This window comes from Bradyrhizobium sp. HKCCYLRH2015 (genome assembly GCF_051168215.1).
Lineage (GTDB): Bacteria > Pseudomonadota > Alphaproteobacteria > Rhizobiales > Xanthobacteraceae > Bradyrhizobium.
The window spans coordinates 112427-227769 of the sequence record NZ_JBNPUO010000010.1; the positions used below are offsets into that span (position 1 = coordinate 112427).

89 protein-coding genes, 1 tRNA gene and 1 pseudogene (2 of these 91 running past the window's edge) are annotated in these 115343 nt (G+C 66.1%); 44 read left to right on the plus strand and 47 right to left on the minus strand.

Features of this window, described 5'->3' with window-relative positions; all coding sequences use genetic code 11:
* The 3 genes in view from ACQR1H_RS25545 to ACQR1H_RS25555 are tightly spaced (at most 26 nt apart) and all read left to right on the plus strand, a layout consistent with a single transcriptional unit that may run on beyond the window.
* Nucleotides 1-1326 carry the 3' portion of an FtsX-like permease family protein gene (locus tag ACQR1H_RS25545; RefSeq protein WP_434908378.1) on the plus strand. 1137 nt of this gene lie to the left of the window's left edge, so the window shows 1326 of its 2463 coding nt (coding positions 1138-2463); the start codon falls outside the window, past its left edge; it ends in the stop codon at nucleotides 1324-1326.
* Nucleotides 1316-2398, plus strand: coding sequence for a lipocalin-like domain-containing protein (locus tag ACQR1H_RS25550; protein WP_434908379.1), 1083 nt, complete (start codon nucleotides 1316-1318; stop codon nucleotides 2396-2398). The genes ACQR1H_RS25545 and ACQR1H_RS25550 overlap by 11 nt, the downstream gene beginning before the upstream one ends.
* A gap of 26 nt (nucleotides 2399-2424) precedes the next feature.
* The gene (locus ACQR1H_RS25555) at nucleotides 2425-2817 is read left to right on the plus strand and encodes an MAPEG family protein (RefSeq protein WP_315801661.1); all 393 of its coding nucleotides are present in this window, start codon (nucleotides 2425-2427) and stop codon (nucleotides 2815-2817) included.
* Between the two features lie 62 nt (nucleotides 2818-2879).
* On the opposite strand, the gene ACQR1H_RS25560 is transcribed toward ACQR1H_RS25555, so the two are convergent.
* Nucleotides 2880-4067 carry an ABC transporter substrate-binding protein gene (locus ACQR1H_RS25560; protein WP_434908380.1) on the minus strand — a complete coding sequence of 396 codons (1188 nt, stop codon included), beginning with the start codon at nucleotides 4065-4067 and terminating at the stop codon, nucleotides 2880-2882.
* A gap of 314 nt (nucleotides 4068-4381) precedes the next feature.
* Between ACQR1H_RS25560 and ACQR1H_RS25565 the strand changes: the two genes are divergently transcribed.
* From ACQR1H_RS25565 to ACQR1H_RS25585, 5 genes are all read left to right on the plus strand, one after another.
* A complete protein-coding gene (locus tag ACQR1H_RS25565) occupies nucleotides 4382-5932 on the plus strand; it encodes an AMP-binding protein (protein WP_434874051.1) in 1551 nt (516 codons plus the stop codon).
* Between the two features lie 97 nt (nucleotides 5933-6029).
* Nucleotides 6030-6779 (plus strand): CBS domain-containing protein, encoded by a 750-nt coding sequence (locus ACQR1H_RS25570; RefSeq protein WP_434908381.1) that lies wholly within the window; start codon nucleotides 6030-6032, stop codon nucleotides 6777-6779.
* Nucleotides 6780-6791: 12 nt separating this feature from the next.
* Complete coding sequence (locus tag ACQR1H_RS25575; protein ID WP_316218713.1) at nucleotides 6792-7097, plus strand: c-type cytochrome; 306 nt, start codon at nucleotides 6792-6794, stop codon at nucleotides 7095-7097.
* A 328-nt stretch (nucleotides 7098-7425) separates the two neighbouring features.
* On the plus strand, nucleotides 7426-8808 hold the full coding sequence (locus ACQR1H_RS25580) for a sensor histidine kinase (RefSeq protein ID WP_316179376.1): 1383 nt from the start codon (nucleotides 7426-7428) through the stop codon (nucleotides 8806-8808).
* Nucleotides 8795-9157, plus strand: a complete 363-nt coding sequence (locus ACQR1H_RS25585) for a response regulator (RefSeq protein ID WP_316218711.1) — start codon at nucleotides 8795-8797, stop codon at nucleotides 9155-9157. Before ACQR1H_RS25580 ends, ACQR1H_RS25585 begins: the two co-directional genes overlap by 14 nt.
* Nucleotides 9158-9536: 379 nt before the next feature.
* On the opposite strand, the gene ACQR1H_RS25590 is transcribed toward ACQR1H_RS25585, so the two are convergent.
* From ACQR1H_RS25590 to ACQR1H_RS25605, 4 genes are all read right to left on the minus strand, one after another.
* Nucleotides 9537-11492 (minus strand): acetyl/propionyl/methylcrotonyl-CoA carboxylase subunit alpha, encoded by a 1956-nt coding sequence (locus ACQR1H_RS25590; RefSeq protein WP_434908442.1) that lies wholly within the window; start codon nucleotides 11490-11492, stop codon nucleotides 9537-9539.
* A 17-nt stretch (nucleotides 11493-11509) separates the two neighbouring features.
* The gene (locus tag ACQR1H_RS25595; RefSeq protein ID WP_434908382.1) at nucleotides 11510-13126 is read right to left on the minus strand and encodes an acyl-CoA carboxylase subunit beta; all 1617 of its coding nucleotides are present in this window, start codon (nucleotides 13124-13126) and stop codon (nucleotides 11510-11512) included.
* Between the two features lie 138 nt (nucleotides 13127-13264).
* Nucleotides 13265-14863 (minus strand): AMP-binding protein, encoded by a 1599-nt coding sequence (locus tag ACQR1H_RS25600; protein WP_315801669.1) that lies wholly within the window; start codon nucleotides 14861-14863, stop codon nucleotides 13265-13267.
* Nucleotides 14864-14978: 115 nt separating this feature from the next.
* Complete coding sequence (locus ACQR1H_RS25605; protein ID WP_434874052.1) at nucleotides 14979-15845, minus strand: 3-keto-5-aminohexanoate cleavage protein; 867 nt, start codon at nucleotides 15843-15845, stop codon at nucleotides 14979-14981.
* A 188-nt stretch (nucleotides 15846-16033) separates the two neighbouring features.
* On the opposite strand from ACQR1H_RS25605, the gene ACQR1H_RS25610 reads away from it, so the two are divergent.
* A complete protein-coding gene (locus ACQR1H_RS25610; protein WP_316179370.1) occupies nucleotides 16034-18619 on the plus strand; it encodes a cation-translocating P-type ATPase in 2586 nt (861 codons plus the stop codon).
* On the opposite strand, the gene ACQR1H_RS25615 is transcribed toward ACQR1H_RS25610, so the two are convergent.
* The 4 genes from ACQR1H_RS25615 to ACQR1H_RS25630 all read right to left on the minus strand — a co-directional run bounded on the left by ACQR1H_RS25615 (nucleotide 18586) and on the right by ACQR1H_RS25630 (nucleotide 22667).
* On the minus strand, nucleotides 18586-19380 hold the full coding sequence (locus ACQR1H_RS25615) for a helix-turn-helix domain-containing protein (RefSeq protein ID WP_315801776.1): 795 nt from the start codon (nucleotides 19378-19380) through the stop codon (nucleotides 18586-18588). The two genes, ACQR1H_RS25610 and ACQR1H_RS25615, sit on opposite strands and share 34 nt — an antisense overlap.
* 177 nt (nucleotides 19381-19557) lie before the next feature.
* Nucleotides 19558-20214, minus strand: a complete 657-nt coding sequence (locus ACQR1H_RS25620) for a glutathione S-transferase family protein (protein ID WP_315801672.1) — start codon at nucleotides 20212-20214, stop codon at nucleotides 19558-19560.
* Nucleotides 20214-21383 (minus strand): acyl-CoA dehydrogenase family protein, encoded by a 1170-nt coding sequence (locus ACQR1H_RS25625; protein WP_315801673.1) that lies wholly within the window; start codon nucleotides 21381-21383, stop codon nucleotides 20214-20216. Before ACQR1H_RS25625 ends, ACQR1H_RS25620 begins: the two co-directional genes overlap by 1 nt.
* A 144-nt stretch (nucleotides 21384-21527) precedes the next feature.
* Nucleotides 21528-22667, minus strand: a complete 1140-nt coding sequence (locus tag ACQR1H_RS25630; protein WP_434893630.1) for an acyl-CoA dehydrogenase family protein — start codon at nucleotides 22665-22667, stop codon at nucleotides 21528-21530.
* A gap of 269 nt (nucleotides 22668-22936) precedes the next feature.
* Between ACQR1H_RS25630 and ACQR1H_RS25635 the strand changes: the two genes are divergently transcribed.
* Nucleotides 22937-24169, plus strand: coding sequence for an ABC transporter substrate-binding protein (locus tag ACQR1H_RS25635; protein WP_434889717.1), 1233 nt, complete (start codon nucleotides 22937-22939; stop codon nucleotides 24167-24169).
* A 991-nt stretch (nucleotides 24170-25160) separates the two neighbouring features.
* On the opposite strand, the gene ACQR1H_RS25640 is transcribed toward ACQR1H_RS25635, so the two are convergent.
* A complete protein-coding gene (locus ACQR1H_RS25640; protein WP_434887806.1) occupies nucleotides 25161-25934 on the minus strand; it encodes a helix-turn-helix domain-containing protein in 774 nt (257 codons plus the stop codon).
* Between the two features lie 200 nt (nucleotides 25935-26134).
* Between ACQR1H_RS25640 and ACQR1H_RS25645 the strand changes: the two genes are divergently transcribed.
* The 4 genes from ACQR1H_RS25645 to ACQR1H_RS25660 all read left to right on the plus strand — a co-directional run bounded on the left by ACQR1H_RS25645 (nucleotide 26135) and on the right by ACQR1H_RS25660 (nucleotide 30782).
* The gene (locus ACQR1H_RS25645; RefSeq protein WP_434908383.1) at nucleotides 26135-28402 is read left to right on the plus strand and encodes a marine proteobacterial sortase target protein; all 2268 of its coding nucleotides are present in this window, start codon (nucleotides 26135-26137) and stop codon (nucleotides 28400-28402) included.
* A 100-nt stretch (nucleotides 28403-28502) separates the two neighbouring features.
* The gene (locus tag ACQR1H_RS25650) at nucleotides 28503-29072 is read left to right on the plus strand and encodes a class GN sortase (RefSeq protein WP_434908384.1); all 570 of its coding nucleotides are present in this window, start codon (nucleotides 28503-28505) and stop codon (nucleotides 29070-29072) included.
* A 114-nt stretch (nucleotides 29073-29186) separates the two neighbouring features.
* Complete coding sequence (locus tag ACQR1H_RS25655) at nucleotides 29187-29903, plus strand: DUF1614 domain-containing protein (protein WP_434838162.1); 717 nt, start codon at nucleotides 29187-29189, stop codon at nucleotides 29901-29903.
* 57 nt (nucleotides 29904-29960) lie between these two features.
* A complete protein-coding gene (locus ACQR1H_RS25660) occupies nucleotides 29961-30782 on the plus strand; it encodes an MlaD family protein (RefSeq protein ID WP_316238057.1) in 822 nt (273 codons plus the stop codon).
* 29 nt (nucleotides 30783-30811) lie between these two features.
* Here the strand turns inward: ACQR1H_RS25660 and ACQR1H_RS25665 are convergent, their stop codons facing one another.
* The 7 genes from ACQR1H_RS25665 to urtA all read right to left on the minus strand — a co-directional run bounded on the left by ACQR1H_RS25665 (nucleotide 30812) and on the right by urtA (nucleotide 37787).
* Complete coding sequence (locus ACQR1H_RS25665; RefSeq protein ID WP_315801681.1) at nucleotides 30812-31153, minus strand: FmdB family zinc ribbon protein; 342 nt, start codon at nucleotides 31151-31153, stop codon at nucleotides 30812-30814.
* Nucleotides 31154-31249: 96 nt separating this feature from the next.
* On the minus strand, nucleotides 31250-32479 hold the full coding sequence (fmdA, locus tag ACQR1H_RS25670; RefSeq protein WP_035648524.1) for a formamidase: 1230 nt from the start codon (nucleotides 32477-32479) through the stop codon (nucleotides 31250-31252).
* A 36-nt stretch (nucleotides 32480-32515) separates the two neighbouring features.
* Nucleotides 32516-33205 (minus strand): urea ABC transporter ATP-binding subunit UrtE, encoded by a 690-nt coding sequence (gene urtE, locus ACQR1H_RS25675; protein ID WP_315801682.1) that lies wholly within the window; start codon nucleotides 33203-33205, stop codon nucleotides 32516-32518.
* Between the two features lie 200 nt (nucleotides 33206-33405).
* The gene (gene urtD / locus ACQR1H_RS25680; protein ID WP_315801683.1) at nucleotides 33406-34161 is read right to left on the minus strand and encodes an urea ABC transporter ATP-binding protein UrtD; all 756 of its coding nucleotides are present in this window, start codon (nucleotides 34159-34161) and stop codon (nucleotides 33406-33408) included.
* 10 nt (nucleotides 34162-34171) lie between these two features.
* Entirely contained in the window at nucleotides 34172-35311 is a 1140-nt protein-coding gene (gene urtC, locus ACQR1H_RS25685) for an urea ABC transporter permease subunit UrtC (protein ID WP_315801684.1), read from the minus strand.
* A 38-nt stretch (nucleotides 35312-35349) separates the two neighbouring features.
* Nucleotides 35350-36276 carry an urea ABC transporter permease subunit UrtB gene (gene urtB, locus ACQR1H_RS25690; protein ID WP_434908385.1) on the minus strand — a complete coding sequence of 309 codons (927 nt, stop codon included), beginning with the start codon at nucleotides 36274-36276 and terminating at the stop codon, nucleotides 35350-35352.
* 248 nt (nucleotides 36277-36524) lie between these two features.
* Entirely contained in the window at nucleotides 36525-37787 is a 1263-nt protein-coding gene (gene urtA / locus ACQR1H_RS25695) for an urea ABC transporter substrate-binding protein (protein WP_315801686.1), read from the minus strand.
* Nucleotides 37788-37970: 183 nt separating this feature from the next.
* Between urtA and ACQR1H_RS25700 the strand changes: the two genes are divergently transcribed.
* Both ACQR1H_RS25700 and ACQR1H_RS25705 read left to right on the plus strand, forming a co-directional pair.
* Nucleotides 37971-41345, plus strand: coding sequence for a hybrid sensor histidine kinase/response regulator (locus ACQR1H_RS25700; protein WP_316238055.1), 3375 nt, complete (start codon nucleotides 37971-37973; stop codon nucleotides 41343-41345).
* Nucleotides 41335-42246 carry a response regulator transcription factor gene (locus ACQR1H_RS25705; RefSeq protein WP_316179431.1) on the plus strand — a complete coding sequence of 304 codons (912 nt, stop codon included), beginning with the start codon at nucleotides 41335-41337 and terminating at the stop codon, nucleotides 42244-42246. Before ACQR1H_RS25700 ends, ACQR1H_RS25705 begins: the two co-directional genes overlap by 11 nt.
* A gap of 230 nt (nucleotides 42247-42476) precedes the next feature.
* On the opposite strand, the gene ACQR1H_RS25710 is transcribed toward ACQR1H_RS25705, so the two are convergent.
* Both ACQR1H_RS25710 and ACQR1H_RS25715 read right to left on the minus strand, forming a co-directional pair.
* Nucleotides 42477-43979 carry a flavin-containing monooxygenase gene (locus tag ACQR1H_RS25710; protein WP_316238054.1) on the minus strand — a complete coding sequence of 501 codons (1503 nt, stop codon included), beginning with the start codon at nucleotides 43977-43979 and terminating at the stop codon, nucleotides 42477-42479.
* 108 nt (nucleotides 43980-44087) lie between these two features.
* Entirely contained in the window at nucleotides 44088-44858 is a 771-nt protein-coding gene (locus ACQR1H_RS25715) for a S1 family peptidase (protein ID WP_316238053.1), read from the minus strand.
* A gap of 109 nt (nucleotides 44859-44967) precedes the next feature.
* Here ACQR1H_RS25715 and ACQR1H_RS25720 point away from each other — a divergent pair, with 109 nt between their 5' ends.
* Complete coding sequence (locus ACQR1H_RS25720; RefSeq protein WP_315801689.1) at nucleotides 44968-45603, plus strand: HAD-IA family hydrolase; 636 nt, start codon at nucleotides 44968-44970, stop codon at nucleotides 45601-45603.
* Between the two features lie 89 nt (nucleotides 45604-45692).
* On the opposite strand, the gene mtnA is transcribed toward ACQR1H_RS25720, so the two are convergent.
* The 3 genes from mtnA to ACQR1H_RS25735 all read right to left on the minus strand — a co-directional run bounded on the left by mtnA (nucleotide 45693) and on the right by ACQR1H_RS25735 (nucleotide 48050).
* The gene (gene mtnA / locus ACQR1H_RS25725) at nucleotides 45693-46799 is read right to left on the minus strand and encodes an S-methyl-5-thioribose-1-phosphate isomerase (protein WP_315801690.1); all 1107 of its coding nucleotides are present in this window, start codon (nucleotides 46797-46799) and stop codon (nucleotides 45693-45695) included.
* A 13-nt stretch (nucleotides 46800-46812) separates the two neighbouring features.
* Nucleotides 46813-47688 (minus strand): S-methyl-5'-thioadenosine phosphorylase, encoded by an 876-nt coding sequence (locus ACQR1H_RS25730; RefSeq protein WP_434848380.1) that lies wholly within the window; start codon nucleotides 47686-47688, stop codon nucleotides 46813-46815.
* Between the two features lie 89 nt (nucleotides 47689-47777).
* Nucleotides 47778-48050 (minus strand): phosphopantetheine-binding protein, encoded by a 273-nt coding sequence (locus ACQR1H_RS25735; protein WP_315801779.1) that lies wholly within the window; start codon nucleotides 48048-48050, stop codon nucleotides 47778-47780.
* A 346-nt stretch (nucleotides 48051-48396) separates the two neighbouring features.
* On the opposite strand from ACQR1H_RS25735, the gene ACQR1H_RS25740 reads away from it, so the two are divergent.
* Genes ACQR1H_RS25740 through ACQR1H_RS25750 form a run of 3 tightly spaced genes read left to right on the plus strand, consistent with a single transcriptional unit; the run spans nucleotide 48397 to nucleotide 51549 of the window.
* Nucleotides 48397-49623, plus strand: coding sequence for an acyl-CoA dehydrogenase family protein (locus ACQR1H_RS25740; protein WP_434908386.1), 1227 nt, complete (start codon nucleotides 48397-48399; stop codon nucleotides 49621-49623).
* A 42-nt stretch (nucleotides 49624-49665) separates the two neighbouring features.
* Nucleotides 49666-50628 carry an amino acid--[acyl-carrier-protein] ligase gene (locus ACQR1H_RS25745; protein WP_316179339.1) on the plus strand — a complete coding sequence of 321 codons (963 nt, stop codon included), beginning with the start codon at nucleotides 49666-49668 and terminating at the stop codon, nucleotides 50626-50628.
* A 39-nt stretch (nucleotides 50629-50667) separates the two neighbouring features.
* Complete coding sequence (locus tag ACQR1H_RS25750; protein WP_316179337.1) at nucleotides 50668-51549, plus strand: acyl-CoA acyltransferase; 882 nt, start codon at nucleotides 50668-50670, stop codon at nucleotides 51547-51549.
* A 1-nt stretch (nucleotide 51550) separates the two neighbouring features.
* Here the strand turns inward: ACQR1H_RS25750 and ACQR1H_RS25755 are convergent, their stop codons facing one another.
* Nucleotides 51551-52438, minus strand: a complete 888-nt coding sequence (locus ACQR1H_RS25755; RefSeq protein ID WP_434908387.1) for a branched-chain amino acid aminotransferase — start codon at nucleotides 52436-52438, stop codon at nucleotides 51551-51553.
* A gap of 141 nt (nucleotides 52439-52579) precedes the next feature.
* On the opposite strand from ACQR1H_RS25755, the gene ACQR1H_RS25760 reads away from it, so the two are divergent.
* The 5 genes from ACQR1H_RS25760 (at nucleotide 52580) to ACQR1H_RS25780 (ending at nucleotide 57776) form a co-directional block, all read left to right on the plus strand.
* On the plus strand, nucleotides 52580-53536 hold the full coding sequence (locus ACQR1H_RS25760; protein WP_434908388.1) for an alpha/beta hydrolase: 957 nt from the start codon (nucleotides 52580-52582) through the stop codon (nucleotides 53534-53536).
* Nucleotides 53537-53686: 150 nt separating this feature from the next.
* Nucleotides 53687-54991 carry an O-acetylhomoserine aminocarboxypropyltransferase/cysteine synthase family protein gene (locus ACQR1H_RS25765; RefSeq protein WP_434838176.1) on the plus strand — a complete coding sequence of 435 codons (1305 nt, stop codon included), beginning with the start codon at nucleotides 53687-53689 and terminating at the stop codon, nucleotides 54989-54991.
* Nucleotides 54992-55003: 12 nt separating this feature from the next.
* Nucleotides 55004-55984: a homoserine O-succinyltransferase MetA gene (gene metA / locus ACQR1H_RS25770; protein WP_434908389.1), complete on the plus strand. Its 981-nt coding sequence runs from the start codon at nucleotides 55004-55006 to the stop codon at nucleotides 55982-55984.
* Nucleotides 55985-56068: 84 nt separating this feature from the next.
* The gene (locus tag ACQR1H_RS25775; RefSeq protein WP_434908390.1) at nucleotides 56069-57310 is read left to right on the plus strand and encodes a DUF763 domain-containing protein; all 1242 of its coding nucleotides are present in this window, start codon (nucleotides 56069-56071) and stop codon (nucleotides 57308-57310) included.
* 4 nt (nucleotides 57311-57314) lie between these two features.
* On the plus strand, nucleotides 57315-57776 hold the full coding sequence (locus ACQR1H_RS25780; RefSeq protein ID WP_315801700.1) for an NUDIX domain-containing protein: 462 nt from the start codon (nucleotides 57315-57317) through the stop codon (nucleotides 57774-57776).
* 23 nt (nucleotides 57777-57799) lie between these two features.
* On the opposite strand, the gene ACQR1H_RS25785 is transcribed toward ACQR1H_RS25780, so the two are convergent.
* The 3 genes and pseudogenes from ACQR1H_RS25785 to ACQR1H_RS25795 all read right to left on the minus strand — a co-directional run.
* On the minus strand, nucleotides 57800-59497 hold the full coding sequence (locus ACQR1H_RS25785; protein WP_315801701.1) for a methyl-accepting chemotaxis protein: 1698 nt from the start codon (nucleotides 59495-59497) through the stop codon (nucleotides 57800-57802).
* 844 nt (nucleotides 59498-60341) lie between these two features.
* A complete protein-coding gene (locus tag ACQR1H_RS25790) occupies nucleotides 60342-61547 on the minus strand; it encodes an MFS transporter (RefSeq protein ID WP_434908391.1) in 1206 nt (401 codons plus the stop codon).
* 104 nt (nucleotides 61548-61651) lie between these two features.
* A pseudogene (locus tag ACQR1H_RS25795) lies at nucleotides 61652-61929 on the minus strand (MFS transporter); the annotation flags it as partial.
* A 209-nt stretch (nucleotides 61930-62138) separates the two neighbouring features.
* Between ACQR1H_RS25795 and ACQR1H_RS25800 the strand changes: the two are divergent.
* From ACQR1H_RS25800 to ACQR1H_RS25810, 3 genes are all read left to right on the plus strand, one after another.
* Nucleotides 62139-63335 (plus strand): FAD-binding domain, encoded by a 1197-nt coding sequence (locus ACQR1H_RS25800; RefSeq protein WP_316179322.1) that lies wholly within the window; start codon nucleotides 62139-62141, stop codon nucleotides 63333-63335.
* Between the two features lie 80 nt (nucleotides 63336-63415).
* A complete protein-coding gene (locus tag ACQR1H_RS25805) occupies nucleotides 63416-65290 on the plus strand; it encodes a chloride channel protein (RefSeq protein WP_316179320.1) in 1875 nt (624 codons plus the stop codon).
* Nucleotides 65291-65737: 447 nt separating this feature from the next.
* Nucleotides 65738-65971, plus strand: a complete 234-nt coding sequence (locus tag ACQR1H_RS25810; protein ID WP_316238044.1) for a hypothetical protein — start codon at nucleotides 65738-65740, stop codon at nucleotides 65969-65971.
* Between the two features lie 450 nt (nucleotides 65972-66421).
* Here the strand turns inward: ACQR1H_RS25810 and ACQR1H_RS25815 are convergent.
* Nucleotides 66422-66511, minus strand: a tRNA-Ser gene (locus tag ACQR1H_RS25815).
* A 220-nt stretch (nucleotides 66512-66731) separates the two neighbouring features.
* On the opposite strand from ACQR1H_RS25815, the gene ACQR1H_RS25820 reads away from it, so the two are divergent.
* Nucleotides 66732-67076 (plus strand): hypothetical protein, encoded by a 345-nt coding sequence (locus ACQR1H_RS25820; protein WP_434908392.1) that lies wholly within the window; start codon nucleotides 66732-66734, stop codon nucleotides 67074-67076.
* A gap of 42 nt (nucleotides 67077-67118) precedes the next feature.
* Here the strand turns inward: ACQR1H_RS25820 and ACQR1H_RS25825 are convergent, their stop codons facing one another.
* From ACQR1H_RS25825 to ACQR1H_RS25840, 4 genes are all read right to left on the minus strand, one after another.
* Nucleotides 67119-68579, minus strand: coding sequence for a trehalose-6-phosphate synthase (locus ACQR1H_RS25825; RefSeq protein ID WP_434838191.1), 1461 nt, complete (start codon nucleotides 68577-68579; stop codon nucleotides 67119-67121).
* A gap of 216 nt (nucleotides 68580-68795) precedes the next feature.
* Nucleotides 68796-69617 (minus strand): trehalose-phosphatase, encoded by an 822-nt coding sequence (otsB, locus tag ACQR1H_RS25830; RefSeq protein WP_434908393.1) that lies wholly within the window; start codon nucleotides 69615-69617, stop codon nucleotides 68796-68798.
* A complete protein-coding gene (locus ACQR1H_RS25835; protein ID WP_434908394.1) occupies nucleotides 69618-71132 on the minus strand; it encodes an MFS transporter in 1515 nt (504 codons plus the stop codon).
* A 417-nt stretch (nucleotides 71133-71549) separates the two neighbouring features.
* Nucleotides 71550-73586, minus strand: a complete 2037-nt coding sequence (locus ACQR1H_RS25840) for a methyl-accepting chemotaxis protein (protein ID WP_434908395.1) — start codon at nucleotides 73584-73586, stop codon at nucleotides 71550-71552.
* A 300-nt stretch (nucleotides 73587-73886) separates the two neighbouring features.
* Between ACQR1H_RS25840 and ACQR1H_RS25845 the strand changes: the two genes are divergently transcribed.
* The 4 genes from ACQR1H_RS25845 (at nucleotide 73887) to ACQR1H_RS25860 (ending at nucleotide 78922) form a co-directional block, all read left to right on the plus strand.
* Complete coding sequence (locus tag ACQR1H_RS25845; RefSeq protein ID WP_315717018.1) at nucleotides 73887-74372, plus strand: (2Fe-2S)-binding protein; 486 nt, start codon at nucleotides 73887-73889, stop codon at nucleotides 74370-74372.
* 99 nt (nucleotides 74373-74471) lie between these two features.
* Nucleotides 74472-76817 (plus strand): xanthine dehydrogenase family protein molybdopterin-binding subunit, encoded by a 2346-nt coding sequence (locus tag ACQR1H_RS25850; protein WP_434908396.1) that lies wholly within the window; start codon nucleotides 74472-74474, stop codon nucleotides 76815-76817.
* Nucleotides 76818-76835: 18 nt separating this feature from the next.
* The gene (locus ACQR1H_RS25855) at nucleotides 76836-77636 is read left to right on the plus strand and encodes an FAD binding domain-containing protein (RefSeq protein ID WP_316179262.1); all 801 of its coding nucleotides are present in this window, start codon (nucleotides 76836-76838) and stop codon (nucleotides 77634-77636) included.
* Between the two features lie 173 nt (nucleotides 77637-77809).
* Nucleotides 77810-78922: a CaiB/BaiF CoA transferase family protein gene (locus ACQR1H_RS25860; protein ID WP_434838216.1), complete on the plus strand. Its 1113-nt coding sequence runs from the start codon at nucleotides 77810-77812 to the stop codon at nucleotides 78920-78922.
* Between the two features lie 360 nt (nucleotides 78923-79282).
* Here ACQR1H_RS25860 and hppD read toward each other — a convergent pair whose 3' ends face one another.
* Nucleotides 79283-80401 carry a 4-hydroxyphenylpyruvate dioxygenase gene (gene hppD / locus ACQR1H_RS25865; RefSeq protein ID WP_434881376.1) on the minus strand — a complete coding sequence of 373 codons (1119 nt, stop codon included), beginning with the start codon at nucleotides 80399-80401 and terminating at the stop codon, nucleotides 79283-79285.
* A 118-nt stretch (nucleotides 80402-80519) separates the two neighbouring features.
* Between hppD and ACQR1H_RS25870 the strand changes: the two genes are divergently transcribed.
* Nucleotides 80520-80999, plus strand: a complete 480-nt coding sequence (locus tag ACQR1H_RS25870; RefSeq protein ID WP_315801713.1) for an Lrp/AsnC family transcriptional regulator — start codon at nucleotides 80520-80522, stop codon at nucleotides 80997-80999.
* Between the two features lie 91 nt (nucleotides 81000-81090).
* On the plus strand, nucleotides 81091-81402 hold the full coding sequence (locus tag ACQR1H_RS25875; protein ID WP_315801714.1) for a DUF1272 domain-containing protein: 312 nt from the start codon (nucleotides 81091-81093) through the stop codon (nucleotides 81400-81402).
* Nucleotides 81403-81477: 75 nt separating this feature from the next.
* On the opposite strand, the gene fahA is transcribed toward ACQR1H_RS25875, so the two are convergent.
* The 5 genes from fahA to ACQR1H_RS25900 all read right to left on the minus strand — a co-directional run bounded on the left by fahA (nucleotide 81478) and on the right by ACQR1H_RS25900 (nucleotide 87119).
* Nucleotides 81478-82752 (minus strand): fumarylacetoacetase, encoded by a 1275-nt coding sequence (gene fahA / locus ACQR1H_RS25880; RefSeq protein WP_315801715.1) that lies wholly within the window; start codon nucleotides 82750-82752, stop codon nucleotides 81478-81480.
* 161 nt (nucleotides 82753-82913) lie between these two features.
* Nucleotides 82914-84260 (minus strand): homogentisate 1,2-dioxygenase, encoded by a 1347-nt coding sequence (gene hmgA, locus ACQR1H_RS25885; RefSeq protein WP_434908397.1) that lies wholly within the window; start codon nucleotides 84258-84260, stop codon nucleotides 82914-82916.
* Nucleotides 84260-85216, minus strand: a complete 957-nt coding sequence (locus tag ACQR1H_RS25890; RefSeq protein WP_315801717.1) for an MBL fold metallo-hydrolase — start codon at nucleotides 85214-85216, stop codon at nucleotides 84260-84262. Before ACQR1H_RS25890 ends, hmgA begins: the two co-directional genes overlap by 1 nt.
* A gap of 27 nt (nucleotides 85217-85243) precedes the next feature.
* Nucleotides 85244-85471, minus strand: a complete 228-nt coding sequence (locus ACQR1H_RS25895; protein ID WP_315801718.1) for a DUF2783 domain-containing protein — start codon at nucleotides 85469-85471, stop codon at nucleotides 85244-85246.
* Between the two features lie 13 nt (nucleotides 85472-85484).
* On the minus strand, nucleotides 85485-87119 hold the full coding sequence (locus ACQR1H_RS25900; RefSeq protein ID WP_316238035.1) for an FAD-dependent oxidoreductase: 1635 nt from the start codon (nucleotides 87117-87119) through the stop codon (nucleotides 85485-85487).
* 167 nt (nucleotides 87120-87286) lie between these two features.
* Here ACQR1H_RS25900 and ACQR1H_RS25905 point away from each other — a divergent pair, with 167 nt between their 5' ends.
* Nucleotides 87287-87844, plus strand: coding sequence for a MarR family winged helix-turn-helix transcriptional regulator (locus ACQR1H_RS25905; protein WP_316179251.1), 558 nt, complete (start codon nucleotides 87287-87289; stop codon nucleotides 87842-87844).
* A 135-nt stretch (nucleotides 87845-87979) separates the two neighbouring features.
* Here ACQR1H_RS25905 and ACQR1H_RS25910 read toward each other — a convergent pair whose 3' ends face one another.
* Together ACQR1H_RS25910 and ACQR1H_RS25915 are read right to left on the minus strand one after the other, a co-directional pair.
* A complete protein-coding gene (locus ACQR1H_RS25910) occupies nucleotides 87980-90436 on the minus strand; it encodes an adenylate/guanylate cyclase domain-containing protein (protein ID WP_316179249.1) in 2457 nt (818 codons plus the stop codon).
* A gap of 261 nt (nucleotides 90437-90697) precedes the next feature.
* Complete coding sequence (locus ACQR1H_RS25915; protein WP_316179247.1) at nucleotides 90698-92779, minus strand: AsmA family protein; 2082 nt, start codon at nucleotides 92777-92779, stop codon at nucleotides 90698-90700.
* Nucleotides 92780-92991: 212 nt separating this feature from the next.
* On the opposite strand from ACQR1H_RS25915, the gene ACQR1H_RS25920 reads away from it, so the two are divergent.
* Both ACQR1H_RS25920 and ACQR1H_RS25925 read left to right on the plus strand, forming a co-directional pair.
* Nucleotides 92992-93666 (plus strand): Crp/Fnr family transcriptional regulator, encoded by a 675-nt coding sequence (locus ACQR1H_RS25920; protein WP_316179246.1) that lies wholly within the window; start codon nucleotides 92992-92994, stop codon nucleotides 93664-93666.
* A 276-nt stretch (nucleotides 93667-93942) separates the two neighbouring features.
* Nucleotides 93943-95577, plus strand: coding sequence for a glycosyltransferase family 39 protein (locus ACQR1H_RS25925; protein WP_316179244.1), 1635 nt, complete (start codon nucleotides 93943-93945; stop codon nucleotides 95575-95577).
* Between the two features lie 24 nt (nucleotides 95578-95601).
* Here ACQR1H_RS25925 and ACQR1H_RS25930 read toward each other — a convergent pair whose 3' ends face one another.
* From ACQR1H_RS25930 to ACQR1H_RS25945, 4 genes are all read right to left on the minus strand, one after another.
* Nucleotides 95602-98754 (minus strand): efflux RND transporter permease subunit, encoded by a 3153-nt coding sequence (locus ACQR1H_RS25930; protein WP_316179242.1) that lies wholly within the window; start codon nucleotides 98752-98754, stop codon nucleotides 95602-95604.
* On the minus strand, nucleotides 98754-99680 hold the full coding sequence (locus tag ACQR1H_RS25935) for an efflux RND transporter periplasmic adaptor subunit (RefSeq protein WP_316179240.1): 927 nt from the start codon (nucleotides 99678-99680) through the stop codon (nucleotides 98754-98756). The genes ACQR1H_RS25930 and ACQR1H_RS25935 overlap by 1 nt, the downstream gene beginning before the upstream one ends.
* A gap of 160 nt (nucleotides 99681-99840) precedes the next feature.
* Complete coding sequence (locus ACQR1H_RS25940) at nucleotides 99841-100518, minus strand: OmpA family protein (RefSeq protein ID WP_316179238.1); 678 nt, start codon at nucleotides 100516-100518, stop codon at nucleotides 99841-99843.
* A gap of 131 nt (nucleotides 100519-100649) precedes the next feature.
* Nucleotides 100650-102200 (minus strand): caspase family protein, encoded by a 1551-nt coding sequence (locus ACQR1H_RS25945; protein ID WP_410051941.1) that lies wholly within the window; start codon nucleotides 102198-102200, stop codon nucleotides 100650-100652.
* Nucleotides 102201-102551: 351 nt separating this feature from the next.
* Here ACQR1H_RS25945 and ACQR1H_RS25950 point away from each other — a divergent pair, with 351 nt between their 5' ends.
* On the plus strand, nucleotides 102552-103358 hold the full coding sequence (locus ACQR1H_RS25950) for an N-acyl homoserine lactonase family protein (protein WP_316238031.1): 807 nt from the start codon (nucleotides 102552-102554) through the stop codon (nucleotides 103356-103358).
* A 944-nt stretch (nucleotides 103359-104302) separates the two neighbouring features.
* Here ACQR1H_RS25950 and ACQR1H_RS25955 read toward each other — a convergent pair.
* Complete coding sequence (locus ACQR1H_RS25955) at nucleotides 104303-105280, minus strand: L,D-transpeptidase family protein (RefSeq protein ID WP_315801782.1); 978 nt, start codon at nucleotides 105278-105280, stop codon at nucleotides 104303-104305.
* Nucleotides 105281-105482: 202 nt separating this feature from the next.
* Here ACQR1H_RS25955 and ACQR1H_RS25960 point away from each other — a divergent pair, with 202 nt between their 5' ends.
* Nucleotides 105483-106361 (plus strand): efflux RND transporter periplasmic adaptor subunit, encoded by an 879-nt coding sequence (locus tag ACQR1H_RS25960; RefSeq protein ID WP_409997898.1) that lies wholly within the window; start codon nucleotides 105483-105485, stop codon nucleotides 106359-106361.
* Nucleotides 106362-106729: 368 nt separating this feature from the next.
* Here the strand turns inward: ACQR1H_RS25960 and ACQR1H_RS25965 are convergent, their stop codons facing one another.
* Nucleotides 106730-107590 (minus strand): caspase family protein, encoded by an 861-nt coding sequence (locus tag ACQR1H_RS25965; RefSeq protein ID WP_434908398.1) that lies wholly within the window; start codon nucleotides 107588-107590, stop codon nucleotides 106730-106732.
* A 430-nt stretch (nucleotides 107591-108020) separates the two neighbouring features.
* Between ACQR1H_RS25965 and ACQR1H_RS25970 the strand changes: the two genes are divergently transcribed.
* The 4 genes from ACQR1H_RS25970 (at nucleotide 108021) to ACQR1H_RS25985 (ending at nucleotide 114132) form a co-directional block, all read left to right on the plus strand.
* Nucleotides 108021-109745, plus strand: coding sequence for a hypothetical protein (locus ACQR1H_RS25970; protein ID WP_434908399.1), 1725 nt, complete (start codon nucleotides 108021-108023; stop codon nucleotides 109743-109745).
* A 211-nt stretch (nucleotides 109746-109956) separates the two neighbouring features.
* Nucleotides 109957-110682, plus strand: a complete 726-nt coding sequence (locus tag ACQR1H_RS25975; protein WP_434874080.1) for a thermonuclease family protein — start codon at nucleotides 109957-109959, stop codon at nucleotides 110680-110682.
* A 154-nt stretch (nucleotides 110683-110836) separates the two neighbouring features.
* On the plus strand, nucleotides 110837-112024 hold the full coding sequence (locus ACQR1H_RS25980) for a pyridoxal-phosphate-dependent aminotransferase family protein (protein ID WP_315801732.1): 1188 nt from the start codon (nucleotides 110837-110839) through the stop codon (nucleotides 112022-112024).
* Nucleotides 112025-112032: 8 nt separating this feature from the next.
* Complete coding sequence (locus ACQR1H_RS25985; RefSeq protein ID WP_434908400.1) at nucleotides 112033-114132, plus strand: S9 family peptidase; 2100 nt, start codon at nucleotides 112033-112035, stop codon at nucleotides 114130-114132.
* A gap of 91 nt (nucleotides 114133-114223) precedes the next feature.
* On the opposite strand, the gene ubiG is transcribed toward ACQR1H_RS25985, so the two are convergent.
* On the minus strand, nucleotides 114224-114988 hold the full coding sequence (gene ubiG, locus ACQR1H_RS25990; protein WP_434874091.1) for a bifunctional 2-polyprenyl-6-hydroxyphenol methylase/3-demethylubiquinol 3-O-methyltransferase UbiG: 765 nt from the start codon (nucleotides 114986-114988) through the stop codon (nucleotides 114224-114226).
* Nucleotides 114989-115035: 47 nt separating this feature from the next.
* Nucleotides 115036-115343, minus strand: partial view of a PH domain-containing protein gene (locus tag ACQR1H_RS25995; RefSeq protein WP_434874082.1) — the 3' portion only. 160 nt of this gene lie beyond the right edge of the window; only the last 308 of its 468 coding nucleotides appear in the window; its start codon lies beyond the right edge, outside the window; it ends in the stop codon at nucleotides 115036-115038.

The following is a 115343-nucleotide window of genomic DNA, read 5'->3' on the forward strand; positions in this document are numbered from 1 at the left end:
CAGCGGCGCTGGCTGCGGCTGCAGAGCGCCATCGCGCTCGCCTTCTTCGTCACAGCAGGTCTGCTGCTGTGGCTCGGACAATCGCTGCTGGCCGGCTTCGGCGTGCTCGCGGCGATGATGCTCGGTGCCGCGCTGCTGCTGCCGGCGGTCCTGGAGCTCGTGCTGCGGCTCGGCGAGCGCGGCGCGCGGACGGCGCTGGCGCAGTGGTTCTGGGCCGACAGCCGCCAGCAGATCTCGGGCCTGTCGCTGGCGCTGATGGCGCTGCTGCTGGCGCTCGCCGTCAATGTCGGCGTCGCGACGATGGTCGAGACCTTCAGCCGCACCTTCTTGGTCTGGCTCGACGGCCGGCTCGCCGCCGACGTCTACATCAGCGCAGCGGACGAGGCGCAGGCGCGCGAGATTCAAAGCTGGCTGCGTACACGGCCTGAGGTGCAGGCCGTGCTGCCCGGCGGCCGCGCCGAGACGCAGTTGGCGGGCGCGCCGATCGATGTGCTCGGCCTGCCCGATCACGACACCTATCGCGCGCACTGGCCGCTGCTGCAGGCCGGCGCCAACGCGTGGAAGCAGCTGGTGCGCGGCGACGCCGGCTTCGTCAGCGAGCAGTTGGCGCGGCGGCTCAATCTGTCTGTCGGCGACACTATCGACATCGCCGCGCCGACCGGCGATTGGCGCATCACTGTCGCGGGTATCTATGCCGACTATGGCAATCCGAAGGGCCAGGTCACGGTCAACGTCGCCGCGCTGACGCGCCGTTTCCCGGCGACGCCGATCACGCGCATGGCCGTGCGCGCGGCGCCGGCCGACGTGCCGGGGCTGATCGCTGCTCTCACCGACAAGTTCGGCCTGGACGGCCGCAATGTCATCGACCAGGCGACCGTGAAGCAGGAGTCGAAGCAGATCTTCAACCGCACCTTCGCGGTCACCGGCGCGCTCAACACCTTCACGCTGGGCGTCGCCGCGATCGCGCTGCTGACCAGCCTGCTGACCCTCGCGAACTCGCGGCTGCCGCAGCTCGCACCGCTCTGGGCGATCGGGCTGACGCGGCGGCGGCTCGCCGAGGTCGAGCTGCTGAAGACGCTGTCGCTCGCCGGGTTGACCGCGCTGCTGGCGCTGCCGCTCGGGCTGGTCGTGGCGTGGTGCCTGATCGCGATCGTCAACGTCAAGGCGTTCGGCTGGCGGCTGCCGTTCGACGTGTTTCCGCTGCAGCTCATCCGGCTGCTGATCGTCACGCTGGTGGCGGCGGTGATCGCCTCGCTGCTGCCGGTGCTGCGGCTGGCGCGGATGCAGCCGGCCGATCTGGTCAGGACCTTCACCATTGAGCGCTAGAGCGATCATCACGCGGCGCGGGCTGATCGGCGGGCTCGGCCTGCTGGCGCTGCCGCGGCTCGCGCGCGCGCAGGGCTTTGCGGGCCTGAGCGACAGCGCCGAGGGCTTTGCGCCGGTGACGCCGGGACGAGAGTTCAGCTTCCCCGCTGACCACGGCCCGCACGACCATTTCCGCATCGAATGGTGGTATGTCACCGCGAATCTCAGCGACGCCAACGGCAAGGCCTACGGCCTGCAATGGACGCTGTTCCGCTCGGCGGCGCGGCCGGGCCCGCAAGCCGAAGGTTTCGACAATCAGCAGCTCTGGATGGCGCATGCCGCCGTGACGCGCGCCGACAGCCACCGCTCGACGGAAAAGTTCGCACGCGGCGGTGTCGGCCAGGCCGGCGTCGAGGCCAAGCCGTTCCAGGCCTGGATCGATGATTGGCAACTGCGCGGTACCGCCGCGACCGACGATCGATCGCTGGCGCCGCTCGACATGGGCGCCGCCGGGCCGGACTTCTCCTACGCGCTGCATCTGGAGGCCGATCGTCCCGTGGTGCTGCAGGGCATCGGCGGCTACAGCCGCAAGTCCGAGCGCGGCCAGGCCTCGTACTACTACAGCCAGCCGTTCTACCGCGCCCGCGGCCGCATCAGCTTCGACGGCACGCCGGTCGAGGTCTCGGGCCAAGCCTGGCTCGACCGCGAATGGAGCAGCCAGCCGCTGGCCGCCGACCAGAGCGGCTGGGACTGGTTCGCGCTGCATTTTTCCGGCGGCGAGAAGCTGATGCTGTACCGGATGCGGCAGGGCAATGGCGACTATACGTCCGGCACCTGGATCCCAACGGACGGCGCCTCGCAGGCGCTCGGTCCCGACGGCATCGTGATGACACCAAAGGAGACGGTCACGATCGGCGAGCGCAAGCTGCCGGTCGGCTGGCGCGTCGAGATCGCCGCGCTCGGCATCGCCATCGACACCGCGCCGCTCAACCCCAAGGCCTGGATGGGCACCCGCGTGCCGTATTGGGAGGGACCGATCAGCTTCAAGGGCAGCCACACCGGGGTGGGCTATCTCGAGCTGACGGGATATTAACAGGCCGCCATCAGGGGGAACCGCGCATGTATCATTTCACCGCACTCGTCACCGTGCTCGCGCTCATGCTGTATTTCTACATGGCGGTCCGCGTCGCGCAGGCGCGCGCCCGGTTCGGCGTGAAGGCGCCGGCCGTCACCGGCAATCTCGATTTCGAGCGCACCTATCGCGTGCAGGTGAATACGCTGGAATGGCTGCCGATCTTCCTGCCGGCGCTGTGGCTGTTCGCGATCTATGTCAGCGACACGATCGCGGCCCTGATCGGCCTCGTCTGGATCGCGGGCCGCGCGATGTACATGTTGTCCTACGCCAAGGCCGCGGAGAAGCGCGGCCCCGGCTTCGGCGTGCAGGCGCTCGCCGCCTCGGCGCTGCTGGTCGGCGCGCTCATCGCCATTCTCTGGCGCATGCTGCACGGCTGATTTCCGCATGCACTGCTGTGGTCCCGGCCCCGAGCCGGGACCACACCGGTGGTGGGACGGGCCTACTTCGTCAGCGGGCAGCCGCTCTCCTTGGCGGTGAAGAACGCCTTGTCGCCGGGCACCGTGGCGAGCTGCTTGTAGTAGTCCCACGGCTTCTTCGATTCCGACGGCTTCTTGACCTCGAACAGATACATGTCGTGGACCATGCGACCGTTGGCGAGCACCTTGCCTTGAGCAAAGGCGTCGTCGACCGGCAGCTCCTTCAGCTTCGCAGCCACCGCGTCGGAGTCCTTGGTTCCGGCGGCCTTCACCGCCTTCAGATAGGACAAGGTCGCGGAATAGGTGCCGGCGTGGATCATGCTCGGCATCCGGCCGGTGCGCTTCATGAAGCGCTCGCTGAAGGCGCGGGACTTGTCGTCACGATCCCAGTAGAAGCCTTCGGTGAGGATCAGGCCCTGCGCCGCCTCCAGCCCGAGGCCATGCACCTCGGACAGGGTCATCAGCAGGCCGGCGAGCTTCTGCCCGCCCTTGACGATGCCGAACTCGGCCGCCTGCTTGATCGAGTTGGTGGTGTCGAGGCCGGCATTGGCAAGCCCGATGATCTTGGCCTTCGAGCTCTGCGCCTGCAGCAGGAAGGAGGAGAAGTCCGACGAGTTGAGCGGGATGCGCACCGAGCCCAGCACCTTGCCGCCCTTCGACGTCACGATGTCGCTGGTGTCCTTCTCGAGCGCATAGCCGAAGGCGTAGTCGGCGGTCATGAAGAACCAGGTGTCGCCGCCGGATTCGACCAGCGCGCCGCCGGTGCCGACCGCGAGCGCGCGGGTGTCATAGGCCCAGTGGAAGCCGTAGGGCGTGCAGGCATCGCCTGTGATGCGCGAGGTCGCGGCGCCGACGACGATGTCGATCTTCTTCTTCTCCTTCGACAGCTCCTGGATCGCCAGCGCGACCGAGGACGTCGTCAGCTCGGTGATCATGTCGACACCCTCGGTGTCGTACCAGCGCCGCGCGATCGTGGAGGCGAGATCGGGCTTGTTCTGGTGGTCGGCGGTGACCAGCTCGACCTTCTGCCCCAGCACCTCGCCGCCGAAATCCTCGATCGCCATCTTGGCCGCTTCGACGGAATATTTGCCGCCGTAGTCGGCATAGACGCCGGACTGGTCATTGAGGATGCCGATCTTGACCTGTGCCGACGCCGGCGCCGACGCCAGCAGCGCACCGACGGCTGCAAAAGCCAGCAAACCCGATTTCATATGGTCTCTCCCCGCATGTCTTGGTCTTGAGATGTCATTCGTTGGAATGCGCGCTCATGTTATGCCAGAACCCCGGCCGCGCCCATCCCCTTCCCGCCTCGGTCAATCGGCTGACAGCCATGTTGAGAGAGGCGGGCTCCTCCGCTACATTCGCGCCAAACAACGAGCCGTCCCGCCGGGATGGTGCGCAGGGACGGAAACCGCCTGGACGCGTGAGGCAGCATCGTCTGCATCGCGTCGCCATGCCGAGGTGCCGCGGCAGGCGCCTCCCGCCCGCGCGCCGCGGCGAGCTGCGCGCATCGGCAGGAGGACACATGTACACCGGCAAGCACGCCCGGCTGCGCCCACTGCAGCCTGCCTTCATCATGGCCTCGACCGGCGAGGCGGTGACCTATCGCGAGCTGGAGGCGCGCAGCAACCGGCTGGCGCATCTGTTCCGCCAACGCGGCCTGAAGCGGCTCGACCACTATTCGATCTTCATGGAGAACAACAGCCGCTATCTGGAGGCGTGCGGCGCCGGCGAGCGCTCCGGGCTGTATTTCACCTGCGTGAACTCCTACCTCACGCCCGGCGAGCTGACCTACATCCTCAATAACAGCCGGTCGCGGCTCCTGATCACTTCCCTCGCCAAGCTCGACGTCGCGCGCGAGGCGCTGAAGGAGGCGCCCGGCATCGAGCTGTGCATCGTCGCCGATGGCGCAGGCGAGAGCGAGGGGATCGTCGGCCTCGCCGAGGCCACAGCCGGCCTGCCGGCGACGCCGATCGCCGACGAATGCGTCGGCACCGCAATGCTGTACTCCTCCGGCACCACGGGCCGGCCGAAGGGCATCCTGCGGCCGCTGCCCGAGCAGCCGCCGGTGCAGCAGCTTCCGATCTTCGACTTCCTGGAAAGGCTGTGGCGCTACCGCGAGGGCATGATCTACCTGTCGCCGGCGCCGCTCTATCACTCCGCGCCGCAGGCCGCGGTCAACCTCACCATCCGCGTCGGCGGCACCGCCATCATCATGGAGACGTTCGATCCCGAGCGTTATCTCCAGCTCGTCGAGCAATGGGGCATCACGCACACCCAATTGGTGCCGACGATGTTCTCGCGCATGCTCAAGCTGCCGGAGGACGTTCGGACCCGCTACGACCTCTCCTCGCTCGAGGTCGCAATCCACGCCGCAGCGCCCTGCCCGGCGCAGGTCAAGGAGGACATGATCAGATGGTGGGGGCCGATCATCCACGAATATTATGGCGCCACCGAAGGCCTCGGCTTCACCGCCTGCGACAGCGCGGAATGGCTCGCGCATCGCGGCACGGTCGGCAAGGTGCTGTTCGGCGACCTGCACATCCTCGACGAAAACATGCAGCCTTGCCCGGTCGGGACCGCCGGCACGGTGTGGTTCAAGACGGGCTCGCCGTTCGAATACTTCAACGACCCCGAGCGCACCAAGGAGGCCCGTTCGGCCGACGGCAGCATGAGCACCGTGGGCGACGTCGGCTATGTCGATGCCGACGGCTATCTCTATCTCACCGACCGCGCCACCTTCATGATCATCTCCGGCGGCGTGAACATCTACCCGCAGGAATGCGAGAACCTGCTGATCACGCATCCGAAGGTCGCCGATGCCGCCGTGTTCGGCGTGCCCAATCCCGATCTCGGCGAGGAGGTGAAGGCGGTGGTCCAGCCGATGTCGGGCATCATGCCCGGGCCTGAGCTGGAAGAGGAGCTGATCGCGTTCTGCCGGCAGTCGCTGTCGCGGCAGAAGGTGCCGCGCTCGATCGATTTCGAGAAGGAGCTGCCGCGGCTGCCGACCGGCAAGCTCTACAAGCGCCTGCTGCGCGACCGCTATTGGGGCAACAAGACGTCAAGGATCGTGTAGGGCGGCACGACCTCGGATTGATCCTGGTCAAGCGCGCGCGATGCCGCGGAGCTATTCTCCATCGATTGCGACCGTAGCGATTGCACGAGACGACGACATGCGCGCTCATCAAATCATGACCAGATCCGTGATCGCGGTGACGCCCGGAACCCCGGTGGCCGAGGCAGCGCGGATCATGCTGCACAACCACATCGGCGGGCTGCCGGTGGTCGACGCGTCCGGCACGCTCGTCGGCATGGTGACGGACGGTGATTTCCTGCGCCGCGCCGAGCTCGGCACCGAGCGCAGGCAAGGCCGCTGGCTCGACCTCCTGGTCGGCCGCGGTCGCATCGGCGCCGACTTCGTCCATTCCCACGGCCGGACGGTCGGCGACATCATGAGCCAGCCTCCGGTCACCGTCAGCGCCGATGCCAGCCTGGCGGAGATCGCCGAGATCATGGAAAAGCGCAACATCAAGCGTCTCCCGGTGGTGAGTGGCGACCGGCTGGCCGGCGTGGTGACACATACGGATTTCCTGCAAACCGTGGCCGACCTCGCCACTGCCGTTCCGGGCCCCACCCCCGACGATGACGGCATCCGCAGCGCCATCCTCGATTCACTCGACCAGGCCGCCTGCAAGCATTGCCGCTTCAACGTCGTCGTCCGCAACGGCATCGCGCATCTCACGGGGGCGGTGCGCAACGAGAAGGAGCGGGCCACGGCGATCGTGGCGGCCAAGAGCGTCCAGGGCGTCAGGAGCGTGCGCGACCACATGTGGGTCTATCCGCCCCCAGAAGACGAGTTCGGCGGCGGTGACATCGTCTCGCTGCAGGACCAGCCGTCGACCGACGACGACCAGCCGCTGTGAGGAGAACCGGGCGTGCGACGTGCCTCCGTACCATCGCTGCTGCTGCTGGTCCTGCTCTCCGCTCCGGCGGCCGCCGAGGATCTCGACCACGGCCGCCAGCTCGCCGAGCGCTGGTGCGCCGCCTGCCACGCGGTGGCCACCAAGCCGACCAAGTTCCGGCGCGCCCGGCCGTTCGTCGCCATCGCGGCCAGGGACGACGTGACGAAGGAGATGCTGACCAAGTTCCTCCTGCTTCCCCACGCAACGATGGCCAACAATCCGCTCAGTGCGAATGATGCGGCCGACCTGGCAGGCTACATTCTCAGCCTGAGGAAGTAGTTAAGGCCACATTCGCCAATGGGTTGAGCCGCAGCCCCCGGCCGGCGGCGTCCGGCTGCAAGCGCACCCTGGCGCCGGTTCGGCGGCAATTTAACAGGATCCCTTGGAACAAACCGCCCAAGCCTGCGTTCTTGGTGTTCGCCGTCGTGAGCTGGAGCACGTCGCACGGCCCCTGGGGGGTCTGCTGGCGGCAAGCCGTCCTGTCCTCGTTGCCGGAAAAACCAACAACAAGCAGCGATCGAGATAGCCCTTGCATTTGTACACAAACAAGTTGGTAATCCCGCGCGCGGCGTCTTCTCTGTCGACCTGTTAGCAAGGAGCCTGCGACGTGCACGGAATGCCCGGCGCCTCCCCCGCCCCACGCGTAACCGACGACGATACGGCCTATCTGGCGGCGATCGTGGAGTGCTCGGCCGACGCCATTGTCGGCACCACCGCAGACGGTATCATCCGCAGCTGGAATGCGGCTAGCGAACGGATGCTGGGGTTCACCGCGGCTGAAATGATCGGCAGACCCGTCTCCGAGATCATACCCCCCGAGCTGGCAGAAGAAGCGAGCGCCTTGCGCGCCAGGGTCAACGCGGGCGAAGCGATCGAGAGCTTCGAGACCGTCCGGCTGACCAAGCCGGGACGCCCGATCGAGGTCTCCATCACGTTTTCACCGATCCGCAGCAGCACCGGCGTGATCGTCGGCATCTCCAAAATCATCCGCGACGTCACGCTGTCGAAGAAGGCCGAGCGTGCGTCGGCGATGCTCGCGGCCATCGTCGCCTCGTCCTCGGACGGCGTCGTCAGCAAGACGCTGGACGGCACGATCACCAGCTGGAACAAGAGCGCCGAACGCATCTTCGGCTTCTCGGAAGGCGAGATGATCAACCACTCGATCCGCACGATCATCCCGCAGGAGCGCCAGGCCGAGGAGGACCGGATCCTTGCCACCGTGCTGTCCGGCGAGATCATCGACAATTTCGAGACCATCCGCCTGCGCAAGGATGGCGCGCTCATCGACGTATCGGTAACGGTTTCGCCGGTCCGGGATTCCAGCGGCCGCATCATCGGCGCCTCCAAGATCGTGCGTGACATCACCGACAAGCGCCAGACAAGGGAGCAGTTGCGCACCTTGCTGGCCGAGGTGAACCACCGCAGCAAGAACCTGCTGTCGCTGGTGCAGGCGATCGCCCGGCAGATGACCCGTCACGGCCGCCAGCTCGACCTCAACCGCTTTCTGGAGCGCCTGCAGGCGATCGCGAGCAATCAGGATCTCCTGATTCAGAACGATTGGCGTTTCATTCCGCTCGACGGGCTCGTCCGCTCGCAACTCGGCGCGTTCAACGACCTGATCGGCAACCGCATCGCGATCGACGGACCATCGATCGAGCTGACGCCGGAGGCCGCGCAGTCGATCGGCATGGCGGTTCACGAGCTCGCCACCAACGCCGCCAAATATGGTGCGCTGTCGAACGACGACGGACGGATCGCGATCCGCTGGCTGCGCATCGATGACAGCTTCGACATGACCTGGGTCGAGAGCGGCGGGCCTGAGGTCGCGCCGCCGGAGCACACCGGTTTCGGCAGCCGGGTGATTTCCGACCTGGTGCGCGCCGGCCTGGATGGAACGGTCGAGGTCGAGTTCCTGCCGGCCGGACTGCGCTGGCACCTGAGGTGCCCCCTGCAACGCCTCTGCCGCGACCGTCATCATGCGCGCCAGTGAGAAGACTCATCTCCTGATCGTCGAGGACGATCCCATGATCGGCTTCGACCTCGCGGTCGAGCTCGAAGCCGCCGGATTCACGGTGGTCGGCGTGGCTCCGACCGTGCACAAGGCCCTCCATCTGCTGGAGCTGAATCATTGCGATCTTGCCGTGCTCGACGTCAATCTCGGGCAGGAAACATCGGCGCCGATCGCGCGCGCCTTGGCGGCGGCCGGCGTGCCCTTCGTCGCCGTCACCGGCTATTCCGTCGATCAATGCCCGGAGGAATTCGCCACGGCACCGCTGCTGTCGAAGCCGTTCCAGACGTCGCGGCTGGTCGCGGCGCTACGCCGTCAGTTGCACGAGTGAGAGTCGCAAGCGACCGAGCTTAAATCCCCGCTGGTTCGCGTACTTTCTTCTTCGCGACGAATTCGTTTGCAAACAGCTGGAGACGAGACACGCGCAGAGACGAGAAACGAGCCATTTCGGCACGGACGGTAGGCTCCCTCGCCCCGTTCTTACGGGGAGAGGGGTGGGGTGAGGGCAGCCGCACGAGAAGTATACGTGGATAGACCTGTACCCCCCTCACCCGGATTGCATCTGACGATGCAATCCGGCCTCTCCCCGCTTGCCGCGGGCGGGGAGAGGTGCACCGAGCCAGCCGTAAGATGTCGGCACACACGCGCTGCGACAAGCAATGATTGCCTTCGTCGCAGATCTTCCCGTAGCTCACTCCCCTGCCCGACGATCAGGCCGCAATCTCCGCCACGATCCGGCCCGTCGTCACCTGGTCGCCCTCGGCAACCTCGATCGCGGTCACCGTTCCAGCGATGCCGGCGGTGTGGACGTGCTCCATCTTCATCGCCTCGAGCGTCACCACCGGCTGTCCCACAGCCACGCTGTCGCCCGGCTTCACCAGCACCGCGACCACACGACCATTCAACGCCGCGCGAACCCTGCCATCACCGCCGCCAGCCGCTGAGGATTGCGGCCTGGCCAACGTCACGTCGCGCAGCGCCAGCGTCTGGCCGCGATGCTGGACGAACAGCCGATCGTTGTCGCGGACGAAGCGCACGCTCTCGACGATCTCGGCGTGACGAACGCGGATCGTATCATCCGTGAGCGATACGATGTCGAAACGATGCTCTGCATCGCCACGTGTCACGCGATAGATTCCGTCACGCTCGCGCAGCAGCTCGCACTCGGCCACCTCGCCGGCGATCTCGAACCGGAGCGGCGTCGCGAAGGCAGCCGCGAGCGAGCGGCCGCGGCGGACGGGATGCGCGAGCGGATGGCTGACGGAGAGCAGCAGCGCGCCCAGCGCGAGGTCTGCCGCTTCGGCGGCCGGCGCACGCAGCTCGTCGCGATGCGCCGCGATGAATGCGGTGGTCGCCTTGCCCGCGGCGAAGGCCGGATGCCGCAGGCAGGACATCAGGAAGGCCCGGTTGGTCGGGACGCCCAAGGCAACGGCCTGCTCCAATCCGGCGATCAGCCTTGCGCGCGCCTCCTCACGAGTCGCAGCATGGCTGATCAGCTTGGCGATCATCGAATCGTAATGGGGCGGGATCTCCGCGCCGGACTCCAGCGCATGCTCGACCCGGATCGTCTCGGGCATCTGCCACAGCGCCATCCGCCCGGACTGCGGCATGAAGTCGTGCGCCGCATCCTCGGAGCATAGTCGCACCTCGATCGCATGACCCGAGAAGCTGATCTGCTCCTGGCGTAACGGCAGCGGCTCGCCGGCGGCGACGCGCAATTGCCATTCGACGAGATCGAGTCCCGTCAAGGCCTCTGTCACGGGATGCTCGACCTGCAGCCGCGTGTTCATCTCCATGAAGTAGAACTGCCCGTCGCCGTCGAGCAGGAATTCCAGCGTACCCGCTCCCTCATAGCCCAGCGCCTTCACCGCCTGCACCGCCACCGCGCCCATGCGCGCGCGCAGCTCCGGCCCGACCGCCGGCGACGGCGCCTCCTCGATCAGCTTCTGATGCCGCCGCTGTACCGAGCAGTCGCGCTCGCCGAGATGGACGGCATTGCCGAACGAATCGCCGAACACCTGGATCTCGATGTGGCGCGGATTGGCGATCGCCTTCTCGAGGATGACGGTGCCGTCGCCGAACGCCGTCGCGGCTTCCGAGCGTGCGCTGCGCAGCAGGTCGGGAAAGGCGTCCGCATCCGTCACCAGCCGCATGCCGCGGCCACCTCCACCGGCCACGGCCTTGATCATCACGGGAAAGCCGATGCGGCGCGCTTCGCGCAGCATCGCCTCGTCGCCCTGGTCCTCGCCCTGATAGCCGGGCACGCAGGGGACCCCGGCGCGGTGCATGATGTCCTTGGCGCCGGCCTTGTTGCCCATCGCCGCGATCGCCACCGGCGATGGTCCGATGAAGACCAGCCCCGCCTCCTCGCAGGCCTGCGCGAATCCTTCGTTCTCGGCGAGAAAGCCGTAGCCGGGATGCACGGCATCGGCCCCGCTCGCCTTGGCCGCAGCAATGATCGCGGCAATGTTCAGATAGGATTGCGCCGGCGGTGGCGCGCCGATGCGGACCGCCTGATCGGCGAGCCGGACATGCGGCGCACCATGATCAGCATCGGAATAGACTGCGACCACGCCGTAGCCGAGCCGGCGCGCGGTGCGCATGATCCGCAAGCCGATCTCGCCGCGGTTGGCGATCAGCACCTTGTGGAACGGCCTGCGTTGCATTCCCGTCATCTCTCCGCTCATGGCCTGGACACCGAGAATTGCATGCGCTGCGGCCGTCGCGCCTCCGCCTCGCAGCAGATCGCCAGCACCTCCGACAGCACCGCGCGGGTGTCGCGCGGATCGATCACGCCGTCGTCGAGCACGCGCGCCGAGGTCGCAAATACGTCCATCTGGCTGTCGAACACGCCGATGATCTGCGCCTTCATGGCGTCGAGCTTCTCGCGCTCCACCGGCTTGCCGCGGCGGGCCGCGGCCGCTTCGGTCACGATCGCCATCGTCTCCGCCGCCTGCTCACCACCCATCACGGCGGTCTTGGCGTTGGGCCAGGAGAAGCAGAAGCGCGGGTGGAACCCACGGCCACACATGCCGTAATTGCCGGCGCCGAACGAGGCGCCGCAATAGAGCGTGATCTGCGGCACGGTCGCCGAGGTCACCGCCTGGATCATCTTGGAGCCGTGCTTGATCATGCCGGCCTCCTCATAGGCGCGGCCGACCATGTAGCCTGTGGTGTTGTTGAGATAGAGGATCGGCGTTCGGCTCTGGCAACAGGACTGGATGAAGTGCGTCGCCTTGTTGGCGCCCGCCGGATCGAGCGGGCCGTTGTTGGTGACGATGCCGATCGCCTGCCCCTCGACGCGGGCATGGCCGCACACCGTGGCCGGTCCGTAGTTCGGAGCCATCTCGACGAAGTCACTGTCGTCGACGATGCGCGCAATGACCTGGCGCATGTCAACGGGACGCTTGTGGTCGAGCGGCATGATGCCGAGCAGCTCCTCCTGATCGTAGCGCGGCGGCTTGACCGGCGATGGCTCCTGCGATGGCCGGTCCCAGTTGAGCTTGCCCATGATCTCGCGCGCGATGCGCAGCGCGTCGCGATCGTCCTCGGCGAGATAGTCGCCGAGCCCGGAGATCGAGGTGTGCATCTCGGCGCCGCCGAGCTCCTCCTCGGTGGCGATCTCCCCGGTCGCGGCCTTCAGCAGCGGCGGTCCGGCGAGGAAGGCGCGGGTGCGGCCGCGCACCATGACGATGTAGTCGGACAATCCGGTCTGATAGGCACCGCCCGCGGTCGACGAACCATGCGTCACGGTGACCACCGGCAGGCCGGCCGCCGAGAGTCGCGCCAGGTTGCGAAAGATGTTGCCGCCGCGGACGAAATCCTCGACGCGGTAGCGCAGCAGGTTGGCGCCGGCGCTCTCGACGAGCTGCACGTAGGGCAGCTTGTTCTCCAGCGCCAGCTCCTGCACGCGCAAGGTCTTGTCGAGGCCGTAAGGCTGCAGCGCGCCGGCATCGATGCCGGCGTCGTTGGCCGAGACCATGCAGCGCACGCCGGCGACGAAGCCGATACCCGCAATGACGCCGCCACCCGGCACGCTCTTGGCCGGGTCCGGCGTATCGAACATGTAGCCGGCAAGCGTCGACAGCTCGAGGAACGGCGCGCCAGGGTCGAGCACCAGGGCGACGCGCTCGCGCGGCAGCAACTGGCCGCGCTGATGGAAGCGCTCCTTGGCCGCCGCGGAGGCATTGCGCGCGCGCGCCTCGAGATCGCGCATCCGCGCGATCAGGCCGAGCATGCCGTCACGGTTGGCCTGGAAGGCGGCGCCGGACGGAGAGATGGTGTTGTCGATCACGGCCACGGACGGGTTCTCTCATTTGGCGTCATTCCGGGGCGCGCGGAGCGCGAGCCCGGAATCCATCGCCACGATGGGGAGTATGGATTCCGGGCCTGGCCCTTCGGGTCATCCCGCAATGACGGAGGAAGTCGAGTAGACGGCTCACGCGCTCTTCGCCGCGAAATGCTCGCCATAGGCCTGGCGCAGCTCGACCTTGCGCAGCTTGCCGGTGGCCGTCATCGGCATCTCCTCGAGCACCCGCACCAGCTTCGGCACCTGGAAGCCGCCGAGCGACTTGCGGCAGTGCTCGAGCAGCTCGGTCTCACTGGCCTGCGCGCCGGGCTTGAGCTTGACGAAGGCCGACACCGCCTCGCCCCATTGCGGATGCGGCAGGCCGACGACGGCGGCATTCTGCACCGCCGGATGCGCCAGCAGGGTCTCCTCGATCTTGACCGAGGCGACGTTCTCGCCGCCGGACTTGATCATGTCCTTCTTGCGGTCGAGGAACAGCACCTCGCCGTTGTCGATGACCGCGAGATCGCCGGTGTGGTGCCAGCCGAACTTGCGGGCGTCCTCGGTCGACTTCGGATCCTTGTAATAGCCCAACATCACGTTCGGCCCGCGATGCACCAGCTCGCCGATCTCGCCCGGCGGCAGCAGATTGCCGGCATCGTCCATGATCGCGGTCTCGTTGACGAACAGCGACTCGCCCCAGTAGTTGCCGAAGCGGTTGAGCTGGACCTCGGGCCGCGACATCGTCGTCGCGGGATACATCTCGGTCTGACCGCTGGTCAGCGCGAAGTTCGGACACAGCTCCTTGATCGCGCGCTCGAGCAGCGGCCGACCCATCGGCGCCATGGTGTAGAGGCAGGTGCGCAGATGCGAGAGGTCGAACTCCTTGCGCCGCGGATGATCGAGGATGGCCTGGTACATCAACGGCAGACCGACGAACACGGTCAGCCGATCGCGCACGATCGCCTCCATGCAGGCGACCGGGTCGAAGCCGCGCATCAGCGCCATGCGGCCGCCGACCGAGAGATAGCTGAGCAGCAGCACGTGACCGGCACAGTGGAACAGCGGGAACTGCCCGGTGATGCCGTCGTCGCGCGAGAGCTGCATCTCGATGCAGTTGCTCATCACGGCCATCACCACGGCGAGGTGGCAATGCATCGCGCCCTTCGGCCGCGACGTCGTGCCCGACGTGTAGATGATCATCGCGAGATCGCGGTCGTTGATCTCGATCTCGGGCTCGACGTCCGAATGCCCCTGGATGAGGTCGTTGAAGCTGGCAAGCCCCGCGGTCCTCGCCGTCCCGGTGAGATCGACGGCGATCAGCTCGACGCCGCGCTGTTCCAGCGCCGCCCGCCGCTCCGGCTGCGCAAACAGATTGTCGTCGATGAGCGCGAACCGCACCTCGGCATGGCCGAGGATGTAGTCCATGTCGGCGGGCCCGAGCATCGTATTGATCGGCACCCAGACGAGACCGGCGCGATGGATGCCGAACAGCGCTTTGACGAACTCGATCGAGTTGTTGCAGACGGTCGAGATTGTCTCGCCCGGCTTCAGCCCCTTGGCGAGGAGATGGTTCGCGAACCGGTTGGCATCGCGCTCGAGCTCGGTGAACGTCACTTGGCGGCCGCCATCGGTGATCGCAACCCGATCCGGGAAGCGCCGCGCCGCGCGCTTCAGGAGATCGCCGATCGCAACCCGGCCGATCCGGCCCGGACCGGGCACGCCGCCGGTGGTCTCAAGATTGGTCATTGATTTACTCCTCCCCATCGGCGTCATTGCGAGGAGCGCAGCGACGAAGCAATCCAGGGCCCCGCCCACGACTCTGGATTGCTTCGCTGCGCTCGCAATGACGGAGCACTTCGCATCAGTTGACGGTGCCGAACATCTGCCGCGCCTCGGCGGGGCTTGCGATCTCGCGGCCCGCCCGCCTTGCGCAGGCGGCGATCGCCTCGATCAATTGGCCGTTCGAGGTCACCTTGGTGCCGTCGGCGAGATAGAACGTGTCCTCCAGTCCGGTGCGGAGATGGCCGCCGAGCTCGGCGCAACGTTGGTGCAGCGGCCAGATCTCGGCGCGGCCGATCGCGGTGACCTGCCAATGCGCCTCGGCGAGCTTCAGCTTGAGCAGGATCGGCAGCAACTCGGGATCAGCCGGCATGCCCGACGCGACGCCCATCACGAAGTTGTATTCGAGCGGGCCGTCATACATGCCGGTCTGGCGATACATCCCGACACAGCGCACGATGCCGACATCGAAGCATTCGAATTCCGGGATCGTGTGCGCGTCCTTCATCGCGGCGAGATAGTCCTGGATCTTCTCGACCGAATTGTCGAACATCATCGGCGGCCAGGCCCAGGTGTTGTCGGCCTTGACCTTGAGGTAGTTCAGCGAGCCGGCATTGCAGGCCGCGATCTCCGGCCGGGTCTGCCGGATGCAGTCGAGCGCGCCTTGATAGTCCGGTCCCGACACGCCCGAGGTGTGATTGATGATCACGCCGGGGCAGGCCTCGCGGATCGCCTGCTGGATCTCGCGGGAGACGTCGACGTCCCAGGACGGCAGATGCCCCTTGCCAGCGGCCTGCTGGCGCAGATGGATGTGCATAATCGCCGCACCCGCGTCATAGGCGCGCCGCGCCTCGCGCGCCATCTCCTTGGGCGTGACCGGCACGTGATGCTGCCTGGGATCGGTGAGCACGCCGTTCAGCGCGCAGGTGATGACGGCTTTGTCGCTCATGGCACTCGTTCGATGGGCTGCGCGCAGGCGGCGCTGTGCTGATAGGGTCCGTATATGACGGTCGCACGCCGGGATCTGCTTGCGTTGACTCGCTGGTGACATGCAGCGCAACCGGATATTGCTTTGCGTCAAGTCCGCGGCCGGAAACGGCGCTAAGCGGTTCCTGCTCTCCTCCTCACGGGCGTGCAATGTCGACCGACCCACAACCTGCGCCGATGTTTCCCGATGGCTTGAGCGCGGCGGAAGCCGCGCGCCGGCTGCAGACGGAGGGCTTCAACGAGCTGCCGCAAGCAGGCTCGCGCTCGATGCTGCGCCTCGTCGCCGACGTTCTGAAGGAACCGATGCTGCTGTTGCTGCTGGGCGGCGCCGGCATCTATCTCGCGCTGGGCGACATGGCGGAGGCGATCCTGCTCGGCGTATTCGCCTCGGCTTCCGTCTTCATCACCATCGTGCAGGAGGCGCGGACCGAGCGCGTGCTGGAATCGCTGCGCGACCTGTCCAGCCCGCGCGCCCTGGTGATCCGCGACGGCGAGCGCATCCGCATCGCCGGCCGCGAGGTGGTGCGCGGCGATCTCATCGTGCTCTCGGAGGGCGATCGCGTCGCAGCCGATGCGGTGCTGCGCGACTGCGACGATCTGCTCACGGACGAATCGCTGTTGACGGGCGAATCGGTGCCGGTGCGCAAGCGGCCGGCCGCCGGCGAAGCGATGGACGCGGCAACCGTGGCCGGCGGCGACGACCAGCCCTTCGTCTTCTCCGGCAGCCTGGTGGTGCGCGGCGGCGGCATCGCCGAGGTGATGGCGACGGGGCCGCACACGGCGATCGGCAGGATCGGCCAGTCGGTGACCGCCCTGGAGACCGAGACGCCGCGGCTGCGGCAGCAAACCCGGCGCCTGGTGGTGGCGTTCGCGATCGGCGGCGCCATCGTGGTTGCGATCACGGTCGTGCTCTATGCGATGTATCGCGGCGGCTGGCTGGAGGGAATCCTCGCCGGCATCGCGCTGGGCATGTCGATGCTCCCTGAAGAATTCCCGGTGGTGTTGACGGTGTTCCTGGCGATGGGCGCCTGGCGCATCTCGCAGGCGCGGGTGCTGACGCGGCGCGCCTCGGCAATCGAATCGCTCGGCGCCGCCACCGTGCTGTGCTCCGACAAGACCGGCACCCTGACGCAAAACCGCATGATGGTGGCCCGGCTGGTGCTGCCGGACGGCGGCGTGCTGCAGCCTGCGACGGCGACGCCGGAAGCCATCGCACCGCCGTTCCGCGATCTCGTCGCCACCGCCGTGCTCGCCTGCGACCCGCAGTCGCATGATCCGATGGAGAAGGCGCTGCACGCGCTCGGCGCCGACGCCACCGCGGGCGCCACGTTGCAGCGGCGCTACGGTTTGCGCCCCGACCTGCTGGCGATGACCAACGTCTGGTCGCGCGACGGCGCCGGTGTCGCGGCGGCCAAGGGTGCTCCGGAAGCGATCGCGAAGCTGTGCGGCGTCGACGGCGGCGCGCTGGCGGCGCTGCAGGCGCGCGTCGAGACGCTCGCCGCCGAGGGCCTGCGCGTGCTCGGCGTCGCCGAGGCGAGCTGGAGCGGCGAGGCGCTCCCCGACGCGCAGCAGGACTTCGCGTTCTCATTCCGCGGTCTCGTCGGCTTCGCCGACCCGCTGCGCCCGGAGGTGAAGGATGCCGTCGCCGAGTGCCGCGCCGCCGGCGTCCGCGTCATCATGATCACCGGCGACTATCCCGCGACGGCCACCGCCATTGCGCGGCAGGCCGGGATCGATCCCGAGCGCGTCATCGCGGGCCCCGAGCTTGCCGATCTCGACGACGACGCCCTGGCGCTTGCGGCGCGCGCGCCGACGGCGTTCGCGCGCATCATGCCGGAGCAGAAGCTGCGCATCGTCACCGCGCTCAAGGCCGACGGCGAGATCGTCGCGATGACCGGCGACGGCGTCAACGACGCGCCGTCGCTCAAGGCCGCGCATATCGGCATCGCCATGGGCGGCCGCGGCACCGACGTCGCGCGCGAGGCCTCGGCGATCGTGCTGCTCGACGATGATTTCGGCTCGATCGTCAAGGCGATCCGGCTCGGCCGGCGCATCTACGATAATCTGCGCAAGGCGATGAGCTTCATCCTCGCCGTGCACTTTCCCATCGCCGGGCTGGCGCTGCTGCCGCTCGTCACCGGCCTGCCGCTCCTGCTCGGACCCGTGCACATCGCGTTTCTCGAGATGATCATCGATCCCGTCTGCTCGCTGGTGTTCGAGGCCGAGACCGAGGAGAGCGACATCATGCGGCGGCCGCCGCGCGATCCGCAGGAGCCTTTGCTGCCGCGGCCGCTGGTGCTGTGGGGGGCGTTGCAGGGCATCCTGGCGATGCTCGCCACGGGTGGCGTACTGCTGCTTGCACACCGCAATGGCATGCCGGACGACGAGCTCCGCGCGCTGGTGTTCTTCAGCCTGGTGTCGGTGATCGTCAGCCTGATCTTCGTCAACCGCTCGTTCTCGAGCTCGCTGCGCGAGGCGCTGCTGCGGCCGAACCGCATGCTGCTGCTGGTGATCGGCTTCGTCGTCGCCGTGCTCGCGACAAGTCTGACGCTGCCTGCCGCTGCGGCGCTGTTCCGGTTCGGACCGCTGCACGCCGACGATCTCGCGCTGACTGCAGCCGCCGCGATCACGACGCTGATCATGCTCGAACTGTCGAAGTTTCCGCTGCGCGCCGCCCTGTCGCGGCGCGCGGACAAGCCGGATCAGGTGGTCAAGGCCGCCTCGCCGGCGCGGTAGATCGCGAGATCGCGCGAGCCGGAGAAGATCGCGCGCGGCTTCAGCCCGTAGAAGCGGCGGATCGAGTGGCTGAAATGCGTGGAATCGGGATAGCCGATGTCCTGCGCGAGATGCGCCAGGTTGAGGTCCTGGTTGGCGTAGTTGAGCAGATGCCGCGCGCGCTTCCAGGCGCGGAACGAGCGGAAGGAGATGTCGGTCTCCTCCTTGAACAGATGCAGGAAGCGCGACGTCGAGAGCCCGACGGCGGCGGCGCAGCTCTCGGCGGTCGCCGGCTCGCCGGAGAAGCGGCTGATCAGGCCGATCGCCTTGACCACGCGGGGATCGAGCGTCCGCTGCGGCAGCACCTCGCCGAAGCACAGCCGGTCGAACACGGCGCTAGTGACGTCGCCGCTCAGCGGCCGCTGCACCAGCTCCTCATAGGCGGCGCGGATGCGGCAGGCATAGGCCTCCGCCTCGCGGGTGACCTTGCTCGCGAAGCGGTCCAAGGCGCCGATCGGCACGCTCTCCGGCTCGATCGTCACGACGATGACGGTGCGATAATCACTCTCGATCGTGTGCTGCCTGTTGGGCGGCACGACCAGCAGCTCGCCGCAACGCTCCTCGCCGCCATCGGGAATCAGCCGCAGGCTGCCGGTGAGCGCGACGTAGATATGGCACGCGCCCGAGCAGCGCTGGCGCGGACGGCCGAGCAGCCCGGCGTAGAAGACGCGCTCGGGCGTGATCAGCATGAGATGGCCGGAGTCCCGGCGCGTCACGTCCATGGTCTTCACATCCATGGTCTTCCTCCTGAGGCGCGGCTCTGTCGGCCGCTTCTTTGGAAGAGAACCATAGCGCAATTCGCGTCGCTGTCATCGGCGATGACTGCCGATTTTTGTCGCGGTTAACCCAGTGCTCAAGGATGCATCCGTCATCCGGGACGCCCGAATGACGTGCGCAACTCACGGCCTGACACGCGGCTTGATGCCCTGCTCCACGCCTGCACGCTGCTCGGCGGCGCGCGCCCTCTGGTAGCCATCGCGCTGCTGCAGGCGCGCCCAATAGGCCGCCACATTCGGCCCGAACTCCTTGGAAAGGCCGAGCGTGTCGGCGAGCCGCAACGCATAGCCGATCACGATGTCGGCCGCGGTGAAACGACCGGCGCACAAGAACTCGGCATTCGCGGTCGCTGCCTCCACCGCGCGCAGCCGGCCCAGGAACCATTTGGCGTAGTCGGCGGCGACTTGCGGCGAACGCCGCTCTTCCGGCTCGAGCTGAGTGTATCGCAATACCAGCGTCTGCGGGAACGTCAGCGTCGCGTCGGAGAAATACATCCAGTTGAGGAACGCACCGTAGGCCGCCTCCTCAGGTCCGACCATCAGCGGCGTCGGGCCGTGCTTGATGCCGAGATAGTGACAGATGCCGGAGGACTCCGTCATCTTCGTCTCGCCGTCGATCAGAAGCGGGATCGTGCCCAGCGGATTGATCGCCAGATATTCCTTCGCCAGCACCCGTGGCGGGAACGGCAGCATCTTCAACTCGTAGTTAAGTCGAAGCTCTTCTAGCATCCACAACGGGCGAAACGACCGGGCGCCGTCGCAATGATACAGCGTGATCATCAGGCGTTCCCCGCTTTGCCGGTGCCGGGCAAAGTCCCCATCATCTTGCACAGGATGGTCAACATGACCTCGTCGGCGCCGCCGCCGATCGAGCTCAGGCGCGAATCGCGATAGGCGCGGCTGACCGGGGTCTCGTTCATGAAGCCCATGCCGCCCCAATATTGCAGGCAGGCGTCGGTGAGCTCGCGGCCGAGCCGGCCGGTCTTGAGCTTCACCATGGTTGCGAGCCGCGTCACGTCCTCGCCGGCGATCATCGCCTCCGCGGCCTGATAGGTCAGCGCGCGCAGCAGTTCGACCTCGGTCTGCATCTCCGCGAGCTTGAAGTGGACGACTTGGTTGTCGAGGATCGAGCGGCCGAAGGCCTTGCGGTTGCGCGTGTACTCGATGGTCGCGTTGATGATGGACTCATGCGCCTTCAGGCAGGCGGCGCCGGCCCACAGTCGCTCCTCCTGGAACTGCATCATCTGATAGGTAAAACCCTGCCCCTCCTCGCCGACGCGGTTGCGCTTGGGCACCCGGACATTGTCGAAGAAGATCTGCGCGGTGTCGGACGAGCGCATGCCCATCTTGTCGAGCTTGCGCGCGACCTGCACGCCCTTGCTCTTCATCGGCACGCAGATCAGCGACTTGTTGCGATGGACAGGTCCGTCGCTGGTGTTGGCGAGCAGGCAGATGAAATCGGCCTGGGTACCATTGGTGATCCACATCTTGCCGCCATTGATGACGTAGTCGTCGCCATCGGAGCGCGCCTGGGTCTTGATCGAGGCGACGTCGGAGCCGGCACCGGGCTCGGACACGCCGATGCAGGCGACGTAGTCGCCTGAGATGGCGGGCGCCAGGAACTCCTTGCGCACCTCGTCGGAGCCGAACCGCGCCAGCGCCGGGGTCGCCATGTCGGTCTGCACGCCGATCGCCATCGGGATCGCGCCGCAATTGATGGCGCCGAGCTCTTCCGCCATCATCAGCGCGTAGGAATAGTCCAGCCCCTGGCCGCCGAACTCGATCGGCTTGTTGAGGCCGAGAAAGCCGAGGTCGCCGAGCTTCTTGAACAGCTCATGCGCGGGGAAGATGCCGGCCTCCTCCCATGCGTCGACGTGAGGATTGATCTCGGCGGCGATGAACTTCTGCAGGATGCGGCGCGGTTCGTCGTGGTCGGCGGTGAAGAGCATGTTTCATTCCCTGTCATTCCGAGCGGTCGCGCAGCGGCCGACCCCGGAATCTCGCTATGTCTTATCTAACTGCTTCACGATCGTCAGTCCGGGGCAAGGCCGCAGGCCTTGAACCTGGAATGACGGGCTTGGAGAGGCCGCGACTCACAATCCCATCTGCCGGCTGGCCAGATCTTTCATGATCTCCTCCGTGCCGCCGCCGATGGCGTTGACCTTGACCTCGCGATAGATCCGTTCCACGCGGACACCCCGCATGAAACCGGCGCCGCCAAAGATCTGCACGGCGTCCGAGGCGCAGTAGGCCATCGTCTGCGTCGCCTGGTTCTTCATCATGCAGATCTCGGCGACCGGATTGTCGCCCTGTTCGAGCCGCCACGCCAGCATTTCCAGCATCGCCTGCGACGCCGCCACGCGCTGCGCCATGTCGACCAGCTTGTGGCGGATGACCTGGTGCTGGGCGAGCGGCTTGCCGAAGGTGTGGCGCTCCCGGGCGTAGGCGATCGCATCGTCGAGGCAGACACGGGCGTAGGCCGTGCAGCTCGCCGCCATGCCCATCCGTTCGCTGTTGAAATTGTGCATGATCAGCTTGAAGCCCTGCCCTTCCTCTCCGATCAGGTTCTCGACCGGCACGCGGCAGCCGTCGAAATGCAGGGTCGCCGTGTCCGACGCCCACCAGCCCATCTTGTCGAGCCTGGTGCGCGTCAGCCCCGGCGTGTCGCCGGGCACGAGCAGCAGACTGACGCCCGCCGGCCCCGGTCCGCCGGTGCGCACCGCGACGGTGATGTAGTCGGCCCGCATCCCGGAGGTGATGAATGTCTTCTCGCCGCTGACGACATAATGATCGCCGTCGCGGACGGCCCTGGTCCTGAGATTGGCAACGTCAGAGCCACCGCTCGGCTCGGTGATCGCCAGCGCCGAGATCTTGCGCCCCGCAAGAATCTCCGGCAGCACGCGCGCCCTCACCTGCGGCTGCGCGGCGCGCGCGATCGGCGGCGCGCCGATCGTATGGCTCATCAGGCTGGCACTGATGCCGCCGGCCCCCGCACGCGCCAATTCCTGCGACGATACGATCTTCATGAACTGGTCGGCCGGCACGCCGCCGAATTCCTCCGGGAAGCCGAGCCCAAGCAGGCCGATCTCCGCCGCCTTCAGATACAGCGCGCGCGGAAATTCGCCGGCCTCGTCCCACGCGCTCGCGAACGGCGCGATCTCCTTGTCGACGAAGCGCTTGATGACGTCGCGGAAGGCCTCGTGCTCGGCCGTATAGAACGGGCTTTTCGTCATGGCGGTGCCGGGAGGATCCTGCTTCGTGCGCCTCAGAAGATGCGCCGGAAACGCCCGTATCAACTTGCGTGGAGTGGCTGGCTGGCAAAATCACCTGCGGCGCGCCCGGTCGGCCCGGCCGGCTTCCCAGGGCCAGCGCCTGGACGCAAGACAGTGCATTGCACACATCTGCCCACTCGTTGTGGTGAGCGGCCTTGCACGGTCGCCATCGCCGCAGGCCAAGAGCAAGAACGACAATCACGAAAATTCAACCAGAGGAAGCCCAGGGAATGTTGCCGATGACGACCAGGACTCTGCTCTCATTCGCGGCCGCGGCCGCCTTTTCCGTACTGGCGAGCCAGAGCGCGCTTGCGCAAAAGAAATACGACACCGGCGCCACCGACACCGAGATCAGGATCGGCAACGTCGAGGCCTATAGCGGCCCGGCCTCGGCCTACGGCATCATCGGCAAGACCGAGGAAGCCTATTTCAAGATGATCAACGACCAGGGCGGCATCAACGGTCGCCGGATCAACTTCATCTCCTATGACGACGGCTACAGTCCGCCGAAGACGGTCGAGCAGGTGCGCAAGCTGATCGAGAGCGACGAGGTGTTCCTGGTGTTCAACGCGCTGGGCACGCCGACGCAGACCGCCGTGCAGAAATATCACAACGCCAAGAAGGTGCCGCAGCTGTTCCTCGCCACCGGCGCCAGCAAGTGGAACGACCCGAAGGAATTCCCCTGGACGATGGGCTTCCAGCCCAGCTATCGCGTCGAGGCGCGGATCTTCGCCAAGTATATCTTGAAGGAAAAGCCGAACGCGAAGATCGCGATCTTCTACGCCAATGACGATTTCGGCAAGGACTACGTCCTCGGCATCAAGGAGGTGCTCGGCGACAAGGCCAAGACCATGATCGTCGCCGAGGAGAGCTACGAGACCTCGGAGCCGTCGATCGACGCTCACATCGTCAAGCTGAAGGGCACCGGCGCCGACGTGTTCGTCAACATCGCGACGCCGAAATTCGCGGCCCAGGCGATCAAGAAGATCGCCGAGCTCGAGTGGAAGCCGATGCACCTGATGACCGACGTCTCGATCTCGATCGGCGCCGTGATGAAGCCGGCCGGCCTCGAAGCCTCCGAGGGCGTGCTCTCCGCCGGCTATCTCAAGGACCCGTCGGATCCGCAGTGGAAGGACGACGAGGGCATGAAGAAGTTCATGGCCTTCATCAACAAGTACATGCCCGGCGCCAACATCTCCGACGCCAACCTCGCCTATGGCTATGCCGCGGCGCAGACCATGGTGCAGACCCTGAAGCAGTGCGGCGACACACTCACCCGCGAGAACGTCATGAAGCAGGCCGCCAGCCTGAAGGATTTTGCACCGGATACGCTGATCCCGGGCATCAAGGTCAACACCGGCCCCACCGACTTCGCCCCGATCGAGCAGCTCAAGATGATGCAGTTCAAGAACGGCAAATGGGACCTGTTCGGCGACATCATCAGCGCTGACGTCGGGGGGTAGGTTCACGCACGCGCCGGGTGGTAGACCCGCGCGCAATTGATGCCCACGTTCTAGCCACGATACCGGTCGACTCCCCTCCCCCTTGCGGGGAGGGGAGTCGACCGCCATCGGGTCAAATTCTGCCAAGCAAAATCTTCTTGCTATTTTTCCGAATCCATGTTTCTCTCTCGCCATCCCGCCTCACTGCGGAGGGGCGTTACGCGCGATCGTCACGACACGCGAGGCGGGGATGCGGTGGCCGCGAGAGATCGCAGCGTCTTCTTACGAAGGCGCGGACGAACGATCGCTTGCGGACGTGAAGTCGCAGCGTCCTGACACCCCGAAGCTGGTGTCTCCCGCGCAACGCGCAAGCATTGTCGCGGCATGGTGGCCAACAAGCCGGTGCACCAGGGAGACTGCGTATAAGCGTTCAACCCATCGCGCAGGGAATGCCGGCGTGCTCGGCTTTGCCTGTGGTACCTGCCGCCTGCATTTTTTTCGCAGGCGGGCCATGGGTGAGGCCTTCACCCGGCATTCCCTGCGCCCTCTGCACGTGAAGAGGGACGGACTGATTGAAACCTCGGGCGAGTGTCGCCGCGAGACTGCGATGACACGTCCTTAGTCGATTGTCTGCTGATCGATCCGATCTGTCGTTGAGACGTTCGGCTGCTTGAACGTCGCGCTGTTTGATCCCGTGAATCCGCCTCACCCCACCGCCGTCGTCCCGGACAAGCCGTGACGCGCGAAGCGCGGCACGGTGCCGATCCGGGACCCATACTCCGCGGCGGTGATGTGACGCGAAAAAGCCGATGACCAGCCGGACTCAAACCGCTCCCTGGGGGTATGGGTCCCGGCGTTCGCCGGGACGACACTGCATGGCTAGAAGCACGGCGGCAACTACAAACTCCGTCATTGCGAGCGAAGCGAAGCAATCCAGGGCCGAGTTCACGACTCTGGATTGCTTCGTCGCTTCGCTCCTCGCAATGACGGTGGTTAGTCGTGTGCCCAAATCTCACGGCACGCCCTGCACGAACAGCGCAAACGGCTCCTCGACGGTCTTGCGCAGATGCTCGCGATAAAACCCGTAATGTAGATCGTCAGTCCCTAGTCTGCCGAAGCTCGGCTCCACCACATTGCGCAGCGGCAGCAGCGCGATCGGCGCGGCGATCGGCGTCAGCAGCGAGCCGCGGCCCGCCAGGAGCGTCGTGATGATGCCGTACATCTCGCCGGTGATGGTCGGCCTGGAGACCGTGATCAGGCGGTGCTGGCCGTGGCGGTTGGTGACGAGGTAGACGAAGCCGGACTGGTTTGGCACGGCAACCTCGCCGAACTGCGTGAACGCCGCATCGAGCCGCGCGCCTTCGCGAAACGTCAGCGACGACGCGGCATCGTCCCAGACGATGTCGGTGCGGTAGGCGTAGATCGCGTCCTTGTCGCCGAATGACGGGCGCAAGGTGACGTAGGTGCCCTCGATCCACTCCACGGCCCGCCGCGAATAGGAGCCGAGGCTGTCGGGTGCAATGCCGCCGCTCGCGGCGGGAGCGGCGAGAGGTGCGCTCGGCGCCTTGCGCAGGGACATGCCGAGCGCCTGCTCGAGCCTGACAATGGTGGCGAGCGTGAACGGGCGGCGGCCGCCGAGCGCCTTCTCGAGGGTCGAGAGGCTCAGCCTGGCCTGCTCCGCCAGCGCCTGCCGCGACATCCGGCGCCGCGCGATCTCCTCGCGGACGGTCTCGGCGACCTGCCGGCTCTGCTCGTCGGAAAGCTCGCTGTTGTCCGGTATCGACATCCTGTCCCCTGCCGCGTGATGCGCACCCCTTCTAGCAGACGGACAAATCAGCACAAACCCGGACAGATCAGCCGCGCTCTCGACCACGACAGGACATGCGCGGGCGGGCGGCGGCCGAACAAGACCGACCATTCCGCTCGCGGTGCCGGCGCGCTGCGCCCAGTCTCGGCCTGCCGAATTTGTTCGTTGCGGAGGCAATGATGAGCGAGACAATGGACCACGATATCAGAAGCAGCACCCATCCGGTCAGGTCATGGATCGTGACCATGCTGCTATTCCTGCTGCTCCAGGCCGCCGCCGTGCTGCTGGTCGGCTTCACGGCGCTGTTTCTCAGCGTCACCCCTGGCTGGTCCGCCGAAGGGCCATTGGCGCCGCTGACCAGGCCGGGCGACGCCCGCTCCGGCGCACTGCTGTTCAAGTCCGACGGCCGCTATGCCGAGGCGCCGCGGCTCGGCATCGATGTCGACATCGTCGTCTCCGGCCCGACCGCGCGGGCGCGCGCGACGCAGCTGTTCAAGAACACCAGCTCGCAATGGATGGAGGCGGTCTATGTCTATCCGCTGCCACCCGACAGCGCGGTCGACACACTGAAGATGATCGTCGGCGACCGCGTCGTGGTCGGCGACATCAAGCCGCGCGAACAGGCCAAGGTGATCTATGAGCAGGCCAAGCGCGACGGCAAGACCGCGGCGCTCACCGAGCAGGAGCGACCGAACATCTTCACCAACTCGCTCGCCAATATCGGCCCCGGCGAGACCGTGCTGGTGCAGATCGAATATCAGCAGCCGGTGGCCGCGAGCGGCGGCGAGTTCTCGCTGCGGGTGCCGCTGGTCGTGGCGCCGCGCTACAATCCGGCGCCGATCGTGCAGAGCGTCGATCTGCGCCCGGGCGGCAACGGCTGGGGCGCAGCGAGCAACGATCCCGTGCCTGATCGCGACCGCATCTCGCCGGAGGTGCTCGACCCAGCCAAGACCGATCCGGTCAATCCGACGAGGATCACGGTGCGGCTGCAGGCGGGCTTCGCCATCGGCGAGGTCAAGAGTCACCATCACCAGGTGACGATCGACAGCCCCGATGCGAAGACGCGTGTCGTGACGCTCGCCGAGGGCGTGGTGCCGGCCGATCGCGATTTCGAGCTGACCTGGAAGCCGGCGGCCGCCGCGACGCCGTCGGTCGGCCTGTTCCACGAGCAGGTCGGCGATGCCGACTATCTGCTCGCCTTCGTCACGCCTCCCGCAGTGACGGCGTCGGCACAGCGTCCGCAGCCGCGCGACGTGATCTTCGTGATCGACAATTCCGGCTCGATGGGCGGCACCTCGATCCGCCAGGCCAAGGCCAGCCTGCTCTATGCGCTGAACCGCCTGCAGCCGGGCGACCGCTTCAACGTGATCCGCTTCGACGACACCATGACCGTGCTGTTTCCCGCCTCGGTGCCGGCCGATGCCGAGCATGTCGGCAGCGCGACCAGCTTCGTCAGTGCGCTCGACGCGCGCGGCGGCACCGAGATGGTGCCGGCGATGCGCGCGGCGCTGACCGACGACGGCAGCGACTCCGACCGCGTGCGTCAGGTGGTGTTTCTGACCGATGGTGCCATCGGCAACGAGCAGCAGCTGTTCGAGACCATCACCGCGATGCGCAGCCGCTCGCGCATCTTCATGGTCGGCATCGGCTCGGCGCCGAACACCTATCTGATGACGCGCGCCGCCGAGCTCGGACGCGGCGCCTTCACCCATATCGGTTCGGTCGAGCAGGTCGAGGACCGCATGCGCGATTTGTTCGCCAAGCTGGAGAACCCGGTGGTGACTGGGCTGAGCGCGACGTTCTCCGAAGCCTCTGCCGACCTCACGCCCGCGGTGCTGCCGGACGTCTATCGCAACGAGCCGCTGGTGCTGGCCGCCAAAATCGATCGCCTCGCCGGCTCGCTGCAGCTCAAGGGCCGCATCGGCGACCAGCCCTGGACCATCACGCTGCCGCTGTCGGGCGCCGCCGAGGGCAAGGGCCTTTCAAAGCTGTGGGCGCGGCGCAAGATCGGCGATGCCGAGGTGGCGAAGACGATGCGGCAGATGACGCCGGAGGAAGCCGACGGCGCCATTCTGAAGCTCGCGCTGGAGCACCGGCTGGTGAGCCGCCTGACCAGCCTCGTCGCCGTCGACAAGACGCCGCGCCGTCCCGACGGCGAGCCGCTGAGGCTCGCCGAACTGCCGATCAACCTGCCGGCCGGCTGGGACTACGAGAAGGTGTTCGGCGAACGCGGCCGGATGCCGGCGATGCCGAAGGAGCGCCGCGCTGAAGCAGACCGCAACGTCCAGCTCGCCGCGCTGAAGCGGCCGGTGGTGCCGGCAGCGCCGGCGACGGTCACGCTGCCGAAGACGGCGACCGATGCGGAGCTCAGCATGCTGCTCGGGTTGGGCCTGCTGATGCTCGAACTGATCTGGCTCGTCGCGATCAGGCGGCGGGCGGCCAACTAAGCAATGTCGTCATTGCGAGGAGCGAAGCGACGAAGCAATCCAGGGGCTGCACAACGACTCTGGATTGCTTCGCTTTGCTCGCAATGACGGAGGAGAGAGAATGCCACGATTTGTCATCCCGCTCGCAGTCGCGCTTGTCGGCCTCATCCTGTTCGGCCACGGCGCCCTCATCCATGCCAAGGCGATCGTGGCGCAGGTGCTGCTCGATCGCGCCTTCACCCAGACCATTGCGACCGGCCATGCGGTCAAGCCGTGGTCCTGGGCCGACACCGTCCCGGTCGCGCGCATCGAGGTGAAGAGCCTCGGCGTCTCCACCATCGCGCTGGCCGGCTCGAGCGGCCAGGCACTCGCCTTCGGCGCCGGCCATGTCGAGGGCACGGCCGAGCCGGGCGAGACCGGAATCGCCGTCTATTCCGCCCATCGCGACACGCACTTCCGCTTCCTGAAGGACGTCAGCATCGGCGACGAGATCGACATCGTCAGGCGCGACGGCAAGACCTTCCGCTATCGCGCCGACGGGGCCAGCGTCGTGCGTTTCGATGCGTCCGGCATCGATCCGGACACCGAACGCCCTGAGCTCGTGCTCTCCACCTGCTGGCCGTTCGACGCGCTGACGCAGGGCCCGGAGCGCTACGTGCTGCACGCCACGCTGATCGCGTCTGAAGAATGAACGAGACCATGGCTGCCCTTGGGAACCAGGCGCCGAATGACCATTTGTCACCCTGTCGCCCGCGTGAGATGATCCTGCGCGGGCGGCACGGTCCATCATCGAAGCGCTTTCGACATGCATTCCCAGATCCAATATCTGCCGATCACGCCCGTATTCTTTGCGATCCTGGTGCTCGCCTTCGGCGTCCTGATCGTCCTGATCCAGCTCGGCATCCTGCGCTACGCCTACATGAAGCTCGGCGTCAGCTCGGGCACCGCGATGCTGCTGCTGTTCGGCTCGCTGGTCGGCAGCTATTTCAACATCCCGATCACCATGCTGCCTGGGCAGGTCGCGCGCTCTGGCGAGATCATCGACTTTTTCGGCATGCAATATGTCGTGCCGTTGGTGCATCAATGGCCGGGTACTCTGCTCGCCGTGAATGTCGGCGGCGCGGTGATCCCGACGATCATGTCGACCTATCTCATGCTGCGCTACCAGCTCTGGCTGCGCGCCGCGATCGCGGTGCTGGTGATCGCCGTGATCATCCACGCGATGGCGACGCCGGTGCAGGGCGTCGGCATCGCCGTGCCGGTGTTCGCGCCGGTGGTCGTGACCGCGATCCTGGCGTTCCTGCTGTCGCGCGAATATGCCGCGCCGCTGGCCTATATCGGCGGCTCGATGGGCACGCTGGTCGGCGCCGACCTGATGAACCTCGACAAGATCGGCAGCCTCGGCGCGCCCGTGGCCTCGATCGGCGGCGCCGGGACGTTCGATGGCATTTTTCTCACCGGTATCCTGGCGGTGCTGCTGGCCGGCCTCGCCGCGCCCTCCCGGCCGGGCCTCGCGCGCTGAGCTTTCAACCGGGAGACATAGCGGCTAAAATCGAGCCAAGGCAGCAGTGGACACGGAATGCGCGCGATCAATCTCATCGTGGGAACCCTGACGATCGCGGCCGTCGCGGCGGGGATCAGCGGCGTCCTGATCAAGCAGAAGCGCCGCATCGCCGAGCAGCGCAGCACCATGCGCGTGGTGTTCGACGGCGGTTCGGCGGCCGGCCTCCGCAAGGGCGGGCCGGTGAATTTCGATGGCGTGCAGGCCGGGCAGATCCTCTCGATCAATCTCGAGAGCCCGCGCAAGATCGTTGCCATGATCACGCTCGACAAGTCAGCGCCGATCCGCAAGGACACCACAGCGGGCATCGAGTTCCAGGGCCTGACCGGTATCGCTGCGATCTCGCTGGTCGGCGGCGCGCCGACCGCTCCGCCGGTGCCGCTGGATCGCGACGGCGTGCCGGTGCTGACGGCCGACCTCAAGGACCAGGAGACGATGGTCGAGACGGTGCACAACATCGACAAATACGTCGTCAGCAACGCACCGGCGATCAAGCAAGCGCTGCAGACGTTCGAAACGGAGACCGCCTCGCTGCAGGCCAAGACCGCCGCCTTCGACTCTGCGATCGACAAGGCCGAGGATGTCTTCAAGGGCTTCGATACGCTGGTCACCAAGATCGACGGCGCCATTCCCGGGTTCGCGGACGGCAATCCGGGCCAGTTGTTCGACCAGATCAAGTCCATGCGCGAGCTCGTCGACAGCTTCAAGCGCAAGTCCGCCAAGGTGATCGACGAGGGCCGCAAGACGCTGGTCGACATCAGCGACGGCGCCAATGCGATGAGCGTCAAGTTCGGCGGCCAGCCCGCGCCGGGACCACGCCGGGTGCCGGCCTCACGCTGAGGGGCGGACACGCCGCCCTTCGCGTTCGTTCAGTGGCTGATCATCCACGGCCGCGCCGTCGGGAAGCCCTTGGCGCCGCTCCTGGTCTTGGTCATCAGCCGCGGCGATTTCTTCGGCGAGCAGCAGCCGCAGGCCGGCCCATGCTTGGCCTTGTACTCGGCAACCGTCTGCGGCGCGTGGCGGCTGCGCTCGTTGGTCGCATGCGCCGTGCGCCGCTCCGCCGGCATGCAGGCGAAGGCGGGCGCGGTGAGGATCACCCGCGGCGCCATGTCCTGGCATTGCGGACAGACCTGCGGCTCGTCACATTCCGACATCGGGCGCATGTCGGTGAAGGGGCCGCATTCGTCACAGAGATATTCATAGACCGGCATTGTCTCGTCTCCTGCGCAACAATCATCTCCATCTCACGCGGCGGATGCGGGGCGGCGGATACGCTGCCGTCCCGCACCCATCGCGCAGGGAGACCGTTATTTGTCCGGCGAGATCGGCATCTGGATATCGCCGGTGATGTGCTTGATCGGGCCTGCCGCCGACGGCATCACGTCGAAGTCGAAGATCTCGGTCGGCAGCCACAAGGTCGCGCAGGCATTGGGCACGTCGACCACGCCGGAGATGTGACCCTGCACCGGCGCGGTGCCGAGGATCGAATAGGCCTGGGCGCCGGAGTAGCCGAACTTCTTCAGGTACTCGATCGCGTTGAGACAGGCCTGCCGATAGGCGATGTGGACGTCGAGATAGTGCTGCTTGCCGGCCTCGTCGACCGAGATGCCCTCGAAGATCAGGTAGTCACGATAGTTCGGCGTGATCGGCGACGGCTTGAAGATCGGGTTCTTAATGCCGTATTTCGCGACGCCGTCCTTGATGACGTCGACCTTGATGTGCAGCCAGCCCGCCATCTCGATGGCGCCGCAGAAGGTGATCTCGCCGTCGCCCTGGCTGAAGTGCAGATCGCCCATCGAGAGGCCGCCACCGGGCACGTAGACCGGGAAGTAGATCTTCGAGCCGCGCGACAAATCCTTGATGTCGCAATTGCCGCCATGCTCGCGCGGCGGCACGGTGCGGGCGCCCTCGGCGCCGATCTTGGCCTTGACGTCGCCCTTGGCCTGGCCGGCATGCGCGGTCGGTGCGAACGGCGGATTGGCGAGGCCCGGCACGCGGGTCGGGTTGGTCGCGATCAACGCCGTCTCACGCTCGTTCCAGGTCGCCAGCAGCTTCGGATCGGGCAGACAGCCAATCAGGCCGGGATGGATCAGGCCGGCGAAGTTCACGCCGGGCACGTGACGCGACGAGGTGTAGAGGCCCTTGATGTCCCAGATCGACTTCTGCGCCAGCGGGAAGTGATCGGTCAGGAAGCCGCCGCCATTCTGCTTGGAGAAGAAGCCGTTGAAGCCCCACAGGCTCTCCTTCAGCGGACCGACGTCGAGCAGGTCGACGACCAGGAGGTCGCCTGGCTCGGCGCCCTTGACGCCGATCGGGCCCGAGAGGAAGTGCACGATCGACAGGTCGATGTCGCGCACGTCGTCGGCCGAGTCGTTGTTCTTGATGAAGCCGCCGGTCCAGTCATAGGTCTCGATGATGAAGTCGTCGCCGGGATTGACCCACTCCACCATCGGAATGTCCGGGTGCCAGCGGTTGTGCACCTTGTCGTTCTCGTAGGCCGACTTGGTCAGATCGACCTTGATCAGTGTGTCAGGCATCAAGAGCTCCCCTTTACCTTTGCTTGGACGGAGTGGTTAGACGGACAGATATTTCGAGACCTGCGCGGCATCGACGGACTCGCGCGGATCGTCGCGGACGATCTCGCCGTTCTCGATCACCAGCACGCGGTCGGCGATGTCGAGCGCGAAGCTCAGCACCTGCTCGGAGACAACGATGGACAGCCCTTTCTCGTCGCGGATGCGCTTCAGGGTGCGCGCCATCTCCTTGATGATCGACGGCTGGATGCCCTCGGTCGGCTCATCGAGCAGCAGCACCTTCGGCTTGGTGGCGAGCGCGCGGGCGATCGCGAGCTGCTGCTGCTGGCCGCCGGAGAGATTGCCGCCGCGTCGGCCCTTCATCTCGAGCAGCACTGGAAACAGCTCGTAGATGTCGCCGGGCACCTCGGACTCGCCGGAGACGACGAGGCCGGTCTCGATATTCTCCTTGACCGTCATCGTCGAGAAGATCATGCGGCCCTGCGGCACGTAGGCGAGACCCTTGGCGACGCGCTCGTAGCTCTTCAGGCCCGACAGCTCGGTGCCGTTCATGTCGATGGAGCCGCTCTTGGACGGCAGGATGCCCATCAGCGACTTCATCAGCGTGGTCTTGCCCATGCCGTTGCGCCCCATGATCGCAACGATCTCATTGGGCGCGACCTTGACGTTCAGGCCATGCAGCACCTCGCTCTGGCCATAGGCGACATGGAGATCGGAGATTGCGAGCATCAATGGCTCCTGCAAAGTGATGAATTGGGACGAGGCTGCAGCAACATCGGCAGCGCGCTCCCTCCCCCCTTGTGGGGGAGAGTTGGAGAGGGGGGTAGTCCCAAGCGATACTGCCGCCGTGGGCCCCCTCCCCTAGCCCCTCCCCACAAGGGGGAGGGGAACGCAGCGTCACTCGGAGCAAACAAGATCGCGATCATCGCTCAGTGCCCCAGATAGACTTCGACGACCTTGGGGTCGTTCTTGACCTTGTCCATCGTGCCTTCGGACAGGATCTGCCCCTGATGCAGCACGGTGACCTTGTGGGCGATGTCCTCGACGAACTTCATGTCGTGCTCGATCACGAGCACCGAGCGGTCCTTGATGATGCGGTTGAGCAGCTCGGCGGTCTTGGCGCGTTCGCTGACGCTCATGCCGGCCACAGGCTCGTCGAGCATCAGAAGGTCCGGGTTCTGGATCAGCAGCATGCCGATCTCGAGCCACTGCTTCTGGCCGTGGCTGAGCTCGGCCGCCGAGGTCTTGAGACGATCCTTCAGGAAGATCATCTCCGCGACCTCCTCGACGCGATCCTTGACGACCGCGTCGCGCTGGAAGGTCAGCGAGCCGAACACGGTGCGGCCGCGCGGAAAGGATATCTCGAGATTCTCGAACACGCTGAGATCCTCGAACACCGACGGCGTCTGGAACTTGCGGCCAACACCGGTCTTGACGATCTCGTTCTCGCGCAGCTTGGTCAGCTCCTTGCCGCGGAACTGGATCGAGCCCGAGGTCGCTTTGGTTTTGCCGCAGATCAGGTCGAGCACCGTGGTCTTGCCGGCGCCGTTCGGGCCGATGATGACGCGGATCTCGTTCTCTTCGACGTAGAAGGAGAGATCGTTGACCGCCTTGAAGCCGTCGAACGAGACGGTGAGGGCTTCGACCGCGAGCAGGAATTCCTTGGGCTGATGACCGATGAGCATCGCTGTCTCCTCACTCTGCGGGGGCGCCGTTGGCGACCAGGCCGCCATTGCCGGGCTTCTTGCTGCGGGACGCCAGCAGCCGGTCGATGCGCGGCTGCACGTAGTCACCCCAGATTCCGGCCAATCCGTTCGGGAAGGCGAGAACCACGGCGATGAACAAGGCACCCAAGCCGAACAGCCAGAGCTGCGGGAAGGTCTCCGACAGGCTGGTCTTGGCGAAGTTGACGAGGAGCGAGCCATAGACCGCGCCGAAGATCGAGAGCCGGCCGCCGACCGCCGTGTAGATCACCATCTCGATCGACGGCACGATGCCGACGAAGGACGGCGACATGAAGCCGACCTCGAGCGTGAACAGCGCGCCGCCGACCGCGGCGAATACCGCCGCGGCGCAGAAGGCGAAGATCTTGAAATTGGCGACGCTGTAGCCGGAGAAGCGGACCCGGTCCTCCTGCTCCCGCATCGCCACCAGGATGCGGCCGAGCTTGGTGAGACGGATGAACTGCGCGACCAGGATGGCGGCGAACAGGAAGAACACCTCGACGAAGTAGAGGATGTATTTGGCGTGATCGGTGCGGATGTCCCAGCCGTGCAGGGTACGCAGGTCGGTGATGCCGTTGATGCCGCCGGTGTAGCCCTGCTGTCCCACGATCAGGATGGTCATGATGGCCGCGATCGCCTGGGTGATGATGGCGAAGTAGACGCCGCCGACACGCCGCTTGAACATCGCAGCGCCGATGATGAAGGCGAAGATCGCCGGCACCAGGATGATCGCGGCGAGCGCGAACGGGAAGCTCTGGAACGGCTTCCAGAAGAACGGCAGCTGCGTCAGCTGATTCCAGTCCATGAAGTCGGGAATGCCAGGGGTCGACTGGATCTTGGTGTTGGCGACGCTGGAGGCCTCAAGCTTGAGGAACATTGCCATGCAGTAGCCGCCGAGGCCGAAGAACACACCCTGCCCCAGGCTCAGAATGCCGCCATAGCCCCAGCACAGCACCAGGCCGATGGCGACGAAGGAGTACGTCAGGTACTTCGCGACCAGGTTGAGGCGGAAGATGTCGACCGCCAGCGGCAGGATGACCACGAGCAGAAGCAGCAGAGAGACGAAGCCGATGAGCTCGGAGCGATTGAAGAAGCGCGTATTGATGATCATGACGGTGCTTTCTGATTCCCGATTCCTGCGCGTTCCGGCTATTTGCGGACCTTGAGGGCGAACAGGCCCTGCGGCCGCAGCATCAGGATGGCGACGATCGCCAGCAGAGTGAGCACCTTGGCCATCGAGCCGGACATGAAGAACTCCATCGTCGACTGCGTCTGGGAGATGGTGAAGGCAGAGGCGATGGTGCCGATCAGGCTGGCGGCGCCGCCGAACACGACGACCAGGAAGGTGTCGACGATGTAGAGCTGGCCGGCGGTCGGGCCGGTCGAGCCGATCATCGTGAAGGCGGAGCCGGCGACACCGGCGATGCCGCAGCCGAGACCGAAGGTGTAGCGGTCGACCTTCTCGGTGTTGATGCCGACGGCGCCGGCCATCACGCGGTTCTGCACGACGGCGCGGACCTGCTTGCCCCAGCGCGACAGGAAGAGGACATAGGCGACCACGATCGTGATCAGAATGGTCAGGCACATCACGAACATGCCGTTGATCGGAATCTGGATCGCGTCAGTCGCCTGCCAGGAGCCCATCATCCACTCAGGCAGTTCGACGCCGACCTCGCGCGCGCCAAACACCGAGCGATAGGCCTGCTGCAGGATCAGGCTGAGGCCCCAGGTCGCGAGCAGCGTATCGAGCGGCCGCTTGTAGAGCCGGCGAATCATCGCCCACTCGACCAGCATGCCGAGCGCTCCGGAGGCGATGAAGGCCAGCATCATCGCGACGAAGAAGTAGCCCGGAAACAACGACGGCAGGAAATGCTGGAAGGCGTTCGAGGTCATCCAGGTGACGTAGGCGCCGAGGATCATGAACTCGCCATGCGCCATGTTGATGACGCCCATCTGGCCGAAGATGATGGCAAGCCCCAGCGCCATCAGCACGTAGACCGAAAACAGGATGAGGCCTGCGAACCCCTGCATCGCGAAGATGGCCCCGAGGTCGCCGATGGAATAGTCACCGAACATGATCCGTCCTCTTGTGATGCGTGATGTCGGTGCGCACTGACTTGCGATGCGCGTTGGCGCCCGCAGCATTGCCGCCGGTAAGGTCGTTCCCTCCCCCCTTGTGGGGGAGGGCCAGGGAGGGGGGTCCACACGACGAACTGTGGGTGGGGTACCCCCCTCCCCAACCCTCCCCCACAAGGGGGGAGGGAGCGCACTGGTTGTGCGGCAACGGCGTCGCTTCATCGGCCGTCGCAATGCGTGACCCCGACTTACTGATAGCCCTTCGGGAACGGATCGGGCTCGACCAGGTCGGCGGTCTCGTAGATCAGCTCGTACTGACCGTCCGCCTTGGCGCGGCCGACGCGGGTCTTGGACCAGAGATGGTGGTTCTCGTGGATCCGGACATAGCCTTCCGGCGCGCCCTTGAACTCGATGCCTGGCGAGGCGGCGGCGACCTTGTCGATGTCGAAGCTGCCGGCCTTCTCGACGGTCAGCTTCCACAGCCACGGACCGAGATAGGCGGCTTGCGTCACGTCGCCGATCACGGTCTTCTCACCCCACATCTTCTTGAAATCGGCGACGAAGGCCTTGTTGTTGGGGTTGTCGAGCGACTGGAAGTACTTCATGCAGGCATAGGCGCCCGCGATGTTCTCGCCGCCGATGCCGTCGATCTCGTCCTCGGTCACGGAGATGGTGAGCAAGGTCTGCTTCGACATGTCGATGCCGGCGGCTTTCAGCTGCTTGTAGAACGCGACATTGGAGCCGCCGACGATGATCGCGTAGATCACGTCCGGCTTGGTCAGCTTGATCTTGTTGATGACCGAGTTGAACTGGGTGTGGCCGAGCGGGAAGTACTCTTCGCCGACGACCTTGCAGCCCTGCAGATGGCCCTCGATGTGCTTGCGCGCGATCTTGTTCGAGGTGCGCGGCCAGATGTAGTCGGAGCCGAGCAGGTAGAAGGTCTTCGCACCCTTGGTCTTGTTGACCCAGTCGAGGCCGGCGATGATCTGCTGGGTGGCTTCCTGGCCGGTGTAGATGACGTTCTTGGACTGCTCGAGGCCTTCGTAGAAGGTCGGGTAGTACAGCATGCCGTTGTACTGCTCGAACACCGGCAGCACCGCCTTGCGCGAGGCCGAGGTCCAGCAGCCCATCACGGCGGCGCACTTGTCGTTGACCAGGAGCTTCTTGGCCTTCTCCGCGAAGGTCGGCCAATCCGAGGCGCCGTCCTCCTGGATGTACTTGATCTTGCGGCCGAGCACGCCGCCGGCGGCATTGATCTGCTCGATCGCGAGCTTCTCGGCCTGCACCGACCCGGTCTCGGAGATCGCCATCGTGCCGGTGACCGAATGCAGGATGCCGACCGTCACTTCGCTATCGGTGACTGCAAGTCCGGTGGTGTTGACAGCGGAGGTTGCGGGACCGGCGCCAAAGGATGGCCGCGGCATCATGGCCAGCGCCGGGATTGCGGCCATTCCCATCAGCAATTGGCGCCGAAGTGGCGACTTCAGGCCCTTTTTGGTTTCATCTGACATGAGCACCCCATTCATTGGTTCGAGGACACGCGTTGGGTCAGACGAAGGATGGCGCGGTTTGTGCAACGCACGGATACGCAAGATTGCGTATACTGCACCGCAAAAGCGCGACGTAGGCTCTGCGTAGGTCTTGCGAGGGGCAGGCGAGTTGCGGACAAGCGCCCGCGGGTGAGGAGTTCGAAAGTGGCAGGGCGGCAGCGGATCGACCGCGTCAGGCGCCAGTACAACCAGTGGGTCGCCAACCAGACGTTGGAGGACTATGCGCTCCGCTTCACGGCCAAGAGCGCGCGGCGCTGGTCGGCCGCCCGCGTCGCCAACACCGCGCTGGGCGCAATCTCGTTCCTGGCGCTGGAGGCCATCGGCGGCACAATCACCTTGAACTACGGCGTGACCAATGCGACCGCCGCCATCCTAGTCGCCAGCGTGATCATCTTCTGCTGCGGCCTGCCGATCGCCTATCATGCAGCTAAATGCGGCATCGACATCGACCTGCTGACGCGTGGCGCCGGCTTCGGCTACATCGGCTCCACCATCACCTCGCTGATCTACGCCTCCTTCACCTTCATCTTCTTCGCCATCGAGGCGGTGATCCTCGCCTCCGCCCTCGAGATGTGCTTCGGCATTCCGCGCCCGGTCGGCTATCTCATCAGCGCCGTCGTCATCATCCCGCTCGTGACCTACGGCATCACGCTGATCAGCCGCTTCCAACTGTGGACGCAGCCGCTGTGGGTCGTGCTGCACGTCCTGCCCTTTGCCGCAATCGCCTATGCGAGCCCGCACTCCTTCGCCGATTGGCTGCAGTTTCCCGGCGAGCATGGCGATCCCATGGGCCATCTCGATCTGGCGCTGTTCGGGACCGCGGCGGCGGTCGTGTTCTCGCTGGTCGCCCAGATCGGCGAGCAGGTCGACTTCCTGCGCTTTCTGCCGCGCGATCGCCGCACGTCGAGGCGGTCATGGTGGATTGCGCTGTTATCCGCAGGCCCCGGCTGGATCGTGCTCGGTGCGCTGAAGCTGCTTGCGGGCTCGTTCCTGGCCTACTTCGCGCTCAGCCATGGAGTCTCGGCCGACCGCGCCGCCGAACCGGCACACATGTATCTCGAGGCGTTCCGCTACGTGCTGGCCCGGCCGGACCTGGCGCTTGCGTTGACCGGCACCTTCGTGATCGTGTCCCAGATCAAGATCAACGTTACCAACGCCTACGCCGGCTCGATCGCCTGGTCGAACTTCTTCTCCCGCCTCACCCACAGTCATCCGGGACGCGTCGTATGGCTGGTCTTCAACGTCGTGGTCGCGCTGCTGCTGATGGAGATCGGCGTCTACAAGGCGCTCGAGCAGACGCTGGCGCTGTACTCCAACATCGCGATCTCCTGGGTCGGCGCCCTGGTCGCCGACCTCGTGATCAACAAGCCGCTCGGCCTGCGCCCGCCGCAGATGGAGTTCAAGCGCGCTCATCTCTACGACATCAATCCGGTCGGCGTCGGCGCGATGACGATCGCCACGATCGTCTCGATCTGCGCCTTCTATGGCCTGTTCGGTCCGACCGGAAAGGCGCTGTCAACTTTCGTCGCGCTCGGCGTCGCGCTCGTCACGGCGCCCGCGATCGCCTATCTGACCGACGGAAAGTACTATCTGGCGCGCAAGCCGAAGCGGAGCTGGCAGAACATCGAGCAGATCCAATGCTGCATCTGTGAGCATCATTTCGAGCCGGAGGACACCGCCTCCTGCCCGGCCTATGCCGGCCCGATCTGCTCGCTGTGCTGCTCGCTCGACGCTCGCTGTCACGATCTGTGCAAACCGCACGCGCGGGCGCAAGCCCAGGTCGCCGCGGCGCTTGGCGGCATGCTGCCGGGGTCGGTGCTCGCCAAGATCAACTCGCAGCTCGGTCACTATGTCGGTGTCTTTCTGACATCGGCCGGACTCGTCGCGCTGACGCTCGGCATGATCTATCTGGAGACCTCGGCGGCGCTGCCAGGATTCAAGGGCATCATCTCCGACGTGCTGTGGAAGGTGTTCTTCGCTCTCTCCATCATCATCGGCGTCGTGACCTGGCTGTTCGTGCTGGCGCAGCAGAGCCGTCGCGCCGCCGAGGCCGAGACACGCCGGCAGACGCAGCTGTTGATTCAGGAGATCGAGGCGCACAAGCGCACCGACGCCGAGCTGCAGCGCGCCAAGGAGGTTGCGGAGTCCGCCAACCTCGCCAAGAGCCGCTATGTCGTCGGCCTCAGCCACGAGCTGCGCTCGCCGCTGAACGCGATCTCCGGCTATGCGCAACTGCTCGAGCAGGACACGAGCCTCGCACCGAAGCCGCGGGACCAGGTCCGCGTCGTCCGCCGCAGCGCCGATCATCTGTCCGGCCTGATCGACGGCATCCTCGATATCTCCAAGATCGAAGCCGGGCGGCTGTATCTGTCGCGCGACGAGGTCCGTCTCAGCGAATTCCTCGACCAGCTTGTGGGCATGTTCCGATTGCAAGCCGCCGCCAAGGGCGTCGACTTCGTGTTCAAGCGGCCGGCGGTACTGCCGCTGGTCGTCTACGCCGACGAGAAACGGCTGCGCCAGATCCTGATCAACCTGCTGTCGAATGCGATCAAATTCACCGCGGAAGGCAGCGTCCAGTTCGTCGTGCATTATCGCAGTCCGGTCGCGGAGTTCGAGGTGATTGATACCGGGCCCGGCATCCAGCCCGACGACCTCGAGCGCATCTTTGCGCCGTTCGAGCGCGGCGCGCTCGGGGCCGCTCAACCGCAGACCGGCACGGGACTGGGCCTGACGATCAGCCGCCTGCTCGCCGGGGTGATGGGCGGCGACATCAAGGTCGAGAGCAGGGTCGGCACCGGCAGCACCTTCAAGGTCAAGATCCTCCTGTCCGAGGTCACCAACCCGACGCGGCATGCGCCGGTGAAGGCGCCGGTCGCCGGCTATCTCGGACCGCGCAGGACGATTCTGATCACCGACGACGATCCCGTTCATCGCGACCTCCTGCGCGAGGTGTTGACGCCGCTCGGCTTCATCCTGCTGAGCGCGCCCGACGGTCCCGCCTGCCTCGCGCTCGCACAGCACTGCCAGCCGGACCTGTTCATTCTGGACATCTCGATGCCCGGCATGGACGGCTGGACGGTGGCCGAGACCTTGCGCAACAGCGGTCATCATCAGGCCCGGATCCTGATGACATCTGCGAGCGCGCTCGAAGCGCATGGCCGGCCGCTGGCGCAACCATTCCACGACAGCTACCTGATGAAGCCGATCGACATCCCAAGGCTGCTGGAGGCGATACGTCAATTGCTGAAGCTCGAATGGAGCTACCAGACCGACATCCCAGCGGCGCCGCCACGCTGGCGGCCGGACACCGGGTCCCGGCCCCCGCTCAACTATGTCGAGGAGCTGATGAGCCTCGGCCAGATCGGCTACATCAGGGCCATTCAGCTCAAGCTCGACGACATCAGCAACGCGCATCCGGAGCATGCCGACTTCGTCGCCCAGATGCGCACGCTTATCGACCGCTTCGATCTCGATCAGTACATGGCCACTCTGAAGACCTTGCATGCCTATGAGCACTGACAGCAGGAAGCGCGATGTCGCGCTGGTGGTGGACGACTCGCCGGAGACGCTTCGGCTGCTCACCGACGCGCTGGATGGTGCCGGCATGACGGTCATGGTCGCACTCGATGGCGCCGCGGCCATGCGCATCATCGACCAGATCACGCCGGACATCATCCTGCTCGACGCCGTCATGCCCGGCATGGACGGCTTCGAGACGTGCCGCAAGCTCAAGCGCGAGACGGGTCTCTCCAACGTCCCCGTCATCTTCATGACCGGGCTCGCCGATACCGAGCATATCGTGAAGGGACTGGAGGCCGGCGGCGTCGACTACGTCACCAAGCCGATCGCCGTCTCGGAGATGCTGGCGCGCATCCGCGTGCATCTCGCCAACGCCCGGATGACGCAGAGTGCGCGCGCCGCGCTCGACGTCTCCGGCCGCTTCCTGCTCGCCGTCAACCGCGAGGGACGGCTGATGTGGGCAACGCCGCAGGCGCAGAAGCTGCTGTCGGACAGTTTTGGCACCGCCGAGGAGCTCGTTCTTCCTGAAGCGCTGCGGCTCTGGCTGGATCAGGCGCAGAACGGCGGCGGGAAGGCCGCCGCTTCGATCCCCGATCATCCCGAATTGCGCCTCTATTACATGGGCGGAGCCGGGCCCAACGAGTTCCTGCTGCGGCTCGCCAAGGAGTCCTCCGGTGAGTTGCCCAAGGAATTCTCCAGCGAGTTCGGTCTCACCACGCGCGAGGGCGAAGTGCTGTCATGGCTGTCCAAGGGCAAGACCAACCGCGACATCGCGCAGATCCTGGGGCTGAGCCCGCGGACCGTCGACAAGCACCTCGAGCAGATCTACGCCAAGCTCGGCGTCGAGAACCGAACCGCCGCCGCGGCGATCGCGACGGGGGTGACGCGGCGGGAGGGATGAGACGGGCGGCGCACTCAGAAGCGCGCTCTGAAACTCGCTGTCGTCCCGGGCAAGCCCGCTGACGCACAGCGTCAACGGGCGCCGACCCGGGACCCATACCGCGTGATCTCGCTTGGGGCAGGATGTAAGCTGGCGTCGTGCCTCACATATCCGGCTGTGGTTATGGATCCCCGCGTTCGCGGGGATGACACCGAGGTTAGAGCGACAGCGAGTACTCCACCCCTCGGCGCTCACCCATATACGAACGCCGGATCATCCAGATCGATCGCCGGAATCTGGTCCTTCTCGCTCCAATAATCCTGGCTGTGCTGCCACTCCGGCTTGTCGCCGCGCTTGGGCAGCAGATGCATGTTGCGCATCATGTAGCCGGGATTGAAGTTTTCCGGGTCGATCCATGGCAGCAGCGGCATGTTGTGATCCTCCGGGCGCAGCGCCGGCACGACCTTGCTCACGCCCTTCTCCTTCATGTGCGCGAGCAGGCGGCACACGAAATCCGCGACCAGATCGGTGCGCAACGTCCAGCTGGCGCGGAAATAGCCGAACACCCAGGCGAGATTCGGCACGCCGGTGAACATCATGCCGCGATAGGTCACGGTGTCGGCGAAGTCGAGCGGCTTGCCGTCGATCGTGAACGCGATGTCGCCGAGCACGCAGAGATCGAAGCCGGTCGCGGTGACGATGATGTCGGCCTTGAGCTCGTCGCCGGACTTCAGCTTGATGCCGCCTTCGGTGAAGCTTTCGATCTCGTCGGTGACGACGGAGGCTTTGCCACTCTTGATGCCCTCGAACAGATCGGCATCCGGCACGAACGCGATGCGCTGTCGCCACGGGCGATAGCTCGGGGTGAAATGCTTGGCCGCCTGTTCGGGGCCGATGATGGCGCTGATCTGGCCGATCAGCTCCTTCTTGACCTGCTCGGGCTCCGTCAAGCAGCGCTTGGTGAACCAATCCTGCTCGAACAGGATCTTGCGCCTGACGATCTCGTGGATCCACTCTTCCTTGACATCAAGCCGACGCAACTCCTCGGCCAGCTCGATCGCGTTGCGGCCGATGCGGAAGTAGGTCGGCGAGCGCTGCAGCATCGTCACATGCGCGCATTTTCCGGCGATCGACGGCAGGATGGTCGCGGCCGTCGCACCGGAGCCGATGACCACGACCTGCTTGCCGGTGAGATCGAGATCCTCGGGCCAGAGTTGCGGATGCACGATGCGGCCCTTGAATTTCGCCATGTCCGGCCACTCCGGCGTGTAGCCCTTGGAGTGGCGGTAGTAGCCCTGGCACATCCAGAGGAAATTCGTGGTGAAGGTGACGGGCTGCTGATCCCTGCCCTTCACGGCTTGGACCGTCCAGAGATTGGTCGCGCTCGACCAGCTGGCCGACACGATGTGATGGCCGTAGCGGATGTGGCGGCCGAGATCGTTCTCTTCAATCACCTCGCCCATGTAGCTGAGGATTTCTTCCGCGGTCGCGATCGGCGGCCCGACCCACGGCTTGAAGCTGTATCCAAATGTGTGCAGGTCGCTGTCGGAGCGGATGCCGGGATAGCGGTGCGTCCGCCAGGTGCCGCCGAAGCCGTCCTGGCTCTCCAGGATCACGAAGCGCTTGTCGGGCATCTGCCTGGTCAACTGATAGGCGCTGCCGACACCGGAGATGCCGGCGCCGACGATGAGCACGTCGAAATGTTCGGTCGCGTGAGAGGACGCGGCCTCCCGGATGGGCGCGATGACGTTCATGGGAGTCCCTGGGCTTTGGTCTTGATGTTGTTTCCTCGCGTGACAGGCTGAACCCGATCACAGCGACGGTCAACCCATCGCGACGCGCGGCGTCGTGAACGCGGCGCCTCAATTTCCGCCGAGCGGCATGCCCCACTGCCGCGCGGTCTGCACGACCCAATCGCGATACAACGTGAGCGGCGTGACGCCGGTCATGCCGCCGCAGCCATCGCCGAGATTTGGCCCGGTCGACCATGAGATGACGCCGATCAGCACCTGTCCTTGCGCCTGCGTCTCGAATGCAGGCCCGCCGGAATCCCCGGTGCAGCCACCGAGCCCGGACCGCACGCCTTGCGTCGCCGGATCGACCAGCCGGATCTGCAATGTGCCTGGCCTGCCTGTGGCCACCAGCGCCGCGCCGCGCACCACGCCCCCGCTCTTGCCGTCGCCGGGGACGGCGACACCGATGCCTGCGACCGTGAATGCGTTGCCGGCGGCAAGCGGCGGCTGCGGCACGCCGAGCGCCACCGGCACGCGCTCCTTCGCTGGCGCCTCCAATTCCAGCAGCGCGACATCGGCGGTGGCGCGATGCGCCAGGATGGCCTGCACGCTGAAGCTGGGATGCACCGCCACCCGCCGGACCGTCTTGAGAACCGGCCTGCGGTCGCGATCGTATTCCACGATGCGGTAATCGAGACCCGGCTGCACGCAATGCCCGGCGGTCAGCACCAGCTTCGGGGCAATCAGCGCGCCGCTGCAGAAATTGCCGCGCGAGCCGACGATCGTGACCACGGCGCGGCCGATGCCATCATTCAGCGCCGGCGCATTGCCGACGATGGCCAGGGCCTGCGACGGCGCCAGCAGAGCGGCGGCTGCAATGATTGCGTGAGACGGCTTCATCGCGGCAGCAATAGCGGCTGACGCCGAGGTCGCCAAGTGCGACCGAGGTCGCCAAGTGCGGCATCCCATGCTAGCGATCATCCAGGGATCAAGGAAGGACAGGACTGACATGGTCGAGGCGGTGATCTTCGATTTCGGTGGCGTGCTGACGACATCGCCATTCGAGGCATTCGCACGGTTCGAGAAGGAGCGCGGCTATCCTGTCGACATCATCCGCAACACCAATGCCGCCAACCATCTCGAGAACGCCTGGGCGAAATTCGAGCGGGCCGAGATCGACCTCGACACTTTCGACCGGCTGTTCGCGGAGGAGTCGCTGGCGCTGGGCGGCGCTGCGGTCAGCGGGCGGGAGGTGCTGCCACTGCTCACCGGCGACCTCCGTCCCGACATGGTCGAGGCGCTCCGCCGCATCAAGGCGGAGTGCAAGACCGGCTGCATCACCAACAATCTGCCGGCGAACGCAATCGGCAGCCAGGGCGGCCGCTCGTTGTACGTCGCGGAGGTGATGGCGCTGTTCGATCACGTGATCGAGTCGGCCAAGATCGGCCTGCGCAAGCCCGATCCCCGGATCTACCAGATGATGACCGAGACGCTCGGCGTCAGCCCCGCGGACTGCGTCTACCTCGACGATCTCGGCATCAACCTGAAGCCGGCGCGCGAGATGGGCATGACGACGATCAAGGTGGTCAGCGCAGCGCAGGCGATCGCCGAGTTGGAAGCCGCGACGGGTCTGAGCCTGCGCTGATCGTCATTGCGAGGCATCCTTGCGCCGAAGCAATCCGAAGGCTTCGTGGGATTCTGGATTGCGTCGCTGCCCTCGCAACGGCGCTGATCCTAATCGTTCGTCTGTTTGGCCCGATCCGGAAATGCCGCCGCCAGTGCCGCGCCGTCGGCCCGCAGCACGCCGCGCTCGGTGATCAGCCCGCTCACCAGCCGCGCCGGCGTGACGTCGAAGCCGTAGTTTGCGACCGGCGATCCCGGCGGCACGATGCGCACCGTCTCGATACGGCCGTCGGCGGTGCGGCCGGTCATCTCGGTGACTTCCTGCGCACCGCGCTGCTCGATCGGGATCTGTCGTCCCTCGGCGACCGCGAAATCGATCGTCGGCGACGGCAACGCGACATAGAACGGCACGCCGTTGTCGTGTGCCGCGAGCGCCTTGAGATAGGTGCCGATCTTGTTACAGACATCGCCGTTGGCGGCGACGCGGTCGGTGCCGACGATGGCGAGATCGACCATCCCATGCTGCATGAGATGGCCGCCGGTGTTGTCCGGGATGACGGTGTGCGCCACGCCATGATGACCGAGCTCCCAGGCGGTCAGCGACGCGCCCTGATTGCGCGGCCTGGTCTCGTCGACCCACACATGGATCGGAATGCCGCGATCATGCGCGAGATAGATCGGCGCGGTCGCCGTGCCCCAATCGACGGTCGCAAGCCAGCCGGCATTGCAGTGGGTCAGCACGTTCACGATTTCGCCCGGCTTCTTGCGCGCCGCGGCCGCTTCGATCAGCGCGAGGCCATGCGCGGCGATGCCCTGGTTGATCGTGACGTCCTCGCCGGCAATGTCGACGGCGCGGGAATACGCCGCATCCCGCCGCTCCGACGGCGCCAGCCGGCGCAGCATCGTGCCCATCGTGTCGAGCGCCCATTTCAGGTTGATCGCCGTCGGCCGCGTCGCGATCAACATCTCGTAGGCGCGGTCGATGCCGGGATCGGAGCGGTCGTCGCGCATCGCCAGCGCCATGCCGAAAGCGGCGGTGGCGCCGATCAGCGGCGCGCCGCGAACCAGCATGCCGCGGATCGCATCCGCCGCCTCCTCGCATGTCGTGATCTTCGCCACCACGAACTCGTGCGGCAACCGGCGCTGATCGATCGCGCAGACCGACCAGCCGTCGGAGTCGAGCCAGATGCTGCGATAGTGCCGGCCGTCCACCTTCATGTTCGATCCCCCTTCAACCGCGCAAGATACGGCCTGCGACCGCATCGAGCTTGTTCAGAAGCTCGGGATCGCGCGCCTCCGGCGCAGTGATCAAGGCGGTGTCGAGCGCACGGTCGGAGCCGATCGGGCACGGTTCGTGCTCGCGCGGAAACTCGCGGGCGAGCCGCGCCACCAGTGATTTCGCCTTGTCGGCGTTGGTGGTGAGCACGCGAATGATGTCCTGCACGGTAACGGCGTCGTGATCCGGATGCCAGCAGTCGAAGTCGGTCACCATCGCGACCGTCGCGTAGCAGATCTCGGCCTCGCGAGCGAGCTTCGCCTCCGGCATGTTGGTCATGCCGATCACCGAATAGCCCGACGCCTTGTAGGTCATACTCTCGGCATAGGTCGAGAATTGCGGTCCCTCCATGCAGACATAGGTGCCGCCGCGCGCGATCGCGATGCCTTCGGCCTCGGCCGCCGCCGCCAGATGAATGCGCAACCGCGGCGAAACCGGATGCGCCATCGAGACGTGGGCGACGCATCCCCTGCCGAAAAACGAGCTTTCGCGCTTGTAGGTGCGATCGACGAACTGATCGACCAGCACGAAGGTGCCCGGCGGCAGCTCTTTCTTGAACGAGCCGCAGGCCGACAGCGACACCAGGTCGGTGACGCCAGCGCGCTTCAGCACGTCGATATTGGCGCGGTAATTGATGTCGGACGGGGACAACCGGTGTCCCTTGTCATGGCGCGGCAGGAACACGATCGGCAGCCCCGCGATCGTTCCCCGGCGCAATGGCGCCGACGGCTCGCCCCAGGGGCTCGCGATCACCTCTTCGCGGGCATCTTCCAGTCCCGGCAGATCATAAATGCCCGAGCCGCCGATAATGCCAAGCACAGCCTTCGTCATGACGTCCCCATCTCCAATGGAGACGAGAATGCCAGCTTTGCGACGGATTGAAAACAGCGACGCGGTGAACCGCGGGGCGTGGCAGCGGGTCAGGCGGCCTTGGCTGCCGCCAGCTGACCGCTCACCAGACGCTCCAGCGTGGCGACAGACTGGAAGTTCTCCGGCGTGATCAGCTCCTGCGGAATGGTGAAATCGAACTCCGATTCGAGCGCCAGCATCAGGTTGACCATGTCCATTGACGTCAGCCCGATGTCGACGAGCTTTGCATCCGCCGTCACGTCGGTAGAACTGGCGTTCTGCGCGAGGATATCGCGGACGAGCGCCACGATCCTGTGACTGACATCGACATCGAAACTCGGCATGGGGACCTCTTCACTCGCGGCTTGTTCCGGCACGTCGAATCTGATCGACGCTCGCGCAGGGAGATAACGCAATCCGGCGGCAAAAGAGTTACGCCGCATCCCCGTTCCAGGTCTGAACTCGTCTTAACGCTAACGGCTTGGCCCGAAATTCTCGGACCGAAACAACCAGGAATTAACCCCCACCCGTCGATTGCACAGCGTTTACCCTGAATTTCGTCGACGTATTTGAATCAAATCCATACCCTGCGAGCAGCCCCAAAAAGAAGGCGCAGTGCATCTGTCCTGATCTTGCGAGGACGCACGTGCCGATCTCTCAACGAGACAAAATCCGGAGTATCGATCGGTCATGACTCTCCAGGGAACCGCGCTTCGCAACCCGATCCCCGATGATGGCGAGAGCCTTCTGCTCGATCGCAGCTCCTTGTTCCTGCAGCGGACCGCGGCTGTGGCCGCGCAGGCCGCCGCGGAAGCCGACGAGGTCGACCGTGACGGCCGCTTCCCCAAGGCCGCAATCGATGCGGCACGCGAGCACAAGCTGCTCGGGATGCAGATCCCGGTCGAGTTCGGCGGCTTCGGGGCGTCGATCCACGACATCGCCGACGTCTGCTATGCGCTCGGCCGCGCCTGCGCCTCCAGCGCCATGATCTTCGCCATGCACCAGACCAAGGTCGCCTGCCTTGTGCGTCACGGCCGCGGCAGCGGCTACATGGAATCCCTGATGCGCCGTATCGCATCCGAGCAGCTGTTGATGGCCTCTTCCACCACCGAGGGACAGAACGGCGGCAACATCCGCGCCAGCGCCGCGGCCGTCGGCCACGACGGTAACCGCATCTCGCTGAAGCGCGACGCCACGGTGATCTCCTATGGTGCCGAAGCCGACGGCCTCGTCACCATTGCCCGTCGCGCCGACAGCGCAGCCGCCTCTGATCAGGTGTTGCTGGCGCTGACGACGGACGATTATACGATCTCGCGTACCCTTGGCTGGGAAACGCTGGGCATGCGCGGCACCTGCTCGACAGGATTCGCGCTGGAGGTGAGCTGTCCGTCCGACCGCATGTTCACCGAATCCTATGACCGCATCCACGGCCAGACGATGACGCCGTTCGCGCATCTCTGCTGGTCATCGGCCTGGGCCGGCATTGCTGCGGCCGCGGTGGAGCGCGCCCAGCGCTTCCTGCGCAAGGCCGCTCGCGGCGCCGGCGGACAGATGCCGCCGGCAGCTGCACATTACACCGCGGCTAAGATGGCGCTGGCCCGGCTGCGCGCAATGATCGTCACCAACATGGATGCCTTCGTCGCCCATGAATATGACGAGCGGGCGCTGAGCTCGCTCGACTTCCAATCCTCGATCACGCTGTTGAAGGTGCAGGCCTCGGAGCTTGCCGTTGAGACCGTGATGCATGCGATGCGCGCCTGCGGGCTCTCGGGTTATCGCAACGACGGCGAGTTCTCGATCGGCCGCCACCTGCGCGATGTTCTGTCGGCGCCGATCATGATCAACAACGACCGTATTCTCACGAACATTGCCACGGCCAATTTGATGAGCACGGTACCGGCCTCGCTCCATGAATGACCGCGCCGATCGCAGCCATTGCCTCCACCCAGGATTTGCACAATGACGATTCCCGTTCTCCCGCAGTCGCCCGAGATTGCGCCCCAGCCGGCCGACGCGCTCGATCATCTGACCGACGCCCTGTTCCACCGCATGGGCGCGGATGGCGTCTATGCACGGACCGCGCTGTATGAAGGTGTTGTGGAGCGGCTCACGACGCTCATCACGCGGCATCGTGAGCCCGGCACGGAGGTCATGCGCTTCCCGCCGGTCATGAGCCGGACGCAGCTTGAGAAGTCCGGCTATCTCAAGAGCTTTCCAAATCTGCTCGGCTGCGTCTGTGGCCTGCACGGCACCGAGCGGGACATCCACGAAGCCGTGGCACGTTTCGACAAGGGCGGCGACTGGACCACCTCGTTGTCGCCGGCCGACCTCGTGCTGTCGCCCGCAGCCTGCTATCCGGTGTATCCGATCGCGGCGAGCCGTGGTGCACTGCCGGTCGGCGGCCTACGCTTCGACGTCGCGGCCGATTGCTTCCGCCGCGAGCCGTCGCGGCATCTCGACCGCCTGCAGTCGTTCCGTATGCGCGAATATGTCTGCATCGGCACACCCGACGACGTCTCGGCATTCCGCGACCGTTGGATGGTGAAGGCGCAAACGATCGCCCACGATCTCGGGCTGTCGTTCCGCGTCGATCACGCCAGCGACCCGTTCTTCGGTCGCGTCGGCCAGATGAAGGCGGTCAGCCAGAAGCAGCAGGCGCTGAAATTCGAGCTCCTGGTGCCGTTGCGATCGGAAGAGCAGCCGACCGCCTGCATGAGCTTCAACTATCACCGCGAGCATTTCGGCACGACCTGGGGCATCGACGACGCCGACGGCGCGCCGGCGCACACCGGTTGCGTGGCCTTCGGCATGGACCGCCTCGCGGTCGCGCTGTTCCACACGCACGGCATCGATCCGACGCGCTGGCCGTCGCGCGTGCGCGACGCGCTGCTGGTGGAGCGTCAGCCCGACGTCGTCGGCTGACGTCCTACCGCCATCGTCGGGAGATCGGCAGGCAATCTCATGACCGCGCGCAAGCCGCTGATCCGCTGCCGGGAGATCGGGGAGCCCGATCTCGACGCGGTCGCCGATCTGCTCACGCGCGGATTTCCGCGGCGGTCCCGCGCGTATTGGGCCACGGGCCTGCACCGACAGACGACGCGTCCGGCGCCCGAAGGCTATCCCCGCTATGGCTATCTGCTCGAGAACGACGGCGCGGCCGTCGGCGTGTTGTTGCTGATCTACAGCAACCGGGGCACACCCGCGCAGCCGCAGATCTGGTGCAACCTGTCGAGCTGGTATGTCGAGCCGTCGTTTCGCAACTATGCGACGATGCTGACCCGGATCGCACAGCGTTTGCCTGAGGTGACCTACATCAACATCAGCGCCGCGCGCCAGACATGGCCGATCATCGAGGCGCAGGGCTTTCGTCCCTATTGTCACGGCTTGTTCTTTTCAGTGCCCGCCATGTCATTTGCCGGCCGCGGCGCGCAAGTGGAGCAGGTCGCCGCTGACGCCCAGGCGCTCGATGGACTTCCGCCCAGCGAGGCCGACCTGCTGATCCGCCACGCACGCTATGGCTGCCTCAGCATCGTGGTCCGGTCGAAGCATGGCCCGGTTCCGTTGGTGTTGCAGCAGCTCCGGGTCCGGCAAGGACGGTTCGCATTGCCGGCAATGCAGCTGATCTACTGCCGCGGCACCTCCGACTATGTTGCCTGCGCCGGCGCCGTGGGCCGTTTCCTGCTGCCGCGCGGACGCGTGTCCGTCGTCGTCGACGCCGACGGGCCGATTGCCGGGCTCTACGGCGTCTACACCGAACGCCGCGGCCGCAAATACATCAAGGGACCGGAGCCGGGGCGGCTCGGCGAGCTCAGCGATACCGAACTTCCCGTCTATGGGTCCTGACCTATGCCGCGGCCCTGACCCGGTGGGCATAGTCCCAGTACAGCCTGCGTGCGCGGCTGAAGACGGGACCGATTGGCAGCGTCCGGTCGTCGATGCGGATCACCGGCGCGACCTTGGCGAAGTTGCCCGACGAGAAGATCTCGTCGGCGTTCAGGAAATCGTCATATCGGAGCGTCGTCTCGACCACACTCACACCATCGCCTCGCAGCAATTCGATCACGCGCTGTCGCGTGATCCCGTTGAGGAAGGTTCCGTTCGGCACCGGCGTGAAGACAACGCCGTCCTTGACCATGAACACGTTGGCATTGCCGAACTCCGCGACGTTGCCGAGCAGATCCAGCATCAGGCAGTTGTTGAAGCCGCGCGAGGCCGCTTCGATCAGCGCGCGCGAATTGTTCGGATAGAGGCAGGCCGCCTTAGCGTCGACCGGCGCGCATTCGGCCGTCGGCCTTCGGAACTGCGACAGCGTGATGGCGTTGCCCGTCGGCTGCGGCATCGGCGCCTCATAGATGCACAGGCACCAATTGGTGGTGTCGGGATCGAACAGGACACCGCCGCCGGCGCCATGCTGCGCCCAGTACATCGGGCGGATGTAGAGCTCGGCTCCCGCTCCGAACCGCGCGATCCCTTCCCGCGCCAGCCCCATCCAGGTCTCGACGTCCGCCACGGGTTTGAGCCGGAAATTGATCGCGGACTGATTCACACGCGCGCAGTGCCGATCGAGATCGGGCGTCACGCCTTCGAACGCGCGCGCCCCGTCGAACACGGTCGATGCGAGCCAGGTCGCGTGGGTCCGCACGCCCATGATCGGCGCATTGCCCTCGCGCCATTCGCCGTCGAAGAAGGTCCAGGTCTGCGAGTAGCTGACAGGCTTGACGATGTGGGTCATGGCGGCGCTCCCGTTCGGCATCGATCGTATCTGCACTTCTGGCTTGAAGATTTTAAGGATTTCCCCGCCGCGGCCTGCCGCTCATGATCGATTCACTGCTGATGGGCACAATGGTCGCTGCCTTGGTTAACTGGAGCTGTCATGCCGCTCGACCCTCGCGCCCAGCGCCTGCTTTCGATGGTAGCTGCCGCTATGCCGGAAAGCCGGCAGCATCCGAGTGTCGGGCAACGCCGGCAGTCGCTGGCCAAGCTGATGCAGTTCGCGCGGAACGACTGCGGCGCCGTCATCACGCGGGATGGCGATTTCTCCGGTCCCTCCGGGCAGCTTCGCTACCGCCTGTACACGCCGGCAGCGGGCCCGGACGATCTCGGGATGCCGCCTGGCTTCGTATACTTTCATGGCGGCGGTCTCGTGGCGGGCAGCATCGACACACACGACAAGGTCGCCGCTGCGCTTGCCGCCGCCTCGCGCTGCCGGCTGCTCTCGATCGACTACCGCCTCGCGCCCGAGCACCCGTTCCCGGCAGCGATCGAGGATGCGATCGCTGCCGTTCACTTCGCGATCGATCACGCGGCCGCACTCGGCATCGACGGCAATCGCATTGTGCTCGGCGGCGATTCCGCGGGCGCCACGCTCGCGGCCGCCGTTTGTCAGCAGGCCGCCGGCGACAGCCCTCTCAGAATCGCGCTGCAGTGCCTGATCTGCCCGGTGCTCGATTTTTCCAGCCCCTGGCCGTCGCGCGAGCTGTTCGGCACCGGCTACCTGATCAACAGGGCGACCTGGCAGGCCGACCTCGGCGACTATCTGGACGGCAAGACCGATGTCGCGCATCCACTGATATCGCCGCTGTGCCGCGAGACGCTGGCCGGGCTTCCGCCCGCCGTGATCCACACCGCAGAGTTCGATCCGATGCGTGACGAGGGCAACGCCTACGCGGCACGGCTCGCGGAAGCCGGCGTCACGGTCGCGCATGTCTGTCACGACGGCATGGTCCACAATTTCCACGCGCTCGGTGCGATCCTGCCGCAGGCCAAGGCCGCACTGGATCTGGTCGGGTGGCAAATCCGGTCGTTCCTGCAGGTTTCTTCTATGCGCTAATTCGAAGTTCTTCGGCCACATCTCGTTAGGGTTATTTCGTCGTTGTTGTCGCGAATTATTGCCCGCTTTACGCCTGCGCTCCTACAACGGCACCACTCGCCGAATACGAGCAGCTCGCCGCATTGATCGAAGCGAGCGCGGAGATCGCCGATGCGCAACGAGACGATTGCAATCCACGCAGGCTATGAGCCGGAGGCGACCACCAAGGCCGTCGCGGTTCCGATCTATCAGACCGCCGCCTACGCCTTCGACAGCGCCGACCACGGCGCCGCGCTGTTCAATCTCGAAGCCGAGGGCTATCGCTACAGCCGGATCTCCAATCCGACCACGGCGGTGCTCGAGAAGCGCGTCAGCGAGCTCGAGGGCGGCGTCGGCGCGCTCGCCGTCGGCACCGGACAGGCGGCGCTCCACTTTGCATTCGTCAACCTCGCCGATGGCGGCGGCAACATCGTCTCGGTGCCGCAGCTCTACGGCACCACGCACACGCTGCTCGGTCACATCCTGCCGCGCCAGGGCATCACTGGACGCTTTGCCGACAGCGATGCGCCCGACGCCATCGAGCGTCTCATCGATGACAACACCAAGGCCGTGTTTGCCGAAACGATCGGCAACCCCGCCGGCAATGTCTGCGACATCGAAGCGTTGGCGAAGGTCGCACATCGCAACGGCGTGCCACTGATCGTCGACAACACCGTCGCAACGCCGATCCTGCTGCGGCCGTTCGACTACGGCGCCGACATCGCGGTGCATTCGCTGACCAAGTTTCTCGGCGGTCACGGCACGACCCTGGGCGGCATGCTGGTCGACAGCGGCAACTTTCCCTGGAAGGATCACGCCGACCGCTTTCCCGCCTTCACGCAGCCCGACGCGTCCTATCACGGAATGGTCTACACTGATCATTTCGGCCGCAGCGCCTATATCCAGCGCGCGCGCAGCGTCTATCAGCGCACAATGGGCGCGGTGCTGTCGCCGTTCAATGCCTTCCTGCTGCTGCAGGGCATCGAGACCGTCGCGCTGCGCATGGAGCGTCACGTCGAGAATGCGCGCAAGGTCGCCGAATTCCTCCGCAACGATCCGCGCGTGGCATGGGTCAACTACGCGGGCTTCGCCGACAGCCGCTATTACCCGCTGGTCCAGAAATATCTCGACGGTCGCGCGTCGTCGCTGTTCACGTTCGGGATCAACGGCGGCATGGAGGCCGGCAAGGCGTTCTACGACGCCCTGAAGCTGGTCACGCGGCTGGTCAATATCGGCGATGCGAAGTCGCTGGCCTGCCATCCCGCATCGACCACGCATCGGCAGATGCCGCCGGACGACCAGCGCAAGGCGGGCGTCCTTCCCGAGACGATCCGGCTGTCGATCGGCATCGAGCATGTCAGCGACATCATCGAGGATCTCGACCAGGCGCTCGCCCAGGCCTGCCCTCGCCCGCGTCAATTGGATGCGGCGGAGTAGAGCGATCAGCCGATGACCCTGCTGTTCGACCGACATCGCAGGATCGCGAGCCCTGCCCTCGCGCCCGCCGAATTCGATGACAGCGGACGGCGCCCGGTCGAGCTGTCGATCGGCCTCGTCAACAACATGCCGGACAGCGCCTTGAAGGCGACCGATCTCCAGATCGCCCGCCTGCTGCAACAGTGCGCGCCGCGGCACGTCCGCATCCGCCTGCACTGCTTCTCGCTGCCCTCCATCATGCGCTCGCAGGCGGCGAGGCACCACGTCGCCCAGTCCTACGCCGACATCGGGTCGCTCGACCGGCTCGGCATCGACGGCCTGATCGTGACCGGCGCCGAGCCCGTCGCGGCGGCCTTGCGCGACGAGCCTTATTGGTCGGACCTCACCTCGGTCATCGACTGGGCCAGAACCAACACCCGCTCGACGATCTGGTCCTGTCTCGCGGCCCACGCGGCCGTGCTGCATCTCGACGACATCGAGCGGCAGCGGCTGGCGAGCAAATGCTCCGGCATCTTCGACTGCGAGAAGGTCCAGGACGACTGGCTCACGCACGGCATCCATTTGCCGCTCCAGGTGCCGCACTCCCGCCTCAACGCCGTCAACGAGCCGCTGCTGGCGGAGCGCGGCTACGACATCCTGACCCGGTCTGACGAGGTCGGCGTCGACATCTTCGCGCGCTCGATGCCAAGCCGGTTCGTGTTCTTCCAGGGCCATCCCGAATATGACGCGCTCTCCCTACAGCGCGAATACATGCGCGACATCGCGCGGTTTCTCGCCGGTCAGCGCGACGACTATCCGCGGCTGCCGAAATCCTACTTCAGCGCCGAGAGCGAGGCGGTGCTCGGCGCGTTCGAGTGGCGGGCCAAGGAAAGGCGCGACCCGACGCTGGCGGCCGAGCTCCCGGGGTTGACGCTGCGGCCCGACCTCGCCGCCCAAAGCGCCGCACAAACGCTGTTCAGGAACTGGATCGGTCATCTCGGGCAGACCGGATAGCGAAGCCCGGCCTCCATCGCAGCGGTCGCCTCGTATTGCGCCTTCTGTTAGATTGGCGCGACACGCCTCCTCTGCAAGGCTCCGATGGCCCGACGTACCGGCAGCGCCGATCTTCCGCTCCATTCCGGGCGCGTGCCGGCCTGGCTCGGCACGCGCATGGCCTCGCTCGGCGCCATCATCACCCAGGCCATCGTGCATCATTACGGCCGCGACGAATTCCTGGCGCGGATGTCGCATCCGTTCTGGTTCCAGTCGTTCGGCGCCGTGATGGGCATGGACTGGCATTCCTCCGGCATCACCACCAGCGTCATCGGCGCGCTGAAGCGCGGGCTGAAGCCGCTGTCCGGCGAGCTCGGCATCTACGTCTGCGGCGGCCGCGGCGAGCACTCGCGCAAGACGCCCGACGAGCTGCGCCTGCTCAGCGACCGGCTCGGCCTCGACGGCGAGGAGCTGGTGCGCACCAGCAAGCTGGTCGCCAAGGTCGACAGCGCCGCGGTGCAGGACGGCTTCGACCTCTATCTGCACGGCTTCTTCGTCACCGCGGACGGCAAATGGACCGTGGTGCAGCAGGGCATGAATGGCGACACCCGCCAAGCGCGGCGCTATCACTGGCACTCGCGCGAGCTTGCGAGCTTCGTCGACGCGCCGCACAGCGCCATCGATGGTCCCGTCCAGGGCGAGATCGTCAACCTCACCGACAAGCGCGCCGCGCCGTCGCGCGACGCGCAGCTCGAGCTGCTCACCGATCTCGGCCCCGACCGGGTCGTCACCGAGTTCGAGCGGCTGAGCACGCCGGAGCTCGCCCAAGGCCTGCTGCCGCATCTGGTCATGCCTGCGCATCACGACGTCAGGCCGAAGGATGTGTTCGCCCGCCGGCTGCACGGCACGCTCGCGGCCGCAGCCGAGCGCGGTCCGGTCGACTTTCCCGACCTGCTGCTGACGCCGGGCGTCGGCGCCCGCACCGTGCGCTCGCTCGCCATGGTCGCCGAGGTCGTGCATGGCGCGCCCTATCGATTCAGCGATCCGGCGCGGTTCTCGCTGGCGCATGGCGGCAAGGACCGGCATCCCTATCCGGTGCCGATCAAGGTCTATGACGAGACCATCCGCGTGCTCAAATCCGCCGTCGGCAACGCCAGGCTCGGCCGCGACGAGGCGCTGTCGGCGCTGAAGCGGCTCGACGACCAGGCGCGCCGGCTTGAGCGCAGCGCGACCGGCCCCTCGCTCGAGGCCTACATCGCCACCGAGCGCGCCGCCTCGCCCGAGCTCGACGGCCGCTCGGTGTTCGGCTGGGAGCGCGACCTCATCCAGCGCACCGGCGAGGCGTAGCGGCATGCCGGCGCGCAGCGCGGGCGTGCTCGCGTTTCGCAGGACCGCCGACGGATTGGAAGTACTGCTGGTGCATCCTGGCGGCCCGTTCTGGCGCCACAAGGATCTCGGCGCCTGGTCGATCCCGAAGGGCGAATTCGGCGCCGGCGAGGCGGCCGAAGCCGTGGCGCGGCGCGAATTCGCCGAGGAGCTTGGCACCGCGCTGACGGTGCCGCTCGTCCCGCTCGGCGAGATCAAGCAGCGCGGCGGCAAGGTGGTCGAGGCATTCGCCGCCGAGACCGATCTCGATGCCGGCGGCATCACCAGCAACGCATTCGAGCTCGAATGGCCGCCGCGCAGCGGCCGTCTCCAGCGTTTTCCCGAGGTCGACCGCGCCGCCTGGTTCGACCTCGCCGAGGCGAGGGTCCGGATCAATCCGGCCCAGGCCACACTGCTCGACCGTCTCGTGGCGATCGGCGGAGGGTGAGCTGTCACCATCCGCCGCCGGCGTCACGCCGCGCGGACGTTGCCGAGGAATCGTCCGGTCTGGGTCTTGAGCTGATCCGACTGACTGCCGAGCTGGGAGGCTGCGCTCAGCACCTGCGCCGCCGCGGCGCCGACCTGGCCGGATGCCTCGCGCACGCCGACGATGTGCTGCATGACCCCCTGGGTGCCCTGCGCCGCCTGCTGCACGCTGCGGGCGATTTCCTTCGTCGCCGCGCCCTGCTCCTCAACCGCGGCCGCGATCGCGTCGGTGATCTCGTTCATCTGGCCGATGGTCGCGCCGATCTCGCGGATGGCGTTGACGGTGGAGCCGGTGGCGTCGCGGATGGCTTCGATCTGGCTGGTGATCTCCTCGGTCGCCTTGGCGGTCTGCGCCGACAGCGCCTTGACCTCGTTGGCGACCACCGCGAAGCCCTTGCCGGCCTCGCCGGCACGCGCCGATTCGATGGTGGCGTTCAGCGCCAGCAGGTTGGTCTGGCCGGCGATGGTCTGGATCAGCGCCATGACCTCGCCGATCTTCTGCGAGGCGTGGACCAGCCGGTCGACCATCGCCTCCGTCCGCGTCGCCTGCCCGACCGCGTTCTGGGCGATCGACGACGACTGCGTAACCTGCTTGGCGATCTCCTGGATCGATGACGACAGTTGCTCGGCGGAGGCCGACACCGTCTGCACGTTCCTGGCGGTCTGCTCCGCGGCCGCGGCCACCTTCGCGCTCTGGTCGGTGGTGCCGGAGACGATGCTCGACATCGACTGTGCCGAGGTCTGCAGCTCGCCGGCGGCGGTCGCGGTGGTCTGGATCACGCCCCCGATCGAGCGCTCGAACTCGTCGGCGATCCGCACCAGCACCGTACGGCGCTCCTCGGCGGCCTGCTGCTTGGACTGCTCCTGCTCGGCCCGGAGCCGCTCGCTCTCGGCGAGATGCTCCTTGAAGATCTGCAGGCTGCGCGCCATGCGGCCGATCTCGTTCCGGCGATCGGTGAACGGCACCTCGAAGCTCAGATTGCCCTTGCTCAGCTCGTCCATCACGGCGCAGGTGCGGTCGAGCGGCACGACGACGCTGCGTCCGAGCCAGAAGGCGACGATCGCGGCAACCAGCAGACCGGCAAGCGCGCCGAAGCCGGCCCACATCGCGCGCTGATAGACGACCGCATCGACGTCGTCGACATACACGCCGGCCTGGATCGCCAGCATCTTGTCGCCGCTGCCATAGGCGCCGACATAGGACATCTTCGGCAGCTCGGTCGTCCCCCCCGCGCGCGGCACCTTGTACTCGACGAAGCCGCCGCCGGCGCGCGCCATGCGGACGATGTCCTGGATCAGGAGCTTGCCGGTGGAATCCTTGAAGTCCCAGCGGTTGACGTTGATGTATTTCGGGTTGGCGTGGACATAGGTCACGCCCGCATCCGACGATCCTGTTCCGTAGACGCCGAGATAGTCGTTGTATTGTCCCCAGCGCATCGCGCCGATCGCGGCGTAGGCCTGCTGCCGCGCCTGCTCCGGCGCCATCTTGCCGGCGGTCGCCGCGGCGTCATAATAGCTCAGCACCTTGACGGCGGACTCGACGAGGTTGCGGACCATGGTCTGCCGCTCCTCGAGAACGGTTCCGCGCAGCATCATGATCTGCATGGCGGAGACGGCGAACAGTGCGATCGACATCACGGCGATGATCGCCGCGAGACGCTGATAGACAGTCAGGTGTCGCATTTTCTGGTTCTCGTTGCGTGGACTGTATGCACGATACCAACCGTACATTAATGGTTTGCTATCCGTGCCGCCCGAACACCGGCGAACTAATTAGTTTTTGGACTGACCACCTCTGCGCACGCGAACTTTCGCTGGAGAACAACCAAAACAACATCGAGCAGCGATCGCTCGGATTAACATGCGATACTTGGAGGTATGATCGAAGGCCGGCCGGTTCCCGGCCCAAGTTCCCGTGGGTTAGGTGTCGAGTTCCATGGGTTCGCGCTGTCGCGACGCGTTCGGCGCCCGAGCTTTGTGCAGCGAAGCCCCTCGACTCACGAGGGCGCAGGGAAGACCAGGCATCGGCTGATTCCTGCGGCCCCCGTGCGGAAAGGAATGCACGGGGCAGGAACCACAGGTTCAGCCGGGTTGCCCGGCCTTCCCTGCGCAATGGTGTTACGGCTGCTTCGCACTCTCCCCGGGGACCGGCGTTCTTGCCCCCGTTTGCGACGACGCGCCAAAGGCACGCCACGCAGGCATCAGCGTCGGGATGCCAGGACCATGCGACTTGACCGTCCGTGCGGGCGCCGCTCGTCAGTCGGCGCCTGCCCGTCCATCACATCCCACCCCAACGCTCCTGACGATGCGCAGCGCCCCTCGTCGATGAGGCGGGACAGCCATAGAGGAACACGAATTCCGATAAAACGAAAGATCAAAATTTGTGCAGGTCGGCGCGACCGAACCGATGTTATTGAAGCAATCGGCGAAATTCGTGTTTCGACGCAGGACGGATGCGGGCCGTCCCCGCGCCCTGACGCTCCCGGCGACCCCATGTCCGGCCCGACGGGCGACTCAGTCGAACGCCTCAGGACGAGACCGTCGCGCGCATCGGACGGCGCTGCCGCAGCAGCAGCAGGATGACCACGGCCGCGCATGAGCAGGCCAGGCTCAACGCCAGCGGCGCGTTGCTGCCGTAGCGGGTCAAAAGCTCGACGAGGATGGGCGCCGACACCGCCGATAGCAGGTTGAGCGGCAGTCCGATCTGGGCGGACGCCTTGGCGAACGCCGCCTTGTCGTAGAACACCAGCGGCATGGTGGCCCGCGCCACGGCGAGCGCGCCACTGCCGAGGCCGTAGATCAGGATGAAGCCGCCGATCGCCGCGTGTGAGCCGTCGCTCAGCATCAGCAGCAGCATCGCCACCGGCAGCGCCAGGCCGGCGACGATCGCGGTGGTGATGCCGTCCCAGCGGCCGCCGCCGAGAAAATCGATGGCGCGGGCGCTGATCTGGATCACGCCCAGCATCGAGCCGAACCCGACCGCCTCGGCCGCCGAGAGGCCTTCGGCCTTCAGCAGTTCGATCAGAACCGCTCCCATCCCGAACGCGACGAAGGCGTTGAGGCCGGAGGCGCCGACCAGCAGATAGAAGGTGCTACGCGTCGGCGTCGATGCGGGGGCGGACGCTGCCGCATCCGAGGACGGCGGCAGATGATCGCGGACGCGCCGCGGCAGCAGGAACACGAACAGCGGCAGCGAGATCAAGAGCAGCAGGCCGGCATAGACGAGACAGGTGCTGCGCCAGCCGATATGTGCCGAGAGCGCCGAGGTGACCGGCCAGAAGATGCTGCTCGACAGGCCCGTGACCAGCATCAACGCCCCGATGGCGCTGCGCGCACGCAGGCCGGCGATCTCGTTGAGCACGATGTAGGAGGCGGTCGAGAGCGTGGCGCTGCCGGCCACGCCGAGCAGCAGCCAGGCGGCATAATAAGTGAGCGGGCCCTGCGCAGCCGACAGCAGTGCATAGCCGGGCGCCGCCAGCAGGGTGCCCGCGATCATCACCCGCCGGCCGCCATGCTTGACGAACGGCCGCGCCAGCAGCGGCGAGCACAGCCCCATCGACATGTACAGCACCGTCGTGCTGGCGAAGACCGCCGTCAGCTCCATCTCCAGATCCGCCGCCATGGCCCGGCCGATCACCGCCGGCAGGCTGAGCGTGCCCCAGGCGATGAGCTGCGTGACGGCGAGGACGATCAGGACGCGCAGGAGGGAGGGATCGGCGATGACGGGGGGCATTTCTGGGCGAGGGCACTACAGGAGAGGGCGCGCGACACGCGCCACAATGCTGGTTTTAGAGCATTCGAGCCGCACGAGCCCCGCTGTTTCGGAATTGCGTCCCGTCACCGATGAGGGGGCTCGGACCACGTGCCGGCCATGACGTGCGCCGGTCGCCGCCGGCGAAGCAGCAACAGCATGAGCGGGGCGACGGAGGAGCAAGCGAAGGTCACCCCGGCGACGCGTTGCCGCCATAGCTGGTGAGCAGCGCAGCCAGGACAGGCGCCCAGACGGCCGACAGCAGATTGAGCGGCAACGCGATCTGCGCCGACGCTTTGGCAGACGCCGCCTTGTCGTAGAACACGAGCGGCATGGTCGCCAGTGACACCGCCAGCGCGCCGCTGCTGCTCCATCTCGATGATCCATCGAAGAACAGAGCTAGGAGCGGCCAACCACACCAAGCTCCGCTGTACTGCGTACGATAGCGTACCGAATATTCCACTTTGCATCCTATAAGCGCTGTTGCTGATAGCCTGTAAAATTTGTCCATGCGTTACCAACGTGCAACAGGACGCTCGATCAGCGAAGTTGGTCCACCTCATGAGAACCGCCTTGATTTCCGGCGCCGGGATCGCGGGGCCTGCGCTCGCATATTGGTTGAAGGCGGCCGATTTCGAGCCGACGCTCGTTGAGCGGGCCCCGGCCTTGCGCCAAGGTGGCTATGTCATCGACTTTTGGGGGCTTGGCTATGATCTCGCGGAGCGCATGGGTCTGCTCGGCGACATCAATCGCGTCGGTTATCATATGCGGGAGATGCGCATTGTAGACGGCGGGGGCCGGTCCGTTGCCGGATTCGGCGCAGCGATATTCTCGGAATTGACTGCCGGCCGCTATGTGACGCTCCAACGAAGCGACCTTTCCCGGCTGCTGTTTGAGAGATCACAGGGACAGGTCGAAAGCATCTTCGGCGATACGATCGTCGCCTTGGAAGAGCAGGCGGATTGCGTCCGGGTCCGGTTCGAGCGCGAGCGTGAACGACGATTCGATCTCGTGATTGGCGCGGACGGATTGCATTCGCGTACGCGCGCACTCGCCTTCGGACCGCAATCCAGGTTCGAAAAGCACCTGGGCTATGCCGTCGCGGCGTTCGAGGCGCGCGGCTATCGCCCTCGCGACGAGGATATTTATCTGATGTACGGACGACCGGGCCGGATGCTCGGTCGTTTCACGTTGCGCGACGATCGCACGCTGTTTCTGTTTGTTTTCCTTTCGACGAGAGAGGAGTTGCCCACCACGATGGATGCCCAGAAGGCGCTCCTCGACGACCTCTATCGGCACGATGGCTGGGAATGCTGCAAGATTCTGGCCGAACTCGAGCAAACTGAGTCGCTCTATTTCGACAGCGTCAGTCAGATCCAGATGCAAAACTGGTCCCACGGCCGCATCGCGCTGGTGGGAGACGCGGCATTCTGCGTCTCGCTGCTGGCCGGGCAGGGCTCGGCGCTGGCAATGATCTCGGCTTACGTCCTTGCCGGTGAACTCGCAGCTGCAGACGGGCAGTATCAACTCGCATTTCGGAGATACGAAACATTGTTGCGAAGCTACATCAATGCCAAGCAGCGTGGAGCCGAGCGCTTTGCCGGTGCTTTTGCACCGAAGACAGAGTTCGGGCTACGATTCCGCAACTTGGTGGTCAAAGCGTTTGCTCTTCCCGGCCTGGCCAGGCTCGCTATCGGGCGTGACATCACAGATTCCTTGGAACTTCCGCAGTATAGTTGGCCATTGTTCAGCAGAAGGGCGATCGATTAGCACTTGCCCTGACGCTGCACTCTGCGTCAAAGCCGTCCAAGTCCCTGTTGCCCAGTGCGGACGGCGTCCGGAACGCTTTTATGGCCGACCAGTCCGTATCTTGCGATCCCCACCTTGAGCCATTTCGTGTGACCCGGATGCCCACAGGACTGACTTCCGACAATATCAAAGCGATCGCAGCCGGCGGCCGCAAATCGCTGCTGGAGGAACGGCGGGTGAGCCTGCTCGTTCTTTGTGGCCTCGCCTTGGTTATCGGGGTGATGACTGGACTAGGCGCAGTTGTGTTCCGCGCCCTGATCGGCTTCGTGCACAACGTCTCTTACAATGGCAGACTCAGTTTCGTTTACGACGCCAATATCAGCGAGGGTCCCAGCCGCTTTGGCGACTTCGTTCTGTTGTCCCCGATGGTCGGGGGCCTGATTGTCGTTTTTCTCGTGAGGCGCTTTGCTCCCGAAGCAAAGGGACACGGCGTCCCCGAAGTGATGGATGCGATCTTCTACAAGCGCGGCAATATCCGCGGCACGGTCGCCGTGATCAAGGCGCTGGCCTCCGCAATATCGATCGGTAGCGGCGCCGCCGTCGGGCGCGAGGGGCCGATCATCCAGATCGGCTCGGCGCTTGGTTCGGCCTTCTCTCAATTCATCGGACTCTCCACGCGGCAGAAGATAACGCTGTTGTCCGCGGGCGCCGGCGCGGGCATCGCCGCAACGTTCAACACGCCGCTTGGCGGTGTGCTGTTCGCCCTCGAAATTCTCCTGCCGGAAGTGTCGAACCGCACCTTCCTTCCCGTCGTCGTGGCGACGGGCGCTGCGACGACGATCGGGCGAATTCTCATCGGCCCGGACCCGGCCTTTGCGGTGCCGGACGTTCAATTTCCCATGGTTGCGTCGTTCAATCCGCAGGAGGCGGTTGCGTTCGTCCTGCTTGGAGTGCTGTGCGGCGCAGCAGCCTGGTCGTTCATTCGGCTGCTCGTTTTCATGGAGGATGGATTTCCGAAACTGTCCGGAAACGAGTACGTCCAGAACATCGTGGGCATGGCTGTGATCGGCCTGATGATGGTGGGACTCAGTCACGCGTTCGGCCATTCCTACGTCGATGGGGTTGGCTATTCGGTCATTCAGGACATCCTAGACCACAAGATGACCGCGACGGGTCTTCTTGCGCTGCTATTCGCGCTGAAGCTGCTCGCCACCACCGTCAGCCTTGGCTGCGGGGCCTCTGGCGGGATCTTCTCTCCCTCGCTCTATCTTGGCGCCACTCTTGGCGCGGCATTTGCGACCGGGACCAGTTCGATCTTGCCTCATTCCGGGCTGACGCCGTCCTCGGCCGCTATCGTTGGAATGGCGGCCATGGTCGGCGCGGGAACCGGCGGCGTGATGACGGCCATCGTCATGGTGTTCGAGATGACGCGTGACTACGCGATCATTGTACCGGTGATCGTCGCGGTGGCGCTGGCTGCCGGCGTAAGGCGCGCGCTCGTCAATGAGACGATCTACACGGTCAAGCTGCGTCATCGCGGCCACCGTATCCCCAAGGAGCGGCATATCAATCTTTACCTGGTTAAGCAGGCGCAAGACATCATGGAGCGTCGCTTTATCGTAGCCAGGGCCGGCACAACGCTGAAGCAAGCCTTGCCCGCGGAAGATACCGATGACGCTCGAGCCATCGTCGTCGAGCGGGATGGCCGGATCGTGGGGCTGATTCCGCCGCGTTCGGGTCTGTGGATGGAATCTCAAACCAACCCTGACCTGTTTGTCGAAACCTTTGCCGAACGGCGGATGGTCATTTGTCGCGATCAGGACCTCCTGAGCCTGGTGTTTGCGAGACTCAAGCGCCACGGCGCCGGTGCCGCCATCGTCTTCCAGGGCGGCTCCCGCCCGCGGGTGAATGACATCGTCGGCATCGTCACCAAGCGTACGATTGCTGACGCGGTCATCGACAGCTACGAGGACTGATCCGCGCGGGGATCTGAAGCACGGCGGCCGCCGCGCCGTTTCGCTCGACGTCGTGCTGCCGCAGGCCCGCCACGTCCAAAGTCCGTACGATAGCGTACGACTCCTCGCGCTGGTTGTCTTCAAAGTCGCCCCAAGGAGGAGGGAAGTGAATGTTGTGGGAACGGGGGATGATTCGTGGACACTTCAAGAGAAATTGCGTTGCGATTGCCGCAGGCATATTGCGAGTTCTGTACGATGAGGACTCCTCACGTCCACGAACGGTTGGCCATCAACGGAACTCAAGTTGCACGTTCGGTCTGTTTCGCATGCAAGAGCGAGCGGCCGAAGGAACAACCGCAAGAGAGCCGCGGTCGTAGCTCGCAACTGCAAAAATAGACCAGCGCCGATCATTTCGGCGTGCAGCATGAGCAGGAGCCGCCAAGCCGACCGTCATACGGAGAAGCGCTCATGACCGCGAATGTTTTCGACGAGCACGAAGATCGCGTGAGGTTCATCACCGCCATTGCCATGGAGGTGAAAGCCCTCGCTCTGAGCGCATCCAGAGATGAGATGATCTCGACGAGCGATCCAGGGGCCGAAAAGTTGGTTTACGCCAAGGCTTACCAAGCCTGGGCCGATAGCAAGATCGAAGGGACGGCAGACGACATATTTGAGGCAGTCCAGGAAGTGCTCGACGTCTGAAGATGCGTCGTGTGAGCGAAATATCCTGAAGACTGTCATCCTCGGCATGGAAAAACGGAGAGCCACGGGAGCGCAACCCTGCGCAGTCTGCCGAAGGGCACCTGCAAGATGACTCTCTGCCAGCTTTCGCCCCATCGACGCCGCGCGGTTCGGCCAAGACCGCTCTGAGCTTGAGCGAGCATCGCGAAGTTCACCTCCTGGATTTCTCCCGCCGACGTGTGCCAAACGGCCGGGGCTGCTCGGTCCACTCCAATGAGGTTGTGCGGGATGATCCGATCCCGTTGGCGACCTTGGGGGAAGACCGTCTGGATCGAGGAGAAGTTGAGCCTTCCGTTAAAGGACGGGAATTGGCTCGCCCCAAGCCGAACGTTCGAGTTCCGCCATGCAACGAGCGGACGCCGCCTATCGAAGGCCCGCCATAGCGCAGTTTGGCGTAGAAAATCGTGCAGCTGGCGGAGAGAGTGGGATTCGAACCCACGGTACGGTTTCCCGCACACACGCTTTCCAAGCGTGCGCCTTAAGCCACTCGGCCATCTCTCCGGCGGCCCTCTCTTGGCGGGGTCGGCGGCGTTTTGCAAGCCGGGCGGGGGCCTCGGCGGCAAATTTCCCCCAAATCGCTGATAAAAATCATCAATCCGCCCTGGTTGCGGGCTCGATCTGGCCTCGCCGCCGCCTGGCCGGACCCACCGTGAACCGGCCGGGCGGACGGCACGACCACTGATTTGCGGCCTCGATCCGGCTGCCCATGAGGGACCTCGCCATGCCGCCATCCTCCCCTGCCTGTCTCGCCATCCTGCTGGCCGCGGCGTTCAGCCTCGCCGCCGCCGGAGCGGCGCGCGCCGATCAATGCACCAAACAGGGGGTCGACGTGACCTGCGACGACGGGCGCAAGGGGATCTGGCAGGGCGACGCGATCCTGTGGCCGGACGGGACCAGGTCCAGCCTGAATCCACACCCGTCCGTCATCATCGGCAACAGGGCCTCGGTGGTCGTCGGGCCGGGCGTGTTCGTTGGACAGGGCAAGGGCATGGTGCCGATGGACAATCCGAGCTCGCCGAACAAGCTGCGCTGCGCCGTGCTCGACGGCGTGTCCTACTGCCATTGAGCCTGTGAGCCTCGCCGCCACCGGCGGCGAGGCGCGAGCCATTCAGTGATAGCGCGCACCGGGCGAGAGCATGCGGCCGGCCAGGAAGCCCGCGGGCGCCGCAGGCAGGGGTTCGATCTCGACCTCGGCGGCGTCGCCGTCCTGCAGGGTTTCGACGAAGTCGGCAAACCATTGCTGGATCGAATGGCGGCGCAGCTTCGTCATCATGATCTCGTAGCGCATACGGCGCTCGTTGAGCGGCATCGACAACGCCGTCGCGATCGTCCGGGCCATGCCGTCGATGTCATGCGGATTGACCAGGAGCGCCGCGTCGAGCTCGTTGGCGGCGCCGGCGAATTTCGACAGCACCAGCACGCCCGGATCGACCGGGCTCTGCGCGGCGACATACTCCTTCGCCACCAGGTTCATGCCGTCGTGCAGCGGCGTGACGACGCCGACCTGGGCGCTGCGATAGAGTCCGGCCAGCACACCCTGGCCATAGCCCTTGTTGAGGTAGCGGATCGGCGTCCAGTCGACCTCACCGTGGCGGCCATTGACCTCGCTGACCAGGCGCGCGACCTCGCTCTGCAGATTGCCGTAGGCCTCGATCGATTCGCGCGAAGGCGTTGCGATCTGCAGCAGCGACGCGGCGCGCAGCAGGCTCGGGTGCATCGTCCACATGCGATCGAAGGCATTGATGCGGTTGACCAGGCCCTTGGAGTAGTCGAGCCGGTCGACGCCGATGGCGAGCTTCTCGCCGTTCAGGCTGCGGCGCAGCCGCGACACGTCCGGATGCGCCACCGCCTTCGCCGCCTGCTGCGCGAACTTGTCGGCGTCGATGCCGATCGGGAACACGGCCAGGCGGGTGCGGCCGTGCAGCGACCTGACCACGCCGTCACGCACCTGCAGGCCGAGATCGGTGCGGATGCAGGCGGTGAAATTCTCGCGATCATCCTCGGTCTGGAAGCCGATCAGATCATAGGCAAGCATCGCGGTGACGAGATCGCGGTGATTCGGCACGCTGTCGATGACGCTGCGCGCGGGCCACGGCGTGTGCAGGAAGAAACCGATCGGGCTCTTCACACCGAGCGTGCGCAACTCCGCGCCGAGCGACAGGAAGTGATAGTCCTGGATCCAGAACAGTGTATCCGGCTTCTGGAACCGGAGCAGCGCGCGCGCCACGAAGGCGTTGACCTCGCGATAGGAACGATAATCATCATGCGAGACGCTGATCAGATCGCTGCGTGAATGCAGCGCCGGCCACAGCGCCGAATTGGCGAAGCCTTCGTAGTAGCCGGCGTAATGCGCGGCTGGCAGATCGAGCAGCGCCAGCGCGCCTTCACCGATCTGCTCGATCTCCGCAATCGGTTCCGTCTGCGCGCCGTCACGCACACGTCCCGAAGACCCCACCCATACTGCCCCCGATTTCTCCACAACGGGCAGCAATGCTGCCGCAAGTCCGCCGGTCATTGGCTCGTTGGCTTTGCCACGGGCCACCCGATTCGAAACCACGACGAGGTTCACAGCTCCCTCCTGTTGGTCATGTCGGTTAACAGCTGTTCATCAATATGGTTCCGGGCCACCCTTTCAACCAATTGAAACCAAATTCGGGCGTTCACACGTCGTAATCACAGCGTCAATCAAGTCAGAACGTTTCTAATCAAGGACGACCTAGGCGACATGCGAATGCATGGCGAATGGAACTAACAACGCGGCGAGACGGAACCACCGCGCGGACGGCTAGGTCGATGAATTAGTTCCGCCATCGGCGAGGCGCGCCAGAAACGCGCGCACGTCGTCCGGTGTGTCGAAATGTCCGTCGACTCCGAGCGCACGGCGGCCGACCGAGAACGACAGGCCGGCAAAATCCGGCATGATCGCGAACACCGTCTCGTCTGTGACGTCATCGCCTATGAAGAACGGCTTGCGTCCCTGGAACGGCGCGTGTCGCATCAGCTCGCGCACGCCGCTCGCCTTGGTGAAGCCGGCATGCTTGATCTCGCACACACACTTGCCGGGCAGCACCTCGATCGGCGCTCCCGGCAGGTCGGCACGGATACGCGACACCTCTTCGTAGATCGCCTTCTCCGCCTGCGGCGCGAGGCGATAATGCAGCGCTAGCGAGTACCCCTTGTCCTCGAGCAGAATGCCGGGGCTGAGCTTGGCGATCGCGGCGAGCCGGCGCTTCAGCTCCTTGTCCAGCGGCGGCGCCTTGATCGCATCCGCCTCGCCGCCGCCGCCGAGCCGCATCTCCGCGCCATGGCCGCCGACGGCGGGGTAGACCTCCGGCGCGAAAATGAGATCGATGTCGTTGAGTGAGCGGCCCGAGACCAGCGCCAGCGCGCCGGAGGTTCGTTGCAGCAACGCGTTCAGTGCCTCGGCGAGGCCCGGCGGGACCCACACCTCGCGCGGCGTCGGCGCAAGATCGAGCAGGGTGCCGTCGATATCGAGCAGGATCGCCACCTCGCGAAGATGCGGCACGAGACTGACCGGCGTCGGAACGATCTCGGCGGGCTCCGCCGCAGGAGAAGCGATCAGATCGGAGTTGTCGGACATCATCATCTACTCCACGACAGCGAGGGGACGCGCCACCTGCTCGAGCGATTTGCGCTCGGCCGCGATGGCATAGCGCCAAGCGACGAGCGCCGCCACCAGCATCAGCGCGGCACCGAACAGATAGCCGCCGAACACCGCGCCGCGCGCGCCGCTGTCGAGCAGCGCGCCGAACAGCGCGGGTCCCGCGACGCCGCCGATCCCGGTACCGATGGCGTAGAACAGCGCGATCGCGAGCGCTCGCACTTCCAGCGGAAAATTCTCCGACACGGTGAGATAGGCGGCGCTCGCCGCCGGTGACGCGAAAAAGAAGATCACCATCCAGGCCGCGGTCTGGGTCGCGGCGCTCAGCACGCCGATCGAGAACAGATAGCCGGTGAGCGCGAGCAGCACGCCGGAGACGCCGTAGGTGAAGGTGATCATGGCGCGGCGGCCGAGCGTGTCGAACAGGCGGCCGAGCAGCAGCGGCCCGAGCACGTTGCCGGTCGCGAAGGGCAGGATGTACCAGCCGACGTGATCGGACTTGATGCCGTAGAAATCGGTCAGCACCAGCGCGAAGGTGAAGAAGATCGCGTTGTAGAAGAACGCCTGCGCGATCATCAGCGTCAAGCCGACCAGCGAGCGCTGGCGATAGACCGAGAACAGCGTATGCGCGACCTCGGCGAGCGGCGTGTGATCGCGCATGCGAAGGCGAATCTTGGGCAGGGATTTGGCGCGCTCCTCGCGGTCGTGGCCGGTGACGTCGCGCTCGATGGCGGCGACGATGTCGTGCGCCTGGTCCGGATGGCCATGGATCATCAGCCAGCGCGGACTTTCCGGAATCCACATGCGCATGATCAGCACGACCAGGCCGAGACAGGCGCCGATGCCGTAGGCCAGCCGCCAGCCGACATCCGGGCCGGTGACATCAGGATCGAGCAGCACGATGGCGCCGACGGCGCCGAGCGCGGCGCCCAGCCAGAAGCTGCCGTTGATCATGAGATCGGTCCAGCCGCGATAGCGCGCCGGCACCAGCTCCTGGATCGTCGAGTTGATCGCGGTGTACTCGCCGCCGATGCCGGCTCCGGTCAGGAAGCGAAACAGCGCGTAGGTCGCGACATTCCACGACAAGGCGGTGGCGGCGGTCGCGGACAGATAGAGCGCGAGCGTGATGAAGAACAGCTTGCGGCGGCCGATGCGGTCGGTCAGCCAGCCGAAGCCGAGCGCGCCGAGCACGGCGCCGGCGAGATAGGCGCTGTTGGCAAGCCCGATGTCGAGATTGGAGAAGTGCAGCGCCGGGCTCTGCTTCAGCGCGCCCGACAAGGCGCCGGCGAGCGTCACCTCGAGCCCGTCGAGCACCCAGGTGATGCCGAGCGCGAGCACGACGCGGGTGTGGAAGGCGCTCCAGCGGAGGTCGTCGAGCCGGGCGGGGATGTTGGTTTCGATGACGCGATCCTGGCCTGCCGTGTCGTCCGGCGGCGCGCTGGATGGCGGCGCTGACGTGATGACGCGGAGGTGCGGAAAGGATGCCTGTCGGGGTGCCATGGAATCCCAATGCGACGGCGCGGGTCGCACCGCATGCTCGACCGAGAGGATGAAGCAAATGCGGCAGCGAAACCCTGCCGCTGCGACCCAACGTCTCGGCCAGCGCTGGGTTCCCGGAATGAGGGCTGGGAACTCGGCGAAGGTACGGAACGGCACAGGCCGTGCCCACGGGCATGGCCTGTGCCGCGCCTCACGGCATGCTGTCGTCCCGGGCAAGTCCGCTGACGCGAAGCGTCGGCGGGCGCAGACCTGGGACCCATACCGCGGGATTGCACGATTGGGGCAGGCGACCGATACCGCCCGTCCCACGACTGCTGCGGCGTATGGGTCCCCGCGTGCGCGGGGACGACAGCGGAATGTGACGGGAGCAGGTCCGCTCTCACTGCCGATGCAGTGTGGACAAGCCGTGGTGAAACCTTACGCCGCGCGGATGTTGGTCATGAAGCGGTTGAGCTCCGCGCGCAGGCGGGCGCTCTCCGAGGACAGCGACTGGGCCGAGCGCAGCACCTCCTCCGAGGCTTCGCCGGTCTGGGTCGCGCCGCGATTGACCTGGGTGATGTCGGTGGCGGCGGCCTGCGTGCCCGCGGCGACGCTCTGCACGTTCCTCGCGATCTCCTGGGTCGCGCCGCCCTGCTGCTCGACCGCCGTCGCGATCGACGAGGCGATGGTCGAGATCTGGCGGATGGTGCCGCCGATCTGCTTGATCGCGGTCACCGACTCCTGGGTCGCCGCCTGCATGCCTGAGATGTGGTTGGAGATGTCGTCGGTCGCCTTGGCGGTCTGCTCCGCCAGCGACTTGACCTCGGAAGCCACCACCGCAAAGCCGCGGCCGGCATCGCCGGCGCGGGCGGCCTCGATGGTCGCGTTCAGCGCCAGCAGGTTGGTCTGCTCGGCGATCGCGGTGATCAGCTTGACGACGTCGCCGATCTCCTGCGCCGCGCGCGACAGCTTGCCGATGCGCCCGTCGGTCTCCTCGGCCTGGGCCACGGCGGATTCCGCGATGCGGCTGGACTCGCGGACCTGGCGGCCGATCTCGTCGACCGAGGCCGACAGCTCGTCGGTCGCGCTCGCCACCGAGTGGATGCGGCCGGTGGCCTGGTCGGAGGTGCCGCTGACGCGGCTCGCCAGCGACTGCGTGGTCTCGGCGGTGCGCGTCAGCGTCGAGGCCGCCTGCTCGAGGTGCTCGGCCGAGGTCGAGACGTTGGACACGATCGAGCCGACGGCGGTCTCGAACTCGTCGGCGAAGCGGATGAGCTCGGCCCGCCGCGCGGCGCCCGCCGCCTTGTTCTGGGCGTCCTGCGTCGCGGCGTCGCGCTCGGCCTTGGCCACCGCCTGCACTTTGAACTCCTCGACGGCGGCCGCCATCTCGCCGATCTCGTCGGCGCGCCCGAGGCCGGGCAGCCGGACGTCGAAATTGCCCGAGGCAAGCTCGCGCATCGCCTTGCACATCGTGATCATCGGCCTGGAAATGCCGTTGCCGAGCATCAGCGCCAGCACGGCGCCGAGCGTCAGCCCGCCGATCGCCAGCATCGCGATCAGCCGCTCGATGTCCGCGATGGTGGTGTTGGCGGCGGCCTCGATGCGCTGCTGGTCGGAGGCGACCTCGGATTTCAGCCCGTTCGACAGCGCGATGATCTCGGTCCCGACGAGGCCCATTTCCTGTTCGAGCTTGCCGAGCGCCTTCATGTTCTCCGATAGCTTGATGAAGGCGGCGCGATACTGCTTGATCAGGTCGCCGAGCTCGGCGACGCGCTGGGTGATCTTCTCGTCATTGGCATAGATCGTCACCAGCGAGGTTTCCAGGAAGCGCGTGCGCGCGATGGCGCCGTCGGCGGTCTTGGCATCCGGCTTGGCGATATAGGTCCCGACCAGCGCGGACACGGTCAGGTACTGGCCGGTGAGGTCCTTGGCCGTCGTCTGCACCGACGGCAGGCCGGCGAGCGCGGCAGTGTCCGCCAGATCATCGAACTTGAAGCGGATCTTGTTGCCGATGATGCCGATCTGGTCGGTCGCCAGCTTGGCGTTCTCGCGGGTCAGGGCAACGATGCTCGAGAACGTCTTGGCGAAGGCCTGAAACTGCGCCTGCAACTTGCCGACCTGCGCACGCCGCTCGGCGCCGGTCGCGGCCATCGATTTGTCGATCGCGGCCTGGAGCGCCTGCTGGGCAGCGGTGGCCGCCGCCTCGTCCTCGGCTTTGCCGGTCAGGGCATAATAACGGGCGAGCGCCTGGTACGAGACCAGCTCGCGATCGACGGTGCGGGCGGTGTCGGCTTCCGCAACGCTGCCGCGATAGGCCGCCACCGCCGCGGCGACCCGCTCGAACCCCAGATAGGAGAAGCCGATGCTGGCGGCGGAGATGGCCAGCACCACGGCAAAGCCGAGGACGATCTTGCCGCGAAATCGCAGGGTCAGAAAATTGGCACGCCGCGACTGCGGCGCAAGCTGCGCAGACATTCCCACCCCCGACACGCCATTCTTTAATATTGGCCACAAACCAACCCGCCCGGCGGCAACGCACCAGAGCGTGATCAAAACTACGTCACAATGGCTAAGGGGCGGTAAATGGGCGGCATCGGCCTACGGCCTGCGCTCTCACCTGCGCCGATGCCGCCTCGCATGGCGGGCCACATGCGACCGAATCGCCGAGGCCGCGCGCAAGACGTCGCAATGACATCAGAGACGAAAATTCGAGTTGCAAAGTCCTGAGGGCGCTGTTTCTAATCAGAATAAGAAAAATTCATCGGGAGGTTACTCGTGTCGACAGTCAAACTGACGGTGAACGGCAAGGCGGTCTCGGTCGAGGCCGAGGATCGCACCCTGCTCGTTCACCTCCTGCGGGATCATCTCAATCTCACCGGCACCCATGTCGGCTGTGACACCAGCCAATGCGGCGCCTGCGTCGTCCATATCGACGGCCGCGCCGTGAAATCCTGCACCGTGCTCGCCGGCCAGGCTGCCGGCGCCAACGTCACCACCATCGAAGGCATCGCCAAGGGCGACGAGCTGCACCCGATGCAGGCCGCCTTCCGCGACAATCACGGCCTGCAATGCGGCTATTGCACGCCGGGCATGATCATGTCGGCGATCGATATTGTGCACCGCCACGGAGGCGAGCTCGACGAGAGCACGGTGCGTGAGGAGCTGGAAGGCAACATCTGCCGCTGCACCGGCTATCACAACATCGTCAAGGCCGTGCTCGACGCTGCCGGACGGATGAAGGTCGCGCAAGCTGCCGAATGAGGCGGGCGAGAGCCGCCGTTTACCGCAATACCGAGACCACGACCGCTGCGCGCGATGGCCGCGGCGGGACAATAGAACTCCGGTAGGGGAGAGATTCGCATGGGTATGGAAGGCATTGGCGCCAGCGTCGTCCGCAAGGAGGACAAGCGTTTCATCACCGGCAAGGGCCGCTACGTCGACGACGTCAAACTGGTGGGCATGACCTTTGCCCATTTCATCCGCAGCCCGCACGCGCATGCCAAGGTCAAGAGCATCGACTCCTCGGCCGCCGAGGCGATGCCGGGCGTGGTCGCGGTGCTGACCGGCAGGCAGATCGTCGACGACAAGGTCGGCAACCTGATCTGCGGCTGGGCCATCACCTCGAAGGACGGCTCGCCGATGAAGATGGGCGCATGGCCGGCGATGGCGCCGGAGACCGTGCGCTTCGTCGGCCAGGCCGTCGCCGTGGTGATCGCCGACAGCAAGAACCTCGCCCGTGACGCCGCCGAGGCCGTCGTGGTCGAATATGAGGAGCTGCCGGCGGTCGCCGACGTGCCCTCCGCGCTGAAGCCCGGCGCGCCGCAGCTTCACCCGGAGGCCCCCGGCAACGTCGTCTATGACTGGCATATTGGCGACGAGGGAGCGGTCAACGCCGCCTTCGCCAAGGCCGCCAACGTCGTCACGCTGGAATTGACCAACAACCGGCTCGCACCCAACGCGATGGAGCCGCGCGCGGCGATCGCCGACTACGACGCCGCCGAGGAGCACTTCACGCTCTACACGACGTCGCAGAACCCGCACGTCGCCCGCCTGGTGCTGTCGGCGTTCTACAACATCGCGCCGGAGCACAAGCTGCGCGTCATCGCGCCCGACGTCGGCGGCGGCTTCGGCTCCAAGATCTTCATCTATCCCGAGGAGATGGTGGCGCTGTGGGCCTCCAAGAAGGTCGGCCGCCCGGTGAAGTGGACCGGCGACCGCACCGAGGCGTTCCTGACCGACGCGCACGGCCGCGACCACATCTCCAAGGCGGAGATGGCGCTCGATGCCGACAACAAGATCCTGGGGCTGCGCGTCAAGACCCACGCCAATTTCGGCGCCTACATGTCGCTGTTCTCGTCCTCGGTGCCGACCTATCTGTACGCGACCCTGCTGTCGGGCCAGTACAACATCCCGGCGATCTATGCCGAGGTGATGGGCGTCTACACCAACACCACGCCGGTCGACGCCTATCGCGGCGCCGGACGCCCTGAGGCGAGCTATCTGCTGGAGCGGCTGATGGAGACCGCGGCGCGCCAGCTCAAGGTCGATCCGGCCGAGCTGCGGCGCAAGAACTTCATCACCCAGTTCCCGCACCAGACCCCGGTGATCATGGCCTACGACACCGGCGACTTCAACGCCTCGCTCGACGCGGCGCTGAAGGCCATCGACTATGCCGGCTTCCCGGCCCGCAAGGCAGCCGCCAAGGCGCAGGGCAAGCTGCGCGGCATCGGCTTCTCCTGCTACATCGAGGCCTGCGGCATCGCGCCGTCGAAGGCAGTCGGCAGCCTGGGCGCCGGCGTCGGTCTGTGGGAATCGGCTGAGATCCGCGTCAATCCGGTCGGCACCATCGAGGTGCTCACCGGCTCGCACAGCCACGGCCAGGGCCACGAGACCACCTTCTGCCAGCTCATTGCCGAGCGCCTGGGCGTGCCGATCAGCCAGGTCTCGATCGTTCATGGCGACACCGACAAGGTGCAGTTCGGCATGGGCACCTACGGCTCGCGCTCGGCCGCAGTCGGCCTCACCGCGATCCTCAAGGCGATGGAGAAGGTCGAGGCCAAGGCCAAGAAGATCGCAGCGCATGCGCTGGAGGCTTCGGAAGGCGACATCGTCATCGAGAACGGCGAGTTCAAGGTGACCGGCACCGACAAGTCGATCGCGCTGCCGATGGTCGCCCTCGCCGCCTACACCGCGCACAACCTGCCGGACGGCATGGAGCCCGGATTGAAGGAGAGTGCCTTCTACGATCCGACCAACTTCACCTTCCCGGCCGGCACCTATATCTGCGAGCTCGAGGTCGACGAGGCCACCGGCAAGACGTCGTTCGTCAACTTCGTGGCGGCGGACGATTTCGGCCGGCTCATCAACCCGATGATCGTCGAAGGTCAGGTCCACGGCGGTCTCGTCCAGGGCATCGGCCAGGCGCTGCTCGAGCACGCGATCTACGATAGCAACGGCCAGCCGGTCACGGCGTCCTTCATGGACTACGCGATGCCGCGCGCCGACGACGTGCCGTCCTTCAAGCTCAGCCACACCACGACCCTGTGCCCGGGCAATCCGCTCGGCGTGAAGGGCTGCGGCGAGGCCGGCGCGATCGGCGCATCCGCCGCCGTGATCAACGCGATCACGGATGCGATCGGCAACAACAAGCTGGAAATGCCGGCGACGCCGGACCGCGTGTGGCACGCGATCCATGGCAACGCCTGATCGAACGGAGGAGCAACCATGTACCAGACCACTTATCACCGTGCCTCCTCGGTCGACGAGGCCGCGGCGCTGTTCTCCAAGGGCAGCGAAGCCAAGTTCCTGGCCGGCGGTCATACCCTGATCCCGGTGATGAAGCAGCGGCTTGCTGCTCCGTCCGATGTCATCGACATCGGCAAGATCAAGGACCTGATCGGCATCCAGTTGACCGGCGACACGCTCACCATCAAGGCCGCGACCACCTACTACGACATCATGACCAATGCCGATGTGAAGAAGGCGATCCCTGCCATCGCCCATCTCACCTCGGTGCTCGGCGATCCCGCGGTACGCTCCCGCGGCACGATCGGCGGCTCGATCGCCAACAACGATCCGGCAGCGGACTTCCCCGCGGCGCTGGTCTCGCTCGGTGCAACCGTGAAGACCAACAAGCGGTCGATCGCGGCCGGTGATTTCTTCAAGGGCCTGTTCACGACGGCGCTCGAGGACGGCGAGATCATCACCGAGGTGTCGTTCCCAGTGCCGGAGAAGGCCGGCTACGCCAAGATGCGCCACCCCGCGTCGCGCTTTGCGCTCACGGGTGTGTTCGTCACCAAGACCAAGGGCGGCGACGTCCGCGTCGCGGCCACCGGCGCCTCGCAGAGCGGCGTGATGCGCGTGCCCGCGATCGAGGCGGCTTTGAAGTCGAACTGGTCGGCGTCGGCGATCGACGGGGTCAGCATCCCGGCGAGCGGCCTGCTCAGCGACATCCACGGCTCGGCCGATTATCGCGCCAATCTGGTGAAGGTGATGGCGCAGCGCGCGGTGCAGGCCGCGGGCTGACCTCACAACGCGGATCATTCCGCGCAACGGCACGACAAATTCCATGCGGCGCGCAGCAATGCGCGCCGTTTTGCTTTGCGGCATACGGCGCGCTTGCGTTGGCCTGATGCACGCGGGACAATTGCGGATCAGAACGCGATCCGAAAAGACGCGTGAATCAAGGACACAACGACGTGCTCGACAAGACCGCTCCTCACAACCAGACCCGCGCCACCGGACCGCTCGCAGGCTTCCGCATCGTCGAGTTCGCCGGCATCGGACCGGGTCCGTTCGCCTGCATGCTGCTGGCGGACATGGGCGCGGAGGTGGTGACGCTGGATCGTGTCGGCGCGCGCAAGACGATGAAGTCGGTCGCTGGCCGCGGCCGCAAGGTGATCGAGCTCGATCTCAAGGACAAGTCGGTCATCGCCGAGGTGCTCGATCTGCTCGCCGGTGCCGACGCGCTGATCGAAGGCTTCCGGCCCGGCGTGATGGAGCGGCTCGGCCTCGGCCCCGACGTGGTGCTCGCGCGCAATCCGAAGCTGGTCTACGGCCGCATGACCGGCTGGGGCCAGGAGGGACCGCTGGCGCATGCGGCCGGTCACGACATCAACTATATCTCGATCACCGGCGCGCTGGCCGCGATCGGACCCCGGGAGCGCCCGGTGCCGCCGCTCAACCTGGTCGGCGACTTCGGCGGCGGCGCGCTCTACCTCGTCGTCGGTGTGCTTGCCGCGCTGCTGGAAGCGTCAAAGTCCGGCAAGGGACAAGTGGTGGACACCGCGATGTGCGACGGCGCGGCCTCGCTGCTCGCGATGTTCTTCGACCTCACCGCGATGGGCCGCTGGACCGAGGGGCGCGAGCGCAACTTCCTCGATGGCGGCGCGCACTTCTACGGCGTCTACGAATGCGCCTGCGGCAACTTCATCTCGATCGGCTCGATCGAGCCGCAGTTCTACGCGCTGCTGCGGCAGCACGCCGATCTCTCCGATCCCGCCTTCGATGCACAGATGGATCCGCGCGCATGGCCGGCGCTGAAGGAGAAGCTGGTCAGCGTGTTCAAGAGCAAGACGCGGGAGGAATGGTGCGCGATCATGGAAGGCACCGACATCTGCTTCGCGCCGGTGCTGACGATGTCGGAGGCGCCCAAGCACGCCCACATGGCCGCGCGCGGCGTGTTCGTCCAGCGGCACGGCGTGACGCAGCCCGCGCCAGCGCCAAGGTTCTCACGGACGCCGTCGACCATCCGTGAGCCGGAGGTGACGGAGATCGGGACGCTGGTGAATGCTTGGAAGGCTGGGCGTTAAGCGGACGGCTGCGGTCGCGCCGACGGTGCGCTACGCGACTATTCCGATCTGAGTGAGTTGGCCACGCCCCCTGCCTCAAACGCGGTGTCGTCCCGGCGAACGCCGGGACCCATAGCCACCGGCCGTCGTGTGGCGAAAATTATCGATGACTGTGCCCGACCGATACATCACGCGGTATGGGTCCCGGCGTTCGCCGGGACGACACTGTCTGTGGAGCGAAGGCGTGCGTCCCACACACACCGTCATTGCGTGCGCAACGACTTGTCCGCCGAAGCTCGAAGAGCGAAGGCGGAAGCAATCCAGGGCTACAGCGGAAGTCTGGGCTGCATCAGCGAGAACAACACACACCGATGAACGGCCCTACTCCGCCGCCTCGACCTTGAGCACGCCGCGGCGGATCTGGTCCTCCTCGATCGACTCGAACAGCGCCTTGAAGTTGCCTTCGCCAAAACCGTCGTCGCCCTTGCGCTGGATGAACTCGAAGAAGATCGGACCGATGGCATTGGCCGAGAAGATCTGCAGCAGCACCTTGGTGTGACCGCCGGCAACGACGCCCTCGCCGTCGATCAGGATGCCGTTTCTCTTGAGGCGGGCGAGGTCCTCGCCATGCTTGGGCAAACGCGCGTCGATGCGCTCGAAATAGGTGTCGGGCGGCGACGGCATGAACGGCAGGCCGGCGGCGCGCAGGCCCTCGACGGTTGAGTAGATGTCGCGGGCGCCGCAGGCAATGTGCTGGATGCCTTCGCCGCGATAGATCTTCAGATACTCCTCGATCTGCCCGGAATCGCCGGCATCCTCGTTGATCGGAATCCGGATCTTGCCGTCGGGGCTGGTCAGCGCGCGCGAGAACAGGCCGGAGGCGCGGCCCTCGATGTCGAAGAAGCGGATCTGGCGGAAGTTGAACAGCTTTTCGTAGAAGCCGGCCCACACGTTCATGCGGCCGCGATGCACATTGTGGGTCAGGTGATCGATATAGTAGAGGCCCGAGCCCGCGGGCCGCGGGTCGCGCGCGCCGGTCCAGTCGAATTCGAGATCATAGGCCGAGCCCTTGGCGCCATAGCGATCGACCAGATACAGCAGGCTGCCGCCGATGCCCTTGATCACAGGAACGTCCAGCGTCTTCTGCGATGCGGGCAGGTCGGCCGGCTCGGCGCCGAGCGCGATCGCGCGCGCGTAAGCCTTGTTGGCATCGACCACGCGGAACGCCATCGACGGCGCGCAGGGGCCGTGCGCGGCGACGAAGTCGTGACCGTGGCTGCCGGGCTCCTCGTTGACGAGATAGTTGATGTCGCCCTGGCGATACAGCGTGATCGCCTTGGTCTTGTGGCGCGCGACCGCCACGAAGCCCATCAGCTTGAACAGGGCATGCAGCTCGCCGGCGTCGGGATGCGCATATTCGACGAACTCGAAGCCATCCGTGCCCATCGGGTTGTCGGCGGAGATGGTGGCAGGCGGCGCATCGTGCGGAAACGGACCCATGGCAAGCTCCTAGGCTGATTGGGTTCATGATCTCCCCAATTCGGTGCATGGAGCATGCAAACCATTGTCATTTTCGCCGAAATATGCACGATCCGTGCATGATTAGGGGAGATAGCGCATGAACTCCGTCGATAGCTTCGATCTCCGCATCTTGGCCGCGCTCCAGGATGACGGTCGCCTGACCAACCAGGAGCTGGCCGAGATCGCCGGGCTCTCGGCCTCGCAATGCTCGCGGCGGCGGATGCGGCTGGAGGAGGACGGCGTCATCGCCGGCTACCGCGCCCAGCTCGCCAGCCAGGCGCTCGGGTTCGAGCTGATCGCCTTCATCCAGATCACGCTGGCGACGCACTCGCCCGACAACGCCGAGAAGTTTCGCGCGCTGGTGAACCGCATCGACGACATCCAGGAGGCCTACGCGCTGACGGGCGATTCCGACTACCTGCTGAAGGTGGTGCTGCGCGACCTCAAGAGCCTGTCAGACATCGTCAACAACGTGCTGATGCCACACCAGAGCGTGGCGCATGTGCGCTCCTCGATCGTGCTCGACCGTCTCAAGGAAAGCGCCAAGCTGCCGCTGGCGTCGCTATCGACCGGCTGAGCTCATACGGCGCGAATCGAGGGATTCGCGCCCTTCAACATCCCCATCACTTTTGCGACGATTGCCGTGCTCCCTGACCTGCGAGACGCCCATGGCCCTGCAGCTTCGGCCCAATTGCGAATATTGCGACAAGGACCTGCCGCCGGCCGCGCAGGACGCGCGCATCTGCTCCTATGAATGCACCTTCTGCGCCGACTGCGTCGAGACCAGGCTGTTCAACGTCTGCCCGAACTGCGGCGGCGGCTTCGCGCCGCGGCCGATCCGGCCGGCGCGGCAGTGGCGGCCGGGGGTCTGCACGGTGAAACAAGTGCCGTCGGACAAACGCGTTCACCTGAAATATGCGGCCGAGGATGTTGCCGCCTTCGTCGCCGGCGTGAAGCACGTGCCGCCAGTGGAGCGTTGAGCTCTCTCCCCGTCATTATGGATTCCGGGCTCGGCCCTGCGGGCCGCCCCGGAATGACGGCAGTGGATGGGGCGGCTACTCCGCTGCGACGATCGTGCCTTCGACCTCGCCGAAGCCGACGCGATAGCCGTTGCCCTGGCACCAGCCGCGCATCACCAGCGAATCGCCGTCCTCCAGGAACGTGCGCTTCACGCCGCCGGCGAGTTCGATGGGCTCGGTGCCGTTCCAGCTGATCTCGAGCAGGCTCCCGCGCTGGTGCTTCTCCGGGCCGGAGATGGTGCCACTCCCCAGGAGATCGCCGACGCTCATGACACACCCTGACGAGGCATGGTGCATCAGCTGCTGCACGCTCGACCAGTACATGTACTTGAAATTGGTCTGCGCGATGGTCTGCGCGGCGTTGCTGCCCGACGCACGCAAGGCGACGTCGAGCGCGAGATCGTAGTTCTGCGCGGCCTTCTGCTGCAGGTAGGGCAGCGGCACCGGGTCCTGCGTTGGCCCGGCCACCCGGAACGGCTCCAGCGCCTCTGATGTCACCACCCATGGACTGATCGAGGTCGCGAACGCCTTGGCCTGGAACGGCCCGAGCGGGACGTACTCCCATTGCTGGATGTCGCGCGCGCTCCAGTCGTTGAGCAACACGAAGCCGAAGATCATCGCCTCCGCCTGCGCCTCGGTCAGCATCTCGCCGAGCGGAGATGATTGGCCGATGACGACGCCCATCTCCAGCTCGAAATCGAGCCGCTTGCACGGGCCGAAGCTCGGCACGTCGGCGCTCGGCGGCTTCAGCTGCCCGCGCGGCCGGCGCACCTTGGTGCCGGAGACGACCACGGTCGACGCGCGGCCGTTATAGCCGATCGGCATGTGCAGCCAGTTCGGCTGCAGCGCGTTGTCCTTGCCGCGGAACATGACGCCGACATTGGTGGCGTGCTCCTTCGACGAATAGAAGTCGGTGTAGCCGGCGACGTGAAACGGCAAGTGCAGGTTGACGTCGTTGCGCGGCAGCAGCGCGCGGCTGCGCAGCGGCTTGTCGTCACGCAGGCGCGGATTGTCATGGCGCAGCAGTGCGCTGATCGCCGCGCGGGTCTTCGACCACACGGCGGGGCCGAGCGCCATGAAGGCATTCAGCGAGGATTGCGCGAACACCTCATAGGCCGGCGACAGGTCGAGCAGGCCCTCATCTTCGAGCACGGCGAGATCGAGCACGAAATCGCCAATGGCGACACCGACGCGCGGCTTCGGCGAATCGGCGGCGGAGAACACGCCATAGGGCAGGTTCTGGATCGGAAAGTCCGAGGCCGGATCGGCCGGAATGAAGGAGCGGAGTGAGGGGTCGTTGGGGTGGGTCAAAATGCTTCTCCAAACCGGGTCGTCATGTCCGGGCTTGACCCGCCTGCGCGGCCGAAGCCGCTTCGGCGCGGCGAAGGCCCGGGCATCCATCTAGCCGGCGGGACGATAGACGTGGATGGCCGGGGTCAAGCCCGGCCATGACGGCGTTGACATAGCTCGCGCTAAGGCCTGTTCGGATCAAACCGCTTCTCCAGTCCGTTCCAGCAATCGGCGTAGTCAGGCTGCAAGGTGCCGGACTCCGCTGCGTGCCTGGTGATCCGCTGCGGGAAGCGCGTCTCGAACATGAAGGCCATGGTGCCGGTGAGCTTGACGGGCTTCAACTCGCCATTGCTGGCGTGATCGAACGCCTCGCGGTCCGGGCCGTGCGGCAGCATGCAATTGTGCAAGGACATGCCGCCCGGCACGAAGCCCTGCGGCTTGGCGTCGTAGACGCCGTAGATCAGGCCCATGAACTCCGACATGATGTTCATGTGATACCACGGCGGGCGGAAAGTGTTGTCGGCGACCATCCAGCGCTCCGGGAAGATCACGAAGTCGATGTTGGCGGTGCCCGCCGTCTCCGACGGTGAGGTCAGCACGGTGAAGATCGACGGATCGGGATGATCGAAGCCGATCGCGCCGACCGGCGAGAAGGTGCGCAGGTCGTATTTGTAGGGCGCGTAGTTGCCGTGCCAGGCGACGACGTCGATCGGAGAGTGCTTCAGCTCGGTCTTGAACAGCGCGCCGCCCCACTTCACATAGAGCTCGGTCGGGGTATCCTTGTCCTCATACGACGCCACCGGCGTCAGGAAGTCGCGGGCATTGGCAAGGCAATTCGCGCCGATCGGGCCGCGCTCCGGCAGGGTGAAGGCGCCGCCGTAGTTCTCGCACAGATAGCCGCGCGCAGGTCCGGCCGGAATCTCGACCCGGAACTTGACGCCGCGCGGGATCACGACGATCTCGCCGGGCTCGGCATCGATGCGGCCGAACTCCGTGACGAACAACAGGCGGCCCTGCTGCAGCACGAACATCAGCTCGCCGTCGGCGTCGTAGAAGTGCTGATCGACCATCGACCTGGTGATGACGTAGACATGCGTCGCCATGCCGGCCTGCGTCGCCGCATCGCCCGCCGTCGTCATGGTCTGCACGCCCTGCAGGAACGTCACCTCGCCCGACGGCATCGGAGTCGGATCCCAGCGCAGCTGCTGTACCGTGATCTCCTGCTCGTGGCAGGGCGCGGTGCGCCACAGCCCGGCATCGACGCGTGTGAAGCGGCCGGAATGCTTCACCGACGGACGGATGCGATACAGCCATGAGCGCTCGTTGGACCCGCGCGGCGCCGTAAACGGCGAGCCCGAGAGCTGCTCGGCATAGAGACCATAGGCGCAGCGCTGCGGCGAGTTGCGCCCGATTGGCAGCGCACCAGGCAGCGCTTCGGTCTCGAACGAATTGCCGAAGCCGGACATGTAGCCCGGCGTAACCTGCCCCGTGGTGCGGTTGAGCTGGTCAGGCGATGTGTTGACGTTCATCATCCTTCTCCTTGCAGGCGGGCCCACATCTCGCGGTCGCGCTCGGCGGTCCAGATCACGGGATCATCGATGCCGCTGGCCTCGTCATAGGCGCGCGACACGTTGAACGGCAGGCAGTGCTCGTAGATCGCGAAGCTCGAGAACTTCGGGTCCATCACGTCGCGCGTGGCGGCCATGGATTCCTTCAGGCTGCGTCCCTTCGCGACCGACATCTCGGCCGCGCCGTACAGCGAGCTGACGAAGTCGCGCGTCATCGCGATCGCCTCGCGCACGGTGGCCTCGCCTTTCAGCGCATCGCCGCGACCGGGCGCGATCGCCTTGGGATTGAAGTCGCGGATCTCGTTCAAGGTCGACGGCCATTCGCGCAGATAGGCGTCGCCGCAATAGCAGGCCGAATGATATTCGATGAGGTCGCCGGAGAACATCACCTCGGCGTCCGGCACCCAGGCGACGATGTCACCGGAGGTGTGGCCGGCGCCGAGCTGGATCAGCTGCACCTCGCGCTTGCCGAGATGGATCGTCATCTCGCCTTCGAAAGTCAGCGTCGGCCAGGTCAGGCCGGGGATGCTCTCGGCGTCCTGGAACAGGCGCGGGAAGCGGCCGTATTCGGAATCCCAGTCCTGCTGGCCGCGCTCGACGATCAGTCGGCGCGTCTCCTGCGAGGCGACGATGCCCTGGGCGTGATAGGCCGAAGCGCCAAGCACGCGCACCGCGTGGTAATGCGACAGCACGACATATTTGATCGGCTTGTCGGTGACGGTCTTGACGCGCTCGATCACCTTGTTGGCCATCGCCGGCGTCGCCTGCGCATCGAACACGATGCAGCCGTCATCGCCGACGATCACCGCCGAGTTCGGATCGCCCTCCGCGGTGAACGCATAGAGATCCGGGCCGATCTCGGAGAAGGTCACCTTCTTCTCGGTGAGATCCGTCGTGGAAGCGAAACCTTTCGCCATCAGTTCATTCCTTGTGTGCGCGGCAGCCTATTGCTGCTGTTGTTGTTGCTGTTGACCGGCATCAGCCATGCTGCGTTTCGCCAGCGTGATCGCGTCGCGCAGGACGCCGATGTCGCCGATGTGATTGGCGAGGATCAGGACCAATGCCGCATCGAGGTCGGCGCTTTCGAGGTCCGAGAGGCCGCGATGGGCTTCGACAATGGCGCGGAAGGCATCGTCGGGCTTGGGGAAATTGGAGGCGGTCGAGAGCGTCATCGTTGCGGCTTCCTCAGTTCAGGCCGCAGGCGCGTGCGACCGCCGCTGCGATCGCGGCGCGGCTCGGGTGCCGGAAGCGCGCCGCGACATAGCCATCCGGACGCAGCAGATAGGATGTGCCGGGTTTGGCACCGTAACGCTTGACCGCGAAGCCCTCGCCATCGGTGAGGCCATTCGGGTCGCCGACGCGGATGACACCGACATCGTCGGGCACGTCGATCGCCTCACCATTGGCGAACGACAGCAGCGTGAAGCGCCGGCCCTGAGCGTTGAATGCATCGGTGAGATGGAGGTGCCGTCCGTCGGCTGCCTTCAGCGGCGCATCCGGCATCGATGTCCCCGGGCGCGGTCCGGTCTCCCAGGCCTCGTCGTCTTCGGTCGACAGCGGCGTCTCGTAGACCGAGGGAACCGACAGCCGGCCGCCATTGACCATGCGCTTGCCGAATTCGGTATCCCGGGCGAGCGCGAGCACCACTTTGCGCAGCCGCGCCTCCTGGTGCGAGTTCGGCGCCATGAAATCCGTCGCGCGCGTCGACTCGCGAATGTTCTCGTCGGCCGCCGCGCTTCGCTCCAGATGGTAGGTGTCGAGCAGCGCCGCGGGCGAGCTTCCGCGCAGCACGCGATCGAGCTTCCAGGCCAGATTCTCGGCATCCTCCAGCCCCGAATTGGCCCCGCGTGCGCCGAACGGCGAAACCTGATGGGCAGAGTCGCCGGCGAAGACGACGCGACCATGAATGAAGCGCTCCATGCGCCGGCACTGGAATTTATAGAGCGAGATCCACTCGAATTCGAACTGGTCATGGCCGAGCATGCGCGCGATCCGTGGCCGCACATTCTCCGGCTGCTTCTCGACGTTGGGATCGGCATAGCGGCTGAGCTGCAGGTCGATGCGCCAGACATTGTCCGGCTGCCGGTGCAACAGCGCCGAGCGTCCGGCGTGGAACGGCGGATCGAACCAGAACCAGCGCTCGGTGGGGAATTCGGCCGTCATCCTGACGTCGGCGATCAGGAACTGATCCTCGAACACCTTGCCGGAGAAGCCCGCGCCGACCATCTGGCGCAGCGAGGAGCGCGCGCCATCACAGGCGATCACATACTGCGCCGACAGCCGATACGGGCCGTCCGGCGTCTCGATCGTCAGCACCACGTGATCATTGCGCTGTTCGAGCGCGGTGACCTTGTTGCGCCAGCGCAGCGAGATCGCCGGCAGCGCGTTGACGCGATCGACCAGATAGGCCTCGGCGTAGAACTGCTGCAGGTTGATGAAGGCCGGCCGCTTGTGCCCGGGCTCCGGCAACAGGTTGAACTGATAGAGCTCGGACGGGCCGTGGAAGATGCGGCCGACGTTCCACACCACGCCCTTGTCGACCATCCGGTCGCCGACGCCGAGCCGATCCCAATATTCCAGCGAGCGCTTCGAAAAGCAGATCGCACGCGAGCCCTCGCCGATACGATCGGCATCATCGAGCACGACGACCGCATGGCCGCGCTGCGCGAGATCGATCGCGAACGACAGCCCGACGGGACCCGCACCTACGACGACGACCGGATGCGCGGCCGGCGTGGCCTGATCCTGGTCTTCGTGCCGATGATAGCCGAACTGAACCTTCGCCTGGCCCGCGCCCTGCCCCGGATTGGCCTGCACCATGGCTTGCTCGCCTTGTGGTTTTCTTGGACTTTTCGACGCGACGATTTTCGAAGCGACCGACATTTCCTCGGGCGAGGCCATCTGGCCGTCTTGCCAGATAGTCTCACCTGCAACTATTCTAAAGCCGACGGCTTCGGCCGCGTCAACTCAAAAATCGGAGCGCGATCTTGGCGAAGCCATCTCCCGCGGCGTCCAGGCAGCAGGCGAAGCCGGTCGAGGATGACCGAAATGCCGCGGTGCCGCAGGACGACGAGCGGCTCGACCTGTTCAAGTTCGCGCCATTCCGGCTCAACCGTCTGGCCGCGGAGGTCAGCGCGGCGCTCGCCGTCGAGTATCGCGAGCGCTATGGGCTCGACATTCCGGAATGGCGCGTGCTGGCGACGCTCGGCTTCCGCCGCGAGGCCTGCAGCGCGCAATATGTCGCAGCGTGCACCCGCACGCACAAATCGACCATCAGCCGGGCCGTGACGTCGCTGCTGGAGCGGCGGCTGATCGAGCGGGTCGAGAACACCGAGGATCGCCGCGAGTTCCGCCTGCGCCTGACACGGAAGGGCAAGACGCTGTACGAGGAGTTGATCCCGCGTTTGCAGCAGCGCGAGCGCGAAATCATGGCATGCCTGTCCGCCGACGAGCGCAGGACGTTCGACCGCCTGATCGGCAAGATCGAGGCGAGCCTCGACCTGATCCAGACGAGCGAGGAGGCCGACGCGAAGCAGGCCTATTAGTTGCCAAGGTGTAGAGTGGGCAAAGCGCCGCCGGAGGCGGCGCGTGCCCGCCGTTCTTCGTCGGATTGAGACGGTGGGCGCGGCGCGTGAGACTGCTGCCAAGCAACAAGCACCGCCCAGGCGCCTTTGCCCACCCTACTTGTTGGTCGCCGACGAACGCCGCGGCTCCGCTGGGACGTCCAACACGTCGATACCCTCTCCCCGCCAGCGCAAAATCTCCATCGCCAGCACCGGGTGGTTGAATCCCTTCAGATGCAGGTCGTCGATCGGCCTGGCGTCGACCGACTGTTCGACCACGCCGTAGACACGACGCGACACGATCACCTGTCCCGCCTTGGCCTCGTCGCACAGCCGCGAGGCGAGATTGGTGACGCTGCCGATCGCGGCATATTCCAGCCGGTGCTCGAAGCCGACCTGGCCGAGCGTCGCATATCCCAGCGCAATGCCGACGCCGAACCCCAGGCTGTGGCCGCGGTTTTTCCAGCGCTCGGTCAATTGTCCGATCTCTTCGCGCATTTCGAGCGCCATCCTCACCGCGCGCGTGGTGTGGTCCTCGAACGGGATCGGCGCGTTGAACAGGATCATCACGCCGTCGCCGGCATAGCGATCGAGCGTGCCCTCATATTTGAAGATGAGCTTGCCGAGCGCGGCGTGATATTCGCGCAGCACGTTCATCGCCTCCTCGGGCTCGGTGGTCTCGGTGAACGCGGTGAAGCCGCGCAGATCGCAGAACACGACCGTGACCTCGCGGCGGTGGCTTTCCAGCAGCGCATCGTGACCATCCGACGACGCGATGATCTGGGCCACCTGCGGCGCCAGGAAGCGCTCCAGCCGTCTGATCCGCTCGATCTCCGCGAGCTGCTTCTCGACGCGCTCCTCGAGCGACTTGTTCCACTCGCGCAACTGCTCGGTCTGCTCGGTGAGCTTGGCGGCCTGCTGCTGCACGGTGGCGTGGGTCAGCGCCAGCTCGCGGCCCTTCTGGTCGACCTCGGTGAACAATCGCGCATTGCGCATCGCCAGCACGGCCTGGTTGGCAAATGTCCGCATCAGTCCGATCAGGTTCGGCGGGAACGTGCCGGCCGCCCGCCGAAGCACCACCAGCGCGCCGAGCACGCCCTGCTGATCGACCAGCGGCGTGAACAGCACGGCGCGGAAGCCGGCGGCGACGGCGACATCGCGCAGCGGGTGATCGGGTGCGCTTTCAAGCTCGGCGATCGCGATCGGCTCGCCGCTGCGCACGGAATCGGAGAGCAGGCTCGTGCGCTCGTCGAGCACATTGTGCGCGCCGTCCCGGTCGACGCCCTTGGCCTCCACCAGCCTGAAGCGGCGTTCCGCGGCATCGTAGGAATAGATCAGCACGGCATCGGCATGCGTGATCTCCAGCGCGCGCGCCGCCACCGTCGGCAGCACGGCATTGAGATCGAGCGAGGAGGCCACCGCGCGTCCGACCTCCTCGAGCACCTTCAGCTCATTGATCGACTGAGCGAGATCGCGCGTCCGCTCCTCGACCTTGGCTTCCAGCACGGCATAGGACTGCGCGAGCTGGCCGGCCATGCTGTTGAACTGATCGGCGAGCTCCTCCAGCTCGTCATGCGTCTTCACCTCGATGCGCTGGGCGAAGTCACCCGCGCCGAGCTTGCGCGCGCCGGCGCGCAATGCGGTGATCGGAACGAGCATGCGGCGCGCCAGCAGCGAGCCCGCGAGGATCGCCACGGCAAGACCGAGCGCGATCAACAGCGCCCCACGCAACAGCTGGTCCCGGATCGGCGCCAGCGCGTGCGCAGTGGACTGCTCGAAGAACACGGACCAGCCGAGCTTGGGGAGCGTCGCGACCGCCGAGAGCACGGCGTGCCCGGCGCTGTCCGCGCCGGAGGCCAGCGGCTGGCCATCCGGCGCGAGCACCGCCGCGACCTGCGGCAGCTTGGCGAGGTCCTGGCCGACGGCCGGCCCTTTCGCGGAGCTCGCCAGCACCTGGCCGCGCGGATCGACCACGTAGGCGGTGCCGACCTTGCCGACCTGTGCCTCGGTCATGAAGTCTTCGAGAAAGTCGAGATCGATGTCAGCCACGGTCACACCGGCATTGAAGCCGGAATGCGCGACCGAGATCGACATCATCGGCTGCGCGCCCTTGAAGGTCACGGCCGAGAAGCTGCTTCCATGCGTGACGGTGTCGGTGAAGCGCAGATCGCGCGACAGGTCGTTGCCCGAGGAGAACGAGATCGAGGTGCGCGATACCCTGAGCTGCTCGCGGCCCTGTCCGTCGAGCTGATACAACTGCCGCACGGCCGGTGCCTGACTCAGCAGCTGCACATAGTCGGCGCGGCGCAGCTCCAGCGTGTTGGCGCTCGCCCGCGTCACCCAGCTGATCTGCCGCTGCAGATCCGAGAGCGCCTGATCGATCCGCCGGGCGCTGGCGTCGGCCTTTTCGGCCATGGCGGCGGTCAGGCTCGCCTTGGTGGACTGATAGCTGATCCAGGTTTCGGTCGCGCCGTTCACGGCCAGGACGAACACGACGAGCCCGACCAGCGACACGACGTATTTGGCGAACAGGCCCTGCCGCAACGACCAGCCTCTGTTCTCGACCTCGCTCATCCGGACCCCTCACGCGCATCATCGCCGAGGTCAGCCTCGGACAAGCGCGTCCGCTGCCGTCCTCGCGGCAGCAACACCTCGGAGACGGGACCGCTCGGGTGCGAGACGATCCGTCGCCGGCATCCGTTTAGCACAGAATGGCATGCACAGCGGCGCCCACGCCGCGCGCGCTCGCGCGCCTCGTTATCGTGCGGCTGGCCCTGAATTGCATCCACCGCTCGGGGGACATCCTTCGCGGACTCGGCCGGTCGCGGTCATATATTACCTATTGAAGATGCGCTTCAGAACGTCGTTCATCGGCTGGCTGTCCTGGGCACCGTCCTGCAAGGGCTCGGCGGGAGCGGCCTCTGCCGCGCCCTGGCCGGCGTCGCCCGGAGGCCGCGAAACAGCGCCGTCCTGGGGCGCAACCAGCGTACGGCCGCGGCTCTTGGCGGGCGGCGACGCGCCCTGCAGTCCTTGCTGAATCAGATTGCCGATCGCCGATCCGAGATCGCCGCCAAGCAGGTCGGATTGGCCGGGGGCCGGGGCCTGCCCATTCGGGGCTGCCGCTGACGGCGCGCCGTTCGGACCAGCAGCACCGGTGGGCGCAGAATTTCCGATCAGGCCGCCGATGCCGTTGATCAAATTGTTCAGCCCGGCTCCGTCCTTGCCGAACAGGCCCTGGCCCATCTGCTTGAGCCTGGCGTAGGCCGCGTCCGGATTGTCCAGGATGCCGGCCATGTCGGGGTAGAAGCGCGGCTGACTCCAGGGGCCGTCGATGACGACGGGAATCCCAAGGCCGATCGGCTCCGAGGTGCGGCCCTGGCCCTCGGTCGTCATCACGAGCTTCGGCTCGACCCGCATCGCCAGCGCCCGATTGCCCAGATCGATCGTCCCCGTACCGGCGACCTTGACCAGCGGTCCGACCAAATTGAGGTCACTGGTGGCGGCCTGCCCGCGCTCGACCTGAAACGAGGCCGAGAGCTGCGTGAGATCGGTCGTCAGTTCCTTCGAATCCTGCCATCCCGACAGCGGATTGGATGTCAATGAGCGGATCATCTGCGCAACGTTGATGCCGCGGATCGCGCCGTCCTGGAACAACAGGAACGCCGAGCCGCTCAGGTTGCTCATGATCGCCTGCTGGCTGGCGCCATTGGAGCGCAAGGCGAGCTTGCCTTGCATCCGCGCATCGAGCTTGTCGAATCCGGCGACGTTAGAGAGCAGCGGCAGCGCCCGGATGCCGACGAGATCACAGTGCATCGCATAGGCCGGATTGCCCGTGGAGGCGTCGATCACGACCTCGCCACTGGCCTGCCCCTCATAGGCGCCGAGATTGGCGATGGTCGCCTTCAGCAGGCCACCGGCCAGCGAGGCTTCGAGATCGAGCGGACCGAGGCGGGCCCCGGAGAGAACGACGTCCGTCGCCGACAGCTTCACACGGGCATCGACGTAGTTGAGACCGCGCAAGTCGATTGCCGCCGTGCTCCATCCCGACGCGCCGACAGGGCCCTGCGCGGCAGGCGCTCCCAAGTCGAGCCGGCGAACGTCGAGATCGACCTTCACCAGCGGCTTGCTCGCCAGATCGACCGAGGCCCAGCCGTTGAAATCGCCATCGCCGAGCGTTCCGCTGAGACCGTTGATCATCACCACCGGGCCATTCAGGCGAACGTCGGCGCGGCCGGCAAGACCGCCGCGGAATGCATTGGCCACGTCGATCTTGAACTCGACCGGCAGGGTCTGGCGGTCAATCGGCAGCGCCGGCGCCGGCGCTGTGACGTCGAACGTGACCGGGCGGTCGCCGGCCCGGGCCGTACCCGTGATCTTGACCTTGCCATCGGACAGAGACGCCGTCGCGCCGATGCCCTCGAGACGATTCTCGACGCGGTCGCGCGGGTTGGACAGGATGACGGCGCCGTCCCTGACGGTGACCCGTTCGATCCGGGCCGCAGGCGCCGCTTCTGGCTTCGCCGAGGCACGGCTGCGCGGCGCATTATCCCGCAGCCGCTCGCGCAGCAGCGGCAGATAGAGTGTGGGCTTGTCGATGATGATCTCGCCGATGTCGGGCCGGCCGGACCACAGGCTCGACAGCGCCACGTCAGCCTGCAGCTTGCCGATCGTCAGCCGATTGTTGCCGTCCCGCTCCTTCGGATCCTGCACGGTGATGTCCGTCAGGGTTGCATGCAGCGACGGCCACAGGCTGACGCTTGCCGAGCCGGCGATGCTCAGGCGATAGCCGGTGTCACGTTCGACGCGGTCCTGGATGGCCACCGTAAGGAAGCTCGCCGGAAGTCCAAAAGCCAGCGCCAGAGCCAGCACGACGATGACGGCGCCAATCAAACCGCCTGCGATCTTCAATGCCTTCATGTCGATGTCCCAAGCGCGAGGCGCGAGCGGTCTCCACCGGTTAGCGTGCGGCAATGCCGACCCGGTTCAATCCGAAATTTTCTCGGAACGAAGACCGCTCCCAGCGCGACCAAAATAGTCGGAAGCCCGTGCGTCATTATGTGACTTATGACACACTTCCGACCGGGGGGTTTCTGTAACTGAGGCTTTGAACCATTGCCGAAGGTATAGTGATGAGCAAGCAGGCCGAATTTGCGGTCATTCTGAAGATGAACCCGATGTTCGCCGACCTCGGTGCGGACGAGTTGCAGCGAATCTCGGGCCTCTGCCACACTCAGCATCTGTCGTCGGGCGAGGTACTGTTCCAGAAGGGCGACCCCGGCAATGCCCTGTTCGGGGTGCGGCGCGGCCAGATTCGCATCGAGACCGGTGCCACTGACGGCAGCCGGCTGACGCTCAACTTCATGGGGCCCGGCGATCTGTTCGGCGAGGTCGCCGTGCTCGACGGGCAGGAGCGCACGGCGGACGCCACCGCCGGTGAAGCAACCGAGCTGTTCGTGCTCCGCCGCGAGGATTTCCTCAGTTTCCTGGAACGCGAGCCCAAGGTGGCGATCAGGATCATTCAGCTGCTGTGCCAGCGCATCCGCTGGCAGAGCGAGCGCATGGAGGAATCCGTGCTGCAGCCGCTGCCGGTGCGGCTGGCACGCCGGCTGTGCGCGCTGGCGGAGGATTTCGGCTCCGAGGTTCACATCTCGCAGGAACAGCTCGGCGTCTTCGTCGGCGCGGCGCGCGAAAGCGTGAACCGCCAGTTGCAGGCCTGGCGCAAGGACAAGATCCTGGATCTGCAACGCGGCCGCATCCTGCTGCATGACCTGACCAGGCTGAACACGATCGCACGCAACGATTAGTTGGCCGAGCGCGGCAAGCGCGCAGCGTCGTTCACCGCGAATTTGTCGATTGCGGGTCCAGTCCATGGCGGGAACTGCCCGTCGTGCATCGTTTCGTATCAGCATCGGCCAAAGATGATCGCAATTGGGCCACCACGCCTCACAATTTGCGACATGAACTCTTTTTAACAGTTCTAACAGGGTTCAATCCGGCAGCGATGAACTCCACGGGCTCGCGCACGGACGGTGCGCGGGGTGGGGCTTTGCGCGCCAGACAAGCGTGGTGGAAGCGAAGTCATGAGTCTTGCGTTGCCGGCGATCGCGATCGAGGCCAGTGGTTCGGTAGGCCGGTGGCGCAGAGCTCTCACGATCTGGATCGACGCCGTGGAGGACGGTTGGGCCGTTCCGGCCCTGATCGTCGGGTTCGTCGCGGTCTGGATGGTGTATTTCTCGGTCGCCTATCTGGGGGGCGATCTCCATCAGGATGTGATCGAGACCTGGTCGCTCGGACGCAGCTTCGACTGGGGCTCGACCAAGCATCCGCCGCTGATGGGCTGGGCCGCGCGGGCCTGGACCACCGTGTTTCCGCTGACCAACTGGTCGTTCAACCTGCTGGCGCTGACCAACGCGGCGGTCGGCCTCTGGGCCGTCGACCTCATCACCCGGCGTTTCGCGCGCGGTGACAAGCGCCTGGTCGTCCTGCTGCTGCTCATGCTGCTGCCGGTCTATCAACTGCACGCGCAACGCTTCAACGCCAACGCCGTGCTGCTGTCGAGCTGGCCGCTGGCGACCTGGTGTTTCCTGCGCTCGTTCGAGACACGTCACGTCGGCTGGGCCGTCGCGGCCGGCCTGACCGCGGCACTCGCCATGCTCGGCAAGTACTACTCGGTCTTCCTGATCGCGGGCTTTGCGGTCGCGGCGTTGTGCCACGGCGAGCGTCGGGCCTATTTCACCTCGTCCGCGCCTTGGATCGCGGCGCTGTCCGGCCTGGTCGCGCTCGCCCCCCATATCTATTGGCTCGCCACGACCGGCGCCCAGCCGTTCTCGCATGCGATCGAGCATCACGTCGGCAAGACCGCCTCGGCCGCCCTGGTCGAGGGCAGCGGCTTCCTGTTGGCGATGGCCGGCATCGCCGGTATCCCCGGCCTCATATGGCTCGCCATGACCCGGCCCCGCGCCACCCGCGTGCTGAACGATTCGCTCAGCCTCGACCCCGGACTCCGGCTGCTGGCGATGATCAGCATCGGGACCGTGGTGTTCCCCGCGCTGGTCTCGATCGTGTTCGGCACCGACATGCCGCCGCTCTGGGGCCTGCAGGGCGTCTTCCTGTTCGTCATCGTGATCGTGTGTGGCGCGAGCTATCACGCCCCCCGCGACGTCACGATCAATCTCGCCGCTGCGACGATCGCGATCGCGGCATTCGCGGCCACAGTCGTAGCGCCCTTCCATGCCTTGTACCGGAACTACGTTCCGTTGAACGAGGGCCGCGATTTCTACGAGCCGGCCGTGACCGAGCTCGACCGCCTGTGGCATACGGCGTCGAACGGAGCCCTTGTCGCCGTCGGCGGCGATGACGGCCTCGCCTTTGCCGCCGCGTTCTACAGTCCCGACCACCCGCACTATGAAATGGCGCTTGTGCACCCGCACGAGCTGCACCCTCCGTCGGAAGAGCTGACTGCGCAGGGCTGGGCGGCGCTGTGCTACGACACCGACACCTCCTGCATCTCCGGCATGCAAGCCGCGGCAGCGCAGGCGCGACGTTCGGTACGGGCCGATTTCACGCTCCGGACCAAGCTGTTCGGCCTGGAGGGCGCGAGCCAGGGCTTCGTTGCCCTGATCGTTCCGCCTGAGACCACCGCGCCAGTCGACAGCGCGCCGAACGTGGCCCACGATCTCAGCGCGCGCCGCCGTACGCCCTCGACCGCGAACTGAAACAGCACGTTCCAGCACGTCATCTCATTCCGCAGCCGGCGACATCGCCGACGGCGGCGGCTTTGGCTGATGCCCCGCCTCCGGCCCATGGCCGGACTGCGCCTCGTCGGCAGTCTCGCCGGAGGAGACGATCAGCTTGCGGCCGAGGCGGGCGAACAACGCGCCGACGTCGTCCATCACCAGGAACATCGCCGGCACGAACAAGAGCGACAGCACGGTCGAGAACACCAGGCCGCCGATCACCGCGAGCGCCATCGGCGAGCGGAACTCGCCGCCGGCACCGACCGCGAGCGCGCTCGGCATCATGCCGGCGACCATCGCGATCGTGGTCATCACGATCGGACGGGCCCGCTTCATGCCGGCGTCGATGATCGCCTCGTCGCGCCTGACACCGGCATGAATCGCTTCGACCGCGAACTCGACCAGCATGATCGCGTTCTTGGTCACGATGCCCATCAGCATCATCATGCCGATATAGACCGGGATCGTGAGCTGCTTGCCCGTCAGCATCAGCGCGCCGATCGCCCCGCCGATCGACAGCGGCAGCGAGAACAGGATCGTGATCGGCTGCAGGAAGGTGCCGAACAGCAGCACCAGCACGGCGTAGACGATCATCAGCCCTGCCGTGATCGCCGTGATGAAGCCGGACGCCAGCTCGTTCAGGCTCTCGGCATCATCCGAAGGGATCAGCTTGACGCTGGCCGGCATGCTCTTTCTGACCGGCAGCTCGTCGATCTGCCTGGTCGCATCGCCGAGCGCCGCAAGTCCGACGAGGTCGGCCGCGACGGTGGCCTGCCGCCCGCGATCGTAGCGGCTGATGCTGGTCGGGCCCTGATCGAGCTTGATATCGGCGACCACCGCCAGCGGCACACCGCCCTTTTCGCCGTACTGCCCGAGCGGCACCCGCAACTGTTCGAGGATCTTCACGTCGCTGCGCGCCGCATCCTCGAGCTGCACCCGGATCGGGACGAGGCGGCCGCCGGCATCGTATTTCGCCAGCGCGGGACCGACATCTCCGATCGTGGCGACGCGGATGGTCTGCGACAGGCTTTCTGTCGACACGCCCAGACGCGCGGCCAGGTCGGCGCGCGGCTGCACCCGCAACTCCGGCCGGTCGAGCGAGGTGTCCGACACGACGTTGGAGATGATCGGAATCCGCTTCATCTGCGACGCGAGCTCGCTGGCAACGTTGTCGACCAGCTTGGGATCCGAGCCCGTCAGCACCAGCTTGATCGGGCGCAGACCATTTTCGTCGGTGAACCAGAAGCGGATGTCCGGAATGCTCTCGAGATCCTTGGTGATCTCGAGCTCGAGCTCCTTCTGGGTGATCTTGCGCTCGGTCTTCGGCGTGTAGTTGACGATCATCCCGGCGCGGCGAACCTCCATCGCGCCCTGAAGCCGGCCGCCGTCAACGAACACGCTGCGGACCTCGGGCCGCTTGCGCAGGCGCGCGACGATGTCCTCGGTCACCTTCTCGGTGTAGGCGAGCTGCGCCCCGGGCGGCAGCTCGATCGCGAGCAGCGATCGCGCGGCGTCCTGCGCCGGCAGGAACCCCTGCGACAGCAGGGTCGTGCTCCAGATCGAGCCCGCGAAGATCCCGATGCCCAGGAGAACCGTGATGAAGTAGTGCTTCACCGACCATGTGACGATGCGCTGATACGCACGCAGGATGAAACCGGGCGGCGGATCGTCATGGTCGTGATGCTTGAGGAAGTAGGCCGCCAGCATCGGCGTGACGAAGCGCGCCGCCAGCAGCGAGAAGAACACCTGCACCGAGACGGTGATGCCGAACTGCTTGAAGAACTGTCCGGCGATGCCGGACATGAAACTGGCCGGCGCAAAGATCGCGATGATGGTGAGGCTGATCGCGATGACCGCGAGCCCGATCTCGTCCGCGGCATCGAGCGCCGCACGATAGGGCGACTTCCCCATCCGCATGTGGCGCACGATGTTCTCGATCTCGACGATGGCGTCGTCGACCAGAATGCCGGTCGACAGCGTGATCGCCAGGAACGACACCATGTTCAGCGAGAAGCCGAGAATATCCATCGCCCAGAAGGCCGGAAAGATCGACAGCGGCAGCGAGATCGCCGCGATCATCGTGGCGCGGAAGTCACGCAGGAACAGCAGCACGATGATGACGGCGAGGATCGCGCCCTCGAACAGGGTCGAGATCGCCGCTTCGTAATTGCCCTTGGTGAAATCGACCGACGTATCGATCAGCTTCAGCTCGACATCGGGATGGGCGGCTCTGACCTGGTCGATGCGCTTCTGGACCGCGGCGGCGACGACCACGTCGCTGGCACCCTTGGCGCGCTTGATGCCGAGTGCGACCACCGGCTCGCCGTTGAAGCGCGCAAAGGTGCGCCGATCAGCGATCGTGTCGGTGACCGTCCCGAGATCGGCGAGCCGGACCTCGCCGCCGCCGAACAAGGGAATCATCGTGTTGGACAGCTCGTTCAGCGTCTTGGCGCCGGCAAGCGTGCGGATCGCCTGGTCGTTCTTGCCGATCTCGGCGCGGCCGCCGGCGACGTCGACATTGGTGCCGCGCAGGCTCTGGCTGACATTGACGGCAGTAAGGCCCATGGCCTGCAGCCGGTCGGGATCGAGCGAGACCAGAATCTCGCGCTCGACGCCACCGATGCGCTCGACCTGGCTGACGCCGCGCACGCCCTGCAGCTCGCGCTTGACCACGTCGTCGACGAAGAACGACAGCTGCTCCGGGGTCTTGCCCGGCGAGATCGCCGCATAGGTGACGATCGGCAGCCCGATCTTGTCGACGCGCGAGATCAGCGGCTCGGTGACGTTCTGCGGCAGGTCGGAACGGACCCGGGTGACGGCGTCCTTGACGTCGTTGATGGCGCGATCGGTGTTGGTCTCCAGCGCAAACGTAATCGTCGTCACCGACAGGCCGTCGGTGATCAGCGACTGGATGTGGCGCGCGCCCTCGACGCCGGAGACGCCGTCCTCGATGATCTTGGTGACCTGGGATTCAAGCTCCGACGGCGCCGCGCCGAATTGCGCCACCGCGACCGAGATCACCGGAATGTCGGCGTTCGGCAGCCGGGTCACCGCGAGCTTGGTGAAGCTCATCCAGCCCAGGATCAGCAGGATGATGGAGAAGAGGATCGACGGCAGCGGGTTCCGGATCGACCATGCCGAAATATTCAGTGCCATCAGCGTACCCGCGTGCGATCGATGTCTTCGGCAAACATGGTCTTGATCTGGTCGCCATCGTGCAGCGAGCTGCCGGCGTCGGCCACCACGATTTCTCCCTCTGTCAGCCCGTCGAGGATCTCGCTCGACGTATCCGACACCAGGCCGACCCGCACCCGGCGGGTCTCGATCGTGTTGCCCTTCACGACCTGGATGGTGAGATGATCGATCGCCGTATTGGGCACGGCGACGCCGCAGCTCCGCCGGGCATCGATATTGGCGCGCGCGAACATGCCGGGCTTGAGCGACGGATTGCTGGTCAGCGCGATGCGCACATGGCCCAGCTGGGTGGTCCGGTCGACCTGCGGCGCCACCACGCGCAGGCGGCCGACAATGTCGGGAAGGTTGTCACGAGTGATGCGCACCGGCGCGCCCGTGCCGAGCTTCAGGAGATGAACGCTCGGAACCTCGGCGTCGAGCTCCAGCTCGTTGTTGACGGCGATGCGGAACATCGGGCCGGCCTGCGGCGAGGCCGGCGCACCGGCGATCGTGCGGACCTCGGTGACGAGTCCTGCGGCCGGCGCACGCAGCGACACCGGCCGGCTCGCGGCCGCTGCCGGCGCTCCCGGCTGCTGCGGCGGCGGCGTCAGGCGCGCCAGCTCCTGGTTCTCGGTGACGGTGTCGCCCTCCTTGACCAGAACGTCGATGACCCGCGATCCCTCCTGATCGGCGCCGACCACCGCCTCGCGGCGGGCCACGACGAAGCCGGTGACGCGCACGAGATCCGAGAAGCAGGCTTTCACCGCCTTGGTCACAAGCACCTGGGCCTGCATCGGCGGCTCCTCGGCAGTGTGATGGGGACGATGCTCGTACCAGTAATAGCCGGCGAACAGGGCCACGAAGACGACCGCGCTGGCTGCGGTTTTAAGGGATTTTGGCAGCTTCATCGGCAGGGGGATCCGGTCGGCGCGAGATGCGGGTTATGGATGCTGCGAATTTGGCGCGGGACGCTCCGACAAGGCGATGCGCCCCGCAATCCTGCGGGACGCATCCGGCCACCTCGATCTCCGGCCACGCGACCTCCGACGGCGCTTGATGGACGCGGCGCTACTTGGCCGCCGCCGTCTTGCTCTGCATGTTGACGACCTGGACGCGGCGGTTCACCTCGGCGAGCGGCTGGCTCGGATCCTTCAGCTTGCTCTTGCCGTAGCCCACCGTCACCAGGTCGGCGCCGGCGATGCCGAACTTCTCGACCAGATAGCGCTTGATCGAATCGGCGCGCCGCTCCGAGAGATCCTGATTGTAGGCCTCGCCACCGGCGGCATCGGTATGACCGGCGACGACGAAGGTCGACCCTTTCAGCTCGGCATTGGTCAGCGCCCGGCCCAGCGCCTGCACCGACGGCAGCGACTTCTGGCTGATGTTGGCGGAATTGTAGTCGAAGGTGATCTCGAGATCGATGTTCGGCTTGGTCTTGGCGACCGCCGCGATCTCCTCGCGCTCGGCAGTGGACAGCGATCGCGTCGAGCGGCCGCGAATGCTCTGCAGGAACTTGTCCTGCTCCGGCGAGACGGCGGGCGCGGCCTCCGACGGCGGCGACATCGACAGCCCCCGGGTCAGCGGCTTCTTCTGCCCGGCCAGGGCGCGGACGATCTGATCCTCGCTGACGTCATCGGCGGCGAAGGCCGGCATCGCGACGAGCGACGCGGCTGCGCTCAGGACCGTCGCGGCCAGGAGAGCCGTCAGGCCGGCGGTCATGGTCGAATTCGTTTTCGGTGCGGTCATTGCCAATCCCTCCTCACGCGAACTGATCGTCCCGGTCTCCGCCGCGCCCACACGCGACACCCGGCTGTTCGCTGTTATGTCGGTCCGGCCTGCCGCATGGTTCGAGGCGGCCGGCCGACGCGCGCAACAAATCAGCGCACGCCGTAAGCTTCGAACTCGCGGACGATGTTGGGGTCCATCGCCTTGGCGTTGGCGATGTCGAGCGCGCCCTCCTGCGCGGCGCCGTTACGCTGCTTGGCGAGACCTCGGCCGTACAATGATGACGTCAGACGCGGATTGATCTTCAGCGCCGCATCGAAATCGGCGATGGCGTTCTTGACCGCGCCGCTCTTGAGGTTGACCAGCCCGCGGCTGTCGAGCGCGTCCACGAAATTCGGCCGCAGCCGCAGCGCCTCGTTGCAGTCGCGCAGCGCAGGCTGCAGCTCGCCGACGACCGTGCGGGCCCAGCAGCGGTTGTTGAGCGCCTCGACGTCCTTCGGATTGATCCGGATGGTGTCGTCGAAATCGCGGATCGCCTGCGCGTAGGCGCCCTTGCTCGCATACACCTGGCCGCGCCGGTACAGCGCGCCGGCATCCTCCGGATTGGCCGCGATCTTGGCGGTCAGGCTCTTGATCGTGGGATCGTCGGCAAACGCATCCTCCGCCGGAGCAGCGGGGGCCGCGGGCGCAGCAGGCGCGGCGGGCGCCACGTTCGCGATCACGGGAGATGGCGCGGGCGCCGGCGGCGCCGGAGCAACCGGCGGTGCCGGCGGAGTATCCACCTTCTGCACCGGCGTCGGCTGCGGCGCGGGCGGAGCCGGCGGCAGCGGCGACGGCACCGGCGGCGCCACCACGACCTGCGTCGGGGTCGGCGCAGGGACAGGTGGTGCCGGAATCGGCGCGGCATTGCTCTCGGCCTGCGGCGGCCTGACGCCGCCATTGCCCGGCACGAAGGAGAAGTCCTCCGCCAGCGACGACGAGATCCACGGCACCTGCTCGCTGCGCGACGCGCGGGTTACGCCGACGCGGGTGCGGTTCAGCGTCTCCTCTGCGGTGAGGTCGGGAACGCGGATCTCCTTCAGCAGCTCCTGCACGAACAGGCTGTGATCCCGGCCGCTGTCCGACACGACGGCGGACAGCGCGGCCGAGTACATCACCAAAGTACCGCTCGGTGCGATGACCGGCGCGAGCCCAGCCGAGGCGGTGCGGAACCTGCGCTCATAGGGATTGCGCCGGGAGGCATCGAGCAGCGCGATCTTCACGCCGGCGCCGCGGCTGTTGATCTCCTGCAGCACCTGCTCGAGGCCGATGCCGTCGCGCCGCACGTCGGCCTCCTGCCAGATCTGCGCATCGACCGGGATCATGTAGCTCTGCCGGCTCGACTGGATGCCGTAGCCGGAGAAGAACAGCAGCGCCACCGAGCCCGGCTTGAGCTTGCCATAGAGCCGGTCGAGGCCGCGGCGCATCGCGTCGCCGCCGGCATTTTCCAGGGTCTCGACGCTGAAACCGTCGCGCTTCAACTCGTCGGTGAGATCGCGGGCATCGTTGACCGGTTCCTTGAGCGGCGCCTCGGCATCCGGATATTTCGCATTGCCGATGACCAGCGCGAAGCGGTCGCCGGCCGCGCGCGCGGGCCAGGAGACCACGGCCGAGAACGCGACGGAGAACATCAGGCCGAGCGGCAGCAGCAGGCGGAAAGTCATCACGATGGCGGTCCAGCGGTCAGCAATCAGGCGCCGTCCAGCTTGCGCCGCGGCGACCATATCCCACGCGTCAGGCATTATCAAATCGCCGTGACGGTCCGTCAACCGCTTGCGGCAGTTGAAGAATCGTCTGAGGCGGCAACCGCCCGCAGGAGCCTGTTGCGAGCTGCTTGCCATGACACGAGCGGACCATGCAACGATCCCGATGTGTTGAAATGTGAGATGCCTCACGCTGTGTCGCGGCAGCGCACCGTCCGGTTCGACGGGCACCGCGATTGACCTCGATGCGATTGACCTCGATGCCTGCCGATGGCTCGATGGCTGCCGTGCCCAACCAACGAGAAGGCCATCATGGGGAACGCCACCGAGATCTACGCGCTGCGCTATGCAACGATGTCGCCGCGCACGCCGCACATGAACTTCCTGCAGCCCGACCCGCACGACAGCACGGCGCAGGATCTCGACTATTTCGTGTGGCTGATCCGCACTGACGGTCGCGACATCCTGGTCGACACCGGCTTCAACGCCGCGGAGGCCGAGATCCGCCACCGCACCCTGACGCGCGATCCGATCGATGCGCTCGCGTCCTTCGGCGTCGCGGCCGCCGATATCCGCGACATCATCGTGACCCATCTGCACTACGATCACGCCGGCAATCTCGACCGCTTCCCGAACGCGCGCTTTCATCTGCAGGAGCGCGAGATGGCCTATGCCACGGGCCGCTGCATGTGCAACGGCATGCTGCGCTACCCGTTCACGGTCGAGCACGTCACCACCATGGTGCGCCACGTGTATGGCGAGCGCGTCACCTTCCACAACGGCGACGGCGAGGTCGCGCCCGGCGTCACCGTGCACCGGGTCGGCGGCCATTCCGACGGGCTGCAGGTGGTGCGCGTCGACACCGCGCGCGGTCCGGTCGTGCTCGCCTCCGACGCCGCGCATTACTACGCCAATCTGCAGCGCCGCAGCCCGTTTCCGATCGTCTACAACATCGGCGACATGGCGCAGGGCTGGGAGATCATCGAGCGCCTCGCCGGCCATCCCGACCGCTTCATCCCCGGGCACGATCCGCTGGTGACCGAGCTCTATCCGCGCGTGAGCGAGGCGGCCGATGCCTATGCGCTGCATGTCGCGCCGTCGCGGTCGTTTGCGAGATGACGGAGAAGACCTGATCTTCTGATGTAATTGTCAAACAGCCCACGCGGTTGCAGGTCCGCGGTCTCGCGGCGCGTTTCGCGTCCGAGCTGTGATCATCGGGACACCCTCTTCAAGAGAGAGGGCGCAGGGAGAGCCAGGCCTCGGCTGAGGCCTGCGGCCCGCCTGCGAGAAAAAATGCAGGCGGCAGAACCACAGGTACAGCCGGAACGACCCGGCCCTCCCTGCGCGATGGCTTTACGATTTATACGCAGTCTCCCCGGTGACCGGCTTGTTTGCCACCGTAGCAACGACGCGCGCATCGCGCGCCGTGCGGACCTCAGCGTCGGGAGGCCAGGACCCTGCGACTTCACCGTCCGCGGCATGGCGTACGTCGGCATGCATTGAGCACGCTGCGCCATCTCGCGGCCATCGCATCCCACCCCAACGCGTCGTGACGTTCGCGAGCGCCCCTCTTCAATGAGGCGGGACGGGCGGAAATTTCCACCTGATTTGCCCGACGGCGCAAGGGAATTCTTTTTATCGGAATATCTGGACAAGCCCGATCGGCTTGGCATTGCTCGTTAAATTCGCCGCGGCGCGCAGGAAAGACGATGCGGCCGGTAGGGTGGGCAAAGGCGCTGGCACGTCCTCGCGACACGCACGATGGCTGCGCGCTTTGCCCACCATACGCGGTGAATTGGTCGTTGCAGCGATGCTGCTGTACTCCGCCACTCGCCGTCCCGAGCAAGTAGCGACGCGCGATCGCGTGGTTGCGATGCCGACCCGAGACTCATACGCGGCGGCGGTCGCGATGGGCGAACTGTCAATGACCGGCCTGCCTCAAACCGCTCCCTGGGGTTATGGGTCCCGGCGTTCGCCGGGATGACGGCGGTGGGTGTGGATCGAGCCGGGTCACGTCGTTCGGCCGGGATGATGGCGTAGCTTCGCCAGGCAACGGTGCCCGCTCAATGCAGCTCCACCTTCGCCTTCTTCGACAGGTGGTCGCCGAGGAAGCGCACGTCCCAATTGGTCAGGCGGACGCAGCCGTGCGATTCCGATTTGCCGACCTTGGACGGCTCGGCGGTGCCGTGGATGCCGTAGCCGTTGCCGACCGACAGGCCGATCCAATAGGCGCCGACCGGATTGTTCGGGCCGGGCTTGATGGTGAACGGCTTGCGCGACTTGACGCCCTTGAACTCGTAGTCCGGATTGTAGCGGTAGTTGGGATCGGCATCGCGCGAGGTGACCTTGAAGGTGCCGTCGGGCGTCGGTTTCTCCTCGCTGCCGACGGTGGCCGGAAACACCGCCACCAGCCTGCCGTCCTTGTCGAATGCCTGCACCGTGCCGGCGTCCTTGCTGATGTCGAGCCGCATGATCTCCGGCGCCTTGTCGTCCGGCCGGATCACGTTGGCGACGGCGATCTGCTCGCCCTCCTTGTCGAAGCTGGCCTTCGGATTGAGCGCCGACAGCAGCTGTTCGCTCATGTGGAATTTCTCGGCCAGCGCCTCGCGCGGCGAGGTGTAGCCGAGCGCCGGCAGGTCCTTCATGTCCTCCATGTGCTGCGGCAGCTTCTTCAGGAACGGCCCTTTCACATCGTCGCGGGTGATGGTGTAGGAGACGATCGCCGGCGCCTGGTCGCCGCGCAGCAGCGCGTCCCACAGCTCGGGCGTCAGCTTCGCATCCCCGGCAAGCCCCTTGGCGCGCGCGAACGCGGCGAGCGCCGTGCGCGCATTGTCGCCGAAGCGGCCGTCGATCTCGCCGGGCGAGATACGCGCGCGATCGAGCAGCACCTGGGCGCGGATCGCCACCGGGTCCATCTTCTCCTCGGCCGGCGGCCGCTTGCGCAGCTCCGCGCCGTTGACGGCGTCGGCGGTGAGCTCGGCGGAGACCGCCGGCGTGACGAGGGCGGCGCAGAGCAGAAGTGGTATCCAGAGCCGAAGCATGATCGTGAGTCCCAAATAGAGATGGCCGACATTCGGCAGCGTCAACGTGGACCCTGCCGAGAAAGTTCGGGGGTCCTCCGCTGAACGTCGCAGCATGCTGGCGCGACTACCAGGGACGCGGGTCGGCTGGCCCGGCGGCTGCACGTCTGCTATCCCGACTTCAGCCGTTCAATTGACGTGAGTTCGCGAGGATCGGTTTCGCATGCGACATGCCGCAATTGCCACGATGCGCCGGATGCCGCTATTGGCCGCGGCCGGCGTGCTGGCCCTGATCCAGCCGGTGCTGGCAGCCGACGACAGCGCACCGAAGGGCGCCGCGGTCAGCGTGCTCAAGGCGACCAAGGCCTGCTTCGACAACACGGTCGAGGTGTCCGGCATGGTGCTGGCGCGCAACGAGACCGCCGTCAGGCCCGACCGTCCCGGACTGAAGGTCGCGGAGGTGCTGGTCGATGCCGGCGACAGCGTCACGGCCGGGCAGAACCTGGCGCGGCTGACGCCGCCGGAGGGCGGCACGATCATGATCCAGGCGCCGGTCGCGGGCACAATCCTGTCGTCGAGCGCCACCATCGGCGCCTTCGCTTCCGGCCGCGGCGAGGCGCTGTTCTCCATTCTCGCCCGCAACGAATATGATCTCGTCGGCCTGGTGCCATCAGCGCAGCTCGGCAAGCTCGCGGTCAACCAGACCGCGCGGATCCGCATCGTCGGGGCCGGCGAGGTCGAGGGCAAGATCCGAAGGGTGGCGCCGACCGTCGAGCCGAACAGCCAGCTCGGCCAGGCCTTCATCGGCATCAACGGCACGGCGCGGCTGCTGGTGAATTCGTTCGGGCGCGCCGTGATCAAGATCGGCCAGAGCTGCGGCGTCGCGGTGCCGCTGACCGCCGTGCTGTACGATCCGGACGGCACCGTGGTGCAGGTGGTGCGCGCCCAGCGCATCGAGACCAAGCGGGTCGAAATCGGCCTGATGGCCGGCGGCCAGGTCGAGATCCGCGACGGCCTCGCCGAGGGCGACGTCGTCGTCACCCGCGCCGGCGCGCTGCTGCGCGAGGGCGACCCGGTGCGGCCGGTGATGGCGAGCAATTGAGGGCGGCGGCCGAGTCCTGCGGAACGGATGAAATGGGGAGGTCGCGCCAGTAGCGGTCGGCTCCCCTCCCCCTTGCGGGGAGGGGTCGGGGGTGGGGGTTCTCCGAGTCGCGCTCTTTGCGAGCCAGCTCCTGGGAAGTTTTCAGCGATCCAAGGCAGCGCCATGCGGGAGGATCGCTCCCGCATCCGCCAAAAGCAGGATGTTTGCAGCAAAGGCTCAAGCCAGCGACGCGCGGCGCCCGTGGACCCCCACCCCCAACCCCTCCCCGCAAGGGGGAGGGGAGCTGACCGTCAGCTTGGTGAGAGGGGGCAAACGTTCAGACGCTCTGAGCGTCAGACGCGTTGAACGGGAGATGGAAACCCGAGGCCTCAGCTGCCGGCGTTGGCGACGTCGGCGCTGAAGCGGATGTCCTCGACCAGGGAGGACGACACCATCGGCACCTGCTCGCCGTCGGAGCTGCGCGCGATGGCGTTGCGGGTCTTGTTGAACACGGTCTCGGCGCTCGGGCTCTTGCCGAGCTGGTTGAGCAGCTCGCTGACCAGCACGCTGTTCTGGCCCTTCGGATCGTCCAGCACCTTGCCCGGCGTCGCCGACGACAGGATCAGCGCGTTGGCCGGCGCGTTGATCGGCGCCAAACCGTGCGAATAGGCGCGGAAGCGGCGCTCATAGGGATTGCGGCGGGAGGCGTCGATCACCACCAGCTTGGCGCGCGCGCCCTGCTCGCGGACCGTATCGAGCAGACGCTCGATGCTGGTGCCCTCGCGGCGCACGTCGGATTCCCGCCAGATCTTGGCGTCGACCGGGATCATGTAGCTCTCGCGTCCCGCCTGGATGGCGTAGCCGCCGAAGAACAGCATCACGACCGAGTCGGGCTTGATCCTGGCCTTGAGGCGCTCGACCGCGCGGGTCATGTCGTCCTTATTGGCATCCTCGACGACATCGACATCGAAGCCGTCGCGGCGCAGCGCGCCGGTCAGCGCGCGGGCATCGTTGATCGGCTGGACGAGCGGCGCATTCGCATCGGGATAGTGACCATTGCCGATGACGAGCGCGAGGCGCGCGCCGTTGCCGGTCGCCACGCTGCTCTGCTCGGAGGCGGCCGCCTTGGGCGCCTCGAGCGAACGCTTGTTGAGGGCAGCATGCGCGCCGATCGCGAGCGACACCGTGCAGAGAAGCGCGGCGGCGATCACGGCCGATCGGCGGGAAAGAGAAGGCTGCCTTGCGGTCATCACGTCAATCCTGGTCCGAGCCTGCCCGTCGATGCCAAAGGGGTGCACCCTTTGGTCGCGCTGGCGCCTCTGAGGTTTGAGGGGTTGCGAGACGATGTGTCGTCCCAATGCGCGCAAATTGCGGCGCCGCAACGAAGAAAGGATTAACCCGAACGAGCACCCAGGGCAACATCGGAACACCATTGACTTTTCAAGCACTTGAAGAGAAACGCAAATTTAACCATGGCGGCGATCTCCAAACGGCCCTGGGCGGACCGCCGGGAGGCCACATTGCCGCCAAATCCGCCTCCCGCGCCGTGACCGCCGTCACGTTGTCTTTGGCGGTCGAGCGTGTCAGTTTGCCCCATGCATGCGCACGGCGCGCCGTTTGTGGGGCGTTTCGAGCAGCGCATGCCGTTCGTCCCGCCTCCGACAACCCGCGAGTCCTCGCTTGAGTTTCCAGTATTTCGCCGGCGCGGCCTGTCGCGCACTGACGGCCCGGAAGGATGGGCCCTCGCTGTACGAGGTCTGCGACCCCATCCTGCGCCGGCCCGGCAGCGGCGACCCGCATCTGTCGAAATTCTACCGGACCGCGCTGGGGAACCCGGCGCTGCGCGCATTGCTGCGCCGTGCCGGCCTGCCCGAGCTGAACGATCCCGCTCGCCTCAATGCGCTGCGCGACGCGCTGGTTCTCGCCCGCGACAATCCGACGCCGGACTGGGAGCAGGTCGGCCGCCCGGTCGCCGATCTCGTCGACAGCATCGCGCTGCATCACCCTGCCCCGCCGCGCCGGACTGCGGCGGCGGCCATGCCGCCGGCCGGCGAGATCGACCGGGTGATCCGGGCCTGCGGTGCCGACCTGCTCGGCTCGTTCAGCCGCAATGGCTTCATCCCGACCTATGCCGCCTTCAACCTGATCGGCGATCCCGACATGAAGGGCTCCGAGGTCCAGAAGGCGCTGCAGGGGCTCGACGCGCGCGGCTACAAGAACTCGACCCTGCTGTTCAACCTCGCCCGCGTCTTCATCGCGCGCTCGCCGGCGGCCGCGGTGATCAATCCGCCGTGGCGCGGCATCGCCGAGCCGATGTGGGAGCCGGTGCAGATCCGCCACCGCTCGGCGTATTACGACGCGTTCTTCACCGAGGCGCTGCTGAGCTATCTGGAGACCGGCCTCGCCTCATCGGAGCAGACGAGCGCGGCGCGCGGCGCCATCGCGGCGATGGTCGAGTTCTGCCTGACCATCAGCCGCGAGCAGGTGCGCGGCGCCGACGGCAAGAGCTACGACGTCGTCACCGCGCTGGCGCCGCATCCGCATCCGCGGTTCTCGCGCTTCTTCACCCAGATCAAGCAGGACCTCGGCTTTGGCGTCTACGTGCCGGATTGCGACACCACGGCATGCTCGTTCTCGGCGGCGACGCAGGCCGGATCGGACGATCCGATGCTGAGCCAGCCGCTGCTGGATTTCTACGCCGGCTACCAAGTGCGCGCCGGCGGCAACGAGCCGCGCGTGACGGTGCCGATCAACGACAACGTCGACTACGAAGGCGGCGTCGCCACCTGGATCGACAGCCTGGCCGGCGAGCGGCCCTACGGCAACGATCTCGATCCGACGCTGAATCTCGACGTGCTCGAGGTCTCGTTCCGCAATCTCAAGCGCTGGCAGGTCCTGGAGACGCAAGGCAGGCTCGACGTCGTCAGGCGGATCGTCGGCTTCCAGCAGCGGCTGGTGCTGAGCGGCGCCTTCGCCGATCCGCGCTCGCACATCTATTATTTGCCGGAGCTGTACTGCGCCTATTTCGGCCGCTGCTACCACGCCTTCATGGCGCTGCCACCGGCGGCGCGGCAGGCGATCGATCCCGACGGCGCATTCGAGCTCATTCGGCTGCGCGTGCTCGCTTATGTCGAGGACGAGCTGATCGGCCGCGAGATGAACCCGTTCGACGCGGCGCTGGCGCTGATCGCGCTCGGCCATCTCGGCGGCGCTGCAGCGAGCTTCGCGCCCGCGGTGCATTGCATCGTGACGTCGTTCGGCGAGGGCGGCCGGCGGCATCCGTACCGCGCCTATGAGTGGAACAAGATGAAGACCCCGACCCGCATCCTGGTCGGCGGCCCCGAGGTGACATCCGCGTTTGTGCTGATGGGCCTGGCGCTGGCCCGGCGGGTGGCGGTGAACTGATCGAGCGCGATCTCGGCGGCAAGGGCGGTGCGCTCCCCTCCCCCTTGCGGGGAGGGAAGCAGAGCGACGCCTTGGCCATAGCTCGGCTCCTACTTTCGGCCGCCATCGCGCGAAGTTGAGCGACTCAGGCAATCGCGGCGCTGGAACTGGCGGGCGATCCGCCGCACTATCGCTGCTATTGCCCATCCCCAAGGACGACCCGCGCCCGTTGATGTCGATGAAACCAGCCCTGCTCGCGCTCCTCCTGCTGCTGCCCTCCGTCGCGTCCGCGGCCGACATCACCGGGATTCCCAAGATCCGTGAGGCCGACGGGATCACGATCGGGGCCACCCGCATCCGGCTCGGCGGCATCGACGCGCCCTCCGTGGATCAGCTCTGCCTCAACAAGAACGGCGAGCGCTGGACCTGCGGCGTGGCCGCGCGTGACGAACTGATCAAGCACGCGGACGGCAAGAGCTGGACCTGTCATCCGCGTTCGATCGATCGCCGCGGGCGCCAGGTGGCGCGCTGCGACGTCGACGGCGAGGACATCCAGAAATGGCTGGTGCGCAGCGGCTGGGCGCTGGCCTATCGCACCCTCTCGCATGACTACGAGCCGGACGAGGCGGAGGCGCGGGCCGCCAAGGCCGGCATGTGGCAGGGCGCGTTCATCGCGCCATGGGACTGGCGCGTACGCAACAAGAAGACTGCGATCCTCGGCGCCACCAAGCCGCCGGAGGGCGCGCGCAAGGTCCTGCTCGCCTCGGCTTCGGGCCCGGTCGCGCCCTCGCCGGACTGCACCATCAAGGGCAATGTCAACGGCGCCGGCGAATGCATCTATCACACGCAGAAGAGCCGCTGGTACGCGCAGATCAAGATGCACGTGTCGAAGGGCACGCGCTGGTTCTGCTCGGTCGAGGAGGCCGAGGCCGCCGGCTGCCGCGAGACCCGGCGCTGAGCCCCGCCGCGCCGGCCCGCCGGGGCATGACAGCCCCCCGGGTTCTCCGGCTTTTCTTATGCGGCGCCGCCACGTAAAACGGCGCTGGGCCGGCCGTGTGCGAGAGCCCATCACCACCCTCAACCGCCAAACCACATCGCCGAGGACACTGACAATGACCGTTCGCGCGGGCCGGGAGTTTCTGGCCATCCCGGGACCCACCACGATGCCCGACGAGGTGCTGCAGGCGATGCACCGCCCCGCGCTCGACATCTACTCCAAGCAGATGGTCGAGCTGACCGACGGCATCATGTCCGACCTCGGCCGGCTGTTCGCGACCAAGGGCAAGACCTACATCTACATCGCCAACGGTCACGGCGCCTGGGAGGCCGTGCTCTCCAACGTGCTGGCGCGCGGCGACAAGGTGCTGGTGCTGGAGAGCGGCCGCTTCGCGATCGGCTGGGGCAATGCGGCACGCGCGATGGGCGCCGACGTCGAAGTGCTCCGTGGCGACTGGCGCCGCGCGGTGCGGCCGGCCGAGGTCGAGGCGCGGCTGCGCGCCGACAAGGAGCACTCCATCAAGGCGATCGTGGTGGCGCAGATCGATACGGCGTCGGGCGTCGTCAATGACGTCGAGGCGATCGGCCGCGCCATCAAGGCCGCAGGCCATCCGGCGCTCTACATGGTCGACACCGTCGCTTCGCTCGGCTGCATGCCGTTCGAGATGGATGAATGGGGCATCGACGTCGCGATGTCCGGCTCGCAGAAGGGCCTGATGACGCCGCCCGGTCTCGGCTTCGTCGCCGCGAACGCCCGCGCGCTCGAGGCGCACAAGCGCGCCAACATGCGCACGCCCTATTGGGACTGGAGCGAGCGCGAGGGCACCGAGCACTATCGCAAATATGGCGGCACCGCGCCGGTGCATCTCTTGTTCGCGCTGCGCCAGGCCATGGACATGCTGTTCGACGAAGGGCTGCCGCACGCCTTCCGCCGCCATGAGCTGCTCGCCGAGGCCGTGCGACGCGCGGTGGCGAAGTGGAGCGAGGGCCAGGTGATCGGCTTCAATATCGCAGACGCCGCCGAGCGCTCCAACACCGTGACCACGGTGCTGGTCGGCGGCGGCCATGATCCGGCGGTGCTGCAGACCTACTGCAAGGAGCAGTGCGGCGTCGTGCTCGGCACCGGGATCGGCGATCTGCAGGGCCAGGCGTTCCGCATCGCCCATATGGGCCATGTCAACGCGCCGATGGTGCTGGGCACGCTCGGCGTGATCGAAATGGCGCTGGTGGCGTTGAAGATCCCGCACGGCCGCGGCGGCCTCGACGCCGCGATCCAATGGCTCGGCGAGAGCGTGACCCCGTAAAGGACGAGATGACAGACAGCAGCAAAACAGCGCCGGTGGCGCCGCGCCACCAGCACAGCTTCACCCGCCACGGCATCACCGTGCAGGACGACTATGCGTGGCTGAAAGACGCGCGCTGGCAGGAGGTGCTGCACGATCCGTCGCTGCTGGATGCTGATATCCGCGCCTATCTCGAAGCCGAGAACGCCTATGCGGAATCCGTGCTCGGCCACACCTCACCGCTGCAGAAGAAGCTCGTCGCGGAGATGCGCGGCCGCATCAAGGAGGACGATTCCTCGGTGCCGTCGCCGGACGGGCCCTACGCTTATTTCCGCAAGTACCGCGAGGGCGGCCAGCACGAATTGTTCTGCCGGACGCCGCGCAACGGCGGAGCGGAGACCATCGGGCTCGACGGCGACGCGCTGGCGCGCGGGCATGAGTATTTCAAGTTCGGCGGCAGCCGGCATTCGCACGACCACAAGCGCGTCGCCTGGAGCGCCGACACCAAGGGCTCGGAATATTTCACCATCCGCGTGCGCGACTGGGATGGCGGCGATGATCTCGCCGACGTCGTCGAGGAGACCGACGGCGGCGCGGTGTGGTCGCGCGACTGCACGAGCTTCTTCTACGTCAAGCTCGACGACAATCACCGCCCGATGCAGGTGTGGCGGCATAAGCTCGGCACCAGGCAGGCCGATGACGTGCTGGTGTACGAGGAGAAGGACACCGGCTGGTTTACCCATGTGCACGAGTCGACCTCGGGCCGGTTCTGCGTCATCGCCGGCGGCGACCACGAGACCTCCGAGCAGCGGCTGATCGATCTCGACCATCCCGAGGCGCCGCCGCGGCTCATCGCCGCCCGCGAGAACGGCGTGCAATATTCGATTGCCGACCGCGGCGACGAGCTGTTCATCCTGACGAATGCCGATGGCGCGATCGACTTCAAGATCGTCACCGCGCCGCTGTCTACGCCCGAGCGCGCCAACTGGCGCGACCTCATTCCGCACCGCGCCGGCATCTACGTGCTCGACCACGATCTCTATGCGGGCCATCTGGTGCGACTGGAGCGCGCCAACGCGCTGCCGTCGATCGTGATCCGCGACCTGACATCCGGCGAGGAGCACGCGATCGCCTTCGACGAGGGCGCCTATTCGCTCGACGCGATGGGCTCCTACGAGTTCGATACGACCAACCTGCGCTTTGCCTATTCGTCGATGACGACGCCGTCGGAGGTCTGGGACTACGACATGGTGACGCGCGCGAAAACCTTGCGCAAGCGCCAGGAGATTCCGTCCGGGCACAATCCGGCCGACTACGTCACCACGCGCATCATGGCGAAGGCCGATGATGGCGCCGAGGTGCCGGTGTCGCTGCTGCACCGGCGCGACTTCAAGGCCGACGGCTCGGCGCCGCTGCTGCTCTATGGCTACGGCTCCTATGGGCATGCGATGCCGGCGTCTTTCAGCACCAACCGGCTGTCGCTGGTCGACTGCGGCTTCGTCTACGCCATCGCCCATATCCGCGGCGGCACCGACAAGGGCTGGGGCTGGTACCTCGACGGCAAGCGCGAGAAGAAGACCAACAGTTTCGACGATTTCTCAGCCTGCGCGCGGGCGCTGATCGCGGCCAACTACACCAGCGCGAAGCGCATCGTCGGCCACGGCGGCAGCGCCGGCGGCATGCTGATGGGCGCGGTCGCCAACCGCGCAGGTGAGCTGTTCGCCGGCATCGTCGCCGAGGTGCCGTTCGTCGACGTGCTGAACACGATGCTCGACGACACCCTGCCGCTGACGCCGCCGGAATGGCCCGAATGGGGCAACCCGATCGAGAGCGAGACGGATTTCCGCACCATCCTGTCCTACTCGCCGTATGAGAACGTCGCGGCCAAGGACTATCCGGCGATCCTGGCCATGGCCGGCCTGACGGACCCGCGCGTCACCTATTGGGAGCCGGCAAAGTGGATCGCGCGGCTGCGCGCGACGATGACCGGTGGCGGGCCGGTCCTCCTGCGCACCAACATGGGCGCCGGCCACGGCGGCGCCTCCGGGCGCTTCAACCGGCTGGATGAGGTCGCGATCGTCTATGCGTTCGCGCTATGGGCGGTGGGGCTGGCGAATCGGACGGCGTGAGCGCGGCCGACGCCGGCAATTGCCGGATGTGGCGCGGGATCGCACCCCATCGACACCGGTTGTGGAGCGGAAGCCGGGCACACCGCGCCGGCTAGACCATCTGCTCGGCGACCACCATGTAGTTCACGTCCATGTCGGTCGACAGGCTCCAGCGGTCGGCGAAGGGGCTGTAGACGACGCCGCTCTGCTCGGTGATGACCAGGCGGTTGTCGAGCAGGTATTTGGTCAGTTCGTCCGGCGTGACGAACTTGCTCCACTCGTGCGTGCCGCGCGGCAGCCAGCGCAGCACGTATTCGGCGCCGACGATGGCGAGCGCAAAGCTCTTCCAGTTGCGGTTCAGGGTCGAGACCACCATCATGCCGCCCGGCTTGAGCACGGCGGCGCAGCGGCCGAGGAAGGCGCCGACATCGGTGACGTGCTCGACGACCTCCATCGCCAGCACGATGTCGAAGCGCTCGCGCGGGTCCATCTCCTCGATCGTGGTGCAGCGGTAGTCGATCGACAGATGACCCTTCTCGGCATGCAGCCTGGCAGCGGCAATGTTGGTGGCCGAGGGGTCGACGCCGACGACCTGCGCGCCCAGCCGTGTGAACGGCTCGCACAGCAATCCCGCGCCGCAGCCGATGTCGAGCATGCGCAGCCCGGACAGGCAGTTGAGGCTCTTGGCGTTGCGCTCGAATTTCCGGCAGGCGGCATCGCGGATATAGGTCAGGCGCAGCGGGTTGATCTTGTGCAGGGGCGCCATCTTGCCCTTGGGGTCCCACCAGGTCTCGGACAGTTTCGAGAACTTCGCGATCTCGGCCGGATCGACGGTCGAGCCGGAGGGAACAGAAGGGCTGCGGGAATCCTGAGGCATTGTCATCGCTGAATACTCAATGATCGAAGCTGCGGCGCCGTACCGGGCTAACGCGCCGTGATGGCGTTCCGGAACGCCAGCGGCTCCGCGATGGTCGAAATGGTTTCCTTGCCCTCGCCCACACCCAAGATGGTGACATCGCCGTAATTGAGAACCCGTCCCATGATGCTCTGGTTGACGTCGACGCTCTCGACCTTGTCGAGGGCCATCTCGAAGGTACGGCGCTTGATGAAACCGGTTTTGTGCACGACGCGGCGATTGGTGACGTCCGTCTCGGTGGTGAGACGATGGAACCAGGCCCGGACCGTCCAATACAGCGCAACAATGGCGATGACGGCGGCGGTGGCCAGGCACA

Excerpts from the sequence above, each read along its gene's own strand:
- ACQR1H_RS25910 (WP_316179249.1), bottom strand. The coding sequence starts at position 90,436 with ATGAGCGAGGTCGAGAACAGAGGCTGGTCGTTGCGGCAGGGCCTGTTC.
- ACQR1H_RS25635 (WP_434889717.1), top strand. The coding sequence starts at position 22,937 with ATGTTGCCGATGACGACCAGGACTCTGCTCTCATTCGCGGCCGCGGCC.
- ACQR1H_RS25710 (WP_316238054.1), bottom strand. The coding sequence starts at position 43,979 with ATGAACGTCATCGCGCCCATCCGGGAGGCCGCGTCCTCTCACGCGACC.
- ACQR1H_RS25775 (WP_434908390.1), top strand. The coding sequence starts at position 56,069 with ATGGCCCGACGTACCGGCAGCGCCGATCTTCCGCTCCATTCCGGGCGC.
- urtC (WP_315801684.1), bottom strand. The coding sequence starts at position 35,311 with ATGATCATCAATACGCGCTTCTTCAATCGCTCCGAGCTCATCGGCTTC.
- ACQR1H_RS25915 (WP_316179247.1), bottom strand. The coding sequence starts at position 92,779 with ATGAAGGCATTGAAGATCGCAGGCGGTTTGATTGGCGCCGTCATCGTC.
- ACQR1H_RS25590 (WP_434908442.1), bottom strand. The coding sequence starts at position 11,492 with ATGCAACGCAGGCCGTTCCACAAGGTGCTGATCGCCAACCGCGGCGAG.
- ACQR1H_RS25740 (WP_434908386.1), top strand. The coding sequence starts at position 48,397 with ATGACTCTCCAGGGAACCGCGCTTCGCAACCCGATCCCCGATGATGGC.
- ACQR1H_RS25925 (WP_316179244.1), top strand. The coding sequence starts at position 93,943 with ATGAGTCTTGCGTTGCCGGCGATCGCGATCGAGGCCAGTGGTTCGGTA.
- ACQR1H_RS25750 (WP_316179337.1), top strand. The coding sequence starts at position 50,668 with ATGACCGCGCGCAAGCCGCTGATCCGCTGCCGGGAGATCGGGGAGCCC.
- ACQR1H_RS25950 (WP_316238031.1), top strand. The coding sequence starts at position 102,552 with ATGGGGAACGCCACCGAGATCTACGCGCTGCGCTATGCAACGATGTCG.
- ACQR1H_RS25745 (WP_316179339.1), top strand. The coding sequence starts at position 49,666 with ATGACGATTCCCGTTCTCCCGCAGTCGCCCGAGATTGCGCCCCAGCCG.
- ACQR1H_RS25955 (WP_315801782.1), bottom strand. The coding sequence starts at position 105,280 with ATGCTTCGGCTCTGGATACCACTTCTGCTCTGCGCCGCCCTCGTCACG.
- ACQR1H_RS25875 (WP_315801714.1), top strand. The coding sequence starts at position 81,091 with ATGGCCCTGCAGCTTCGGCCCAATTGCGAATATTGCGACAAGGACCTG.
- ACQR1H_RS25820 (WP_434908392.1), top strand. The coding sequence starts at position 66,732 with ATGCCGCCATCCTCCCCTGCCTGTCTCGCCATCCTGCTGGCCGCGGCG.
- ACQR1H_RS25650 (WP_434908384.1), top strand. The coding sequence starts at position 28,503 with ATGCCACGATTTGTCATCCCGCTCGCAGTCGCGCTTGTCGGCCTCATC.
- ACQR1H_RS25810 (WP_316238044.1), top strand. The coding sequence starts at position 65,738 with ATGACCGCGAATGTTTTCGACGAGCACGAAGATCGCGTGAGGTTCATC.
- ACQR1H_RS25765 (WP_434838176.1), top strand. The coding sequence starts at position 53,687 with ATGCGCAACGAGACGATTGCAATCCACGCAGGCTATGAGCCGGAGGCG.
- ACQR1H_RS25840 (WP_434908395.1), bottom strand. The coding sequence starts at position 73,586 with ATGTCTGCGCAGCTTGCGCCGCAGTCGCGGCGTGCCAATTTTCTGACC.
- ACQR1H_RS25890 (WP_315801717.1), bottom strand. The coding sequence starts at position 85,216 with ATGGCGAAAGGTTTCGCTTCCACGACGGATCTCACCGAGAAGAAGGTG.
- urtE (WP_315801682.1), bottom strand. The coding sequence starts at position 33,205 with ATGCTCGCAATCTCCGATCTCCATGTCGCCTATGGCCAGAGCGAGGTG.
- ACQR1H_RS25975 (WP_434874080.1), top strand. The coding sequence starts at position 109,957 with ATGTCGATGAAACCAGCCCTGCTCGCGCTCCTCCTGCTGCTGCCCTCC.
- fmdA (WP_035648524.1), bottom strand. The coding sequence starts at position 32,479 with ATGCCTGACACACTGATCAAGGTCGATCTGACCAAGTCGGCCTACGAG.
- ACQR1H_RS25985 (WP_434908400.1), top strand. The coding sequence starts at position 112,033 with ATGACAGACAGCAGCAAAACAGCGCCGGTGGCGCCGCGCCACCAGCAC.
- ACQR1H_RS25630 (WP_434893630.1), bottom strand. The coding sequence starts at position 22,667 with ATGACGAAAAGCCCGTTCTATACGGCCGAGCACGAGGCCTTCCGCGAC.
- ACQR1H_RS25755 (WP_434908387.1), bottom strand. The coding sequence starts at position 52,438 with ATGACCCACATCGTCAAGCCTGTCAGCTACTCGCAGACCTGGACCTTC.
- ACQR1H_RS25895 (WP_315801718.1), bottom strand. The coding sequence starts at position 85,471 with ATGACGCTCTCGACCGCCTCCAATTTCCCCAAGCCCGACGATGCCTTC.
- ACQR1H_RS25730 (WP_434848380.1), bottom strand. The coding sequence starts at position 47,688 with ATGACGAAGGCTGTGCTTGGCATTATCGGCGGCTCGGGCATTTATGAT.
- ACQR1H_RS25565 (WP_434874051.1), top strand. The coding sequence starts at position 4,382 with ATGTACACCGGCAAGCACGCCCGGCTGCGCCCACTGCAGCCTGCCTTC.
- otsB (WP_434908393.1), bottom strand. The coding sequence starts at position 69,617 with ATGATGATGTCCGACAACTCCGATCTGATCGCTTCTCCTGCGGCGGAG.
- ACQR1H_RS25920 (WP_316179246.1), top strand. The coding sequence starts at position 92,992 with ATGAGCAAGCAGGCCGAATTTGCGGTCATTCTGAAGATGAACCCGATG.
- ACQR1H_RS25785 (WP_315801701.1), bottom strand. The coding sequence starts at position 59,497 with ATGCGACACCTGACTGTCTATCAGCGTCTCGCGGCGATCATCGCCGTG.
- ACQR1H_RS25980 (WP_315801732.1), top strand. The coding sequence starts at position 110,837 with ATGACCGTTCGCGCGGGCCGGGAGTTTCTGGCCATCCCGGGACCCACC.
- ACQR1H_RS25610 (WP_316179370.1), top strand. The coding sequence starts at position 16,034 with ATGTCGACCGACCCACAACCTGCGCCGATGTTTCCCGATGGCTTGAGC.
- ACQR1H_RS25850 (WP_434908396.1), top strand. The coding sequence starts at position 74,472 with ATGGGTATGGAAGGCATTGGCGCCAGCGTCGTCCGCAAGGAGGACAAG.
- ACQR1H_RS25790 (WP_434908391.1), bottom strand. The coding sequence starts at position 61,547 with ATGCCCCCCGTCATCGCCGATCCCTCCCTCCTGCGCGTCCTGATCGTC.
- ACQR1H_RS25855 (WP_316179262.1), top strand. The coding sequence starts at position 76,836 with ATGTACCAGACCACTTATCACCGTGCCTCCTCGGTCGACGAGGCCGCG.
- ACQR1H_RS25835 (WP_434908394.1), bottom strand. The coding sequence starts at position 71,132 with ATGGCACCCCGACAGGCATCCTTTCCGCACCTCCGCGTCATCACGTCA.
- ACQR1H_RS25720 (WP_315801689.1), top strand. The coding sequence starts at position 44,968 with ATGGTCGAGGCGGTGATCTTCGATTTCGGTGGCGTGCTGACGACATCG.
- urtB (WP_434908385.1), bottom strand. The coding sequence starts at position 36,276 with ATGTTCGGTGACTATTCCATCGGCGACCTCGGGGCCATCTTCGCGATG.
- ACQR1H_RS25870 (WP_315801713.1), top strand. The coding sequence starts at position 80,520 with ATGAACTCCGTCGATAGCTTCGATCTCCGCATCTTGGCCGCGCTCCAG.
- hmgA (WP_434908397.1), bottom strand. The coding sequence starts at position 84,260 with ATGAACGTCAACACATCGCCTGACCAGCTCAACCGCACCACGGGGCAG.
- ACQR1H_RS25660 (WP_316238057.1), top strand. The coding sequence starts at position 29,961 with ATGCGCGCGATCAATCTCATCGTGGGAACCCTGACGATCGCGGCCGTC.
- ACQR1H_RS25780 (WP_315801700.1), top strand. The coding sequence starts at position 57,315 with ATGCCGGCGCGCAGCGCGGGCGTGCTCGCGTTTCGCAGGACCGCCGAC.
- mtnA (WP_315801690.1), bottom strand. The coding sequence starts at position 46,799 with ATGAAGGTGGACGGCCGGCACTATCGCAGCATCTGGCTCGACTCCGAC.
- ACQR1H_RS25945 (WP_410051941.1), bottom strand. The coding sequence starts at position 102,200 with ATGACTTTCCGCCTGCTGCTGCCGCTCGGCCTGATGTTCTCCGTCGCG.
- ACQR1H_RS25805 (WP_316179320.1), top strand. The coding sequence starts at position 63,416 with ATGGCCGACCAGTCCGTATCTTGCGATCCCCACCTTGAGCCATTTCGT.
- ACQR1H_RS25570 (WP_434908381.1), top strand. The coding sequence starts at position 6,030 with ATGCGCGCTCATCAAATCATGACCAGATCCGTGATCGCGGTGACGCCC.
- hppD (WP_434881376.1), bottom strand. The coding sequence starts at position 80,401 with ATGGGTCCGTTTCCGCACGATGCGCCGCCTGCCACCATCTCCGCCGAC.
- ACQR1H_RS25585 (WP_316218711.1), top strand. The coding sequence starts at position 8,795 with ATGCGCGCCAGTGAGAAGACTCATCTCCTGATCGTCGAGGACGATCCC.
- ACQR1H_RS25960 (WP_409997898.1), top strand. The coding sequence starts at position 105,483 with ATGCGACATGCCGCAATTGCCACGATGCGCCGGATGCCGCTATTGGCC.
- ACQR1H_RS25965 (WP_434908398.1), bottom strand. The coding sequence starts at position 107,590 with ATGACCGCAAGGCAGCCTTCTCTTTCCCGCCGATCGGCCGTGATCGCC.
- ACQR1H_RS25935 (WP_316179240.1), bottom strand. The coding sequence starts at position 99,680 with ATGAAGCTGCCAAAATCCCTTAAAACCGCAGCCAGCGCGGTCGTCTTC.
- ACQR1H_RS25705 (WP_316179431.1), top strand. The coding sequence starts at position 41,335 with ATGAGCACTGACAGCAGGAAGCGCGATGTCGCGCTGGTGGTGGACGAC.
- ACQR1H_RS25560 (WP_434908380.1), bottom strand. The coding sequence starts at position 4,067 with ATGAAATCGGGTTTGCTGGCTTTTGCAGCCGTCGGTGCGCTGCTGGCG.
- urtA (WP_315801686.1), bottom strand. The coding sequence starts at position 37,787 with ATGTCAGATGAAACCAAAAAGGGCCTGAAGTCGCCACTTCGGCGCCAA.
- ACQR1H_RS25645 (WP_434908383.1), top strand. The coding sequence starts at position 26,135 with ATGAGCGAGACAATGGACCACGATATCAGAAGCAGCACCCATCCGGTC.
- ACQR1H_RS25605 (WP_434874052.1), bottom strand. The coding sequence starts at position 15,845 with ATGAGCGACAAAGCCGTCATCACCTGCGCGCTGAACGGCGTGCTCACC.
- ACQR1H_RS25600 (WP_315801669.1), bottom strand. The coding sequence starts at position 14,863 with ATGACCAATCTTGAGACCACCGGCGGCGTGCCCGGTCCGGGCCGGATC.
- ACQR1H_RS25715 (WP_316238053.1), bottom strand. The coding sequence starts at position 44,858 with ATGAAGCCGTCTCACGCAATCATTGCAGCCGCCGCTCTGCTGGCGCCG.
- ubiG (WP_434874091.1), bottom strand. The coding sequence starts at position 114,988 with ATGCCTCAGGATTCCCGCAGCCCTTCTGTTCCCTCCGGCTCGACCGTC.
- ACQR1H_RS25555 (WP_315801661.1), top strand. The coding sequence starts at position 2,425 with ATGTATCATTTCACCGCACTCGTCACCGTGCTCGCGCTCATGCTGTAT.
- ACQR1H_RS25760 (WP_434908388.1), top strand. The coding sequence starts at position 52,580 with ATGCCGCTCGACCCTCGCGCCCAGCGCCTGCTTTCGATGGTAGCTGCC.
- ACQR1H_RS25735 (WP_315801779.1), bottom strand. The coding sequence starts at position 48,050 with ATGCCGAGTTTCGATGTCGATGTCAGTCACAGGATCGTGGCGCTCGTC.
- metA (WP_434908389.1), top strand. The coding sequence starts at position 55,004 with ATGACCCTGCTGTTCGACCGACATCGCAGGATCGCGAGCCCTGCCCTC.
- ACQR1H_RS25900 (WP_316238035.1), bottom strand. The coding sequence starts at position 87,119 with ATGGTGCAGGCCAATCCGGGGCAGGGCGCGGGCCAGGCGAAGGTTCAG.
- ACQR1H_RS25625 (WP_315801673.1), bottom strand. The coding sequence starts at position 21,383 with ATGCTCTTCACCGCCGACCACGACGAACCGCGCCGCATCCTGCAGAAG.
- ACQR1H_RS25940 (WP_316179238.1), bottom strand. The coding sequence starts at position 100,518 with ATGACCGCACCGAAAACGAATTCGACCATGACCGCCGGCCTGACGGCT.
- ACQR1H_RS25640 (WP_434887806.1), bottom strand. The coding sequence starts at position 25,934 with ATGTCGATACCGGACAACAGCGAGCTTTCCGACGAGCAGAGCCGGCAG.
- ACQR1H_RS25615 (WP_315801776.1), bottom strand. The coding sequence starts at position 19,380 with ATGGACGTGACGCGCCGGGACTCCGGCCATCTCATGCTGATCACGCCC.
- urtD (WP_315801683.1), bottom strand. The coding sequence starts at position 34,161 with ATGCTCATCGGTCATCAGCCCAAGGAATTCCTGCTCGCGGTCGAAGCC.
- ACQR1H_RS25655 (WP_434838162.1), top strand. The coding sequence starts at position 29,187 with ATGCATTCCCAGATCCAATATCTGCCGATCACGCCCGTATTCTTTGCG.
- ACQR1H_RS25930 (WP_316179242.1), bottom strand. The coding sequence starts at position 98,754 with ATGGCACTGAATATTTCGGCATGGTCGATCCGGAACCCGCTGCCGTCG.
- ACQR1H_RS25665 (WP_315801681.1), bottom strand. The coding sequence starts at position 31,153 with ATGCCGGTCTATGAATATCTCTGTGACGAATGCGGCCCCTTCACCGAC.
- ACQR1H_RS25620 (WP_315801672.1), bottom strand. The coding sequence starts at position 20,214 with ATGATCACGCTGTATCATTGCGACGGCGCCCGGTCGTTTCGCCCGTTG.